The organism is Streptosporangium sp. NPDC002524 (assembly GCF_040295985.1).
In the GTDB taxonomy this organism is placed as follows: domain Bacteria; phylum Actinomycetota; class Actinomycetes; order Streptosporangiales; family Streptosporangiaceae; genus Streptosporangium.
This window is the reverse complement of sequence record NZ_JBEOWK010000005.1, coordinates 118915-229842: the sequence shown is the minus strand read 5'-3', so window position 1 is coordinate 229842 and position 110928 is coordinate 118915. Positions and strand designations below refer to the sequence as shown.

General features: G+C 69.7%; 113 protein-coding genes, 3 tRNA genes, 1 pseudogene and 1 riboswitch (2 of these 118 cut by a window edge). Of the genes and pseudogenes, 53 read left to right on the top strand and 64 right to left on the bottom strand.

Annotated elements, in window-relative coordinates; translation table 11 throughout:
• The 3 genes from gyrA to ABT053_RS10400 all read left to right on the top strand — a co-directional run.
• Nucleotides 1–1888, top strand: the 3' portion of a protein-coding gene (gene gyrA, locus ABT053_RS10410) for a DNA gyrase subunit A (RefSeq protein WP_350968632.1). It extends 662 nt beyond the left edge of the window; the window shows 1888 of its 2550 coding nt (coding positions 663–2550); its start codon lies off the left edge, out of view; its stop codon occupies nt 1886–1888.
• 182 nt (nt 1889–2070) lie between these two features.
• Entirely contained in the window at nt 2071–2850 is a 780-nt protein-coding gene (locus tag ABT053_RS10405) for a DUF3566 domain-containing protein (RefSeq protein WP_350968631.1), read from the top strand.
• A gap of 143 nt (nt 2851–2993) precedes the next feature.
• Nucleotides 2994–3067, top strand: a tRNA-Ile gene (locus ABT053_RS10400).
• A 455-nt stretch (nt 3068–3522) separates the two neighbouring features.
• On the opposite strand, the gene ABT053_RS10395 is transcribed toward ABT053_RS10400, so the two are convergent.
• A complete protein-coding gene (locus ABT053_RS10395; protein WP_350968630.1) occupies nt 3523–3810 on the bottom strand; it encodes a hypothetical protein in 288 nt (95 codons plus the stop codon).
• Nucleotides 3811–4246: 436 nt separating this feature from the next.
• Here ABT053_RS10395 and ABT053_RS10390 point away from each other — a divergent pair, with 436 nt between their 5' ends.
• From ABT053_RS10390 to ABT053_RS10360, 7 genes are all read left to right on the top strand, one after another.
• Nucleotides 4247–5518, top strand: coding sequence for an NsdA family TPR-like regulatory protein (locus ABT053_RS10390; protein ID WP_350968629.1), 1272 nt, complete (start codon nt 4247–4249; stop codon nt 5516–5518).
• A gap of 71 nt (nt 5519–5589) precedes the next feature.
• Nucleotides 5590–6060, top strand: a complete 471-nt coding sequence (locus ABT053_RS10385) for an NUDIX hydrolase (protein WP_350968628.1) — start codon at nt 5590–5592, stop codon at nt 6058–6060.
• A 392-nt stretch (nt 6061–6452) separates the two neighbouring features.
• Nucleotides 6453–6746: a hypothetical protein gene (locus ABT053_RS10380; protein WP_350968627.1), complete on the top strand. Its 294-nt coding sequence runs from the start codon at nt 6453–6455 to the stop codon at nt 6744–6746.
• A 77-nt stretch (nt 6747–6823) separates the two neighbouring features.
• Nucleotides 6824–7552, top strand: a complete 729-nt coding sequence (locus ABT053_RS10375; protein ID WP_350968625.1) for a DUF5819 family protein — start codon at nt 6824–6826, stop codon at nt 7550–7552.
• Entirely contained in the window at nt 7549–8583 is a 1035-nt protein-coding gene (locus ABT053_RS10370) for an HTTM domain-containing protein (RefSeq protein WP_350968624.1), read from the top strand. Before ABT053_RS10375 ends, ABT053_RS10370 begins: the two co-directional genes overlap by 4 nt.
• Nucleotides 8580–9008 carry a thiol-disulfide oxidoreductase DCC family protein gene (locus tag ABT053_RS10365; protein ID WP_350968623.1) on the top strand — a complete coding sequence of 143 codons (429 nt, stop codon included), beginning with the start codon at nt 8580–8582 and terminating at the stop codon, nt 9006–9008. Before ABT053_RS10370 ends, ABT053_RS10365 begins: the two co-directional genes overlap by 4 nt.
• A complete protein-coding gene (locus ABT053_RS10360) occupies nt 9005–9955 on the top strand; it encodes a CPBP family intramembrane glutamic endopeptidase (protein WP_350968621.1) in 951 nt (316 codons plus the stop codon). Before ABT053_RS10365 ends, ABT053_RS10360 begins: the two co-directional genes overlap by 4 nt.
• A gap of 20 nt (nt 9956–9975) precedes the next feature.
• Here the strand turns inward: ABT053_RS10360 and ABT053_RS10355 are convergent, their stop codons facing one another.
• Together ABT053_RS10355 and ABT053_RS10350 are read right to left on the bottom strand one after the other, a co-directional pair.
• Nucleotides 9976–10989: a hypothetical protein gene (locus ABT053_RS10355; protein WP_350968620.1), complete on the bottom strand. Its 1014-nt coding sequence runs from the start codon at nt 10987–10989 to the stop codon at nt 9976–9978.
• Nucleotides 10990–11287: 298 nt separating this feature from the next.
• Nucleotides 11288–11638 (bottom strand): GntR family transcriptional regulator, encoded by a 351-nt coding sequence (locus tag ABT053_RS10350; RefSeq protein WP_350968619.1) that lies wholly within the window; start codon nt 11636–11638, stop codon nt 11288–11290.
• A gap of 102 nt (nt 11639–11740) precedes the next feature.
• Here ABT053_RS10350 and ABT053_RS10345 point away from each other — a divergent pair, with 102 nt between their 5' ends.
• Genes ABT053_RS10345 through ABT053_RS10330 form a run of 4 tightly spaced genes read left to right on the top strand, consistent with a single transcriptional unit; the run spans nt 11741 to nt 14338 of the window.
• Nucleotides 11741–12253 (top strand): sporulation delaying protein family toxin, encoded by a 513-nt coding sequence (locus ABT053_RS10345; RefSeq protein ID WP_350968618.1) that lies wholly within the window; start codon nt 11741–11743, stop codon nt 12251–12253.
• Nucleotides 12250–12786, top strand: a complete 537-nt coding sequence (locus tag ABT053_RS10340; protein ID WP_350968617.1) for an SdpA family antimicrobial peptide system protein — start codon at nt 12250–12252, stop codon at nt 12784–12786. Before ABT053_RS10345 ends, ABT053_RS10340 begins: the two co-directional genes overlap by 4 nt.
• Nucleotides 12780–13739 (top strand): sporulation-delaying protein SdpB family protein, encoded by a 960-nt coding sequence (locus tag ABT053_RS10335; RefSeq protein ID WP_350968616.1) that lies wholly within the window; start codon nt 12780–12782, stop codon nt 13737–13739. Before ABT053_RS10340 ends, ABT053_RS10335 begins: the two co-directional genes overlap by 7 nt.
• Nucleotides 13739–14338 carry a response regulator transcription factor gene (locus tag ABT053_RS10330; RefSeq protein ID WP_350968615.1) on the top strand — a complete coding sequence of 200 codons (600 nt, stop codon included), beginning with the start codon at nt 13739–13741 and terminating at the stop codon, nt 14336–14338. Before ABT053_RS10335 ends, ABT053_RS10330 begins: the two co-directional genes overlap by 1 nt.
• A gap of 282 nt (nt 14339–14620) precedes the next feature.
• On the opposite strand, the gene ABT053_RS10325 is transcribed toward ABT053_RS10330, so the two are convergent.
• From ABT053_RS10325 to ABT053_RS10305, 5 genes are all read right to left on the bottom strand, one after another.
• Nucleotides 14621–15670, bottom strand: a complete 1050-nt coding sequence (locus ABT053_RS10325) for a hypothetical protein (protein WP_350968614.1) — start codon at nt 15668–15670, stop codon at nt 14621–14623.
• 150 nt (nt 15671–15820) lie between these two features.
• Nucleotides 15821–16408 (bottom strand): TetR/AcrR family transcriptional regulator, encoded by a 588-nt coding sequence (locus tag ABT053_RS10320; RefSeq protein WP_350968613.1) that lies wholly within the window; start codon nt 16406–16408, stop codon nt 15821–15823.
• A gap of 41 nt (nt 16409–16449) precedes the next feature.
• Nucleotides 16450–16869 carry a hypothetical protein gene (locus tag ABT053_RS10315; RefSeq protein ID WP_350968612.1) on the bottom strand — a complete coding sequence of 140 codons (420 nt, stop codon included), beginning with the start codon at nt 16867–16869 and terminating at the stop codon, nt 16450–16452.
• A 432-nt stretch (nt 16870–17301) separates the two neighbouring features.
• Nucleotides 17302–18690 carry an FAD-dependent oxidoreductase gene (locus tag ABT053_RS10310; RefSeq protein WP_350968611.1) on the bottom strand — a complete coding sequence of 463 codons (1389 nt, stop codon included), beginning with the start codon at nt 18688–18690 and terminating at the stop codon, nt 17302–17304.
• 91 nt (nt 18691–18781) lie between these two features.
• The gene (locus ABT053_RS10305) at nt 18782–19726 is read right to left on the bottom strand and encodes an RNA polymerase sigma-70 factor (protein ID WP_350968610.1); all 945 of its coding nucleotides are present in this window, start codon (nt 19724–19726) and stop codon (nt 18782–18784) included.
• A 532-nt stretch (nt 19727–20258) separates the two neighbouring features.
• On the opposite strand from ABT053_RS10305, the gene ABT053_RS10300 reads away from it, so the two are divergent.
• The gene (locus ABT053_RS10300; RefSeq protein ID WP_350968609.1) at nt 20259–21776 is read left to right on the top strand and encodes a sulfatase family protein; all 1518 of its coding nucleotides are present in this window, start codon (nt 20259–20261) and stop codon (nt 21774–21776) included.
• Nucleotides 21777–21879: 103 nt separating this feature from the next.
• On the opposite strand, the gene ABT053_RS10295 is transcribed toward ABT053_RS10300, so the two are convergent.
• From ABT053_RS10295 to ABT053_RS10285, 3 genes are all read right to left on the bottom strand, one after another.
• The gene (locus tag ABT053_RS10295) at nt 21880–23445 is read right to left on the bottom strand and encodes a GMC oxidoreductase (RefSeq protein WP_350968608.1); all 1566 of its coding nucleotides are present in this window, start codon (nt 23443–23445) and stop codon (nt 21880–21882) included.
• Nucleotides 23446–24292: 847 nt separating this feature from the next.
• Complete coding sequence (locus ABT053_RS10290; protein ID WP_350968607.1) at nt 24293–24880, bottom strand: calcium-binding protein; 588 nt, start codon at nt 24878–24880, stop codon at nt 24293–24295.
• A gap of 578 nt (nt 24881–25458) precedes the next feature.
• Entirely contained in the window at nt 25459–25788 is a 330-nt protein-coding gene (locus ABT053_RS10285; protein ID WP_350968606.1) for a putative quinol monooxygenase, read from the bottom strand.
• Between the two features lie 74 nt (nt 25789–25862).
• On the opposite strand from ABT053_RS10285, the gene ABT053_RS10280 reads away from it, so the two are divergent.
• On the top strand, nt 25863–26708 hold the full coding sequence (locus tag ABT053_RS10280) for a YqjF family protein (protein WP_350968605.1): 846 nt from the start codon (nt 25863–25865) through the stop codon (nt 26706–26708).
• Between the two features lie 36 nt (nt 26709–26744).
• Here the strand turns inward: ABT053_RS10280 and ABT053_RS10275 are convergent, their stop codons facing one another.
• From ABT053_RS10275 to ABT053_RS10245, 7 genes are all read right to left on the bottom strand, one after another.
• A complete protein-coding gene (locus ABT053_RS10275; protein ID WP_350968604.1) occupies nt 26745–27965 on the bottom strand; it encodes a cytochrome P450 in 1221 nt (406 codons plus the stop codon).
• A gap of 212 nt (nt 27966–28177) precedes the next feature.
• Complete coding sequence (locus tag ABT053_RS10270) at nt 28178–29569, bottom strand: NAD(P)/FAD-dependent oxidoreductase (RefSeq protein ID WP_350968603.1); 1392 nt, start codon at nt 29567–29569, stop codon at nt 28178–28180.
• On the bottom strand, nt 29566–29859 hold the full coding sequence (locus tag ABT053_RS10265) for a ferredoxin (protein WP_350968602.1): 294 nt from the start codon (nt 29857–29859) through the stop codon (nt 29566–29568). The genes ABT053_RS10270 and ABT053_RS10265 overlap by 4 nt, the downstream gene beginning before the upstream one ends.
• Before the next feature lie 327 nt (nt 29860–30186).
• The gene (locus ABT053_RS10260) at nt 30187–30387 is read right to left on the bottom strand and encodes a hypothetical protein (RefSeq protein ID WP_350968601.1); all 201 of its coding nucleotides are present in this window, start codon (nt 30385–30387) and stop codon (nt 30187–30189) included.
• Between the two features lie 195 nt (nt 30388–30582).
• Nucleotides 30583–31152: an ATP-binding protein gene (locus ABT053_RS10255; RefSeq protein ID WP_350968600.1), complete on the bottom strand. Its 570-nt coding sequence runs from the start codon at nt 31150–31152 to the stop codon at nt 30583–30585.
• Between the two features lie 209 nt (nt 31153–31361).
• Nucleotides 31362–31733, bottom strand: a complete 372-nt coding sequence (locus ABT053_RS10250) for an STAS domain-containing protein (RefSeq protein WP_350968599.1) — start codon at nt 31731–31733, stop codon at nt 31362–31364.
• A gap of 225 nt (nt 31734–31958) precedes the next feature.
• Nucleotides 31959–32327 carry an STAS domain-containing protein gene (locus ABT053_RS10245; protein ID WP_350968597.1) on the bottom strand — a complete coding sequence of 123 codons (369 nt, stop codon included), beginning with the start codon at nt 32325–32327 and terminating at the stop codon, nt 31959–31961.
• A 406-nt stretch (nt 32328–32733) separates the two neighbouring features.
• On the opposite strand from ABT053_RS10245, the gene ABT053_RS10240 reads away from it, so the two are divergent.
• The 4 genes from ABT053_RS10240 to ABT053_RS10225 all read left to right on the top strand — a co-directional run bounded on the left by ABT053_RS10240 (nt 32734) and on the right by ABT053_RS10225 (nt 34699).
• Nucleotides 32734–33018, top strand: coding sequence for a GNAT family N-acetyltransferase (locus tag ABT053_RS10240; protein WP_350968596.1), 285 nt, complete (start codon nt 32734–32736; stop codon nt 33016–33018).
• A 554-nt stretch (nt 33019–33572) separates the two neighbouring features.
• A complete protein-coding gene (locus ABT053_RS10235; RefSeq protein ID WP_211264163.1) occupies nt 33573–33692 on the top strand; it encodes a DLW-39 family protein in 120 nt (39 codons plus the stop codon).
• A gap of 29 nt (nt 33693–33721) precedes the next feature.
• On the top strand, nt 33722–34459 hold the full coding sequence (locus ABT053_RS10230) for an HAD family hydrolase (protein WP_350968595.1): 738 nt from the start codon (nt 33722–33724) through the stop codon (nt 34457–34459).
• Between the two features lie 167 nt (nt 34460–34626).
• A tRNA-Ala gene (locus tag ABT053_RS10225) sits at nt 34627–34699 on the top strand.
• On the opposite strand, the gene ABT053_RS10220 is transcribed toward ABT053_RS10225, so the two are convergent.
• Complete coding sequence (locus ABT053_RS10220) at nt 34690–35286, bottom strand: tyrosine-type recombinase/integrase (RefSeq protein ID WP_350968594.1); 597 nt, start codon at nt 35284–35286, stop codon at nt 34690–34692. The two genes, ABT053_RS10225 and ABT053_RS10220, sit on opposite strands and share 10 nt — an antisense overlap.
• A 17-nt stretch (nt 35287–35303) precedes the next feature.
• Between ABT053_RS10220 and ABT053_RS10215 the strand changes: the two genes are divergently transcribed.
• A complete protein-coding gene (locus ABT053_RS10215) occupies nt 35304–35681 on the top strand; it encodes a GntR family transcriptional regulator (RefSeq protein ID WP_350968592.1) in 378 nt (125 codons plus the stop codon).
• 99 nt (nt 35682–35780) lie between these two features.
• Here the strand turns inward: ABT053_RS10215 and ABT053_RS10210 are convergent, their stop codons facing one another.
• The 4 genes from ABT053_RS10210 to ABT053_RS10195 all read right to left on the bottom strand — a co-directional run bounded on the left by ABT053_RS10210 (nt 35781) and on the right by ABT053_RS10195 (nt 37855).
• On the bottom strand, nt 35781–36356 hold the full coding sequence (locus ABT053_RS10210; protein ID WP_350968591.1) for a DUF5313 family protein: 576 nt from the start codon (nt 36354–36356) through the stop codon (nt 35781–35783).
• The gene (locus tag ABT053_RS10205) at nt 36356–36682 is read right to left on the bottom strand and encodes a PadR family transcriptional regulator (RefSeq protein ID WP_350968590.1); all 327 of its coding nucleotides are present in this window, start codon (nt 36680–36682) and stop codon (nt 36356–36358) included. The genes ABT053_RS10210 and ABT053_RS10205 overlap by 1 nt, the downstream gene beginning before the upstream one ends.
• A 538-nt stretch (nt 36683–37220) precedes the next feature.
• A complete protein-coding gene (locus ABT053_RS10200; protein ID WP_350968589.1) occupies nt 37221–37481 on the bottom strand; it encodes a hypothetical protein in 261 nt (86 codons plus the stop codon).
• Nucleotides 37478–37855: a hypothetical protein gene (locus ABT053_RS10195; RefSeq protein WP_350968588.1), complete on the bottom strand. Its 378-nt coding sequence runs from the start codon at nt 37853–37855 to the stop codon at nt 37478–37480. The genes ABT053_RS10200 and ABT053_RS10195 overlap by 4 nt, the downstream gene beginning before the upstream one ends.
• A gap of 166 nt (nt 37856–38021) precedes the next feature.
• Between ABT053_RS10195 and ABT053_RS10190 the strand changes: the two genes are divergently transcribed.
• Nucleotides 38022–39254 carry an NsdA family TPR-like regulatory protein gene (locus ABT053_RS10190; protein ID WP_350968587.1) on the top strand — a complete coding sequence of 411 codons (1233 nt, stop codon included), beginning with the start codon at nt 38022–38024 and terminating at the stop codon, nt 39252–39254.
• A gap of 406 nt (nt 39255–39660) precedes the next feature.
• On the opposite strand, the gene ABT053_RS10185 is transcribed toward ABT053_RS10190, so the two are convergent.
• The 3 genes from ABT053_RS10185 to ABT053_RS10175 all read right to left on the bottom strand — a co-directional run bounded on the left by ABT053_RS10185 (nt 39661) and on the right by ABT053_RS10175 (nt 41485).
• Complete coding sequence (locus tag ABT053_RS10185) at nt 39661–39900, bottom strand: hypothetical protein (RefSeq protein ID WP_350968586.1); 240 nt, start codon at nt 39898–39900, stop codon at nt 39661–39663.
• 211 nt (nt 39901–40111) lie between these two features.
• Nucleotides 40112–40408 carry a hypothetical protein gene (locus ABT053_RS10180; protein WP_350968585.1) on the bottom strand — a complete coding sequence of 99 codons (297 nt, stop codon included), beginning with the start codon at nt 40406–40408 and terminating at the stop codon, nt 40112–40114.
• A gap of 615 nt (nt 40409–41023) precedes the next feature.
• Entirely contained in the window at nt 41024–41485 is a 462-nt protein-coding gene (locus tag ABT053_RS10175; RefSeq protein ID WP_350968584.1) for a DUF6210 family protein, read from the bottom strand.
• Between the two features lie 429 nt (nt 41486–41914).
• On the opposite strand from ABT053_RS10175, the gene ABT053_RS10170 reads away from it, so the two are divergent.
• Nucleotides 41915–42247: a DUF6247 family protein gene (locus tag ABT053_RS10170; protein ID WP_350968583.1), complete on the top strand. Its 333-nt coding sequence runs from the start codon at nt 41915–41917 to the stop codon at nt 42245–42247.
• Nucleotides 42248–42484, top strand: a complete 237-nt coding sequence (locus tag ABT053_RS10165; RefSeq protein WP_350968582.1) for a hypothetical protein — start codon at nt 42248–42250, stop codon at nt 42482–42484.
• A 1296-nt stretch (nt 42485–43780) separates the two neighbouring features.
• Here ABT053_RS10165 and ABT053_RS10160 read toward each other — a convergent pair.
• From ABT053_RS10160 to ABT053_RS10140, 5 genes are all read right to left on the bottom strand, one after another.
• Entirely contained in the window at nt 43781–46132 is a 2352-nt protein-coding gene (locus ABT053_RS10160; protein WP_350968581.1) for a hypothetical protein, read from the bottom strand.
• A gap of 209 nt (nt 46133–46341) precedes the next feature.
• A complete protein-coding gene (locus ABT053_RS10155) occupies nt 46342–47703 on the bottom strand; it encodes a GH1 family beta-glucosidase (RefSeq protein ID WP_350968580.1) in 1362 nt (453 codons plus the stop codon).
• Entirely contained in the window at nt 47700–48578 is an 879-nt protein-coding gene (locus tag ABT053_RS10150) for a carbohydrate ABC transporter permease (protein ID WP_350968579.1), read from the bottom strand. Before ABT053_RS10150 ends, ABT053_RS10155 begins: the two co-directional genes overlap by 4 nt.
• A gap of 1 nt (nt 48579) precedes the next feature.
• A complete protein-coding gene (locus ABT053_RS10145; RefSeq protein WP_350968578.1) occupies nt 48580–49506 on the bottom strand; it encodes a carbohydrate ABC transporter permease in 927 nt (308 codons plus the stop codon).
• A gap of 254 nt (nt 49507–49760) precedes the next feature.
• Nucleotides 49761–51041: an ABC transporter substrate-binding protein gene (locus ABT053_RS10140; protein ID WP_350968577.1), complete on the bottom strand. Its 1281-nt coding sequence runs from the start codon at nt 51039–51041 to the stop codon at nt 49761–49763.
• A gap of 250 nt (nt 51042–51291) precedes the next feature.
• Between ABT053_RS10140 and ABT053_RS10135 the strand changes: the two genes are divergently transcribed.
• Nucleotides 51292–52302, top strand: a complete 1011-nt coding sequence (locus ABT053_RS10135; protein ID WP_350968576.1) for a LacI family DNA-binding transcriptional regulator — start codon at nt 51292–51294, stop codon at nt 52300–52302.
• Between the two features lie 349 nt (nt 52303–52651).
• Here ABT053_RS10135 and ABT053_RS10130 read toward each other — a convergent pair whose 3' ends face one another.
• Nucleotides 52652–53218 (bottom strand): helix-turn-helix domain-containing protein, encoded by a 567-nt coding sequence (locus tag ABT053_RS10130; RefSeq protein WP_350968575.1) that lies wholly within the window; start codon nt 53216–53218, stop codon nt 52652–52654.
• Nucleotides 53219–53277: 59 nt separating this feature from the next.
• Here ABT053_RS10130 and ABT053_RS10125 point away from each other — a divergent pair, with 59 nt between their 5' ends.
• From ABT053_RS10125 to ABT053_RS10110, 4 genes are all read left to right on the top strand, one after another.
• Complete coding sequence (locus ABT053_RS10125; RefSeq protein WP_350968574.1) at nt 53278–54309, top strand: alpha/beta hydrolase; 1032 nt, start codon at nt 53278–53280, stop codon at nt 54307–54309.
• A gap of 240 nt (nt 54310–54549) precedes the next feature.
• Nucleotides 54550–55437, top strand: coding sequence for a CPBP family intramembrane glutamic endopeptidase (locus ABT053_RS10120; RefSeq protein ID WP_350968573.1), 888 nt, complete (start codon nt 54550–54552; stop codon nt 55435–55437).
• Between the two features lie 221 nt (nt 55438–55658).
• On the top strand, nt 55659–56171 hold the full coding sequence (locus tag ABT053_RS10115; protein ID WP_350968572.1) for a hypothetical protein: 513 nt from the start codon (nt 55659–55661) through the stop codon (nt 56169–56171).
• The gene (locus tag ABT053_RS10110; protein ID WP_350968828.1) at nt 56159–56404 is read left to right on the top strand and encodes a winged helix-turn-helix domain-containing protein; all 246 of its coding nucleotides are present in this window, start codon (nt 56159–56161) and stop codon (nt 56402–56404) included. The genes ABT053_RS10115 and ABT053_RS10110 overlap by 13 nt, the downstream gene beginning before the upstream one ends.
• A 40-nt stretch (nt 56405–56444) precedes the next feature.
• Here the strand turns inward: ABT053_RS10110 and ABT053_RS10105 are convergent, their stop codons facing one another.
• Complete coding sequence (locus ABT053_RS10105; protein WP_350968571.1) at nt 56445–56942, bottom strand: DUF1203 domain-containing protein; 498 nt, start codon at nt 56940–56942, stop codon at nt 56445–56447.
• A gap of 301 nt (nt 56943–57243) precedes the next feature.
• Here ABT053_RS10105 and ABT053_RS10100 point away from each other — a divergent pair, with 301 nt between their 5' ends.
• A complete protein-coding gene (locus ABT053_RS10100) occupies nt 57244–57804 on the top strand; it encodes an isochorismatase family protein (RefSeq protein WP_350968570.1) in 561 nt (186 codons plus the stop codon).
• 270 nt (nt 57805–58074) lie between these two features.
• Here the strand turns inward: ABT053_RS10100 and ABT053_RS10095 are convergent, their stop codons facing one another.
• Nucleotides 58075–59010, bottom strand: coding sequence for an NHL repeat-containing protein (locus tag ABT053_RS10095; RefSeq protein WP_350968569.1), 936 nt, complete (start codon nt 59008–59010; stop codon nt 58075–58077).
• A gap of 711 nt (nt 59011–59721) precedes the next feature.
• Between ABT053_RS10095 and ABT053_RS10090 the strand changes: the two genes are divergently transcribed.
• Together ABT053_RS10090 and ABT053_RS10085 are read left to right on the top strand one after the other, a co-directional pair.
• The gene (locus ABT053_RS10090) at nt 59722–60210 is read left to right on the top strand and encodes a CAP family protein (RefSeq protein WP_350968568.1); all 489 of its coding nucleotides are present in this window, start codon (nt 59722–59724) and stop codon (nt 60208–60210) included.
• Nucleotides 60211–60509: 299 nt separating this feature from the next.
• A complete protein-coding gene (locus ABT053_RS10085) occupies nt 60510–61361 on the top strand; it encodes a DUF72 domain-containing protein (protein WP_350968567.1) in 852 nt (283 codons plus the stop codon).
• Nucleotides 61362–61436: 75 nt separating this feature from the next.
• Here the strand turns inward: ABT053_RS10085 and ABT053_RS10080 are convergent, their stop codons facing one another.
• The 4 genes from ABT053_RS10080 to ABT053_RS10065 form a co-directional block, all read right to left on the bottom strand.
• The gene (locus ABT053_RS10080) at nt 61437–62921 is read right to left on the bottom strand and encodes a DHA2 family efflux MFS transporter permease subunit (RefSeq protein ID WP_350968566.1); all 1485 of its coding nucleotides are present in this window, start codon (nt 62919–62921) and stop codon (nt 61437–61439) included.
• A 73-nt stretch (nt 62922–62994) separates the two neighbouring features.
• Nucleotides 62995–63483 (bottom strand): MarR family winged helix-turn-helix transcriptional regulator, encoded by a 489-nt coding sequence (locus ABT053_RS10075; protein WP_350968565.1) that lies wholly within the window; start codon nt 63481–63483, stop codon nt 62995–62997.
• A gap of 234 nt (nt 63484–63717) precedes the next feature.
• Nucleotides 63718–64617 (bottom strand): aminoglycoside phosphotransferase family protein, encoded by a 900-nt coding sequence (locus tag ABT053_RS10070; protein ID WP_350968564.1) that lies wholly within the window; start codon nt 64615–64617, stop codon nt 63718–63720.
• A 316-nt stretch (nt 64618–64933) separates the two neighbouring features.
• Nucleotides 64934–65881 carry an AraC family transcriptional regulator gene (locus ABT053_RS10065; protein WP_350968563.1) on the bottom strand — a complete coding sequence of 316 codons (948 nt, stop codon included), beginning with the start codon at nt 65879–65881 and terminating at the stop codon, nt 64934–64936.
• A gap of 140 nt (nt 65882–66021) precedes the next feature.
• On the opposite strand from ABT053_RS10065, the gene ABT053_RS10060 reads away from it, so the two are divergent.
• Both ABT053_RS10060 and ABT053_RS10055 read left to right on the top strand, forming a co-directional pair.
• Nucleotides 66022–67065, top strand: a complete 1044-nt coding sequence (locus ABT053_RS10060) for an aldo/keto reductase (RefSeq protein ID WP_350968562.1) — start codon at nt 66022–66024, stop codon at nt 67063–67065.
• Nucleotides 67066–67098: 33 nt separating this feature from the next.
• Nucleotides 67099–67533 carry a serine hydrolase domain-containing protein gene (locus ABT053_RS10055; protein WP_350968561.1) on the top strand — a complete coding sequence of 145 codons (435 nt, stop codon included), beginning with the start codon at nt 67099–67101 and terminating at the stop codon, nt 67531–67533.
• Here ABT053_RS10055 and ABT053_RS10050 read toward each other — a convergent pair.
• From ABT053_RS10050 to ABT053_RS10020, 7 genes are all read right to left on the bottom strand, one after another.
• Complete coding sequence (locus ABT053_RS10050; protein ID WP_350968560.1) at nt 67502–67747, bottom strand: hypothetical protein; 246 nt, start codon at nt 67745–67747, stop codon at nt 67502–67504. The two genes, ABT053_RS10055 and ABT053_RS10050, sit on opposite strands and share 32 nt — an antisense overlap.
• A gap of 207 nt (nt 67748–67954) precedes the next feature.
• Nucleotides 67955–68836, bottom strand: coding sequence for a L,D-transpeptidase family protein (locus ABT053_RS10045; RefSeq protein ID WP_350968559.1), 882 nt, complete (start codon nt 68834–68836; stop codon nt 67955–67957).
• Between the two features lie 187 nt (nt 68837–69023).
• Complete coding sequence (locus tag ABT053_RS10040; RefSeq protein WP_350968558.1) at nt 69024–69953, bottom strand: GNAT family N-acetyltransferase; 930 nt, start codon at nt 69951–69953, stop codon at nt 69024–69026.
• Nucleotides 69954–70238: 285 nt separating this feature from the next.
• Nucleotides 70239–70649: a Rieske (2Fe-2S) protein gene (locus tag ABT053_RS10035; RefSeq protein WP_350968557.1), complete on the bottom strand. Its 411-nt coding sequence runs from the start codon at nt 70647–70649 to the stop codon at nt 70239–70241.
• 50 nt (nt 70650–70699) lie between these two features.
• Complete coding sequence (locus ABT053_RS10030; protein WP_350968827.1) at nt 70700–71479, bottom strand: sensor histidine kinase; 780 nt, start codon at nt 71477–71479, stop codon at nt 70700–70702.
• A gap of 18 nt (nt 71480–71497) precedes the next feature.
• The gene (locus ABT053_RS10025; protein WP_350968556.1) at nt 71498–72457 is read right to left on the bottom strand and encodes a hypothetical protein; all 960 of its coding nucleotides are present in this window, start codon (nt 72455–72457) and stop codon (nt 71498–71500) included.
• A 1-nt stretch (nt 72458) separates the two neighbouring features.
• On the bottom strand, nt 72459–73127 hold the full coding sequence (locus ABT053_RS10020) for a response regulator transcription factor (protein WP_350968555.1): 669 nt from the start codon (nt 73125–73127) through the stop codon (nt 72459–72461).
• Between the two features lie 208 nt (nt 73128–73335).
• Here ABT053_RS10020 and ABT053_RS10015 point away from each other — a divergent pair, with 208 nt between their 5' ends.
• On the top strand, nt 73336–73932 hold the full coding sequence (locus ABT053_RS10015; RefSeq protein WP_350968554.1) for a hypothetical protein: 597 nt from the start codon (nt 73336–73338) through the stop codon (nt 73930–73932).
• A 469-nt stretch (nt 73933–74401) separates the two neighbouring features.
• Here ABT053_RS10015 and ABT053_RS10010 read toward each other — a convergent pair whose 3' ends face one another.
• Together ABT053_RS10010 and ABT053_RS10005 are read right to left on the bottom strand one after the other, a co-directional pair.
• Nucleotides 74402–75493, bottom strand: a complete 1092-nt coding sequence (locus tag ABT053_RS10010) for an Rv3169 family protein (RefSeq protein ID WP_350968553.1) — start codon at nt 75491–75493, stop codon at nt 74402–74404.
• Between the two features lie 384 nt (nt 75494–75877).
• Entirely contained in the window at nt 75878–76414 is a 537-nt protein-coding gene (locus ABT053_RS10005; RefSeq protein ID WP_350968552.1) for a hypothetical protein, read from the bottom strand.
• 284 nt (nt 76415–76698) lie between these two features.
• On the opposite strand from ABT053_RS10005, the gene ABT053_RS10000 reads away from it, so the two are divergent.
• On the top strand, nt 76699–77235 hold the full coding sequence (locus ABT053_RS10000) for a peptidylprolyl isomerase (protein ID WP_350968551.1): 537 nt from the start codon (nt 76699–76701) through the stop codon (nt 77233–77235).
• Between the two features lie 282 nt (nt 77236–77517).
• On the top strand, nt 77518–78396 hold the full coding sequence (locus tag ABT053_RS09995) for a rhomboid family intramembrane serine protease (protein ID WP_350968550.1): 879 nt from the start codon (nt 77518–77520) through the stop codon (nt 78394–78396).
• Nucleotides 78397–78444: 48 nt separating this feature from the next.
• On the opposite strand, the gene ABT053_RS09990 is transcribed toward ABT053_RS09995, so the two are convergent.
• Entirely contained in the window at nt 78445–78690 is a 246-nt protein-coding gene (locus tag ABT053_RS09990; RefSeq protein ID WP_344744891.1) for a cell division protein CrgA, read from the bottom strand.
• 211 nt (nt 78691–78901) lie between these two features.
• Here ABT053_RS09990 and ABT053_RS09985 point away from each other — a divergent pair, with 211 nt between their 5' ends.
• The 3 genes from ABT053_RS09985 (at nt 78902) to ABT053_RS09975 (ending at nt 80359) form a co-directional block, all read left to right on the top strand.
• Nucleotides 78902–79555, top strand: a complete 654-nt coding sequence (locus ABT053_RS09985; protein ID WP_350968549.1) for a class E sortase — start codon at nt 78902–78904, stop codon at nt 79553–79555.
• 76 nt (nt 79556–79631) lie between these two features.
• Nucleotides 79632–79790: a hypothetical protein gene (locus ABT053_RS09980; protein ID WP_350968548.1), complete on the top strand. Its 159-nt coding sequence runs from the start codon at nt 79632–79634 to the stop codon at nt 79788–79790.
• Entirely contained in the window at nt 79787–80359 is a 573-nt protein-coding gene (locus ABT053_RS09975; protein ID WP_350968547.1) for an anthranilate synthase component II, read from the top strand. Before ABT053_RS09980 ends, ABT053_RS09975 begins: the two co-directional genes overlap by 4 nt.
• 250 nt (nt 80360–80609) lie before the next feature.
• Here the strand turns inward: ABT053_RS09975 and pknB are convergent, their stop codons facing one another.
• The 7 genes and pseudogenes from pknB to ABT053_RS09940 form a co-directional block, all read right to left on the bottom strand.
• Nucleotides 80610–82490, bottom strand: a complete 1881-nt coding sequence (pknB, locus tag ABT053_RS09970) for a Stk1 family PASTA domain-containing Ser/Thr kinase (RefSeq protein WP_350968546.1) — start codon at nt 82488–82490, stop codon at nt 80610–80612.
• Nucleotides 82491–83361: 871 nt separating this feature from the next.
• Nucleotides 83362–84117, bottom strand: a pseudogene (locus ABT053_RS43445) (protein kinase domain-containing protein); the annotation flags it as partial.
• Nucleotides 84114–85571 (bottom strand): peptidoglycan D,D-transpeptidase FtsI family protein, encoded by a 1458-nt coding sequence (locus ABT053_RS09960; RefSeq protein WP_350968544.1) that lies wholly within the window; start codon nt 85569–85571, stop codon nt 84114–84116. The pseudogene ABT053_RS43445 and the gene ABT053_RS09960, both read right to left, overlap by 4 nt.
• Complete coding sequence (locus tag ABT053_RS09955; RefSeq protein WP_350968543.1) at nt 85568–86947, bottom strand: FtsW/RodA/SpoVE family cell cycle protein; 1380 nt, start codon at nt 86945–86947, stop codon at nt 85568–85570. The genes ABT053_RS09960 and ABT053_RS09955 overlap by 4 nt, the downstream gene beginning before the upstream one ends.
• Nucleotides 86948–86951: 4 nt before the next feature.
• A complete protein-coding gene (locus ABT053_RS09950) occupies nt 86952–88262 on the bottom strand; it encodes a Stp1/IreP family PP2C-type Ser/Thr phosphatase (protein ID WP_350968542.1) in 1311 nt (436 codons plus the stop codon).
• Nucleotides 88259–88726: an FHA domain-containing protein FhaB/FipA gene (locus ABT053_RS09945; protein WP_344748567.1), complete on the bottom strand. Its 468-nt coding sequence runs from the start codon at nt 88724–88726 to the stop codon at nt 88259–88261. The genes ABT053_RS09950 and ABT053_RS09945 overlap by 4 nt, the downstream gene beginning before the upstream one ends.
• Before the next feature lie 17 nt (nt 88727–88743).
• A complete protein-coding gene (locus ABT053_RS09940) occupies nt 88744–89484 on the bottom strand; it encodes an FHA domain-containing protein (RefSeq protein WP_329088344.1) in 741 nt (246 codons plus the stop codon).
• Nucleotides 89485–89650: 166 nt separating this feature from the next.
• Between ABT053_RS09940 and ABT053_RS09935 the strand changes: the two genes are divergently transcribed.
• Nucleotides 89651–89733 (top strand) — tRNA-Leu (locus ABT053_RS09935).
• A 662-nt stretch (nt 89734–90395) separates the two neighbouring features.
• Here the strand turns inward: ABT053_RS09935 and ABT053_RS09930 are convergent.
• Entirely contained in the window at nt 90396–91430 is a 1035-nt protein-coding gene (locus ABT053_RS09930; RefSeq protein ID WP_350968541.1) for a hemolysin family protein, read from the bottom strand.
• Nucleotides 91427–92935, bottom strand: a complete 1509-nt coding sequence (locus ABT053_RS09925) for a hemolysin family protein (RefSeq protein WP_350968540.1) — start codon at nt 92933–92935, stop codon at nt 91427–91429. Before ABT053_RS09925 ends, ABT053_RS09930 begins: the two co-directional genes overlap by 4 nt.
• Nucleotides 92936–93292: 357 nt before the next feature.
• On the opposite strand from ABT053_RS09925, the gene ABT053_RS09920 reads away from it, so the two are divergent.
• A complete protein-coding gene (locus tag ABT053_RS09920; protein ID WP_350968539.1) occupies nt 93293–94510 on the top strand; it encodes an LCP family protein in 1218 nt (405 codons plus the stop codon).
• A gap of 300 nt (nt 94511–94810) precedes the next feature.
• Here ABT053_RS09920 and ABT053_RS09915 read toward each other — a convergent pair whose 3' ends face one another.
• Nucleotides 94811–95455 (bottom strand): GOLPH3/VPS74 family protein, encoded by a 645-nt coding sequence (locus tag ABT053_RS09915; protein ID WP_350968538.1) that lies wholly within the window; start codon nt 95453–95455, stop codon nt 94811–94813.
• Between the two features lie 281 nt (nt 95456–95736).
• Here ABT053_RS09915 and ABT053_RS09910 point away from each other — a divergent pair, with 281 nt between their 5' ends.
• The 4 genes from ABT053_RS09910 to ABT053_RS09895 all read left to right on the top strand — a co-directional run bounded on the left by ABT053_RS09910 (nt 95737) and on the right by ABT053_RS09895 (nt 99095).
• On the top strand, nt 95737–96333 hold the full coding sequence (locus tag ABT053_RS09910; protein ID WP_350968537.1) for a DM13 domain-containing protein: 597 nt from the start codon (nt 95737–95739) through the stop codon (nt 96331–96333).
• Between the two features lie 15 nt (nt 96334–96348).
• Nucleotides 96349–96954: a TenA family protein gene (locus tag ABT053_RS09905; protein ID WP_350968536.1), complete on the top strand. Its 606-nt coding sequence runs from the start codon at nt 96349–96351 to the stop codon at nt 96952–96954.
• A 160-nt stretch (nt 96955–97114) separates the two neighbouring features.
• The gene (locus ABT053_RS09900) at nt 97115–97438 is read left to right on the top strand and encodes a rhodanese-like domain-containing protein (protein WP_350968535.1); all 324 of its coding nucleotides are present in this window, start codon (nt 97115–97117) and stop codon (nt 97436–97438) included.
• A 162-nt stretch (nt 97439–97600) separates the two neighbouring features.
• Nucleotides 97601–97739, top strand: a riboswitch (TPP riboswitch).
• Nucleotides 97731–99095: a purine-cytosine permease family protein gene (locus tag ABT053_RS09895; protein WP_350968533.1), complete on the top strand. Its 1365-nt coding sequence runs from the start codon at nt 97731–97733 to the stop codon at nt 99093–99095. Its footprint overlaps the riboswitch before it by 9 nt.
• Nucleotides 99096–99150: 55 nt before the next feature.
• On the opposite strand, the gene ABT053_RS09890 is transcribed toward ABT053_RS09895, so the two are convergent.
• Nucleotides 99151–99735 (bottom strand): methylated-DNA--[protein]-cysteine S-methyltransferase, encoded by a 585-nt coding sequence (locus ABT053_RS09890; RefSeq protein WP_350968532.1) that lies wholly within the window; start codon nt 99733–99735, stop codon nt 99151–99153.
• A gap of 125 nt (nt 99736–99860) precedes the next feature.
• Between ABT053_RS09890 and ABT053_RS09885 the strand changes: the two genes are divergently transcribed.
• Both ABT053_RS09885 and ABT053_RS09880 read left to right on the top strand, forming a co-directional pair.
• Complete coding sequence (locus ABT053_RS09885; RefSeq protein WP_350968531.1) at nt 99861–101732, top strand: sensor histidine kinase; 1872 nt, start codon at nt 99861–99863, stop codon at nt 101730–101732.
• Nucleotides 101733–101889: 157 nt separating this feature from the next.
• Nucleotides 101890–102339, top strand: a complete 450-nt coding sequence (locus ABT053_RS09880) for an ATP-binding protein (protein WP_350968530.1) — start codon at nt 101890–101892, stop codon at nt 102337–102339.
• Nucleotides 102340–102532: 193 nt separating this feature from the next.
• Here ABT053_RS09880 and ABT053_RS09875 read toward each other — a convergent pair whose 3' ends face one another.
• From ABT053_RS09875 to ABT053_RS09865, 3 genes are all read right to left on the bottom strand, one after another.
• Entirely contained in the window at nt 102533–103228 is a 696-nt protein-coding gene (locus tag ABT053_RS09875; protein ID WP_350968529.1) for a YidC/Oxa1 family membrane protein insertase, read from the bottom strand.
• 270 nt (nt 103229–103498) lie between these two features.
• The gene (locus tag ABT053_RS09870; protein WP_344748552.1) at nt 103499–103765 is read right to left on the bottom strand and encodes a DUF6412 domain-containing protein; all 267 of its coding nucleotides are present in this window, start codon (nt 103763–103765) and stop codon (nt 103499–103501) included.
• Nucleotides 103762–103929 (bottom strand): hypothetical protein, encoded by a 168-nt coding sequence (locus ABT053_RS09865; RefSeq protein ID WP_350968528.1) that lies wholly within the window; start codon nt 103927–103929, stop codon nt 103762–103764. Before ABT053_RS09865 ends, ABT053_RS09870 begins: the two co-directional genes overlap by 4 nt.
• A gap of 129 nt (nt 103930–104058) precedes the next feature.
• Here ABT053_RS09865 and ABT053_RS09860 point away from each other — a divergent pair, with 129 nt between their 5' ends.
• Together ABT053_RS09860 and ABT053_RS09855 are read left to right on the top strand one after the other, a co-directional pair.
• On the top strand, nt 104059–104754 hold the full coding sequence (locus ABT053_RS09860) for a response regulator transcription factor (protein WP_350968527.1): 696 nt from the start codon (nt 104059–104061) through the stop codon (nt 104752–104754).
• Nucleotides 104751–105878 (top strand): sensor histidine kinase, encoded by a 1128-nt coding sequence (locus ABT053_RS09855; protein WP_350968526.1) that lies wholly within the window; start codon nt 104751–104753, stop codon nt 105876–105878. The genes ABT053_RS09860 and ABT053_RS09855 overlap by 4 nt, the downstream gene beginning before the upstream one ends.
• A 528-nt stretch (nt 105879–106406) precedes the next feature.
• Here the strand turns inward: ABT053_RS09855 and ABT053_RS09850 are convergent.
• Nucleotides 106407–106979 carry a hypothetical protein gene (locus ABT053_RS09850; protein WP_350968525.1) on the bottom strand — a complete coding sequence of 191 codons (573 nt, stop codon included), beginning with the start codon at nt 106977–106979 and terminating at the stop codon, nt 106407–106409.
• A 229-nt stretch (nt 106980–107208) separates the two neighbouring features.
• Between ABT053_RS09850 and ABT053_RS09845 the strand changes: the two genes are divergently transcribed.
• From ABT053_RS09845 to mptB, 3 genes are all read left to right on the top strand, one after another.
• Entirely contained in the window at nt 107209–107562 is a 354-nt protein-coding gene (locus ABT053_RS09845; RefSeq protein ID WP_350968524.1) for an STAS domain-containing protein, read from the top strand.
• Nucleotides 107563–107610: 48 nt separating this feature from the next.
• Complete coding sequence (locus tag ABT053_RS09840) at nt 107611–108291, top strand: glycosyltransferase family 2 protein (RefSeq protein WP_344748547.1); 681 nt, start codon at nt 107611–107613, stop codon at nt 108289–108291.
• A gap of 311 nt (nt 108292–108602) precedes the next feature.
• A complete protein-coding gene (gene mptB / locus ABT053_RS09835; RefSeq protein ID WP_350968523.1) occupies nt 108603–110126 on the top strand; it encodes a polyprenol phosphomannose-dependent alpha 1,6 mannosyltransferase MptB in 1524 nt (507 codons plus the stop codon).
• On the opposite strand, the gene ABT053_RS09830 is transcribed toward mptB, so the two are convergent.
• Nucleotides 110008–110928, bottom strand: partial view of an alkaline phosphatase family protein gene (locus tag ABT053_RS09830; protein WP_350968522.1) — the 3' portion only. It continues 1464 nt past the right edge of the window; the window shows 921 of its 2385 coding nt (coding positions 1465–2385); its start codon lies off the right edge, out of view — the gene reads right to left on this strand; it ends in the stop codon at nt 110008–110010. The genes mptB and ABT053_RS09830 overlap by 119 nt on opposite strands.

The following is a 110928-nucleotide window of genomic DNA, read 5'->3' as shown; positions in this document are numbered from 1 at the left end:
CCAGATCAAGGGGCCCGACTTCCCCACCGGCGCGCTGATCGTCGGCCGCCGGGGCATCGACGACGCGTACCGCACCGGGCGCGGCTCGATCACCATGCGGGCGATCGTCGAGGTCGAGGAGGACGCCAAGGGCCGCCAGTGCCTGGTCGTCACCGAGCTTCCGTACCAGGTCAACCCGGACAACCTCGCGCTGACCATCGCCGAGGCGGTCAAGGACGGCCGGATCACCGGCATCGCCGACGTCCGCGACGAGAGCTCCTCGCGGGTCGGCCAGCGCCTGGTGATCGTGCTCAAGCGCGACGCGGTCGCCAAGGTCGTGCTGAACAACCTCTTCAAGCACACCCAGCTGCAGACCACCTTCGGCGCCAACATGCTCGCCCTGGTCGACGGCGTGCCGAGGACGCTCAGGCTCGACCAGTTCGTCCGCCACTACGTGGCGCACCAGATCGAGGTCGTGGTCCGCAGGACCCGATACCTGCTGCGCAAGGCCGAGGAGCGGGCGCACATCCTGCGCGCGCTGCTCAAGGCCCTGGAGCGGATGGACGAGGTCATCGCCCTGATCCGGCAGTCGCCCTCGGCGTCCGCGGCGCAGGGCGGCCTGATGACGCTGCTGGAGATCGACGAGATCCAGGCGCAGGCCATCCTCGACATGCAGCTGCGCAAGCTGGCCGCCCTGGAGCGCCAGCAGATCACCGACGAGCACGACTCGCTGATGGCGCAGATCACCGAGTACCAGGCGATCCTCGCCTCGCCCGAGCGGCAGCGCATGATCGTCCAGGACGAGCTCACCGAGCTCACCGGCCGGTACGGCGACGAGCGCAAGACCGAGATCATCGCCTACGAGGGCGACATGTCGATCGAGGACCTCCTCGCCGAGGAGGACATGGTCGTCACGATCACCCGCGGCGGCTACGCCAAGCGCACCAACACCGACCTCTACCGGGCGCAGAAGCGCGGCGGCAAGGGCGTGCGGGGCGCGCAGCTGCGCCAGGACGACATCGTCGACCACTTCTTCGTCACCACCACCCACCACTGGCTGCTGTTCTTCACGAACAAGGGCCGCGTCTACCGGGTCAAGGCGTACGAGCTGCCCGACTCCGGCCGCGACGCGCGCGGGCAGCACCTCGCGAACCTGCTGGCCATGCAGCCGGACGAGGTCGTGATGGAGGTCCTCGACCTGCGCGACTACGAGGTCGCCCCCTACCTCGTGCTCGCCACCCGCAGCGGCCTGGTGAAGAAGACGCGCCTGTCCGAGTACGACTCGCCGCGCACGGGCGGCCTCATCGCGATCAACCTGCGCGAGGACGACGAGGTGATCGCCGCCAGGCTGGTGTCGGAGGACGACGACCTCCTCCTCGTCTCGCGGGGCGCCCAGTCCATCCGCTTCACGGCCTCCGACGAGGCCATGCGCCCGATGGGCAGGGCGACCAGCGGTGTGATCGGCATGCGCTTCCTCGACGGCGACGAGCTCCTGGCGATGAACCGGATCGCCGACGGCGACAACGTGCTCATCGCGACCGAGGGCGGATACGCCAAGCGCACTCCCGTCGATCAGTACCCTCTTCAGGGAAGAGGCGGAAAGGGAGTCCTGACCGCCAAGATCGTCAGCGCTCGTGGCAAGCTGGTTGGCGCGGTCATGGTCAGACCCGAGGACGAGGTTTTCGCGATCACGTCCGCCGGAGGGGTTATCCGGACGAGTGCCGGGGAGATCAAGCAGTCTGGCCGCCAGACGATGGGGGTTCGGCTGATGAATCTGGCGGAAGGGGACAGCGTCGTGGCGCTGGCCCGGAACGCGGAGGCGCTGGAGACCGGGGAGAGCCTGGTCATCGGGGAAGGCGCCGACGTGCAGGTGGACACCGATGAGAACGAGGAAGGGGAGAATCCGTGAGTGCTCAGGGCAAACCGGGATCACGCCCCGCCTCCTCATCGACACGCGATCAGGCGACGGAGAAGATGGACAAGACCGCTGGAACGAAGGACGTCGAGGCGGCCTCGTCACCGGTTAACGGTAGCGCGCCCGCGCCGGAGACCGATGAATCGGTATCCGACGATCGCAAGGGCAGGAAAAAAGTGACGACGACAGAGGACGGCAAGCAGGCCGACACCACGGTGCGGATCCGTCCAAGCGGATCTCCACCGCCCTCCGCACCACCGTCGCAGTCGTCCGCGCAGCCCAAGCCGCCGCAGACGCCGCAGACCTCGCCCCCGCCGGGCGGGCAGCAGGGTCGTTCCCCGGCCTCCTCGCCCGGAGGCCAGCAGGGCCGTTCCCCGGCCACGCCGTCTTCGCCCGGGGGCCAGCAGGGCCGTTCCCCGGTCGCCCCGCCCGCGCCCCCGCCCGGGGGTCAGCAGGGCCGTGGCCCGGCCGGGCAGCAGAACAACCGCGCCCCCTGGTCGCCCGGCAGCCTGTCGTCGCCCCAGGCCCCGTCGGACGCGTCCGACAGGAAGGCCAAGGACGTCGGCGGCGGCTCCAGGTCGCCCCGCAAGGCGCACCTGGTGCTGCGCAGGGTCGAGCCGTGGTCGGCGATGAAGTTCAGCTTCGTCGTGTCCCTGGTCTGCTTCGTGGTGCTGTTCATCGCGGTCGCGGTGCTCTACATGGTGCTGTCCGGCCTCGGGGTGTTCGAGAACATCATCCAGACGGTCACCCAGCTGACGACGGCCGACGGCAAGGCCACCAGCGGCGTCGACATCGCCTCCTGGTTCGAGCCGGTCCGCATCCTGGGCTACACCGCCCTGATCGGCGCGGTGAACGTCGTACTGATCACCGCTCTCTCCACCCTCGGCGCGGTGATCTACAACGTCGCCTCCGACCTGGTCGGCGGCGTGGAGGTCACCTTCAGCGAGGCCGAGTAGCCGGCCCGCCGCGTGTCCCCGCCCTCTTTTCGAGGGCGGGGACATGGCGCGAGCAGGTACCGAAACAGGGTAAGCTTTTCCCTGTTCGAGCGAACGGGTTCGCCTCCACCAAACGGATGCGAGACCGTTCGTCCGCGTGATGAGGGGCTATAGCTCAGACGGTTAGAGCGCTTCCCTGATAAGGAAGAGGTCCCAGGTTCAAGTCCTGGTAGCCCCACTTTGGAGATGGAAATCTGTGGTCGCGGCTTTGCCGCTTCCATAGGTCTCCTTCGTCGTTTACACGGGGGGACGACCCCCCGAGCCCCCCGATGTGGGGGCATGGCCCCCATGCGTGGTTTCGAGGTCGTGGTTTCAACGGCTCGGTTCGGCTCCGGGTTCAGGCACGTCCCGGTCTGGCGCACCTGGCCTGGCGGGGGACACCGTTGCCTCAGCCGGTGAAGTCAATTTCGGCCAGGCTTGTCTCCGGCCGGTTGTCCCAGGCCATGGGCTTAACAAAGGTGAGGCGCACCCGACGGGGAAGCCGGTCCGGTCCGATCCACAACGGAGTCGACCCCTCGGTCGGAGCACACGATCTGGCAACTGTCGGGGAAGGAATGGGCCAGGAGCCTGCATGGTGGGCCCTGGTAGGCGTGGCGACGCCGTCCCTCCGAAGCACACGCCGCCACGCCCGTTCTACCGGGCTTTCCCGGACAGCAGCGCCGTCCAGGCGGCCCGAGCTTTGGCGATCGACCAGCGGTGGCTCTCTTCCACCCGGTGGCCGTCGTCGAGCTGGAGGGTGCGGCGGATGAACCCCTGCCCGCCGCCCTGGAACAGCTCGTACACCGTGGCCCGGCATCCGCACGTCCACGCCACCGGCCGCACCCGCTCCACGACCCGGTTGGGTGTGTGCCAGTCGAGCCGGACATGATCGCGTTGCGGCATGCCCAGGTGTGGGCTCACGCAGGTTTCAAGCATCGTCATAACGGCGCCGCCTCTGCGCTTGGTGCTCCCAGCGGAGACGCGGGATGTGCGGTACGGAGATCGGCGTAGCGAGCGGCGATCCGGCGAGCCGCCGCTGCCGGATTCTCTGCCGGGTGTGCCGCGTATTTCCTGCGGCCCGTCCGTGCGGAGTGCTCGCCGTTCCACCACATGAAGTGGACGCCGTCGGACCAGACGAGCAGATCCACCCACACACTCAGCAAGGCCGCGCCGTGCCCATGGTGGATGTCGGAGGTGATGCCCAGGCTCTCAAGCTCCGCGTGAAGTCGTCGCATCGAGCGCAGAGCCGGATCCTCAGCCGTCGGAACCCGTGAAGTAATCATCACGTTCAGCTAAGCCGCCGCGCTCCGGCAGGGCACGATGACAATGGGAGACAGCCGGGGGTACGGCCGTGTCCGTGAATATCCGGAGGTGGACGATGGGCACCCAGGGAACGCCCCCCGAGTGGGCCGTACGGCTGCGCGAGGAGCGCAAGGCCAAGGTCGGCACCGTGGCGGACATGGCACGTCGGCTCAAGGAAGTCGCCGGAGAGCAGCGCGGCAAGCTGCCCGGCATCGACGACCTCACCCGGACCGTCCGGGGATGGGAACGCGGCGACCACTACCCCAGCGAGCGCTACCGTCTGCTGTACGCCCGCGCGCTGCGAAGCACCGAGGCCGACCTGTTCGACCTCGCCGAGCGCCCCAGCCTGCCGGTGCCCGCGCTGCCTTTGCCGGCCGTCGCACCCGACGCCGATCTGTTCGAGCGGATCACCCGCAGTGTCCGGCAGCCCAGCCGAGTGGATCAGAGCACCGTGGACTGGCTGGCGACCTGTCTCGCCGAACATCGCAAGGTCGAGGACACGATTGGCTCGCGTCCGTTGCTCGGCATCGTGCGGCAACAGCTCGGCGTGGTGGTCGAGCTGGCCCAGGGCGCCCGCGGTTCGCTGGCCGATGCGGTGGTCGACCTGGCTTCGCAGTACGCCCAGTTCGTCGCGTGGATGTCGCTGGACGTCGACGACCAGGCCGCCGCTCTGGCCTGGTACGACCGCGCGCACGACTGGGCGTTGGAGATCGGTGACGTCAACATGGCCACCACCACGCTCAGCATGAAGGCCCACCAGGCGTGGAGCGCGGGCAATGCCCGCAGGTGTGTCCGGCTCGCCGACGCGGCCCGCCGGCACGATGGCCGGGTGACGCCGGGTGTGCGGGGGATGGCCGCGCAGATGGCCGCCCGGGGTCACGCGCTCGCCGGTGATGCCCGACCTGCCCGCACGCTGCTGGACGAGGCCGAGGCGCTGATCCGCCAGGCCGCCGAGCACGCCGACGACGAGCCGGTGTGGATGTACTTCTACGACGAGACGTGGTTCCGCCTCCAGCGCGGCATGACCGAGCTGCACCTCGCCAACTGGCCCAAGGCGATCGACCTGCTGACGGATGGATTGTCCGGCCTGCCGGAGAGCTACAGGCGGGATCGTGCCTGGTACGGCTCGTGCCTGGCCAAGGCCCACGCCGAGGCCGGAGACGCGGCGGCGGCCGTACAGGTGAGCCTGTCCGTCGTGGCCGACGCCGTCGACCTGAACCGCCACGCCCGCGGGGAACTGGTCGATGTCGCGGCCCTTCTCCGGCAGAGGGGGGCGGCTCGGGTCACCACCTTGCAGGAGGCTCTCACAACCGCCAACCGCACGAGCGGGGACTGGTTCTCGCGATAAGGTCCGACATCTACGCCGTCGGCGTCGAAGCCGTGTGGAAACAGTCCCGGCTGCCCGGCGAGGAGCGGTAAGTGGCCCGTGTCGAGTACTACGACGACCCCGGCGCCCCGGAGCCGAACAGCCTGGTCGTGGGGGTGTCCGCCGTGGTCGTCGACGACCAGGGGCGGATCCTCGTGCAGAAGCGCACCGACAACGGGCTGTGGGCGCTGCCCGGAGGCGGGATGGACCTCACCGAGTCGGTGCCGCAGGCGGCCGTACGGGAGGTGAAGGAGGAGACCGGTTACGACGTCGAGGTGACCGGGATGGTCGGCCTCTACACCGACGCCCGGCACATCATCGCCTACAGCGACGGGGAGGTGCGCCGCCAGTTCAACGTCTGCTTGACGGCCCGTGTCGTCGGCGGGGCGCTCGCGGTCAGCGACGAGTCGACCGACGTCCGCTGGGTCGGCCGGGAGGAGATCGGCGCGCTGTCGATGCACGACACCCAGCGGCTCCGGATCGGCCACTTTCTCGACGGGGCGGCCTCGCCGTACATCGGCTGAACCGCTCGCCGTGCACGGGCCGAACCGCTCGCCGTGCACGGGCTGAACCGCTCGCCGTGCACGGGCTGAACCGCTCGCCGTGCACGGGCCGAACCGCTCGCCGTACGTCGGCTGAGTCGGGAGTTCCCGAGTGGCCGGCCGAGTGACAACGACCACGGACGAGGCCGGACGTCGGTGGATCACCACAACGAACGATCGGGTCCGCCGGCTCCCGGGTGTCCAGGCGAGACCGTCACCCGTGCATTCCTCACGGTTTTCATGTTCATCTTTCTCGGGATAGTCGTGAGAAGGGGCCTACCAGCCCTTTTCTCGCCATGCGAATCTTCTACTCGTAAGCGAAAGGGAATTCCCCGCAGACGAAAGTCGGATTTACTCGAGAGAAGGGCATGTAAATGAAGATCAAGCGAATGATCCTGGCCACTGCCGCCACCGTCGCGGCCTTGGCGGCGACGACCGGCGTCGCCGGTGCCACCAGCTCCCCGACCACCGCGGGGACGGCCTTCGCGCAGGCCGCCACCGCGACCGCGCCGGCGAGCGCGGGCAACGCCGGTGTCGAGAGCAACATCGCCATGATCCTGTGGAACGTCGTCGCCATCCAGGTCGTGGACGCCGCCAACGGCTGCCACACCAAGGGCAACATGTGCTTCGCGCCGCAGGACGCGCCCAGCCTGACCAGCCTGGACTAGCCCGCGGACGGGGAACGGCCGAGCACCCACGCTCGGCCGTTCCCCGCCACGCCCGTCAGCGAGAGGTAGGTGAAATGATGCGCAGCCGGGTCAGGAAAATCGTGGTCGGGATCGCTGTCGGTCTCGCCGGCACCATGTTCGCCGTACACGCGGTAATGACGTTCTTTTTCGTTTCCCCGGACAACTACGTGGGAATCTCGGGTCGATCGATCCTCGATTCGTATATGAAGCCGATTTTCGGCCAGAATTGGCAGCTGTTCTCTCCGGACCCGATCGAGAGCGATATGGGAATGGTGATCCGGGCAGAGCTGGTCGACCCGTCGGGCGCGAAGAGGCAGACGGAGTTCTTCGACACCACGAGCGCCAACAACATCGACAGGGTTCTGCACACTCCCCTGCCCGATCGGAACGCACGGCTGGCGTCCACGGTTCTGGCGCTCTACAACCAGCAGGTCAGCGTCATGCGCAGAGAGCTCGCCAACGAGGACCGCGCTCGCGACGGCCTTCCCGAGTACAAGAGGAACGAGCTGGGGCCCCTCCACGGGACGACCGACTTCGAGCCCACCGCCGAGGAGATGAGGCGCACCAACCCGGGGCAGCGCAACGTCATCTCCCACCTCAAGCGCGTGCTCGCCCATGTGGGGCTGGAGGCGGCGAGACAACGTTGGGGGCCGGACGTCCAGGCCGTCCAGATCCGGGTCGTGCGCCATGAGTTCCCCCGATTCTCGCAACGCGGCAACCCCGACGTCGGGAAGGTCCAGCACTGGACTCTCGGCTGGTGGTCGGCCAAGGAGGTAAAGGCATGATCAAGCTCATGGGGATCGCCGCCACCGACGCGCGGCAGTGGACGAGCGCGCGGGCGAGAACGGGGTTCCGCGCCATCAGCACCAGGGCCTTCGGCCGGACCGGGTTGTCGCTGTTGCGCATCGTGTACGGCTCGGTGATCCTCGGCATGCTGCTCGTCAACTACGGCGTCCGCGACGAGGTCTGGGGGCCGTCCGGCCTCTTCCTCTGGGACGAGTTCGTCCGCCAGCTCGGCGACAACCGCTCCTTCTCCCTGTACGCGCTCTCGAACTCCGTGGTCGCGAGCGAGGTGATCTATCACGCGCTCATCGTCGTGGCCCTGCTCTTCGTGCTCGGGTGGCGCACCCGGGTCGTCACCCCGCTGCTGTGGCTGCTGGTGTGGTCCTGGTACGAACGCAACCCGTACGTGATGGACGGCGGCGACAACCTGCTGCGGATCGTCCTGGTCTACCTGATCTTCGCGGACGTCTCGGCGCGGTTCTCGCTGGACGCGAGGCGGAAGGCCCGGCGGTCGCCGGCACGGGCACGGACGGAGATCCGGGAAATCCGCGGCGCCGTGGCGTCGGTCTTCCACAACGCGGCCCTCGCGGCGACCGTCTTCCAGATCAGCGTCGTCTACCTCGCCGCAGGCATGTACAAGGTGCAGGGCGAACGCTGGCAGGAGGGGACGGCGCTCTACTACATCCTGCGCGTGGCCGAGTACACGCCGTGGCCCGAGCTCAGCCGCCTCGTCTACGAGAACGGCCTGCTGGTGACCGTCATGACCTACGTGACGGTCTTCTTCCAGGTCGCGTTCCCCCTGCTGCTCCTCAACCGCGTCACCCGCCTGCTCGGCTTCATGTCGGCGTTCGGCATGCATCTCGGTATCGCCGTGCTCATGGGCCTGCCGTTCTTCTCACTCATCATGCTGGCGACCGATCTCGTCCTGATCAGCGACCGGGAGTACGGGACCGTGCGACGCGCGTGGGCCTCCGTCCGAGACCGGACGAGGATGCCCTCCGTGGGCCTGCCCGCCGTGGAGGTAAGGCCATGAAAGGTCGACCCCTTCTCGTCTTCGACGGCGACTGCGGCTTCTGCCTCAAGAGTCTGGCCTGGTTGCGGCGCCGCGTGGCTTTCTGGCCGGAGACGGTGTCGTGGCAGGCCGCCGACCTGGACGAGCTGGGGCTGACCGAGGAAACCTGCGCCAAGGCCATCCAGTGGATCGACGAGGGTGAGCCGCCGGTCGGCGGGGCGCTCGCCTTCGCCGCCCTGTTCAGATACCAGAGTGGTCCGATCAGGCACGTGGGAACCGCCATGCGCCTCGCCCCGCTGCGCTGCGTCGCCCAGGTCTGCTACCGGTTGACAGCCCGCAACCGTCACCGTCTCCCCGGGGCGACGGCGGCGTGCTCGATCGAAGATCGAGCCGTAGTGTCTCAGGTAAAAAGATCTGGCGCGCCCGACCGCAGGAGGTTGTCTTGACGTTCCGCAAACACGCCGACCTAGCCGCCTTCCTCGTCGTGACCTATGGTCTGGCCTGGTTGGTCGCCCTGCCGCTGTGGTTGCAGAACGAGCAGCCGGGCGAGGTCTTCGCCACGCCGCTCTCCTCCGTCCTCACCTCGACCGCTCTGATGATCTTGCCGGCGGTCGGGGTCCTCGCGGCCTGGCTGGTCGCCAGGAGAACGGGGCAGTCCTGGAGCTGGGGCAGGGACGTGGGACTGACCCTGGGGCCGAGCAGACGCCGGACGATCGGGCTCATCGGGCTCGGCTGGTTCGGGACCTCGCTCATCGTGTTCGCGTCCATCGCTCTGAGCGTCGTGCTCGGCCTGCTCGCGCTCGATCTCAACGGTCTCAGCGTGCTCCGGGAGGTGCAGCGGCTCCCCGTCGTCTCCCAGCCCTTGAGCGACTCGCTGCTGGAGCTTCTTCCCAAGATCGCTTCGATCGTCTTCTTCGAGCCCCTGCTTCTCCTGCTGCCCGCCCTGGGGGAGGAAGTGGGCTGGCGCGGCTGGCTGGTGCCCCGGCTCCAGCGCTACGGGATCTGGGTGGCGCTCCTCCTGTCGGGCGTGATCTGGGGCGCCTGGCACGCGCCTTACACGCTGCTGGGCTACAACTACCCCAACCTGGGCGCCTGGGCGGCCCTCATGGTGATCGGCCTGTGCACCTTCTACGGCGTCGTCCTGGCGTGGCTCAGGCTCAGAAGCGGCAGCGTCTGGCCTGCCGCCATATCTCACGCCGCACTGAACAGCTCCGCCAACGTCGTTCTGCTGATCGGCGACGCGGACGCACCCTACAACCCCGCGATCGCCAACGTCACCGGCGTGATCGGCTGGCTGGTCCTGGGGTGCGTGGCGGTCGTGCTGCTGCGGCGGTGGCCGGTGCCGGCAACCGCCGCGCTCACGTCGGCCGGGGAAGTCCGTACGACTCCCTGAGCTCCACCCTGATCACATCGCTACGCATCCGGGAGGAACGCCCTCCCGGGTGTTTCCCTGTCGGCCTCGGCACGCCGGAGCAGTGCCTGCCTGATCAGGGCGGCACCGACTCCGGCGCTGGAGACCGTGATCAGGAACTCGCCCCCGCCGCGCAGGGCGATCAGCAGCGTCTCGCCGCCGCGGATCACGAACGCGTGGCGTTTCGACGACAGCAGTCGCCACCCCCATCCACCCCACGCCAGCGGATCGACGGTGACGACCTCGGCCGTCTCCATGCGTGAGAGGGGAATCCGCCGCAGGGCGACCACCGGTGGGAAGCCGTACACCTTGAGGGTCTCGCCGTTGAAGGTGACGAACACACCGCCCGCCAGATGGATGGTGACCAGTGTGTAGACGGCGCCGGCCAGCGTCCAGGGATTCCACGGCAGGATCACCAGGAAGAGGACGAGGCCCAGCGCCGAGTACGCCAGCAGGAAGCGGTTGCGCGCCCGCCCGAACCAGAGACGCCGCCGGCCGCTGTCCTCGCCGGGAGCGGATCCCCGCGCCAGCTCGGTGCGCGGTTCCGCCGGAGGCAGGGGAGGGGGTTCCGGGACTCTCCACGGCTCGACCAGCGCGCCGCCGGCCACCAGACCGATCACGCCCATGACCGTGACATAGGTGGCGTGCTCAGGTGGTGAGGAGGCGCCTGTCCAGACCGCCGCGTCGAGGTTGGCCCGGACGAGCCCCAGCACGACCGCCGTGCCGTTCAGGAAGGTCTCTCCCACGATCAACGCGGCGCCCACCCGGCGCCCGAGGCTGCCCGGCATCCGCTGCCTGACGATGACGAGCAGGAAGAGCCAGGTGAGCACGGGAGGAAGCAACGAGATCAGGACCAGCTGCGCGAGCGGCATGGAGGCGTCGGGAACGCCCTGGCTGTAGTGCGATGCCGCCGGATCAGGCAATCGATCACGGAGCAGCCAGATGCCCGCCACGAGGCCGAAGTAGATCGTCCCCGGGAGATAGATCAGAAGAACGCGTTGCCAGGCGCGAAACATCGGGCTCCCGAGCTATAGACCCAACTATTACCAAGGTTCAATTCGTTACCGAGACCCAACCATTTCGACGATGGATCCGGTGGGCGACATCCGCTTTAGGACTCCCGGCAGAACGAGGCCGGCCGAGTCCGCGAACATGATCGGTCGTCGAACCGGGTGCGGGGAAGGGCGAGCGGCCACCCTGGATCGTGCCCGGCGGGCTCCGGCGTCATCTGCCGGCGCCGCCTCGGCCACCGATCGCATTCCGCCGGGAGTTCTCAGAGGCCGCCAGGAGTTCTCAAAAAGCCGCCGGGAGTTCTCAAAAGGCGTGGCGGATCCGGTCCGCCGTCTGATCCGGGCTCAGGCCGAGCTGGCGGGCTTCGGCGACCACCTGATGGATCGCCTCGTCCAGGCGGCGGAACGAAGCGCGATTCTGGTCGACCACCACGCTGCCCCGGCCACGCCGCACCTCGATCAGGCCTTCGTCGCGCAGGATCGCGTACGCGCGCAGCACCGTGTGCAAGTTGACCTTCAGCTCCGAGGCCAGGAGCTTGGCGGGAGGCAGGTGCTCCCCCGGACTCAGCTCGTTCGTCCGCAGCGCGGTTCGCAGGGCCGCCGCGATCTGGTTGAACAGCGGCTCTGGCGAGGACGGGTCGATTTCGAGATGCATACCAGCTCACCGCAGCAGTGTCTTCCTACCTTCACTCGTACAGCATACACCTATTGACTAGAATTTCTAGAAGTTCTATAACTACTTGCGAGGTGATTAGCCATGTATCGACGCGTACGAAACGCACTCATCGCAACCTTCCTGATCATCACGACCACCGCGGTCGCCAGTGAGGCGGCCAGCGACGCCGCTCCCGGAGCGGGCGCGCACAGCGCGGAAGAACTCTTCAGGGGAGTCCTTTTCAAGGAGGGAGACGTGGCCCGGCTGGTGTACGGCGCGGACCGGTCGACCGCCGGCAGCAGAGCCACCGGGGACAAGGTCGTCGCGTCGCTGGACAGCACGTCGTCCGGCCTGCTCGCGAGATTCGCCACCGAGATCACCAGCGGTGATCGCACGCGGATCGCCGGCACGCTGGTGGAGGCGGGCGACCGGATGCGAACCTCGATCGAGCAGAGCGGCGGCGGCGCCGCGGCCTCGACGGCCGGCTCGTTCGTCGTCACCGAGGGACTGATCATCTACACCGACTCCGGGACCTACTGGACGCCCTCCCAGAACTCGGGCCGCCTCGAGGAGGAGCGGCTGATCGACCGGATCGCCGAGGAACTCAAGCGATGAGACCTCGATCCCCGACCGCCGGTCTCGGGGCACGCGTCTTGGCCTTGGCCCTGATCTGGGCCGTCATCATCGGGTACGCCGTTCACACACAACTGCCGGCCAACGCCGTGCGGCTTCCGGGGCAGGACGAGCTCCACACGGACATCCGCCGGATCACCCCTCAAGGATGGGCCTTCTTCACCCGGTCAGCCAGAGAACCACGCACGGAGATCTGGCGATTCTCCACGCACGGCTGGCAGCCTTCCACTGACGCGGCTCGGCGCCTGGGCGGCTGGGACCGTGGTCACCGCTGGGCGGCCGGCGAGAAGGAACTGCTGGCCGGAGCCGTTCCGGACGGGCATTGGCAGGCGTGCGCCATCGAACTCGTCTCCTGCTTCGCCACGGGCCGTCGCTGGACCGTCGCCAACCCGACGGCCGAGCCGACGTTGTGCGGCGTGCTGGGACTGGCACGGCGCGAGCCCGTGCCCTGGGCCTGGGCGGATGACGAGATCACGATGCCGGTCTCCACAGCGGTGGTGACAGCGACATGCTGATCGGCCTGCTCTCCCGGCTCGGAGCCGCTGTCCACTCCCGTGCCGCCTCCTCCCCCCGGACGAACGTCTACGGTCTGGCCCGCACGCTCCTGGCGTCGGCGACTCTGGGTACCTTGCTGACGAGTTCCTCGAGCACCCTCTTCGATCCCGGGCTCGCCTCGGACCGGTGTGAGGGGGTGAGCTCACTGGGGTTGTTCTGCCTGGTCCCGCCGGCCGAGGCGGAACTGGCACGGCTTGCCGCCATCGTCGGCCTCCTGGTGGTCGCCAGCGGCTGGCGACCGCGCGTCACCGCCCTACCGCACTGGTGGATCACCTTCGGCTTCCAGACGGCGACGACCGTTCCCGACGGCGGAGACCAGCTGGCGTCGATCGTCACCCTGTTGCTGCTTCCCGTCGCGCTCGGCGACAGGCGGCGATGGCATTGGACCCCGGCGCCGGAACGGACCGCCGAAACCGAATTCGGGTCGTCGCTCACCGCCTGGTCAGCGCTGCTGGTGATCCGGCTGCAGGTCGCGGGGGTCTATTTCCAGGCGTCGGTGGCGAAACTCGGCCGCGAGGAATGGGCTGACGGGACCGCACTGTACTACTGGCTGACCCACCCGCAGTTCGCCGCGCCCTCGTGGTCGGACGCGATCCTGCACCCGATCCTCACCACCCCTCTCGGAGTGGCGGCCTTCACGTGGGTACCGCTGGCCATCGAGTTCGCCATCGCGATGGGACTCTTCCTGCGCAGGCGCACCTGGCCGTTCCTGCTGACCGCCGGCATCGCCCTGCACCTGGGCATCGCCGTTCTCATGGGGCTGACCAGCTTCGCCCTCGTGATGATCGCCTGTCTGGTGTTACACCTACGACTGGCCGACAACGCCTACACCCTTCCGCCCTTTCTTCTGAACCCCCGCGACTCGCTGCAGAGGCGTGGGGCACGACTCGAGCTTGCGAGGGGAAGTTCGTGATGAGAGTCCTGATCGCCGACAAGCAGACGATCACTCGCAGTGCGCTCGCCGCTCTCCTGCAGACGTCCGCGGTGATTACGGTGGCCGGGGAGACCGCCTCGGCGGAGGAGATCGTGCCCCTGGCGTTGAAGCTCCGGGCACAGGTCACCGTCATCGACGGCGACTCGCTCGGCCGGCAGGGGTTCGAGGCCGCGACCCGGCTGAGCGTCGACGTGCCCGCGTGCCGCTCCCTCATCCTCAGCAGCGCCGCGACGCTCGGTCATCTGCACCAGGTCGCCACCATGCGCGCATCCGGTTTTCTCCTGAAGGACGTGTCGGCGGCCCGGCTCATCCAGGCCATCCGGGAAATCGCCGGGGGATACCACGTGGTCGATTGCCGCTTCACCATGGCGCAACGGGGAACGCCGCGCCACCTCACCGCCCGCGAGCTCGACGTTCTCCGGCTTGTCGCCGATGGGGCCGATGTCCACGAAATCGCTCGGCAACTGTCCTTGGCGACCGGAACCGTCCGCAACAACCTGTCGCGAATCGTGAACAAGTTCAACGCGCGCACGCGAGTGGACGCCGTCCGGGTCGGCCGCGAACTGGGAGTCATATGACGTACGCCGCGACAGCCCGTCTTCGGCACGTCACGGCGTGGCGGCTCTTGGGGCGGGCCGGGACTTGAGGGTTCCGCTTCGCCGAACGTCGGCGTCTCCGGTCACGGCAGGCGGCAGGTCGTGCTCCGCGCGGCAGGCGCCGCGGACGACGTCCGCCTGACGGCCCGCGTCGGCGGCGGAACGCTCGAGGTCGGCGGCGGATCGGCCGACGTCCGCCGGGCCCGACGAGTCAGCGGAACTGTCGCGCACGACACCGGGGAGATGAGTGGAGACCTCCCCGGTTCAGGAGCCGCGTGCCGCGGTTCCGGTCAGAGTGGCCGACGGGACGCAGAGGGGCCGGGTCCGGAGCTGGTAGGAGACGGCGGCGACGGCGAGGGCCCAGCCGTATCCGCCGAACGCCAGCGAGGCCGCCCCGCCCAGGCCGATCAGTCCCCCTCGCAGGACGCCGACGGCGGCGAGGATCCCGCTTCCCGTGCCGTACAGGGCGAGGGTCGGCGCGACCACCCAGACCGGTGTCAGCGGCAGGAACCGGGGCACTCGTCTGCCCGCCAGCCACAGCGTCCAGCGGGGGAAGACCATGCCCCAGGGCCGGACGAGTCCCAGCAGCAGGAACACGGCGAGCGTGATGCCGCAGATCCCGGCGAGCAGCATGTACCAGGTCGGCCGGAACCCGTTGGGCTCGATTCCGGGGACACCGGCCGCGCCGAGGGTGTGCAGGACGAAGTACGGAAGGAAGGCAAAACAGCCGGCGTAGGCGATCCGGCGCACCGCGGAGGGCGCCGCGTGCGGCGCGGGATGCCGCCGGCCCGACACCTGTGGCGGATGCGCCCGGCCGCACCGGGGGCAGACACCGGCGGCGCGGCGGGCGTGCGACAGCGCGGTGGCCACGAACAGGGCTCCGAGGACGGCCAGGCACAACCGCTCGGCGAAGCTCACCCAGTCGCTGTCGCCCTGGACGTCGGTGACGGTACCGGTCAGGACGAGCTCGATCAGGTTGAGAAGCACCCAGCAACTGCCCACCAGGGCCAGTACCGCCACGCCCCACGCGCCGGCCGACAGGGCGCGAGGCGGTACTCTCCCGCCCCACGGGCGTACGGTGGCGGCCGCGATCACGGATCCGGCGAGCAGCACCGCGACGCCCGGCCACGTGATGTCGGGAAGGCCCATGTCCGTGACGCCGATGAACGAGCGATACCCCATGAGCGCGGCGATCAGCAGCACGCAGCCGTACAGGGCGGCCGCTCCGCTCGCGGCGTGACCCGCCCACGACGGCCACCGCCGCCACCACCTGATCGACGACGCGGCCGCACGGCCATCGGAACGGCTTCTCATATGAACCTCGCGGGCTGGGGGAAGAAGGTCCTGGAAGTCTGCTCCGCCGAACCTGCGAATTCGCTGAGAGGCGCTGAGAATCCCCTCAGCCACGAGGGCGACGCTCGGGCGCCGTGACGAAACGGTCGACGCCGTCCGGAAGGGCCGGTCTCAGTTACGGGTGGCGAGGTCGAAGGTGGTGACCAGTTCCTCGGCGGCGACGGCGGGGTCGAGGCCGTTGAGGAGCCGGCCGGCGACGGCGTCGATCGTCGCGCGGAGGGTCATGGCCATGAGCCACGCGTCGAAGACGCGGAACTCACCGGCCCGGCGGCCCTGCTCGAACAGCTCGGCCAGCAGGCTCAGGGCACTGTCCTGGGCCCCGGCGGACGTCGGCGCCGCGTTGAAGGCGATCTGCTGGACCGCGCGCACATGGGTGGGATTGGCGGCGATGAACTCCACGTTGGCGCGGATGTACGTCGCCAGCTTCTCGCGCGGGCCCTCCGCGGCCACGATCCTCGGGTGCATGTACGCCGCGGCATCGGTGAGCACCTTGGCCAGCACGTCCGCGAGCAGGTCGTCCTTGGTGGCGAAATGGTAGGAGATAAGGCGTTTGCTGCTTAGTCCCGCGTGACCGCAGATCGCTTCGAAGGTCGTCCCCGTGTAGCCCCGCTCGGCCAGGACCTCGATCGTGGCCCCCACGATCTGCTCTCTCCGGGCCTGGGTCGCCCGGGCTCGGTCGACCGGTGCGGGCGTGGGCATGGTGGGCCCTCCATGATCGGCGGCCCTCCCGCCGGGCCTGGTCAGCCCAGTTTGCCAGTCTGGCCGGGCCTCGGGAACGCCGCTCGTACGGCGTGCCGGTTGGCCAGGATCGCGACCCCCGCGAGCAGCAGGCCGATCACCCCTTGGTCGACCTTCATCCACAGCGGATAGCCGCTGTCGGGCGCCACGCAGATCAGCACGATGCCGATCGTGCCCAGGATCGAGAGGATCCTGATCCGCACGTAGGCCGACCGTTTGCCCTTGAGCGCCTGCCCGGCGAGCGAGATCAGCCACAGCGAGGCCGCGGCCACGGCGCCGCCGCGCACCCAGACCACCCAGTTGACCAGGTCGGGCCGGTTTCGCAGGACGACGGCGACGATCAGGGTCACCAGCGACACGGCCGCTATCCCGACGAACAGGGACCGGATCCGCTGGAGGTTCATTAGCACGTTGTTATCCATGCGGATAATGATTACACAGCTGGATAAGAAATGGCAACCGGCAGCCTGGTACCGGCTCTCGGTGTTCCGGGCATCGGCGCAACGGCTACGGACGCGAGCACCGACGGCACGCCGTCAGCCGCCGTACACGACGTGGTGGCCGTACGGGCAGCCCCTGCGGCGGGGGCGTCGCCGACGCGTTTCCCGGAGCGGGGTTCTTCCGGACGAGACGGGCGGCCAGGGCCGAGGGCGGGATCGTCCCTGACCAGGTGAAAGAGATCAATTCATAACCGACAGCGGGTGACGTCCGGATGAGTTTTCTCCGTGATGTCGAACGGGAGTCCGCCCCGATCTACCGGGCGCCGGATTGACCGGATCGACCGGATGCGTGGGTGCTGGTCGGCTCCCCGGCCTGCCCGGCCTGCCCGGCCTGTCTGGCCTTCGCTTCGTGCCCTACGCCCGCGCCTCGACGGCCGGGCCTGCCGTAGCCCGCTCTCGCGTGACGCGGCGGCGCCGGGTGGGCAGCCCGAGCGTCGGGTTGCCGACGCCCCAGGCGGCACCCTTGCAGACCAGTTCCTTGTAGACGGCGGCGAGCCGTCCGGTCAGGACCGTCCGCACGGCGCGGTCGTCGGCGGTGACGTACTGGATCAGGCCCTCCCTGCGGCCCAGCGAGACACACTGGTTGAAGTAGCGGATCGGCGCGTTCGGAAGCCTTCCGCCGGTCAGGCGCGCCGCGATCGCGTCGGCGGCCTGCCACGCGGTCGGAGTCCCCGAGGCGCACGACATCCGCAGTGGCTTGTCCCCCGGGCCCATCGCCATGGCCGCGTCGCCGACGGCGTACACGTCCGGGTGCGAGACCGAGCGCATGGTCCTGTCGACCACGATCTGGCCGGTGCCGGTGACCTCCAGGGCGGTCGCCTTCGCGATCGGGTGGACCGCGAAGCCGGTGGTCCACACGACGACCGCGGCAGGGACGGCCTTGCCGCCGGCGGTGGTGACGCGCTCGGCCTCGACGCCGGTGACGGCGGTGCGCTCGTGCACGGTGATCCCGAGCTTGCCGAAGGTTCTCCGCAGGTGCTCGCGGCCCTTGGGCGAGAGCCAGTCCCCGAGGTCGCCGCGGGCGGCGAGGGCGACGTCGAGGTCCGGGCGGGCCTCGGCGATCTCGGCCGCGGCCTCCAGACCGGTGAGGCCGCCGCCGACGACGACCACGCGCTGCCCGGCGCCGAGGCGGGCCAGGCGCTCACGGAGCCGGAGTGCTCCGGGGCGGCCGGCGATCTCGTAGGCGTGCTCGGCGGTCCCGGGGACCCCCTGGGCGTCCCAGCCGCTGCCGAGGGCGTAGACGAGCGTGTCGTAGGCGAGTTCTTCGGCGCCGCTCGCGTCGGCCCCGGGAGCGGTCTTGCGGTCGGTGACGGTGATCGTCTTGCGATCGGCGGAGGGGAGGGTCTTGCGGTCGTCGATGGTGACGGTCTTGCGGTCGGCGACCGTTTTGCGGCCGACCTCGGCGACGGTCTCGCGGTCGGCGACGGACTTGTGGTCGGTAATGGTCTCGCGGTCGGGGACGGTCTTGTGGCCGACGACGGTGACGGTCTTGCGGTCGACGTCGACGGCGGTGACCTTCGCGAGCCTCAGCTCGACGCCGGTGCCCGCGAACATCTCGCCGAACGGCCGGGGCCTGAGGTCTTGGCCGGCCGCCAGCTGGTGCATGCGGACGCGTTCGACGAAGTCGGGTTCGGCGTTGACGAGGGTGATGGCGACGTCCTCGCGGCGGAGTCGCCTGGCGAGGCGGCCGGCGACGATGGCGCCGGTGTACCCGGCTCCCAGGACGATGATGCGATGCCGCATTTCCTGCTCCTGTCTTGCGCACGTTTGCCACTTGAACCGGGCGGCTCGCCGTTTCCTGACAGGAACGCGATGTGAAGCACCTCACACAGGGTTAGAAAGCGGTGAACAGGGGCTCTCCATGGTCGGCGGCCGCCCATCGCGCGGTCGCGCGGTCGAGCTTGCCGGGGTTGACCTGGTTGCGGAACGCGGAGATGCCCTCCGCGGTGATCTCCAGGCACATGACGCCGACGACCCGGCCGTCCACGACGGCCACGACGGCCGGGTCACCGTTGGCGGTCCAGGCGTAGACCTCGGGCGCGCCGCCGGCCATGGCGCGCTTGGCCTTGCTGGGTTTGAACAGTCCCCGCAGGAACCTCGCGACCGCGGCGGCGCCCTCGAACGCCTTGGCGCGGGCCGGGACCCTCCCGCCACCGTCTCCGATCGAGACGGCGTCCTCGGTGAGCAGCCGCACGAGTGACTCGGTCCGGCCGCTGGTGGCGGCCGCCAGGAACTCCTCGACGATCCGCCGGGCGGTGGCCTCGTCGACCTCGGTTCGGGTCCTGCCGTCCGCGACGTGCTTCCTGGCGCGGTGGAAGATCTGCTGGCTGGCGGCCTCGGTGATGTCGAGGATCTCGGCGATCTCCCGGTGCGGGTAGGCGAAGGCCTCCCGCAGCACGTACACCGCCCGCTCACTGGGAGAGAGGCGCTCCATGAGGGCGAGGACCGCGTACGAGACCGATTCGCGCTGTTCGGCGGTTTCGGCGGGGCCGAGCATCGGGTCCCCCGCGAGCAGCGGCTCGGGAAGCCACTGGCCCACGTAGGTCTCGCGGCGCGCCCGCGCGGAGGTGAGCTGGTTGAGGCACAGGTTGGTGAGGACCTTCGTCAGCCAGGCCTCCAGGACCTCGATGCGGCCGACATCGGCGGCCTGCCAGCGCAGGAACGTCTCCTGTACGGCGTCCTCGGCCTCCCCGGCGGAGCCGAGGAGGCGGTAGGCGATGGCCTCCAGGCGCGGCCTGGAGGCCTCGAACCGGTCGATGTCGTCCGCGGCCATGGACATGGCCCGATCCTAGGTCGCGGGGTGGGGCGTGGCGTGGCGGGGGCCGGCAGGGCGGGGCGAGGCCTAGCGGGGTGCGGTGCGGATCGGCCGCTGTCGAGACGGGGTCCTTCCCGGAACCGGTCCCGCTCCCACTGCGGTTCCCACTGAAGAAGAAACCCCATAATTCTGTCTGTTTGGTGGGTATTGCGCGTTTTGACAGTAGATGTAAAGCTTCTTGCATGCCGACCGAGATCGTGCTGACGAGACGGTTGCACGTCGATCTGATGCGACTCGGTGCCGCTCGCCGTCCCACCGGCGGAGCACGCCGAGCACGCCGACATTCCGGCGCTTGACGTCGTCCTCTCCCCTTCGAGTCTTCGAGCTTTCGGGCCGCACCGAGGGCCTTCGGGCCGCATGAGGGCCTTCGGGCCGCACGAGGGCCTTTGGGCCGCACCGAGAGCCTTCCAGCCGTACCAAGAGCCTTCGAACCGCACCGACCGGTCCCGTTCCGGCGGGCTCACGATGCCCGCCGTCCTGCCACCGAGGGAGTCGTATGTTCGCACGCCCGCGTCGACGTCAGCTCAGTGCGACCTTGCTCGCCCTGGCCTGTACCGTCGCGCTGACAGGGGCCGCCGGCGCACCGGCGGCCGGCGCGTTGGAGGCCGGCGCGTCGGCGGCCGGCGCATTGGCGGCCAAGCCCAACGTGGTCGTCGTGATGGTCGACGACATGAACGTGTCAGCCCTGCAGTACCTGCCCAACGTGCGGTCGCTGCTCGCCACGCCGGGTACCACCTTCGACAACAGCGTGGTGTCCTACTCGCTGTGCTGCCCCTCGCGCAGCACCTTCCTCACCGGCCAGTACGCGCACAACCACGGCGTGCTGGGCAACCAGCTGCCGGACGGCGGGTACGAGAAGCTGCCCGCGGCGGAGACCCTGCCGGTCTGGCTGCGCCGGGCGGGTTACGCCACCGCGCACGTCGGCAAGTTCCTCAACGGCTACGGCCGCGCGCGTCCCACGGAGATCCCGCCCGGCTGGGCCGAGTGGTACGGCTCGGTGGACCCGAGCACCTACCGCATGTGGGGTTACACGCTCAACGAGAACGGCGTCCTGCGCACCTACGGCGCGGCCAACGTGGAGGATCCCGCGCTGTACCAGACCGACGTCTACGCTCGTAAGGCCGTCGACTACATCAGGCGCAAGGCACCGGCCGCCGAGCCGTTCTTCCTGTCCTTCGCACCGCTGGCGCCGCACGGCGAGGGGGCCGCCAACGGCTCGAACCTGTCCCAGCGCAATCCCCGTCCCGCGCCCCGGCACCGTGGCGACCTGGAGAACGTGACGCTGCCCAAGCCTCCCAGCTACGACGAGGCGGACGTCTCCGACAAGCCCGCGGCCGTACGCGACAGGCCTCGCATCACCCCCGCGAACGAGGACAAGATCGAGAACGTACGGCTCAAGGGACGCCTGGAGTCGCTCCTCTCCGTGGACGACGCGGTCGCCGACATCGTGGCGGCGTTGCAGGCGTCCGGCGAGCTGGCCAACACGCTCATCGTGTTCACCTCGGACAACGGCTGGATGCAGGGTGAGCACCGGATCCAGAGCGGCAAGACGGTGCCCTACGAGGAGTCGATCCGGGTGCCGCTGATCATCAGGGGACCCGGCCTGCCGGCGGGCAAGCACGTCAGCACGATCGCGGCCAACGTCGACCTCGCGCCGACGATCCTCGACGCCGCGGACGCGACCGCCGGGGTGACCGTCGACGGCCGCTCACTGCTGCCGATCGCCGCCGACACCGCGTCGCTCTCCCGCGGCATCGTGATCGAGACCGGTCCCAAGCAGAGCGGCCGGTGGTACGCCGGTCTGCGCGCCCCGAGGTGGAAGTACGTCGAGCACTCGACCGGCGAACGAGAGTTGTACGACCTGCAGCAGGACCCGTACGAGCTCGTGAGCGTGCACAACGACCCGCGCTACGCCGCCACGCGGCAGGCGCTGGCCAGCCGGCTCGCGACCCTGCGCACGTGTTCCGGCGACGTGTGCCGGCAGTGGACACCGGTGGCCGGGCCGACGCCCTGAGCCGGACGGTCACGGTCTCTGTCGTGTCGCGGCCTCCCGGTGAGTCGCGGGAGGCCGCGACATGATGTGGCATGACGTGGCCGGTCGCTTCGCAGGGTCGTCGTCACAGGTCGGTGGCGATGATCTTCTCGATGTTCCGTTCGGCGAGCGCCGTGATGGTGACGAACGGGTTGACACTGGTGTTGCCGGGGATCAGCGAGCCGTCGATGACGTACAGGCCGGGGTAGGCGGTGAGGCGGCCGTAGTTGTCGGTGGCCCTGTTCAGGACCGCGCCGCCGAGCGGGTGGTAGGTGAGGTGGTCGCCCCAGATCTTGTACACGCCGAAGAGGTCGGTCCGGTAGATCGTCCCCTCCTTGGCGTTGATCTTGTCGAAGATCGTCTTGGCCATGTCGATGGACGGCTGCTTCCAGGAGGTCTGCCAGTTCAGGTCGACCCTGCCCGTCGCGGCGTTCCAGGAGAACCGGGCGCGGTGGGGGTTCTTCGTGATCGACAGGTAGAACGAGGCGAAGGTCTCGATCCCGACGGGCAGCGGCGCGACCTCGGCGAACGCGCCGCCGGCGGCCCAGTTGTCGATGCCGGAGCAGGGGATGGTCGACTGGAGGCTGCCGGTCGGGTCCCACAGGTGGTTGGCGCGGCCGCACATGACGTTGCCGTTGTCGCCCCAGTTCATGCCGATCTCGCCGTTCAGGCCGGGCAGCGCGCCGGTGGCCTTCAGCTTGACCAGCAGCTTGCTGGTGCCGACGCTGCCGGCGGCGAAGAACACCCTGTCCGCGGTCACGGTCTTGGTGGCCGTGACGTCCCCGCTCGTGGTGAGCTGCTCGATGACGACCGCGTAGCGGCCGCCGGTCGCCGGGGCGACCGAGGTGACCCTGTGCAGCGGTGAGACGGTGACGTTGCCGGTGGCCCTGGCCAGGGCGATGTAGGTCTTCTGCAGCGACTTCTTGCCGTGGTTGTTGCCGTAGAGGATCTCGCCCGCCAGCGCCGATCTGGTGGCGGTCCCGGCCGCCTCCTGCTTCATGTGGTTCCAGTCGTACACGTTGGGCACGAAGACGAACGGGAGGCTGGAACGCTGGGCGTGCTTCCTGCCGACCCGGCCGTACTGGTAGCAGGCGGTGGTGTCGAACCAGGCCGGGTCGATGGAGGTGACCCCGAGCCCGGCGTTGGCGCGCGGGTAGTAGGTGTCGTACATCTCGTCGGCGTTCACCGACGGGAGGACGGCGCCGAAGTTCTCGCGCCTGGGAGTGACGGCCATGCCGCCGTTGACCAGCGACCCGCCGCCGACGCCACGGCCCTGGTAGACCGTGATGCCACCGAACTCCTCGGCGTCCAGGATCCCGGTGTAGCGGGCGATGTCCCTGTCGATCGGGAGGCCGAGGAAGTAGTTGAGGGGGGCCTTGGTCCTGGTACGCAGCCAGTACGACCGGTGGTCCGGCGAGGTCGTGGTGCAGAAGATCTTGCCGTCGGGGCCGGGGGTGTCCCAGGCCATGCCCATCTCGATCATGTGCACGCCGACGCCGGCCTGGGCGAGACGCAGGGCGGCGACGGAGCCGCCGTATCCGGTGCCGATCACCAGGGCCTGGGCGTGAGCGCCGTCGGCGATCGGAGCGGCGGCGGTGGCGGTGGCGGCCTGCGCTTGGGCTTGGGCTTGGGCCTCGGTCGTGTGGCCCATGAGGGCTGTGATCCCTAGTATGGAACCAGTTCCAGTCAAGAATCCGCGACGTGAAACGCCTTTTGGATCGGATCCAGCTGAGCCTTTCTCGCTCATGTGACTTTCCTCACACTCGGGGGGTGAAACCAGTTCTATATGTTTCTGGGGTGTTAATCCACCGCGTGGTCCGCGAGTGATTTGTGTCCTGCGAGCTACCGGAAACTCCGGGCACGGTACGGCTGACAACTCCGGGCATGATGCGGCTGGAAGGCCGCCTCCTGATCGGCACGGTACGGCTGGTAGGCCGCCTTCCGATCAGGCACGGTACGGCTGGTAGGCCGCCTTCCGATCAGGCACGGTGCGGCTGGAAGATCCTGCTCCGATCGGGCACGGTGCGGCTGGAAGGCTGTTTTCCGATCGGGCCCGGATCCGCGCCCAGGCGGGTCGGCGCCTCGATCGGCCCCGGATCCCGGGTGCTGGTTCTGTCCCGGTTCCCGCGTGCTCGATCTGTCCCGGATCCCGGTCGAGGAACACGGACCCCTCACGCCGGGAGCCCGCCGGACTCCTCGGGGGCGGTCTGCCGTCGCGACTCCCGCGCCGTCCGGGCGTCGCGACGACAGCCGCCCCCCGATGGGCGTCCGGACGCGGCGGGTGTCCCTCCGCGTTCGAGGGGCGTACGGATGCGGCGGCCGTCCGCCCCCCGTGTTCGGGACGTCGGCCTCGGCCAGGTGTTCCGGACGACGGCCCTCGGCCCGGTGTTCGGGACGTCAGACCTCGGCCCGGTGTTCGGGACGTCAGACCTCGGCCTTCGGCCCGGCGTTCCGGACGTCGGCCCTCGGCCCGGACCTCGGCCCCGGTGGTGAGGACGTCAGCTCTCGCAGGACTCCCGGACCTCGGCGTCGCAGATGTCACTGCCCGCGCCGCCGACGACGGAGTCGGGGCCCGCGTTGCCTTCGAGGACGTCGTCGCCGTCGTTCCCGTTCATGGTGTCGCCGCCGGCCTGGCCGGAGACGATGTCGCGGCCCGAACCGCCGGAGAAGCCGTCCTTGCCGGGCCCCAGGAAGGCGCGCATGGACAGGGGCGTGTTGTTGCGCAGGGTGTCGGCGCCGCCCTGGAGGCTGGCCTGGATGCCGGTGATCCCGGTGGCCGGGCAGCGGACCGTGTTTTCGTCGACGTTCTGGCAGGTCCCTCCGGTGGAGAGCGTGTCGTTGGCGTTCCTGACGAGGAGCGAGCCCTCGATGTCGACGTCGACGCTGATGTTGTCGGACAGGTTTCCCGCGTTGACGGACAGCAGGCTTCCGGTCACGACCACGTTGGTGCCGGCCAGCGCGGGCCCGGCGAAGGCCAGTGGCGGGGTGGCCATCAAGACCCCCACCGCCAGCACCCGCAGCCCCGCCCTGCGGATCATGCCCGGCCGCGACGGCTCGTACCTCGTGACGTTCCTCCGTGTACGCATGAATCCCCCGTGTGTTCGGTCGCCGGCCACTTCTGGTGGTGGCCCGCGGACGGGCTCCTGTGCCCGGGACGATTACATCCCGTGACCGCCCGCGACCTCGCGTCGCTGCGCGCGCGGTGGGAGAACTGTTTTACGGAGAGTTCTGAAAGCTAGACCGTTTTCATGGCCGGGCACCCCCGGCGCCCGGCCGAGGCGCACGCGACAGACGCGGCACCGGGGGTGAAGCCCGATTTCCCGAGCCGAAGCCCGTTTTCCCGTGCCGGGCCTGGCCTTTCCGGGATGAGTCTTGCTCGTCCCGGATGAGCCTGGCCCGTCCGGGTTGAGCCTGGCCCGTCCGGGGTGAGTCCGGCTTTCCGGGTTGAGCCTGCCTTTCCGGGCGGGCGGGGTGGGCGGGGTGGGCGGATGGAAGGACGGGCCGCTCGGCTCCGGCTCCGAGCTGGTGCCTGCTTCGAGCCGTTGCCTGCTCCGGGCCGATGTCGGCCCCGGATCGGTGTCGGCCCCGGGTCGGTGTCGGCCCCGGGCCGATGTCGGCCCCGGGTCGGTGTCAGCTCTGGGCCGGTGGCGGCTCCGGGTCGGTGTCAGCTCTGGGCGGGTGTCAGTTCCGCCATCCGCGACCAGCCCTCGCCGGGCACCTCGACGTTGATGATCTCCGGCGTGCTCGCGATCACCTCGGGCATCCAGGCCATCGCGGTCTTGAAGTGGTCCGAGCCCACGTGCGCCTCACCCGCTGCGGACGAGGCGAACGCCTCCAGCAGGACGAACTGGCCGGGCGTGTCGACGCTCCTGGACCACTCGAAGAAGACGTTGCCCGGCTCGTCGCGGGTGGCCCGGGTGAAGTCCTCGACGAGCGAGAGCCACTCTTCGACCCGCTCGGGACGGATGGTGAACTTGACGGCGATGAAGATCATGGGTTGGCCTCCTCGGCTCTCCTCCGGCTCCGGCGGGACGCCGATACCGCCGGAATCGCGGTTCTGTTGAAATCATGGCTCTGTCGAGAACCAAGACGGATGTCCGCTCGCGGGTGTCGCGCGGGACGACACCCGGTGCCATGGCCAAGATAAGTGGCGGACGCGCCACCCGGGCGCCCCCGCCACCCGAGAAGGAGCGGATCATGCAGGCTCCGCCGTCCCCCCACCTGACCCGCCCGGTCATGTACCACCGCTGGTCCGAGATGACCTTCATGCACTGGCGGTACCCACCGGCCGCGATCCAGCGGCTGCTGCCCCCCGGCCTTACGGTCGACACCTTCGACGGCACGGCCTGGGTCGGCCTCACCACGTTCCTGATGGAGGACGTGCGGGCGCCGGGCGTGCCCGCGCTGCCGTGGCTGTCGCGCTTTCCCGAGACGAACGTGCGCACGTACGTACGCGACGAGCAGGGACGGGACGGTGTCTGGTTCCTGTCACTGGACGCCGGGCGCCTGCTCGCGGTGCTCGGCGCGCGGGCCGGATACGGGTTGCCCTACTTCTGGTCCCGCATGGCCGTCCGCGCCGTCGGCGAGCGGCGCGGCTACCGCTGCCGCCGACGCCTGCCGGGGCCCGTCGGCGCGCGGTGCGACGCGGTCGTGGAGCTCGGCCCGCCGTTCACGGAGCCGGAGCGCGACGAGCTGGCGCACTTCCTGACCGCCCGCTACCGGCTGTTCACCACGGTCGCGGGCAGGACGGCGACCGCCCAGATCGAGCACCCCGACTGGCCGCTGCGCCACGCCCGGCTGATCCACCTGGAGCAGGACCTGCTCCAGGCGGGCGGGCTCGACGCCCCGGACCGCGCGCCCGTGCTGCACGCCTCACCCGGGGTGCCGGTACGGATCGGGATGTGGACCCGGTGACGTACGGGCCCTCCCGCCCGATCCGGGTCCGTACCGTCACTCCTGCCTGACGAGGAGGTGGCGCGGTCCGCGCAGGACCGCGCTCTGCCGGTACGGGGGCGGGTCGGCGACGAGCCGGGGGCTCTCCAGGTTGCGGAAGAGCTCGTTCAGCGCGATCTGCGCCTCCAGCCGGGCCAGGGGGGCGCCGAAGCACAGGTGGACGCCGGCGCCGAAGCCGAGGTGCTGGTTCTCCCGCCGGTCGGGGTCGAACCGGTCGGGGTCGCGGAAGTAGGCGGGGTCGCGGTTGCCGGAGGCGAGCACGAGCGTGATCCGCGACCCCTTCGGGATGACGGTCCCCGCGACGGTGAGGTCGCTGTACGCGGCCCGCCAGGGGATGAGCTGCACCGGCGGCTCGTAGCGCAGCAGTTCCTCGACCGTCCGGACGATCATTCCCGGGTCGCGGCGCAGGCGCTCCAGTACGTCGGGGTGGCGCAGCAGCGTCAGCACGCCGTTGCCGATCAGGTTGACGGTCGTCTCGTGGCCCGCGATGAGCAGCAGGTTGGCGGTGCTGACGATCTCCTCGTCCGTCATGCGCCCGTCGGGTCCGTCGTCGTTGGCCAGCCGGGACAGCAGGTCGTCACCCTCGGGACGGCCGCGGCGGCTCTCCAGGAGCTCCGCGAGGTAGTCCCTGAGGCTCTCACGGGCCCGCACGCCCTCCCTCATGCGATCCTCGGAGTCCGTCGCGGGATCGACGTCGAGCATGGCGACGATCGCCTCGACCCACCCGTGGAACCGCGGCTCGTCCTCGCGGGGTACGCCGAGCAGGTGGCAGATCACGGTGACGGGGAAGGGATAGGCGAAGTCGTCGACGACGTCGATCTCGTCCTTGCTCACCAGGTCGTCGATCAGGCGCGTGACGATGGCGTTCAGGTCGGGCCGCAGGTCGTCCACGAGCGTGGGCGAGTGCGGGGGGCCGAAGTGCCGCATCGTCATGCGGCGCAGCCGGTCGTGCTGCGGCGGGTCGAGCCCGATGAACGCCGGTGTGTCCCCGCGCATGGCGAGGGTGGGTCCCGGCTGGTCGAGGTTGTGCGCGTCTGAACTGAGGTGCGGGTTGTGCAGCAGCGCGGTGATCTCCCGGTAGGTGCTGACGATGTAGCCGCCGTCGTCCTGCCGGGCCACCGGGGTCCTGCGCAGCTCGGCGTAGAGCGGGTACGGATCGGCCCGGCTGGAGTGGTCGAGGATCCGCTGGAAAGTGCTGGACGCCTGGGTAACTGTCATGGCCGCTTCTTCTCCTTGGATGTGCCGCTTCCGTTCTGTGCCTTTTCCGGCCCGCGTCGCGTTCGGCCTGTGCCGCTTCCGGTCGTCCGGAGTGCCGCCGTCCCGGTCGACCTGATCGAGCCCGTTGAGCCCGTTGAACTTGTCGGGCCCGGTCGGGCCCGGTCGGGTTTTGTCGGGCCAGGTCGCACCTGAACGAGCCCGGCCGAACCTGGTCAACCGCCCGGTCGTGCGAACGCCACACGCCGCTCGCTCGGCTCGTGGCCGGTGACCACCACCGTGGCTCCGTGAGTGATGATCACCGGGTCGGGGAAGTGGGCGGGCACCGGCTTCATGCCCGCGGGCTGGTCGGGCGTGGGGCAGGCGGGCGGGAAGGGCGCCGCCGTCTCGATCAGATGCCGGTAGTGGTCGAGCCACTTGGCGTTGTCGAAGCTGACCGCCGCGGTGACCCGGCCGCGGTAGCCGTACGTCGCGACGAACCGGTGCTCCTCCACCGAGCCCTGCGTCACGACGACCTCGTCCGACAGGACGGGGACGCCGACGGACTTGATGTTGACGCCGAACTGTGTCGACCAGAACGTCGGCATGGACAGGTGCGGCCAGCGGTCGGTCGGCGAGCTGACCATGTTGTGGGCCGCGACCTGGGCCTGTTCCACCGCGTTGGCCCAGTGTTCCAGCGACAGGAACCGGTACTCGTAGACCGGGTGCGGGCAGCGTGCCACGTCCCCGGCGACGAAGACGTCGTCGGTGACCAGGCCGTTGACGTCGAACGCCCGGCAGCCCGAGTCGCAGGCCACGCCCCAGACACCGGCGGCGAGCCCCGAGTCCCGCAGCCACTCGGTGTTGCGCACGCCGCCGAGCGCGACCACCACCACGTCCGCGTCGACCGTGTCGCCGTCGGAGAAGTGGGCGCGGCGCACCCGTCCCCGCTCGTCCCCCTCCAGCCGCGCGACCTTGACGCCGCAGCGCAGGTCGACGCCGTGGGCACGCTGGAGGTTCGCGGCGATCGAGCCGATCATGCTTCCGAGCGCTCCCACCAGCGGGGCCTCGGCGACCTCGGCGACGGTCACCGGTATGTCGCGCTCGCGGCACACGGAGGCGATCTCGGAACCGGCGAAACCGGCCCCGATGACGAGCACCCGGCCCGGCCCGGCGGCCAGCCGCTCCCACAGGCGGCCGGAGTCGTCGCACGTGCGTACCACGAACACGCCGTCCAGGGCGGCCTCGGCCTCGTCGGGCCAGAGCCTGGCCCGCACGCCGGTGGCGATCAGCAACCTGTCGAAGGGGATCTCCCGCCCGTCCGCGAGCTCCACCCGCTTGCCCGCGAGGTCCAGCGCGGAGGCGGGCACGCCGAGCATCCATTCCGCGCCGATCTCGCGACGCCGGGGCAGCGCGGTGCCGTCCGCGGGCACCCAGCCGGTCAGGACCTGCTTGGACAGCGGGGGCCGGTCGTAGGGTTCGCGCGCCTCGTCCCCGACGAGGGTGAGCGAGCCGGTGAAACCCTCGTCACGGAGCGCCTCCGCGGCCCGCAGCCCGGCGAGGGAGGCGCCGACGATGACGATGCGCCCGTCGCGCCTGAACGTCTCCTCGCTCCGCTCGCTGGTCACATTGTCGCCGTTCCGGTCGGGGTCACCGTCGCCGCCGTCGCGGCCGTGGCCGGGGCCGTGGCCGTTCCGGTCGTCGCTGCGGGCGGGATCGCGTTCGCGTCCAGCCGGTCGACGAGAATCGCCTGGACCGGGCAGGCGGCCGCCGCGCGCAGGACCTGGTCCCGTTGCCCCTCGTCCGGGCTGGAGTGGAACACGAGCGCCTCCTCACCCCGCATCCGGAACGTGTCCGGAGCCAGGAAGGCGCACTGGGCGTACCCCTGGCATCGCGCCAGGTCGACGACAACCCTCATACGGACCATCCCTTCCGAACCTTCGTACGGCTGAGTGAGACGGAGAACCGGGACGGCGGAGTCGATTCCGGAGGTGGACGGCGGTCGTGGCACTTGTTCCGGTGGGCGGCTCCCGCTTCCGATGGACGGCTCCAGAGCTTCCGAAAGGGTCGGGAGACGCGGCGGACACCGAAGGACGGGCACGGGTCCCGGGCGAGACGACGCCCCCGGCCGGTTCCGGGGAACATCCAGACGTCCTCCCGTGACACCACCTGTACGGCGTTGACCTGCCTAAATAAGGCTAACCCGGACATTCGGCCGATACATCGCCCTTGTGTCAGCGGACGGTCAAGGATTGCGTACGGAGAGAGAGGGTCGGTGACGGAAACATGACAACGCGGCACGCTTCACCGCGACGACCGCGACGACCGCGATGAGCAAGGCGAGCACGGCGATCGCGATCATCGCGGCGAGCGCGATGAGCAGGACGGGCGCGGCGGGTACGACGAGCGCGGCGGACGCGGCGAAGCCGGGTGTCCGGGCGGGCACGTACCCGGCCCCACGCTCACCGAGGGCCCACGACGTCCTCGACCAAGGCCGAGGCCCCGGATCGCCGGAGATCACCGTGGATCGCCGGAGATCGCCGGAGATCACTGGGGATCATTGGAGATCGCTGGAGATCACCGTGTGACGATCATCGGAGACCGCTGGATCGTCAGACCCTTCGGGACTTCCCGGGACCTCTCAGAAGGAGACCTGGAGCTCGCCCTGGCCGGGGTCGTCCCGCGCGGAGTCGGCGGCGCCCCGTACGGAGTCGGCCGTGCTCCGTACGGGATCGGCGACGCTCCGTACGGGATCGGGGGCGTCGGTGGTGTCGAGGTCGTCCCGCGCGGAGTCGGCTGAACCGCTGGCCCCGCTCCGGGTCGCCGGAGAGCCGATCCGCATGCGCAGGCGGACGCGGGACCCCTCCTCCACCTGATCGATGGTGAACTCGTCGCACAGCTGGTTCATCAGCCACAGGCCGAACCCCCGGACGGTGCCCGTGGGGCGTTCGCTGGGGACGTGCCAGATGGTCAGGAGCCCCAGGGTGTCGGTGACGTCGACGGTCAGGTAGGTCTCGTTCTGCCAGATGGCGAGTGTGCCCTTGCCCCCGCCGTGCTCCAGGATGTTGATGACCGCCTCGTTCGTGACGAGGAGGAGATCGTCCAGCCGTTCGCCCCGCATGCCGGCTCGAGCGGCATGATATTCGAGACGATCTCGCAAAGCACTGAGATCCTCGTCGATCGGCCAGTGCTGGCCGTGGTCGCCGGTCACGACACCCCCTTGAGGTCGCCTTGTCTGGCAGTCACCGGGGGGCGAGCCGACTTGCTCCAGAATCAGGGCGTTGCTGACGAGTTACACGATGCTAGACACCTGCCCGCTCATTGCCAACTTACGACCGCCCGAGCCAACAGATGTTCGCTCGGTCGTGTCCGGGAAAGTGACGGCCGATCGGGGGGGCAGGGGCCGGGGTTCGGGGTCCTTCAGGAAGGCTGGCTCGGCCGCAGCACCTTGAGCGCGTCGGCCACGGTGGGCTGGATGCCGAAGGCCTGGGCGAGACCGGTCAGGTGGAAGAGCCTTTCGAGGCGGGGGTGCAGATTGACCAGGACGATGCTGCCGCCGCGGTCCTGGACGGTCTGGCGGGTGTTCAGGAAGCTCTGGATCCCCGTGGAGTCGCAGAAGGTCAGCTCGGTCAGGTCGATGACGAGATCGTTCCTGCCCTGGCCGATGGCCTCCTGCAGGTCGTGGTGGAACCGCTCGGCGTTGCTGTAGTCGAGCTCGCCGGCCAAGGTCAGAAGAAGCATCTCCTTCACGGCGGGGTCGGACACGTCGGTCACGCGGACGGCAGCGCTCACGGATATACCTCTGCAGACAGTCGGTGGGAGGAAGACTCGGCCGGGGGGTGGCCGCCGGGCGTGACGCCCGGATCGGAACCGGAGAGCGGTGACCCGATCACGATCGCCTCGGGACCGTAACCGGGACCGGAAGCCGTGGAGGGGGCCGATCTGGTTGCTCTCAGCGTACGATCCTCCGAATTCCTCTAGAGAACCCTTACGGTACAACTGAGGAGCAATCAGCCGTTATCCCACTGTGGTTACGGTGCCCGGACCCACGCTGAGCACCTCCGTCCAGCCACACAGCTCGACGATCCGCCGCGTGTGCGGCCGGAGCCCGTCGACGATCAACCTCCGGCCGCCCGCCAGCCCGAACGCCGTCTCCGCCAGCACTCTCAGGCCGCCGACGTCGACGAAGTCGACACCGCGGAGGTCGGCGTGCAGATCGCCGCCGGTCCGTTCCGCCGCCATGGCGAGCGCGCGCGTCAGGATGAGCCGCGTGCCGAGATCGATGTCTCCCTCGCAGCACACACCGGCGGGCCGGCCGGTGAAGAGAATGCGCAGTGAACCGTGGTCGACGTCACCTGTCATCGCGATCACCTTCTGGGTGCGCATGAAGGTCAGTCAACATCTGTCGTGTCGGTACAGATGGGTCGGCTGATCGCCATGAGGCGCCGGTCGTGCCGGGCACCTGCTCTCATCATCCTTCAATCGGACGGCTACCGGTACGGTCCACCGCCTGCGAGTTTCGGTCACTCATCGTGCTCAATCGAACACGTCCCACGACCGCCCCCTTCGCGCCCTCGTGGCCCGGGGCTCGCCGCCTGGCGGGGATACCCGGCACGGGAGGGGGTAGGCGGCATCCGATCCGGCAACGCGGGGATCCGAGGATTCAAGGATCCAGGAACGCGGGAAAGCGGGAAGGCCGGGATCCGGGAACGCGGGAATGAACGCCGCGCGGGATCGGCTGACCAAGGAGCCGCCGCACGACCGTACGGCGGCATGGTGAAGGAGGACCTCCATGCAGGCGGACGTGAAGCTCTCCCCCGGCGGGGATTCCTTCGTGGCGGAGGTGGACGGCAGACAGGCGGGGAAGCTGGATCTCATCCGGCGTGACGGGGTCATCGTCTACCCCCACACCAAGGTCCAGCCGGAGTACGAGGGACAGGGGGTGGGGTCCGCGCTCGTCCGCACCGCACTGGACGCGGCCCGCGCGGAGAACGCGAAGGTCGTCCCTCTCTGCTGGTTCGTACGGGAGTGGATCGACCGTCACCCCGACTACGCCGATCTCGTCGAGAGCGCCTGACCTTTCCTGGTCCCTCCAAGCCCAGAAGCCTCGCCGGCCACGCCGAGCCCGAAGGTCTCCGTGGCCTCGCCGGGCTCGAAGGACTCCCCGGCTTCGCCCGTCCGGGCTCGTCCGAGGGAATACCTGACTTCGCCCGGTCCGAAGGCCTGTCCGGCTTCGCCGGGCCCGAGGTTCCATACCGAGCGGGTTTGTGTCATTCGCGCTCCGCGTAATCGGGCCGGAGCCGACGAACACCCTGGTCGTGGCCATGATGGGCACCACCGTTCCCGGCCGGGCGGGGACCGGGACCTCCCGTGGGGTGAAGCGGAAGCGTCACGGGGGTTATCGTGAGAACCAGGACGGTTTCGCGACAAGACTCACGGCGGATTGTGATCGTCGGAACGCGTGCCGTACGGCAAGATACTGAAAATCACCCGGTTGGTGTGGATCGGCCCTGGTGGCTTGTCGTGCAGACCGGATCATGGCCCGGTCCCTTGCTAGGCTGCAGGGAACCGTTCGAACCGGGCGTTGTCTCACCCCGGCAGGTGAGACTTCTCAAGAAGTGGGGTCACACCGTGAAGAAGTTGCTCGTTCTGGCGCTCGTCGCCCTCGGGGGGCTGCTGGTCTGGCGCAAGGTGCAGGCCGACCGCGCCGAGCTCGACCTGTGGACCGAGGCCACCGGCAGCGAGAACTGACAGACGCGGCTACCGATTCGGGTGCTTTCATGGTCCTTGCCCAAGATGGAATAACACCCATCAGGCTTGTCTGCCTGGATCTGGCAGGCACCACGATCGGCGATGTCGCCATGGTCGAGCGGGCGTTCGCCGAGGCGATCGCCACGCAGGGCATCGTGCCCGGGACCGGTGCGTACGCTCGCGCCATGGTGCACGTGCACCGGTCCCGGGGATGTCCCACGATCGATGTCTTCCGGGGCATCTTCCCGGACAACGAGGCCCAGGCCCAGGCGGCCAATCTCACCTTCGAGCGCTCCTACGAGGGCGCCATCGCACGCGCGGGCCTGACCCCCCTGCCCGGGATCGTCGAGGCACTCGACAAGCTCCGCGGCGCCGACATCAAGGTCTGCCTCATCACCGGTTTCAGCCGCGCCACGCTCGGCCGCGTCCTGAGCGCCCTGGACTGGTCCGACAAGGTCGATCTCGCCCTGTGCCCCGAGGACGCCGGACGTGGCCGCCCCCTGCCCAACCTGGTCCTCACGGCGGTCATGCGCCTCGGCGTCGAAGACGTCCGCCAGGTCGCGATCGCCGGTGACTCCGAGAACGACATGCTCTGCGGCCGCCGCGCGGGCGCCTCGGTGGTCGCCGGCATCCTGACCGGCGTCCACAGCAAGGAGCGTCTCCTCAACGGCGGAGCCACCCACCTCCTCGACTCCGTCGTGGACCTCCCCGAACTCCTCCTCGGCGTCACGCCGGTCGCACCCCCCGTCGCCGCCGCCGTCCACTGAAGCCCACCCCGTCCTCGGTGCCGCGCCGGTCGCCCCTTACCGCCGTCTCCCGAAGCCCGCCCCGCCACGCGGATCCAAGTGGCGTAGGAGCGGTTCCTGTTGCTACCGTGTACGACTGAAGCAGGCCGTGCGCGGGGGTGTCTCCCCAGGCCACCGGCTTGAATCTCGGGGCCTTAGCTCAGTTGGCAGAGCGCCTGCTTTGCAAGCAGGATGTCAGGAGTTCGAATCTCCTAGGCTCCACCTGCGGGAATGCTCAGTCTGTGATCATGAAAACCGGGCTTGAGTGAATAACCGGGTGACCAAGCCCCCCGAACGCCTCCGAAGAGATCATCCATCGCCGCCGCACCCTCCTGCATGACGGGCCGGATCTGGAGCCGGTAGACCGTCTCGGTGACCACGGTGTTGGCGTGGCCGACCAGGCGAGAGATGTGCTCGATGGGGACGCCGGAGTCCGAGAGCAGCGAGACGAAGCTGTGCCGCATCTCCCGAGGCGTCCACTCCGTGTCGACCAGCTCCGCCTCCTTGAGGATTTTCCGGAAGTCCCGCCGGACGTTGCCCGCGCTCAGCGCCGTCCCGTTCTTCGTGCAGAACACCAGCCTGCCCGTTCCGCCGCGATCGGTGGTTCCGTCGCTGAGCCCCTCGTGTTCCCAGAGATCACGCAGCGCCTCCACACAACGCTGTGGCAGCTTGAGGGTCCGGCGAGACTTGACGGTCTTGGTGTCGCCGCTCTGCCGGACCGACCGCCACACGTAGACGGCGTACTCGGTGTGCTCCCACCCCGCCTCCGTGACGGGAACCCAGGCCCTGCGCTCGTCGACGAACGCCACCACGTGAGTCCAGGACAGTGCGCGCGGCCTACACCAACGCCGACATGCTCCCCGACTGGGACACTCCCAAGCGCTTCGACCAGTACCGCAAGCGACCAGGCTTCTTCTACCAATCGCTCATCCGCGAGCATGGCCCGATCCGCTGGATGACCTTGACCACCTCCCGCATCGCCTACGAAGACGAACGCGCCCGCCTGGGCATGGACTACGCCGAAGCGATCCTCATCATCCGCCGCACAATGGCCCACACCAATGGCCACCCCATCGAGGTCACCGAGGTCAAAGCCCCCGCCAACCGCTACGAGATCGGATACAGCGCCGAACTCGCCGACGACACCAGCGCGGTATTCCCCCCGAAGAACTCGCCGACAACGGCATCGCCCTTGTTGATTTGAAAACGTGTGCTCGCTTGGCGTTTCTGCCGCTTAGTGCAGGAAAGTGAAAACTCAGTGCGAAGGGAGACGTCGAACGTTATGCTAACCTAATTTTTCACTCTATATACAATCCGGTTTAGGCTCATGTGCCCTGCCATCAGGGCGGACTTCCAGTGGAATTGGAACGTAGGAGGTGCCGTCAGGGTGAAACTCGTGCCTAGCTAGCCATTTACGTTTGAGTTGGCCCTTGGTCGGCAGTAAAAAAAGATAGGCAATTATATATCCTATCAGTAAGCCTAAGAAAGTCAGATAGGTCACGTTCGACATAAGCAATTGGACCGACATGAACCCCAAGCTCATCCAGAACATGGTGGAGGTTACATGCCGCTCAAAGAAGAACCGTCCTTGGATGTCATCTCTGGCCCACCAGCGATATTTCCAGGGCACCTGGACGCCAACCCACCGGTAGAGAAGCCAGTGCCCTATCGGCGGGCGCTCGCGCAGGCGCAGCATGAGCCCGCCGCGGAGCACGTCCAGGCCGTCACGCAAGGTCGGGCTACTCTGTCCCGGCCCGGCCAAGTCCATCAGGGTGCTCAGGAGTTCGGAGCCGCGAAACTCCCGAAAACGGGGCGGGTAAGCCACACGCATCAGTAACCGGCAGCGGCGCTCGTAGGCGGAGGCGGCGTCGGAGGTCATCACATCCCCATCCCGGGCTGGAGGCGCAGGCGGCGCTGAGCGGTGGCGGCCAAGCGCGTCAGGCGGGCGGTCTCCTCGGCCAGCACCTGACGGCCGTGGCCGGTGAGGTCGTAGTAGCGGCGATGACGGCCGGACACGACCTCCTCCCCGACCACGATCACCAGTCCGTCGCCCGCCAGTCGATCCAGGGCGCCGTAGAGGGTGCCCGCGCCGAGGCGTACCCGCTCCTCGGACAGCTCCCGCACTGCTTTGATCACTCCGTAACCGTGGAGCGGCCCTTGGGACAGGGCCAGCAGGATCAGGTAGCTCTGCTCGCGTAGCGCCATGCTTGATATATATCGTCATTCGTACTATTGGTTCAAGAGCAACTTCTACCTATGGCTCAGAGTTTCTTTACTGGTTCAAGGCACCAGCGCTTCGCGCCGCCGCACGGCGGGACACACCCCGCCGCCCCGGCACGGCCAGCGGGCCGGGCGTGCGGCCCTGGTGGCCGGTCCCGGCCCGCGCCAGCCGGGACGGCGCGGCGTAAGCCCGCCGCCCACCGCACCGAGCACCCGCCGCACCGAACGCACCCACCGCCCCGAGTACGCGCTGCCGCCTGCCGCTCCGACGGCCGGCCCAACCGCTTCGCGGCCCCTTCGGGGTGCCTTCGGCATTGCGCCGGCCGTCTCCACTTGGTGCTCATCAGGAACGTCTCATAGGGATGATCAAGGGCTCTGTCGCCCTGCTTCCGGTGCTCGCGCCTGGCGGCACTGCGCTCCGGGTCAGGTTGCCACCGGATGACACGACTACCTGCTCACGGCCATTGCCAGCCGGGTACGGCAACGCGACCACGGGAGGTCTGTCGCCGCATCCAACGGGTGATCATTTGATGTGGCCGGTTTGCGGCGTGCGTTTTCCGTGACTTCCCGGAGTGCGGTGGTGACCCTGGAGGCGGGCCAGCGCGGCATCGACCAGGCGGCCGAGGTTGCCCAGTTCATACAGCATCCGGTGGCGCTCAGCGTCCTCCCACGCTCTGATGGCCGACCCGATGTCGCCCGACGTACCGGCCGTGACGATGACCTCCTGGCCGTTGGTTCTCTTGGTGGCCGCATCGCCCAAGATGACCCAGCCGTGCACGGTCACGTCCCCCGAGCAGCGACGATCAGGGCGACCACCTGTTCGGGATGCTCGCTTCGCACCGCCTGGAGGTCGGAGCTGTCGCGCAGGGAGACGAGGTAGCTGCCCGAGCGCGGCCCCATGGTTACCGTGGCCATGCGCCAGCCTTGCGGACCTTTCACGGTCAACTCAGGCGGGTGCCGCTCCATCCACGACCGAAGCGGAGGCTGGTCAGGCCAGGGAGCCGCACTGTTGGCGAACAGGCCGAGACTGATCGTGTGGTGACAGTGGGCACGGATTCCCCGCTCGGTGAGAAGCCGCTGAACCACCGCCAGCGCCTTGTCATGGCTCTCCACCGTCGCCTCGTCAACGGCAGGCGGGACGGCTCTACAGTTGTCCATGGGCCGCACCTCCAGTGTGCGATCAAGGAACCCGTACGGCGTTACCGCGCCTGCGGGTCCCGTTTTTCCTGGTGCTCCCATGACATCGCCGGGTATCCCGCGCCAACAGTGCGAGTAGGGGAGACTGAGGGAGACAGGAGGACCCCAGTCCCCCGAGGTGCGTACGATGAACAACGTTCCGGCCTGGGCGCTGCGGTTGCGCGCCGCGAGGCGTGGCGAGTTGTGGACGCAGCGAGACATGGCCAGGCAACTCGCCGAGGCCGCCGATCCGCACACTCGTGCCCGCCTGCCCGAGCGGGATTCCCTGATCCGCATGATCAAGGATTGGGAGGCGGGCAAGCACCAGCCCAAGGACCCGTACCGGTTGCTCTACTGCCGGGTGTTCGGTACGGAAGAGGCTGAGCTGTTCAGCGAGGAGCCGGAGAGCACGACGCCGGGCGCCCCCCACTTCGCCGAGGAGATTGAGGCGCTGGAGCTGGCCCGTCGTGTCGCCGCCAGTGACGTGGGCACCGAAACGCTCGACCGGCTGGAGCTGGCCGTCGACGACCTCGCGATGGCCTATCAGGCGACACCACCGGCCGAGCTGCTGGAACGGGTACGTCGGCACCTGTCGTACGTCTCGCACCTGGTCGACGCCAAGAAGACGTTCGCCGAGCACCGACGTCTTCTCACGGCCGGTGGCTGGTTGTCGCTGCTGGCCTCCACCTGCCACATCGACCTTCGCCAGTTCGAGGCCGCCGGAACGTGGCTTCGGACGACCGCCCAGCTGGCCAAGCACGCCGAGCATCCCGAGATCGCCGCATGGTGTCTGGAAACCGAGGCGTGGCAGGCGGTCACCACCGGCGACTACCGCCGCGCCTTGACCTTAACCCAAGGGGCACAGACGATCGCACCGCGCACCAGTTCGGCCTACATCCAGGCGACCGCGCAAGAGGGCCGGATCTGGGCACGACTTGGGTCCGGTCCGGAGACGCGTGATGCGCTGAATCGCGTCGCCCGGCTGGTCTCGCCGCTGTCGGTGCCCGAGCATCCCGAGCACCACTACCGCTACGACCCTTCCAAGAGCGAGGCGTACGTGGCGACCACGTTGTCATGGCTGGGAGACCCGGCCGCCGAACCGTACGCCCGGCAGGTGCTCGCCCGCCTGGAGTCGGCCGCGGACGGGTTGGTTCGTCCGCGCCGGGCGGCCTCCGCGCGCCTTGACCTTGCTCTGGCGCTTCTCGCCACTGACCAGCCCGACGAGGCGGGTCAGCTCGCCCTCACGACTATGACGAGCGGCGTGCTGGTGCCGTCCAACTACTGGAGAGCACGCGAGGTGATCGGCGCCATCGAGACGCGCCGCATGCCGGAGGCCGCAGAGCTACGCGAGGCGTATCGAGAGCTGAGCGGCCCCGAGTGAGGGCCGAGGAAGGCGCGCTCTACCGGCTCTGACTGGCGAGCTACTGAGTGACCAACTGGGTGACAACGACCACGGACGAGGCCGGACGACGGTGGACCGCCGTGGACCGTAAGCCCAGGTGGGAGCGGGTATAGCCCATGGTCCCGCCCCTACCCGGGTTGCTTTGCAAGCAGGATGTCAGGAGTTCGAATCTCCTAGGCTCCACTCCCTCTCGGACAGACAGAAGCCCAGGTCAGGCGTGTTGCCGCAACCTGGGCTTCGATCTTTATGCAGCCTTCCTCCACTGAGGAACGGCGGCGTACGCCCCCGTCACCCGCTCGTGGCTGAAAAGCTCGGGTGATCCCGACCTGGGCCTTGATTGTTTTCGGGTTCATCCCGATCTCGCATGCCCGGGATCCAGCGACGGTTACCTGAAGGGGTTTCGCCCCGTGGCGGTCAGGTAGAGCGGAAAGAAAACAGCCCACAAGAGCAGGGCTCCCAGGAACCACGCTTGAGGAGTGTCAATTTTGAAAGACCCGAACGAGAAAACGGCGGGGTTGCCCTGCTTCAGCCGCTCCTTGGCATCTGCATAAATCCAGGTGTCGATCCCCAACGCCAAGAGCAGGACGAGGAGCGGCGCCAGCACGGTTGGGAGTAGTCCTGTCATGCGCCCTGCTTCCGATCGGCAAGGTCGGGTGGTTTCAAGGGCATTCTTACACATTTCGGACCTCTGGCTCCCGTCACCATCGATCCTGCCTATGAGGAGAGTGGTCTGCCCCGAGAGCGGCGGTTCGGCGTCCCTCACTGCGATACGTACCGCAACAGAGCCATCCAGCCACCCACATCCAGGACCCGGCATCCCATGGTCGAGATCAAGGTCAAAAGCGTGAAATGGTAAGCGTCCAACGCTTACCCACAGCGGCCAGCAGCGTCACGCCACCCGCCGCGATCAGTACGATCGCCGGAATCCTCACCAGGTTCCGCATGTCCTCGCAGGAGTTCATCTGCCTCAACTCTCCAGCGTACGAGAGGGAGTCCGTTTCGTCCTCGGACAGCGAGATTCCTTTGAACGCCGAGCCGCATTGCCCCCCTTGCTCGGTGACGGGAAGTATGCCGGTGAGAAGCCCCGAACCGATCAGCAGGAAAGCAACGAACGCGACCGCCTTCGCAGACATGCACAGTCCTCACTACGCTAGGTCCGATCCATGAAAAGATCATCCCATGTCGTTGTAAGGCCAGTGAGTGTTGGTCACCTTCAGTGGGTCGAGCACGTACCGCGTACGTGCCGGTCGCCCCGGCCCGCACCGGGGAACCACGGAGAGCCGGAAAGCCGCACCGGTTCTGAGGGGCAGGACGGCCGCCGGGCCATTGGGGGCGGTCGGCAGGGGGCGGTCACGGTCACTCGCGGGCAGCCCTCCGCCCAGCTCACGGCCCGTGCGGCCCGAGATTGGACCGATTTGCGAGCAGGATGTCAGGAGTTCGAATCTCCTAGGCTCCACCACCCGCATGGACACGAAGAAGCCCAGGTCAGGCATGATTACCGTAACCTGGGCTTTGATCTTCATTCGACGGCCTTTTCCATGCCCGTTGCGTGCCGGATCCCTCCGTCAGTGCCCCACGGGCGAGGCCGTCGAGCTTCCGAGCCGCCTCCCGCTGCCGCTCGTCGGTCAAGGGCGGCACTCCGCGCCGTCACCCGGCCCCGAGCCAGGTCCCACGCCGCGCGTGCGGCCTGGAAACCGTTCTCGCACGCTCGCGCTCGGGCCGTGTGAGGTCGAAGAACCGCACAGCCATCAATCAGAGTTGCTCCATGTCAGGATCCCCGGCCCATCGGCTGTGATCACTGGAATCCAGGCCTCGTCCAGGACGGCCATCCGGCTCTCATCCACCCTCAGCGCGCAGTCAAACGGCCCCGGCCAGGAGTGGTCATCGCGGTCGTACGTCAGCCCTTGCATCCCGATGTCCTCAACGGCTCTGCGCACGCGGTTCAAGCTTCCAGGAGGCCAGGAAAAGCCACGAACATTCGTCCCATGCCCACCTAACTCGTTCTCGAAGATGTCGCGAAGTTCGGGGAGTACATCCGGGCCGGGCAGGATTGGCATGAGAAAGCCCTCTGCGTGGCCAGGCAGGCAGGAGTAGCCGCCGTACTGGTTCCGATAGACCACGCCAGTAGGAGCCTCGATCACCAGCTGGAGCTGGTCCTCAGGGCCACCAAGATCGGAGGTGTCCATGTATATGTATCGCTTTTTCGGCATCAGGCCAGTGTGCCAACCAGGGGTACTCCGACTCTGAGTGATCTCCACGCTGACCTGAGGGTCGTAGAGGGCTGAGATGGAAGCCTGATCATCCCGTCCGCCGTCGACCCAAGACAAGCTGAGCGGGCCAAGATTATGAGGGAAAGGCCGTTCGTCCACTGGGACGCTCCATTTTGGCTCGGTTCACATGCGTGAGTTCAGCACGTCGGTGAATATCCGTTCGACGTTTCGGGTGGCATGCTGGTAGATCAAGCGGCCCGGTTGTTGTCGTGCTCCATCTGCGCCTTGAAGCCAGGCTCGCTCCCGACTGTACGGTCAGGTACCACACCGTGGCGCACCGCCTCATTTTCGCGTGCTCACGTGGCTGGATCTCCGAGCCATCCCGTCGGAAGTCTGTAGGCTCTATGAGCAGGGAGAGGAGATTCCAGCATGACCGCACAGCCGCAGGACTTCGTGCCCCCTGGCTCGCCGATGCCCGAGAAGAGCCTGCGGGCCATCCGTGCTGCCCTGGTCGTGCCGCAGGACCGCGAAGCGTTCGACGCGGGGCTCAAGGCAGTGCTCGATGAGGTTCGAGTGAGCTTGGACCTCGGTGCACTGAACGCCTTCGTCCACCGCTGGTGGATCTCCGCCTGTGATTCGGTACGGGATCCAGAAGGGCGCCGTCGAATGCATGCCAGAGCCGAGCAGGTCCTGGCCGGTGAACCGGTCTCCCCGGGAAGGTCGTGGCGTGAGGTTCTCGGCGCTCGTGGGGTCGACCTGTAGGTGTACCAGATCACACTCGACCCTCTCGTCGAAGAACAGATCGCGGCAATCCCCGCGGAGGCGCTACGTCCGCTCGCCGAACTGCTCACCCTGCTGGAAGTCGCGCCGTGGAGCGGTCAGCCGTACAACCCGGCCAACCCCAAGGCCAACATGCTTACTCACGCGTTCGGCGAGCGGGGCCTCGCGACGTACGTAGTCCTGGACGAGCAACGTGAGGTGTATGTCATCCCGTGTTGAGTGGCCGTGATGCCCGTTCAATGCGACGGCGGTACGGCGGCGTTCGATGGGCACCAACGGCTTCGGTATCCGAGGCCTGCCGAAGGCCGGATCCCTGGGTGACCAACTGGGTGGCAACGACCACGGACGAGGCTGGACGACGGTGGGTCACTGTGGACCGTAAGCCCAGGTGGGAGCGGGTATAGCCCATGGTCCCGCCCCCGCCTGGGTTGCTTTGCGAGCAGGATGTCAGGGGTTCGAATCTCCTAGGCTCCACTCCTCTTCGGACGGACAAAAGCCCAGGTCAGGAATGGTTGCCCCAACCTGGGCTTTGATCTTCATTCGGCCTTCTTCCGCTCCTGTGCCCGTTGCGTGCCCGGTCCCTTCGCCGGTGCTCCATGGGCGAGGCCGTCAAGGCGGCGGCACGGCGCGCCGCCGATCGCCCGCCGGCCGGGCGTGCGGTGTGGGCGCCGGTCCCGAACGGCGGCGGGAGTCGGCCCGCCCGCCGCACCGGTCGCGCCACGCTCGACCATCGTCCGCCGCAGTGGGGCCGCATCGCCGCCCAGGGGCGAGCGCTTCGACTGGCCGGCCCGACACTTCTCCGGATCGAGCCGTCTGTGACCGTTGGCATCCGATGACCGAGGAGCGGCTACTGGCCGACGTACCCGCGAAGACGACCTTGACCTTCCGTGCCCGAGGTGTTGCCCCTCCGGGGTGGGACGAGGGAGATGGAAAGATGCGGCGTACGTACGCATGCTCTTCCCAATTGTTGGCCTCACACGTCAATGGGACGCTCTGCCCATGAGTGAACAGGAAGATCCTGTCGCACTTCAGGGAAAGGCGACTGACGGCACCCAACCAGTGGACGGGTGAGGGAACGGAGTTCTTGCCCTGAGTGCAGCGGTTCCCGTCCTCGGCTTCATCATCGGAAAAGAGCTCACCACCAACGCCCTCCTTGGAGCGCTCATCTTCGCGACCGTCGGAATCGGGCCACGCATCGAGGCAGCGATCAAGAGTCGTGGGTGACGTGCCACTCGTGTGCCAGTGCGGCCGGGGAACAAGGGGAACTTACGGGAACTTACGGGGACTTACGGGGACTCACGAACGGGGAAGGCCGCCTCTTGCCTGTTCGGTGCGCAGGTGCTCGGCCATCGCCCGGCCGACGATCCCGCGGGAGAGGACGCAAGATCTCCTTTTCCTCGCGCAGCGGTTTGACCTCGCGACGCAGCCGGGCCGGCTCGTCCTTCTCGGCGCTGGTCAGCCCGTCGGCGCGGCGGCCGTCCTGCGAGCGTCAGTTCGTTGATCACGGGGCACGGCTCACGAGCGGCTGTCGGGCTCGTCGTCGAACGAATTGGCCAGCCGGGCCGGATCGCAGTCCGCGAGGTAGTCCCGCATGAGCAGGTGCTTGAACCGGTATTCTCCGTTGACCTCGACCAACAGGCCGTTATCGGCGGCGAAGTCGAGGAACCGTCTACGGCGAATCGGTAACTCGGCCGTGGCCGCCAAAACGGCCGACTCCAGCAGGAGCGCGAATGTGCCGGTAACACGTCGTACCAGCATGATCGCGAGCGCGAATGCGAACAGGAGCCCCAGGGAGGCTCCGATCGCTGGACCCAGCATCGGTCCGGGAATGTGAGCACCGCGGGCGACGGCCAAACCAATGCCTGACAGGCCAATTAGGGTCATGCCGACGAGGGCAGAAAGAGCAGATGGGTGACCACGATCGGAGTAGGGGACCGGGGTGACCGTGCCCGCGATGTTCAACAGCAGACCGAGCGCCACGCCGCAGGTGGCGCCCAAGGAGAACCCCTCAATCATTGGCCCGCTTCCGCCTGTGACGATGAGCGCGACAGCTGCCAGCACCGCACCGAAAACAGCCAATCCCCATCCAAAAGCCAGTTCACGCTCCGTCCCCATTGCCAGGACGATCGCTGAGGCGGCCACGATCAGCGTGCCGGTGGTCCAGTGAGACATGCCGTGCAGTGCTTTCGCCAACGGATCGGCGAGGAGCGTCGCCACGGTTCCGAGTGCGAGCCCGACGAGAAAAGCCGGTAGCGCGTACGGGATTCCACGCAGGCGCGTCCTGACGGGATCGGGGGCATCGTATTTGAGGGTGTCGACGACAAGCGTTCCCGCGACCGCCCAGCACAGCGCCACGAGAATTCCGCTGACCACGCCGAACCTCGTCGTCGCGGTTTGCACGAGGACGCCGTAGACGCCCGCGCATGAGGCGGGCAGGACTCGTTGCCGAAGGATCCACGTGGCAGCGGGGGGTGTGGGACGTGGCGACCAGACGCCGCCGGGGCGGACGGGCACCACCACGCCGGTGTCGGGGCCGCGCTGAATCCCGTACCCTCCTCTTTTGTGTCCGAAGTAGTAGCCTTGTGCGGTTGTCGCCAGAAACTTCAGAACGGACAGCGACCATTCAGCGGGATACGACAACCGCACGATATCTCGCCGCACCAGCATCTGCCGCACATAGGCGTCGTAGAGCCAGCGTTCCAAATAGGCACGGGGATTGGCGTCGATTTGATCTAAATAGTGCCCCTGGCCGCGCCTTGCGATCGGCGATTTTTCCGGGACATGGGCGTCGGAGTACGTGGTCAGCAGGAGATTCAGCATCAGCGGCGAGTCCAGCAGTTCCAGGGTCTCTGATTCCGAATAAAGCCACTCCTCAAGGTTTGACGACTCGGTACCACTTGCCCGGACGCGGCTTAGAATCTGCTCCCGGGTCAACGGCCGCAGCCGGATGGCGCCAAAGAGTCCAAGCGTCGACCGGTCCTGCCTGGCCAGACGCTCATACCCTCCGATGCGGCTGCTGACCGCAAGGGAAGGAACAGCGGATCGATGCAGTTCGTTGATGGCGGCAACGCAGTATTCCCGCTTCTCCGCCGGCACTTCGTCCAAGCCGTCCAGCAGCAGCGTTATCCGGCCATTGACGATCCACTCGATCCCGACTCGGACGGGGATGGAGTATCGCTGCAGCAGTTCCTCAGAGAGCCAAACCATGAACTCGAACGACTTCGGCCAGTTGTCGCGGTCCTCGAAAGCACGGGCGCGGCGTCTCCCGCGCGTGGGACGAGCCGACCACCCGGCCAGATTGACCACCATCGGTATTGGAGAATCAGGCATCGCCTTGGCCCGCGCGAGCAACTCCGTGGCCAGGCTCAGCAGGAGGGTCGTCTTTCCGGCACCCGGTGCTCCGAGCACGAGCAGCGACTGCTGCATGGAATCGAACAAGGGTAAAATGCCGGGATTGTGGTCGCCGGGCCGTTGGGACTCGGCTACCGGGGGGACGATGATGTCGGACCCCCGGACCGCGTCAGACTCCTCGTCCAGGCCCAACTCGATCATCGGACATCCACCGAGACTCTGTTCGAGTCTTTGTCGCACGTCGCGCTCGACCTGGGCCAGCGCGTTCGCCCGATTGTTCGGGGGATCGATGAAACGCAGATGCCTCTTGAGCCGATCCCACGTGCCCAACGCGGCGGTCACAAGCCACAGCACTATGATCGCCGGCCAGATCAAATGGCCGTACGGGGTGAGGAAGGACGGTGCCGTCCCTCCGGTCGCGACGTTGATCGCGATAGGAAGTAAGACCAGCGTGGACACCGTCCCAGCCGCCGAGGCCAGCGTCAACCGGAACGGTCTGCCCAGACCAGTACGCATTGGCGGCCCCTACCGTGGAATTTGAGGCGTCACCACACTGACGCAGAACGCGGCCGCTGCCAACCAGTTTCCCGATTGGCCGAACATCTCACGCTGTCCGCGCGCGCCATGAGCCGCGGCTGCGGCATGTGGCTCGTACGGCGCACCGGGTGAGACCACGGGACGCGGTCCCATGGGCCGGTGCCCGTGTCAACGAGGTGCCAGGATCCTCACCCCTGTATCCCGATGAACTCGCGCAGCCAGTGGAAGCTCGCCTTCTCGGTGCGGGCCTGGGTCTCGTAGTCGACGTGGACGAGCCCGAACCGGGCGGCGTACCCGCGGGCCCACTCGAAGTTGTCCAGCAGCGACCAGCAGAAGTAGCCGCGTACGTCCACGCCGTCGGTCATCGCGGCGCGGACGGCGGCCAGGTGGTCGCGCAGGAAGCCGACGCGGCCGGTGTCGTCGAGGGTCCCGTCGTCGCCGTAGCCGTTCTCGGTGATGAGGATCGGCGGCAGCGCGGGGTAGCGCCGGGTCAGGCCGAGGAGGGTCTGGTGGAGCCCCTGCGGTTCCATCGGCCAGCCCAGCCCGCTGGTCGCCGCGCCGTCCGGGGTGACGCTGCGCACGCCGAGGTCGAAGGCGGAGCGCAGCGCGGGGTCCGCCTGCTCGTACGGGGCCGCGGCGGCGTGGATGCGGTAGTAGTAGTTGACGCCCAGGAAGTCCAGCGGAGCGCCGATGACCTCCAGGTCGCCCTCGCGGCGGAAGGAGAAGTCGCTGATGGCGCCGAAGGTCTCCACCGTGTCGGACGCGTAGGCGCCGAGCAGCAGCGGGTCGGTGAACTGCCGGTTGACCAGCAGGTCCATCTTGCGTGCCGCGTCGGCGTCGGCCGCCGAGCCGGTCGCGGGCACCGTGGGCGACATGTTGAGCGTGATGCCGACCTGCTGCCCCGCCCGAGCCCGCGCCCGCAGCCTGGCCGTCGCGAGGCCGTGGCCCAGCAGCAGGTGGTGGGCTGCGGCGAGCGCGCCGTGACCCTCGCGCGCGCCGGGCGCGTGGCGGCCCTCGGCGTAGCCGACGATGGACGAGCAGTACGGCTCGTTCAGCGTGATCCAGTGTGACACCGTGTCGCCCAGCGCCTCGTGCGCGACCTCGGCGTAGTCGGCGAAGCGCTCGGCGGTGTCGCGGTCGCGCCAGCCGCCGCGGTCCTCCAGCGCCTGGGGCAGGTCCCAGTGGTAGAGGGTGACGTACGGCTCGATGCCGCGCCCGCGCAAGGTGTCGGCGAGCCGCCGGTAGAAGTCGAGGCCGCGCCGGTTCACCCGGCCGTCGCCCTCGGGGACGATCCTGGGCCAGGCCAGCGAGAAGCGGTACGCGCCGGTGCCGAGCCGGTCCATCAGCTCCACGTCCTCCCGCCAGCGGTGGTAGTGGTCGCAGGCGTGCTCGCCGCTCTCGCCCCTGGCCACCGCGCCGGGGACGCGGCAGAACGTGTCCCAGATCGAGGGCCCGCGCCCGTCGGCGTCCACGGCGCCCTCGATCTGGTACGCGGCGGTGGCCGTCCCCCACACGAACCCGGCGGGAAAGGCGGTACGTTCCTGGGTCATCCCTTGATCGCTCCTGACATGATTCCCCCAATGATCTGACGGCCCAGCGCGGCGAAGACCGCCACGATCGGCACGATCGCGAGCACGGTGCCGGTGAGCACGAGCGCGTAGTCGGTGGTGTAGCCGCTGGCCAGGCTGGAGAGCGCGACCTGGACGGTCGGGTTCTCCGGCGTGAGGACGACCAGCGGCCAGAAGAAGTCGTTCCAGGCCTGCATGAAGGTGAACAGGCCGAGCACGGCGGCGGCCGGCCGGGCGGCGGGCAGCACGACGTGCCAGAACAGCCGCAACGTGCTGCACCCGTCGATGCGACCGGCCTCCAGCAGCTCGTCGGGGATGGCGCTGGAGAGGTACTGGGTCATGAGGAACACGCCGAACGCGGTGACCAGGCCGGGCACGATCACCGCTTCGAGCCTGCCGGTCCAGCCGAGCTCGGCCATGAGGATGTACAGCGGGATGATGCCGAGCTGCTGCGGCACGGTGGTGGTGGCGATGGCCATGACGAGCAGCACGTTGCGCCCGCGGAAGCGCAGCTTGGCGAAGGCGAAGCCGGCCAGCGTGGAGAACAGCACGACCGAGACGGTGACCGAGCCGGACACGAGGAAGGAGTTGAGCATCGCCTGGCCGAACGCGGTGGTGTCGAAGACCCGGGCGATGTTCTCGAACAGGTGGCCGCCGGGGGTGAGGACCGGCGGGACGCTGGCGATGGCGTCGTTGTCGTGGGAGGCCACGATCAGCGACCAGTAGATGGGGAACAGCGAGCCGAGCAGCACGGCGACGAGCGCGGCGTAGGTCCAGAACCCCGCCCCCAGGGGATTCAGGCCGCGCCGGACGGCCCGGGGGTTCAGGCCGCGCCGGACGGCGGTGAGGGTTGCCATGTCAGCTGCTCCTGATCCTGCGCGTGATGGCGAAGTTGACGAGCGCCATGACCACGATGATCATGCAGAGCGTCCAGGCGATCGCCGAGGCGTAGCCGAACTCGTACATGCTGAAGCCCTGCTCGTAGAGGTAGAGGCCGACGGTCTGGAACTGGCGGTCCGAGCCGCCGGTCGGGTTGCCGGTGCCGGCCTGGAAGAGCAGCGGCTCGGCGATGATCTGGAAGCCGCCGATGGTGGACACGACGGCGGTGAAGATGATCGTGGGACGGAGCATCGGCACGGTGATCTTCCGGAACTGGGTGAACTGGCTCGCGCCGTCCAGCCGGGCCGCCTCGTACAGGTCCTCGGGGATGGTCTGCATGGCGGCCAGGTAGATGAGGGCGTTGTAGCCGGTCCACCGCCAGATGACGATCATCGAGATCGCGACGTGCGAGGAGAGCGTTCCGGCCTGCCAGTCGATCGGGTCCAGGCCCACCAGGCCGAGAGCCCAGTTGACCATGCCGAAGTCACGGCCGAAGAGCTGCGCGAAGATGATCGTGACCGCGACGATCGAGGTCACGTTGGGCAGCAGCACGCCCATCCGGAACAGCGTGCGGGCGCGCAGCCTGCGGTTGAGCATGTGCGCGACGAACAGCGCGGCCAGCAGCTGCGGCACGGTGGACAGCAGCCAGATGCTGACGGTGTTGAACAGCGCGTTCCAGAAGTAGTCGTCGGCCAGCAGCTCGGCGTAGTTGGCCAGCCCCACCCACTCGCGGGCCGGGTCCAGCAGGTTCCAGTCGGTGAGGGAGACGTAGGCGGTGTACAGCAGCGGGAACATGCCGACCACGCCGAACAGCAGGAAGAACGGGGCGATGTAGAGGTACGGCGAGCCCTTGACGTCGAGCTGGTAGGCCCAGCGGCGCCGGGGCCCTGATCTGACGGAGGTCACGGTCCGTTCCTTGGGGGATTCGCGGAGGTCACGGTCGGTTCCTTGGGGATTCGGAGGTCGCGGTCGATTTTTGGAGGACTCGCGGAGGGCGCGTCGGTTCCTCGAAAAGTCGGTTCCTCAGAGAAGTCGGTTTCTCGAAAAGCCGACTCCTCGGAGAAGCCGATTTCTCGGAGAAGCCGGCTTCTCAGGGGAAGGGGTGGCGACGGCGGGCCCTGACCGCCCGCCGTCGCCCGGCTCTCACGGATCGGCGCGCGTCACCTGCTGATGCGCTCGACGTCCTCAAGCATCTGCGTCCACGCCTCGGCGCCGTCCTGCTTGCCCTCCTCCACGCGGTTGATCGAGTCGCGGATGGCGGTCTGGATGTCACCGGCCCTCGGGCCCTGGTGCTGCGGCTTGAGGTTGCGGGCGGCGGTGGTGAAGATCTGCCCGATCGGCGCGTCGTTGAAGAACTCGTGCTTGAGCCCGGTCACCTCGGGCTTGTCGTAGGTGGCGACGGTGGAGGGCAGGATGCCGTGCTTGGCGAACACCTCGATCTGCTGTTCGGGCGCCGTCAGCCAGGTGATCAGCTCCACGGCCTCCTTCAGGTGCTTGCTCTGGGCGGGGACTGTCAGGTAGGAACCGCCCCAGTTGCCGCCGCCGCCGGGGATGGCGGCCACGTCCCACTGCCCGGCGAAGTCCTTGCCCTGGTCCTGGATCTTGGCGAGCATCCAGGCCGGGCAGGCGATGGTGGCGAACTGACTCTTGGCGAAGCCGGTGTTCCAGGCGGGCGAGCTGCCGACGAGCTTGGCCGACTGGCCGTCGGCCACGGCCTTGAGCACCTCGTCATAGGCGGCGCGGATGGCCGGGTTGGTGGCGACCACGACGTTGTCCTGGGCGTCGTAGTAGCCGGTCTCGGCCTGGCCGACCATCGCGTTGAACACCTGGGGGCCGCCGTCGAAGAACGCGGCGCCTTCGGGCTTCTTGGCGGTGTAGCGCTTGCCGGTCTCGAAGTAGGACGTCCAGTCGGGCCAGAGCTTGGAGACCTCGTCGCGGCCGGTGGGCAGCCCGGCCTTCTCGAACAGGTCGCGGCGGTAGCACATGGCCAGGCCGCCGACGTCGGTGCCGTAGCCGATCTGGGCCCCCGACTTGGCCAGCGACGCCTCCCACTTCCACGGCAGCCAGCGGTCCTTGAGCTGGTCGGCGCCGTGCTGCCGCAGGTCGGCGAAGTGCTGGGGCTGGTTCCTGAACTGGGCGACGAAGCCGGTGTCGATCGCCTCGACGTCGGCGGTGCCGCTGCGGGTGGCCAGGTGCGCCGCGAGGTTGCGGTGGTGGTCGTTGTACGCCGACGTCCTCTCGACGATCTTGATGTTGGGGTGGGCGGCCTCGTACTTGGCGTAGAGCTCCTTGAAGCCCATGTTCCCGAACAGGTTGAGGGTGAGGGTGATCTTGCCGTCGGTCGGGGTGGAGCCGGTGGAGGGGGAGCCGCCGCCGCAGCCGGCGGTGAGCATGCCGGCGGCCAGCACTCCGGCGGCGAGACGGATTCGTCCAGCAGACACCTGGGACTCCTTCGAAGGGAGAGAAAGGGTGACTGCGAGATGCGACGAGAAGGCCGAGCCCCGCGGCAACGGTGCGGCATCGGCCTGTCAGGGGGATATTCCACATAACGCCCCCGCCTTTCGTCAAGTCACAGAAACGTCACGTGCCGGAAATGCATGGTGATGGGTTGACACGGCGCCAACCCTCACATAATTTCCATGCAACCGGTTACATGAAACCGGTTTCAGCGAGATGCGATACCGTACGCCCGTGGCAACGATTCGAGAGCTGGCGCGCCTTTGCGGGGTGTCGTCGGCGACTGTCTCCCGCGTGTTCAACAACCCCGAGGTGGTGAACGCCCAGACCCGCGAGCTCGTTCTCAGCACCGCGGCACGCATCGGATACCTGCCCAACGAGTCGGCCCGCACCCTGGCCACCAAGAGGTCCCACATGGTCGGCCTGATCTGGGACACCGACCACCGCCGCCCCGGCTGGCGGCACCCGTTCTTCCAGGAGATCCTCATCGGGCTGAAGACCGCGCTGAGCGAGCGCGGCTATCACCTGCTCATGCTCGCCACCAGCGAGGACGGCACACCCGACAGCTTTCTCCGCGCCGTGCGCAGGCACAACCTCGACGGCGTGGTCTTCATAGACAACGGCAGGGCCGACCCCTCGCTCCAGCCGCTGGCGGCGTCCGAGGTGCCGTGCGTCTCCCTCGACCGGCCCGTCCAGGGGCCGTGGACCACCTACGTGACCTCCGACAACGTGGGCGGGGCGCGCGAGGCGGTCCGCCACCTGCACGCGACCGGGCGCCGGGCCATCGCCACCATCACCGGCCCGTCCCGCACCAGGCCGGGCGCGGAACGGCTGCGCGGCTACCTGGACGAGCTGGCCGCGCTCGGCCTGGCGCACCGGCCGGAGCTGGTCGTCGAGGGCGACTTCTACCTGTCGAGCGGTCACGCCGCGATGCGTGCCCTGCTGGCGCTGGAGGAGCCGCCCGACGCGGTGTTCGCCGCGGGCGACGAGATGGCGATCGGCGCGCTGCGCGCGGTGACCGAGGCGGGGCTGAAGGTGCCCGAGGACATCGCGCTGGTCGGGTTCGACGACATCGAGCTGGCCGCGCTGGTGCCGCCGGGCCTGACGACACTGGCCCAGGACAAGGCGGGCTTCGGTACGGCGGCGGCAGCGGCGGTCATCACGATGATCAACGGAGGCGTCACCCCTCTCCCGCGGATCCTGCCCACCTCACTGGTCGTCCGCGGCTCCACCAGGCAGATCTGACCCGCGGTCGCCCGTCCATCCGCGTCGGGTGCGGCATCGTGCGCTGGAGCGCGGTCCCCGTCGCGAAGCGGCGGCACGCTGGAGCGCGATGACCAGGGATGACCCAGGGATGACCCCGGGATGACCCCGGGATGACCCCGGGATGACCCAGGGATGATCCAGGACCGGGCGGGCCGCCGTACGAGAGTCCGCGGCATCGATCCCCGGCAACCGCTTGAGCTGGGTGAGGAGACCTCCGCGTCGTGACCGGCGCCCGTTCGCGGGCGGGTGTGAGGTCGGATCTCCGCTTCACCGGTCGAAACACCCCGTCTCAACCGGCTTGGCCGGTCGCTCGTTCGGGGGCGGTGTCCTATTTCGGTTTCGTTCCGGTTTCTGGTCCCGGGTCCGTTCTGGGTTTGTCCGGTACGACGACGAGGCTGACGATGCGGCGGGTGCGGCCGTCGCCCTCGGGGTGGCTGACCCGGGAGAGGACCGCGCGCTCGATCTCCTCGACCATCGTGGCGAACTCGTCTTCGGTCAGACACACCGCCGCCTGCCGGTAGACCACGCCGTCCGAGACGGGATCGGCGTCCTCGCGGGCGAGGTAGCGGCTGAAATCCGCCATCAACGACACCGCGAACGTGGTGAACGCCCGCTGGTGGTCCTCCCGCGTCATCGCCGCCCGCGCGGCGGGGCCGACCTCCGCCTGCTCCGGGCGCACTCGATAGCTGCGCTCCACCGTGCCGCGTACCCGTCGCTCGTCCACCACCTCCAGCACGCCCGCGTCGGTCAGCACGGCGATGTGCCGGTACATCGTCGCCGGTGCGATGTCGGGGAGGCGGTCGCGCAGCTGCCCGGTGGTCATCGGGTCGGTGTCGAACAGCGTTTGCAGGATGCGCATCCGGACGGGGTGCAGGAGAAGATCCGCGGTTGACATGGACCCATGTTCTCATATGAGATAATGTTCTCAAAGTTGAGAACGATGAAAGGCGGGACATGCGCGACGTCGACATGACGGTTACCGCGGACGACGGACTGTCCCTGGCCGGCACGCTGACCCTGCCCGCGGGCCCCGGCCCGCACCCGGCCGTCCTGCTGCTGCACGGATCCGGGCCGCTGGACCGCGACGCCAACACCGGCCGGCTCCGCATGGAGCTCGGACCGCCGCTGGCCGCCGCGCTCGCGAAGGAAGGGATCGCCACACTGCGTTACGACCGGCGCGGCGTCGGCGCCACCTCCGGCGACTGGCACGCGACCGGATTCGCCGACAACCGGCACGACGCCGCCGCCGCGCTGCGCGCCCTGGCCGGGCGGCCCGGCATCCGGGCGGACGCCGTCGGCGTGGTCGGGCACAGCGAGGGCGCCGTTCACGCCATGTCCCTCGGCGCGCACCCGGGGGTCGGCGCGGTGGTGCTGCTGGCCGGGTTCGCCCGCCTCGGTGAGGACGCCCTGCGCAGGCAGGCCGGGATGATCGCCCGCGGTCTCCCCGCGCCGGTGCGGCCGCTGCTGCCGGTCCTGCGCGCCCTGTTCACCCGGCACCTGGCCCGGGTCAGGACGACCCGCGCGGACGTGGCGCGCGTCACCGGGATCCGGGTGAACGCCCGGTGGATGCGGGAGATGCTCGACCACGACCCGCGCCCGGACCTGGCGAACATCCGGGTCCCCGTCCTGGCGATCACCGGCGGCAAGGACGTCCAGGTCGACCCGGCGGACCTGGACGAGATCCGCAGGCTGGTGCTCGGCGAGGTCGAGATCCACCGGATCCCCGACCTCACCCACCCGCTGCGCCGTGACCCCGGCCGTCCGTCGATGCTCTCCTACCCCCGGCTGCTGCGCCGGCCGGTCGACGCCGACCTGCTCGCGCTGGTGGCCGGCTGGCTCGCCCTCCGGCTCGGGGAAACGTCCCAGGGCCGCGAGGACCGCGAGAACCGCGAGGGGCTTGAGAGCCGGGAGAACCGGGAGAGTCCGGCTGCTTCGCGGCGCGAATCTCCCGGTGGGACGGGGAATTCCCTGGTCAAAAATCCCTAGCCCCACCAATCCGACCATTTCAGCCGGTCCGGGCTTCACGTCCGGTCAGGCGTCGGCTGGGCGTCACGTCCGGTCGGCGCACGCGTTCTCGGCGCACGCGTTCTCGTCGCTCCTGAGCCCGCTGCCGGCCGCATCGTTCCGCGACAGCCGCCGAGAACGCTCGATCGCGGTTTCCACTCCTCCTCCCTCGCGGCAGGAATCAGAACTTCCTCCCCGCGAGACCCGTGAAAGGGAAAAAGCATGACCATCGCACCCCCCGTACGCCGGCACGACGGCCTCGCCCTTTTCTGGGTCGTCACGTTCGCGACGAGCTGGGCTTTCTGGCTCACCGCGATCATCCTCGGCGGATCGGCGATGAGTTTCCCCACCGTCGTTCCCCACCTGCTCGCCGGCTTCGGCCCGATGATCGGCGCGATCGTGATCCGGGCGCGCCGTGCCCGCCGCCGTCAGCCCGTCCCCGCCCACACGGTGAGGTTTCAGCTGAGCACGCGGCTGTTCTGGGTGCCGCCCCTCCTGGTGCTGGCCTCGGCGACCGTGGTGGGAGCCGCGCTGCTCGCGTACCTCCTGGGTGGTCCCGCGGTGAGCCTGACGGCCGGGCAGAACCTGATCGCGACCGTCGGCGGGCCCGTACCGTTCCTCATCAGCATGCTGATCGCCGGGCCGTTGTCCGAGGAGCCCGGCTGGCGTGGCACGGCGTACCCGCGCCTGCGCGCGTCGCTGGGCCGTTTTCGGACCGGTCTGCTGCTGGGTGCCGTCTGGGCGGTGTGGCATCTGCCGCTGTTCTTCGTCCCCGGGACCGTCCAGGCCGGATTCGGGCTGTTCAGCTGGAGCGGGCTGCTGTTCACGATCAGTGTCGTCCCGATGGCGCTGCTGACCGGTTTCGCCTACGAGCGTGCCGGGGTCGCGGCGTCGATCGCGGTCCACTTCGGCGTCAACGCGACGATGGCGCTGCTGAGCGTCAGCTCGCCCGTGACGATGGCGTCCATCGTGGCGGTGCAGGTCGTTGCCGCGGTCGCGCTGCTCGCCTGGCAGCGTGGTCGCGACAACAACCTGCCGATTGACACGGACCTTCAGCCGCACCGGGCCGACACCGACTCGTCGTACCGGACCGGCCGGACCCGCGGTTAACAGGTCCACGTAAGTTCGCGCTGATTCGCGTAGGTCCGGGTCGGTTCGGGGTGATCCGGAGCGACCCGGGCGGCACGGCCGAAGCCGTCCGGGGCAGGACTCTTCGGGTGAGGCTGAACGGGCGCTTTGGGCGCTGATGTCGTGGCCGGAGGCGTTCGCCGGATCGAGTGGTCACGTGACGAGCGTGAAAGAGCGTCCGTTCAGCAGGAAAAGGTGCATCCTTGGTCGTTATGGTGTCGATCCTGAAAAGGGTGCTCGGCTGGGTGCTGTTGGTGGTCGCGATCTTCATGGTGTTCGCCGGTCTCGCCGCGGTCCCCCTGATCTCCGATGTCTGGGAACACCGGAGGGTGTGCGGCGAGAATTACGAGAGCATCGAAGCCGCCCTGACACCGTCCGACCTCCTGGAGGCCGCCCCGGCCGGTGCCGTCCCGGATGAAGAGCGCGACCGCGATTGCACCGACACCGACGACCACCATGCCACCATCAGCCGCTTCTACCACTTTTCGCGGCAGAACGGCTCGCGCGAGGACATCGACTCCTTCTACCGGGACCTCGCCCTGCGCAACGGCTGGAAGCTTTCTCCCGGCGAGGGTCCCACCGGCGAGGTGAGGTGCGTGGCCAAGGAGTCCGAGGGCGCGGAGATCAACTTCGAGGTCTCGTTCGGCTCGGAGCCGGAGGACACCTCGTCGGAGGACACCTCCTACATAGTGAGAGCCTCCACCTGGCCCTGCTGAGGCGGCACCGGGCGCGAGGACGGCGGCGGCTCGATCTGTCGGTCAAGGAGTTCGCGCTCCTGGAAGCCCTGCCGCGCGCAGGTCCCGGCTTCCTGAGCATCGAGGACCTCCCGGAGCGGGTCTGGGACGAGAACGCCGGCCCGTTCACCGACACCGTCACCGTGACCATCGGGAGGCCGCGCCGCAAGCCGGGGAGCCCGCCGGTCATCACGACGACACCCGGGGTGGGATAACCGCATCGCGGATCCCGCCGGTGAGGCGTAACGCGGGAGGTCAGGCGCGGTGCACCTCGAACAGGAAGCAGCCGAACTCCACCGCCCGCACGTGCACCAGCGCCACGCCGGGGTCCGCGAACTGCTCGGCCAGGATGGTCTCCGCCGTGGCGGCGTCGCGGCTCGCGTACTCGTCCACCAGCCGTCCGCCGAGGATGTTGCCGTCGGCGTCGTAGGCGCGGAAGACCCGCCGCTCCCCGCACATGTCGACGGGGAAGCCCGTCCCGCCGGGCCCCGCGCACGGTTCGGCGTGCACGAACACCGGGCCCACCTCCTCGTACGGGCCGGGGTCGCCACCGGTCCGCGCCCCCCACCGGCGCAGCGGCGCGTACGAGAGCAGGGCGAGGCGCTCGCCCGGGAGGCTGCGGCGCAGGCAGCATCGCAGCGGGGAGCCCCCCTCGGTGTCGGTGATCATGCGGGGCGGACGCCCGGCGTCGTCGCGGACGCGCAACTCGGCGGCGACCCCGGCCTCGATGGCGAACGTACGGAGAGTGCTCATGGATCCATGCTCGGCCGTACGACTCCGGCGCGCTGGCGGAAATCGGCCCTGGTTGTGAGCCCGGACGGCCTCCCTCGCCCCCGGCTTCCCCGGGACGGCCGCCGACCGGGAGAGCCGGTTTCGCGGTGCGCGGTCCGGGAGGTCGGAGGGGCAGGGTGAGGCGGATACGGACGATGACGCCGGACGTGTGGTGGCCGGTCCGCCGGTCGAAGCCGCCGTGGGTGACCGGGAGGGGGTTTTCTGTCGGTGGGTGTGTCTAGCGTGGGCGGGCACAGGATTCCGGCGTGAGCGAGGAAAGACCATGACCACACTCGAGAACCGGCCGCACACCGCACTCCTCGTCGTCGACGTGCAGAACGGTGTCGTCGAGGGCACTCACGAGCGCGACGTGGTCGTCGCGAACATCGGCGGTCTCGTCGAGAGGGCGCGGCGGGAGGGGGTCCCCGTCGTCTGGGTCCAGCACTCGGACGAGCACATCGTGAGGGGGAGCGACAACTGGCGGATCGTCCCCGAGCTGGCTCCGGACGACGCCGAGCCGCTCGTCGAGAAGCACTACGGCGACTCCTTCGAGGAGACCACCCTCGAGACCGTGCTGTCCGGTCTCGGTGCCGGGCGGCTTTTCGTCGCCGGGGCGCAGACCGACGAGTGCGTCCGCTCGACCATCCACGGCGCGTTCGTCAGGGGATACGACGTGACCCTCGTCAGCGACGCCCACACGACGGAGGATCAGACGGAGTGGGGAGCGCCGCCGCCGGACAAGGTCATCGCGCACACGAACCTGTACTGGACCTACCAGACCGCGCCGGGACGGACGGCCGGGACGGCCGAGACCAAGAACGTCGACTTCGGCCGCACGTCCTGAAAGATTTCGGTCGCACGTCCTGAACGACTCCGGCCGCGCGTCTTGAACGACTCCGGTCGTACGTCCTGAACGATTTCGGCCGCACGTCCCGAACGACTCCGGCCCGCACGTCCCGAAGCCCGTCGTGTGACGACGTGGACGACCTCGCCCCGGGACGGCACCGGGTCGCCGCGGACCGTGCGCGCGGGCGGGAGCGGGTACGGCGGGTGCCGTCCCGCTCCCCCCGCGCCGTGCCGGAGGAGGCCGGAGGAGCAGGCCAGGAGAGAGTGATCAGTGACGCTCGACGGCCACCACGTTGTACGGGGTCGTCGGGGTGGGGGTCGTGGTGAAGCGGGCGTTGGGGAGATAGAGGCGGTCGCGGAAGGAGGCGACGGTGGTCGGGACGTCGAAGCGGCCGTCCGTGAGCTTGCGGACCACCTTCCCCGAGGTGGCGCCGCGGTTCAGCGAGAGGGACGTCAGGGTGTTCAGGCGGTTCTGCACGACGTGGAGGGTGCGGCCCTCCAGCAGCAGGCCGTCACCGTTGGTCAGGGACTCGGCGCCGATGTCCACCAGGGCGGCCACGCCGGTCGAGGGGTTGACCCGGAACAGCTTGCCGGTGTTGGACTGGACGACGAGCAGGGCCCTGCGGTCGGGGGTCTGCGCGATGCCGTTGGCGTTGTTGCCGGTCGTGTAGACGATGTCCCCGCTCAGCGGCACCTTCACCGCCTCTTCCGGCAGCGCTCCTCCGCGCCCGAGCGGCAGCTTGTACAGCACGGGGTTGGCCGAGTCGGTGAAGTACGCCGCGTCGCGGGTGAGCACGACGTCGTTGACGAACGCGGTGCCGGTGGCGAGCCGGTAGCTCGCGAGCACCTTGCCGCTCCGGGTGTCGATCACGCGGGCGTCGCCGCCCGTGCCGCCGGCGACGAACAGCCTGCCGCGCGTGTCGACCTTGAGGCCGAGCGACGGGGTGCCCGGACCCGGGTTGATGATCCGGCCCTTGCCCGTGCGCAGGTCGGCCCGGTAGATCGCGCCGGTCCCGCGCGAGCCGAAGTACGCGGCTGCTCCCGGGCCGATGGCGATGCCCTCCGGCTGGAAGCCGTCCGGGAGGGAGAACTCGGTGGGATAGGCCGGCTTCTCATGAGGGGCGGAGGTCGTGGATCCGGTCTCGGCCACCGCGGCCGGGGCCGCCATGAGTACGGTGAGGAACCCTGCTAGGAGAAATGCCACCTTCATTAAGGAACATCCCGTCTGTCGCGAGTGCGATGGTCTACCCGAATGCCCTTTTGGGCGATAGATCTAACGTATGACGTCGGGCTGTAGCGATCCCGTAAAGCGCGTCCGCCCGGACGGCGCCCGGTGCGGCTCCGGGGCGGGTGCCGTCCAGGGGCGCCGCGGTCTCGGCCGTCACGGCCTGTGATCCGCGATCCGTGGCTCTTGGTCCGTGATCCGTGATCCGTGATCCGTGATCCGTGGTTCTTGGTCCGTGGCTCGTGATTCGTGGTCATGGCTCGTGGTCCTCGCGCGGGGCCGGGTTTTCCGGGCCGCTTCTTATCGTTCGTCTCCCCGACGCGAGAGCTTCCGGGAACGTGAGAGGTTTCTGCCGTTCACGGGCTCGTTTCGTTGGCACCCTGCGCTCTGTCGCCGGCGGTCCCCGCGATCTTTTCCTTGGGTTCCGTGAATACGGGCCACAGGGATATGCCGATCCGTTGCGCCCGCTTCTCCCTTTGCTTTTTCCATGGTATGCCGCCCACAAGGCGCATTCGAGAGAAATAACGTGTTTCTTGTCGGCCGAATCGATTCGGGTTATCCAAATAAACGCCTTCGAGGGGACCGGCCCTTGCCGAACGGAAGGCGGGCGATAAAGGATTGGCCGAGAAATCCACGGTCGACAAGGATTGTGGTTCGACTGGCGCCCACGGTGCCGTTTGAGGACGTCTCATGCCAGGAACCCGCCCCGCGCTCCCCGACGCCACGACGCCCGAATTCCAGGCCGAGGCGCTCGCCGAGGCCAACGCCCTCCGGGCCAAACACCACGCGCCGCCCCTGGTCCTGGACCCCGAGCTCAACGCGTACGCCCAATCGCGAGCCGTCTCCCGTTCCGAGCAGGAGGAGCTCAAGGCCGGTCACACCGATCTGCGCAAGGGGACGGGCGAGAACATCTACTGGGGCGGCGGCTCCGAAGCCCTGCCCGGATCGGAGGCGGTCAACAGCTGGTACAGCGAGATCGCCGCCTACGACTTCGCCGCGGCCCAGTTCAACGGGAACTCCGGTCACTTCACGCAGCTCGTCTGGAAAGGCAGCACGAAGGTCGGCATCGGACGGGCCGCCGGTCAGGGCGGTGAATACTTCGAGACGTACATCGTCTTCGTCTTCGAGGCCCCGGGAAACATGAAGGGCGCTTTCGCGGAAAACGTTCTTCCCGCCTGAACGAATTTCCTTTGGCGAGGGCGAGGTGAATCGACGGTTCACCGCGGTGCCGGTGCCACCCGGGATGATTCCGGGGTGGTGCCGGCACCGCCTTGGTGTCGTTGGTCGACGGTTCTCGTGATTGAAAAGTACGACATATCGTCATATTTCCTTTTTAACCGCAGAGGTACCGGCCGGGCGTACCAGCGCCGCCCCCGGCCCCGACCTCGCCCCCGGCCCCGGTCCGCTTCGGTGCCCGCCCCGGGGCACGAGGTACGCCCGTTTCCTGTCTCCCGCCCTCCTTGGATAGCGTCGAGGTCATGCGGCTTCATGTGGGATGCGCGATGTGGACCCTCACGTCCTGGCAGGGACGCCTCCTGCCCCACCCGCTCCCTCCCGGGGAGCGCCTGCGGGCCTACGCGACCTGGTGCAACGCGGTGGAGGGCAACACGACGTTCTACGCGACACCGGCGCGGAGCACGGTGGAGTCGTGGGCGCGGCAGACCGGCCCGGACTTCCGCCTGGTGGCCAAGCTGCCCAGGACGATCACCCACGAGGGCCGCCTCACCGGCGTCGACGAGGAGGTCCGCTCGTTCCTGGAGGCGATCGAACCGCTCGGGCCGAGGGCCGAGACCCTCTGGATCCAGCTGCCGGGATCGTTCGGCCCGACCGACCTCGGCGCCCTGGCGGGCTTTCTCCACCGGCTCCCCGGCTCGCACAGGTACGCCGTCGAGGTCCGCCACCGCGCGTTCTTCGACGACCCGCGATCCGTACGGCTCCTCGAAGGGGTTCTCGCCGGAGCGGGTGCCGAGTGGGTGCCCTTCGACACCACCACGCTCTTCCGCAGCCCTCCGACCAGCGACGCCGAGCGGGAGGCGTGGTCGAAGAAGCCGCGCATGCCGCGCAGGTCGGTCGCTCTCACCGACCGCCCGATCGTCCGCTACCTCGGCCGGGACGACACGGCGAGCACGGTCGAGGGCTGGGGGCACTGGGTCGGCACGGTCGCCGAGTGGCTGCGCGAGGGTCGCTCGCCGACCGTGTTCGTCCACACCCCCGACAACGCCGACGCCCCGACGCTCGCCCGCCGCTTCCACGACGACGTACGAGCCCTGCTGCCCGGGATCGAACCGCTCCCCGAGCCCATGCCCACCGAGCCGCTGACCCTCTTCTGACCACCATCGACCCGCTGCCCGCCCGGGCCTCGATGTCACCGACCACCACCGACCGCGGGCCGGTCGCGAAGATGATCAGGTGGTCTCCGGCCGGGTCCCCGGTGTGGCGAGGGCGGTCTCCGGCCTGGGCTGCCGCAGTACGACGAGCGCGACGGTGAAGGCGGCGAGGAGGAGGGCGGCGGCGACGCCGAAAGCCAGGTGGTAGCCGCCGGTCAGCGCGGCGGCCCCGCTCTCTCCCGCGGACAGCAGTTCCTCGGTACGCGAGGCGGCCAGCGTGGACAGCACCGCGACGCCGGTCGCCATGCCGATCTGCTGGGTGGTGTTGAACAGCCCGGACGCCAGGCCCGCGTCGTCGGCCCCGGCGCCGGACATGCCGAGCGTGGTCAGGGCCGGGAGCACCAGCCCGCCACCCGCGATGAGCAGCATCACCGGGAGCAGGTCGGTGACGTAGTTCGCGTTCACCGGTACGCGGGTGAGCCAGCCCATCGCCCCGAACAGCAGCACCAGGCCCGCCAGCAGGACGGCACGCTCGCCGAAGCGGGTGTTGAGCCGGGCGGAGAGGAACAGGGACACGCCGCCGATGGCCACCGCCGCGGGGAGCATCGCGAGGCCGGTGTCGAGCGCGCCGTACCCGAGGACCTTCTGCATGTAGAGCGCGACGATGATCTGGAAGGCGAACATGGCCGACAGCGTCAGGATCTGGGCCAGGTTGGCACCCGAGACGTTGCGCGAGCGGAAGATCCGCAGGGGCATCAGCGGGGTCCTCGCGGTCGCCTGGCGGGCGACGAACGCGGCCAGCAGGACGAGCGACACCGCGCCCAGGCCGAGGGTGTGCGCCGCGAGCCAGCCGTACTCCTCGATCTTGACCACCGTGTAGATGCCCAGCATCAGACCGGCGGTGACCAGCACGGCGCCGATGACGTCGGCCCCGGCGGTGAGCCCGATCCCGCGCTCGCCCGGCAGCGTCCGGACCGCGAGTACGACCGTGGCCAGCCCGATCGGCAGGTTGATGAAGAAGATCCAGTGCCAGCTGAGCGCGTCGGTGAGGACCCCGCCCAGCACCTGGCCGATGGAGGCCCCGGCGGCGCCGGTGAAGCTGAAGACGCCGATCGCCTTCGCGCGTTCCCCGGGCTCGGTGAACAGCGTCACCAGGATGCCCAGCACGACCGCGGAGGCCATCGCGCTGCCGACGCCCTGCAGGAACCGGGCGGCGATCAGCATGCCGGGCCCGGTGGACAGCCCGGCCAGCAGCGACGCGGCGGTGAAGACCACGTTCCCGGCCAGGAACATGGTCTTGCGGCCGATGAGATCACCCAGCCGTCCGGCCAGCAGGAGCAGCCCGCCGAAGGCGATCAGGTAGGCGTTGACGGTCCAGCTGAGCCCGGCGGGCGAGAAGCCCAGGTCCGCCTGGATGGCCGGCATCGCCACGGTCACGATGCTGCCGTCCAGGATCGTCATCAGCATCGCGGCGGACAGCACGGTGAGCGCGAGCCAGCGCGACGGGGGCGCGCCGGTGCGGGGCGGCCGGGATGGCCGGGGGGAGGGTGCGGTGTGCGACATGGCCGTCTCCTGTTCGAAGGGGAACAGAAGCGACCGTAGCAGATAGTTTTGTTGTAGACGATCCTCTATGGATTTACTTTGCGCGCTGCCGTGCCCGCCTGACCCCCTGCGGAGCCTCGGCGGGGGTGGCCAGATGGCCCGTGACCAGGCGGTTCATCGCCCGTACGAGCACCTCGCCCTCGTCCTCGGGCAGCGAGCCCAGCGCCGCCCGGTGCACGCCGTCGACGATCTCCTGGCTCCGCCGCGCGACCTCGGCGCCCTTCTCGGTGACCGCGATGATCCGGGCGCGCCGGTCCGTGCTGGACGGACGGCGCTCGGCGAGCCCCGCCTTCTCCAGGGCGTCGACCGTGACCACCATCGTGGTCTTGTCCATGTCGCCGAGCTCGGCGAGCTGGATCTGCGTGCGCTCCTCCTCCAGGGCGTGGACCAGCACGCAGTGCATGCGCGCCGTCAGCCCGATCTCGGCGAGCGCCGCCGCCATCCGGGTCCTCAGGACATGGCCGACGTGGTCGAGCAGGAACGACAGATCCGGCTCGGTACGGGCGGGTGCCATCGCGGTCATGACCCCCACCATAGCCAACCGGTACCGTTCTGGATTATCCGCAAGCGGAACTACTTGACGGGCCCGGGGCCTGTCGGATAAACGATCACGACTGAACGATTACGGCCGGGCCCGGCGAGCCGGCCGGTTCTCACCCGGAAGGGCCGCCTCCCCGACGGCCCGCGCGCCGGGGTCCGCCACGTCGCGGCCACGTGATCCCACGCCGGGTCACATGGGGGCCGTACGCGGATCGCGTCAGGTGGCGTTCTCGTGGTCGGCGAGAACCTCGCGGATCACGTGCCGCGCGTTCGCCGCGAACACCGGATTCGTGTCCCGGTAGTACGGGAGCGCGATGAGCGCGATGGACAGGGCCCGGCCGCGCCCTCGGGCCCAGGTCGCGTCGTCGACCCCGAGGGCCGTGCGGAAGTCGTCGCGCACCTCGGCGGGGAGGAGGTTCCAGGCGACGATCAGGTCGCAGGCGGGGTCTCCCACGCCCGCGGTGCCGAAGTCGATGACGGCGCCGAGCCGTCCTCCGGCGAGCAGCAGGTTCCCTGGCATCAGGTCGGAGTGGATCCAGACGGGCGGGCCCGGCCAGCCGGGGGTCTCCAGGGCGGCCTCCCACGCCGCGGTCGCCGCGCCGGTGTCGATCGTCCCGCGTAGGTCGCCGATCGCGACGCGCGTCGGGGCGTCCAGCGTCTCCAGCGGCCCGCCCCGGTAGGCGGGCGGCCCGTCCGGGAGGTCGATCCGGCGGAACGCGGCGACGAACGCCGCCAGCTCCCTCGCGAGCGGGCCCGGCTCGGTCAGGCGACCGGCGGACGGGCTCTCACCGTCGAGCCAGCGGTAGACCGACCAGGGCAGCGGGTACCCCTCGGCGGGCCTTCCCGCGCCGAGCGGGACGGGAACGGGCACCGGGAGCAGCGGGGCGAGCCTCGGCAGCCACCGCAGGTCCTTCTCGACCTGCGCCGCGGAACCGGCCCTGCGGGGCAGGCGCACGGCCATGTCGTCACCGAGCCGGTAGATGGCGTTGTCGGTGCCGGAGGAGTCGAACGGCTCGACGGGAAGGTCCGCCCACCGCGGGAACTGCGTGGCGACCAGCCTGCGTACGAGAGGGACGTCGTGCTCCACCTCGTCCGCGTGCATCCTGCGAGCGCGCATGAGCACCTTCCTCACCTCTCGGACCTGTGACAGGGCTTGCCGACCTGGAGCAGGACGGCCACACGACACGCACGACACGGACGACACGACGGGACCGAGGGGCCGGGTCATGCCTCCTGCCGTACGCGGCCGGCCGACGTTCATCGGACCGGTTTCCGGACGCGCCTGTCAACTCATATACCGGCGGGAACGCGTGGGCACGCACGGGAACCGTCGTACCCACCGGAGAATCACGGACCGGAGAAGTACGGACCGGAGAAGCACGGACCGGAGAAGCACGGACCGGAGAAACTACGGACCGGTCACCGGTGTCGCGTCATTCGTGGACGGGCGGGGCGGCCGGCGGGGGCGGTTTCGCGGTCCGGTACCGGGCGGGCGGCTGGCCGGTGACGCGCTTGAAGGCGTTGCTGAAGGCGCTCTCCGACGCGTACCCCCACTCGGTGGCCACCGACGCGACCGTGCGGTCACCGGCGCGCAACGCCTCGGCCGCGGACCGGATGCGCCAGTGCAGCAGGTAGTCCAGCGGCGGCAGGCCGACGAGGGTCTTGAAACGCAGCGCGAAGCTGGAGCGGGACATGTCCACCTCGGCGGCGAGGCCGGCGACCGTCCAGCGGCGGGTGGCCTGCTGGTGCATCAGGGTGAGCGCGGAGCCGATCCGCGGGTCGTTCAACGCCCCCAGCCAGCCCGGGATGTCCTCCTCTCCGGCCAGGTGGGCACGCAGGGCCTGGACGAACATGATCTGGGTCAGATGCTCGATCATCACCGTCGCCCCGAGCGGCTCGGCCGCGGTCTCGTGGGTCAGCATCCCCAGCACCGGGCGCAGGGTCCGGGCCTGCTCGCTGTCGGCGGGGATGCGCACGGCCGGGGGCAGGCAGTCGAGCAGCAGCGTCGCGGTCATGTCGTCGAGGGTGATGCTGCCGCCGATGATGACGGTCGGCTCGGCGTCCGGGACGACGGCCCCGTACCGCACGTTCCTGATGTTGGGGGCGTCGAGATAGACGGCGTGGCCGTCCTCCGCCTCGATGTCGAGATCGCTGGCGACCTCGTACGGCCGCCCGCCCGTGAGCAGGTAGCAGTCGCCCGCAGCCAGCCGCAGCGCGGGCAGGCCGTCGATGGTGAGCCAGCAGGCGCCGGACGTGATCGCGCCGATCTTGATGTGCCGGTAGCTCCGGAAGCGCAGCGCCCAGCGACCGGCGGCCTCGAAGCGCGAGGAGAGGGCGCTCCTGACCTTCAGCAGGGTCAGGACATCGGACAGGGGGTCCATGGTGACTCCGGACGATCTCGCATATATGTCGGACTCTTTCTTATGGATTGTCCAGGTAGACGGGTTATAGCGTTCCAACGCCCCCCTCATCTGGTCATTTGATCATCCGGTCATTCGGTCATCCGGAAGGAGTTAGGACGATGAAATACGCGCAGCTCGGTAGCACAGGAGTCTTCGTCTCCGGCATCTCGCTGGGAGCGATGAGCTTCGGCGGGCGCGGCCAGGTCTGGGAGGCGGTCGGCGCGCTGGACGTGAAGGAGACGGACCGCCTGGTGGGCACCGCGCTCGACCACGGGGTGAACCTCATCGACACCGCCGACGTGTACGGCGGCGGCGAGTCGGAGGAGCTCCTCGGCCAGGTGCTCGGGGCCCGCCGCCGCGACGTGGTGCTGGCCACCAAGATGACCGCGCGGACGGCCGGCGGCCCCAACGACGTCGGCCAGTCGCGGCTGCACATCATGCGGTCGCTGGAGGACAGCCTGCGCAGGCTCCGTACCGACCACGTCGACCTCTACCAGATCCACAACATCGACCCGATCACGCCCTTCGAGGAGTCCCTGGCCGCCCTCGACGACGCCGTACGCCAGGGGAAGGTCCGCTACGTCGGCGCCTCGAACCTGACCGCCTGGCAGGCGATGAAGGCGCTGGGAGTCTCCGAGCGGCGCGGATGGGCGCGGTTCGCCTCCCTGCAGGCCCAGTACTCGCTCGCGGCGCGCGATATCGAACGCGAGATCATCCCCCTGCTCCAGGACCAGAGACTCGGCCTGCTGGTCTGGAGCCCGCTCGCCGCCGGGCTGCTCTCCGGGAAGTTCGACCGCACCGGCACGAGCGACGACGGGGCCCGCCGCACCCGGTTCCAGTTCCCGCCGGTGAACCTGGAGCGCGCCTACGACGTCATCGACGTCCTGCGCGAGGTGGCGGCCCGCCACGAGGTCGGCGTGGCTCGCGTCGCGCTGGCCTGGGTGCTCTCGCGACCCGGCGTGAGCAGCGTCATCATCGGCGCCAAGCGCCCGGAGCAGCTCACCGAGAACCTCGCCGCCGTCGAGCTGGAGCTCACCGAGCGGGATCTCGCCGAGCTGGACGCCGCCAGCGCGCTCCCGGTCGAGTACCCCGGCTGGATCCAGGCCGACCATTCCGACCGCTTCCCCGGGCAGGGCGCGTGGGAGTTCACCTCGCGGGGTTGACCCTGACACGGCGGCATGACGTAGAACAGGATCATGAGCGACACACTCGCCGGACGCCTCGCCCTCGGCGTGGAGCAGGGCAGGCTGCCCGGCCTCCACGCCGTGGTCGCCCTCCGCCACGGCCGGGTGATCCTTGAGCACTACGGCGAGGGCGAGGATTTCCGGCTGAACGAGCCGCTCGGCCGGGTGCGCTTCACACCCGGCACGCTCCACGACCTCCGCTCGATCACCAAGAGCGTCGTCGGCCTCCTGTACGGCATCGCCCTCGCCGACGGCCGGGTGCCGGAGCCGCGCGAGCCGCTGCTGCGCTACTTCCCCGAGTATCCGGACCTCGCCGAGGACCCCCGGCGCGCCGCGCTCGGCGCGGTCGGTACGGTTACGGGTTCTTCCGGACGGTCGGACGGTTACAGGTTCTTCCGGTTACGGGTTCTTCCGGTTACGGGTTCTTCGCGCCCGCTCGCTGCGTGATCGTGTTTCGCACGAGCCACAGGACGCTCTGGTGAATCGCCACCCCGGCGGCGACGTTGAGCACCCCGAGCGCGGCCGCCATCACCAGTGACCCGTCGAGTCCGATGGCGTCGCCGGCCAGGAGCACGGCGGGCCAGAACACGGCGGCGGCGAGGAGGGAGGCCCGCCACCAGCGCCCGAAGATCAGGCCGAACAGGATCATGGTTGGTATCACGATTCACGCCCTTCGGAATGATCTGCCGACATCTTCATCATGACCTCACAGCACGGGTTCTAAGCCCGTGGGATCGGTTCGATCGCCGTACCCGCCGGGATTTTCCGGCGTAAAGGCCACTTCCCGCCCCTCGCCCCTCGGCCTCCGGCGCTTCCCAACTGCATGGTGCGCGCACGCGTCCACGGCTCACCGCCGGTCCTTCGCGGTTCACCGGTGGCCCCTGCCGTGCTCGCCGGTGGAGCGGCCGGGCCGCGAGGAGTGCCGGTGCGAGCGACGCGGAACCTCGGGAGGTCGTGCCTTGGGAATCCGGGAACGTTGTTCCCCGCGCGCCTTCGGGCCGCGTTCGGCGGGAGCCTCCGGGCGGCGGACGTACACGGGGATGTCCGGCTGGAGGAACCGGTAGACGTCGAGGGCGTTGTGCAGCGGGACCCGGACGCACCCGTGGGACGCCGGGTAGCGGGGCACGAGGGTGGAGCCGTGGATGGCGATGCCGCCGTTGAAGTAGACGGGGTAGAACATCGCCCCCAGGATCCCCGTGGACCAGCCGGGGACCCGAATTCCCACCCGGTAGTCGCCGAGCGGGGTCGAGGCGAACCCGCAGTGGCCCTTCTCGCAGTACGGTCTGCGGGCACCGGTCGAGATGTGGGTCACCAGCACGGGTTTCCCGCCCTTCCACGTCGTGAGGAGCTGGCGCCGTAGATCGATCTCGGCCCTCTCCGGCTCCCCGCCCGCGACCAGGGGCCTGACCCGGCGGGGGTGCAGGAGGGCCTGCCAGGTCGGCGAGTCGATCCTGTCGACGGGCTTCAGCCCGTTGGCCTTCTGGAAGGCCCACACGGTCATTCGCAGGGCGGAGTCGTACGTCGGGCTGAGATTTCCCGGGGGAAATCCCAAATCCTTGAGTCTTTTCTTCGCGTTGTGTACCTCGATTCCTCTGCTGCCTATTTTGAGGGTCGTGAATTGGTCCGGCAGGGGGACGTGCCGGGAATCGGGGGCGGGGTCGGCCACGGCGTGCGTGACGCCGAAGGGGAGGGTCGTGACCAGGGCGAAGACGGTGCCGGCGATCAGGGAGCGTTGAACTGTGCTTCGCATATGTGACGTCTATCCGCCGACAGGAGCGAGCAACCCTCTAATGCTACTTGCCAGGTGGTAAGACTTATACAGCCGCGTGCGGTTCAAGAGTTATCTCGGGGGAGTTTTCCCGAGAAAATATGTATATATTTCCAGGCGAGGTTATATGGCGATATCCATTGGATATCTAGGAAACCGCTGGACGTGCTCAGGGGGACCCGGCGGGGTTCGGCGACGGCGCGTGTGACGGGCCGTCCGGCCGACGGCGCGTGTAGCGGGCCGTCCGGTCGACGGTGCGGAAGCCGAGGGCCTCGTATAGTCGTGCGGGCACCGGATACCCCGCGTCCCCCCGAGGCTGGACGATCGCGGTGACCGCTCCCGCCTCCCCGAGCCGGTGCAGCGCGTACAGGCTGGCCGCGCGGGCCAGCCCCATCCGCCGGAAGTCCGAATGCGTGCCGACCGGCTCCAGCTCCCCGACGCCGTTGGCGTCGTCCAGCCAGATCAGGCAGTACGACGCCAGGCGGCCGTCCGGCGCCTCGACGACGCAGTCCAGCTCGCACCGGTAGGGCCACGCGCCCATGACGTTGCGGTAGCTCTCCTCGGTGACCGACGAGGGGGCGAACGCCGACCGGTGCACGGCCACGCGCGCGGGCACGTCCTCCTCGCCGCGCACGTGGCGCACGACGAAGCCGGGAGGCACCTCGGGTTCCGGCAGGTCACGCAGGTCACGTGACATGCGCAGCAGGAAGGGCGCGTCCTCGGGCTCCCGCCGGTAGCCGTGCCGGGCCAGGACGGCGGCGAGCCGCCTCTCGCCCTCCAGGACGGTCACCCCCAGCTCGTCGCCGACGGCCACGCCACGGAACCAGTCGAGCACCTCGTCCGCCAGCTCGGGACACTCCGGATGCACGAACATCTCCAGCTCGCCCGGAGGCGTCGCCCACCCCCACGCCAGGGTGTCACCGTCGCGCTCCCACAGCGCCGTCGGCCACTCCGCCTCCCGCCCCACGTGCTGGAACCTGCTCCAGGCGAGCCCCCCGACATGCGGCCGGACGGCGGGACCCCAGGCCGCCCGTACGAGTTCCTGCATCTTCCGCAGGTCGGCGGCACCCTCGTAGGGGCGCACGATGACGTCGCTCATCGGCCTCACATCCTTCTCGCGGTGGGGTCTTGTGGCGGTCTTGCGGCGGCTCGACGGCGATCTTCCGTGGCCTTCTCCGTCGCCTTCTTTGTCGCCGCGCGAAGCTCATTGATTCACGTGAAACCTTCGCCGATGTCCCGGAAGGTCGCAGGGAGGGGTCGGCAAGCGGACGAATCCTGGGCACTCGTTCTCACAGGACGCCGACCTGGTTCTCCCTCGCGGCCCGCTTCCGTGGCGAGTCGTCACGGAAGCGGCCCGCACGGAGTCCGGGTGAGCGCCGGTCGATCAGCCCAGCCGGATGACGCCCTTGGAAACCTTGATCTTCTTACGGGCCAGCGGCCGCTTGGCGGGACCCTTGGCCACCGAGCCGTCGGCGATCCGGAATTTGCTGCCGTGGCAGGGGCAGTTGATGGTCCCGCCGCGGATGGTGGAGACCGGGCAGCCCTGGTGCGTGCACTTCGCGCTGAAGGCGCGGAAGGTGCCCTTCCTCGGCTGGGTGACCACCCACGTGCCCTTGATGATCCGGCCACCGCCGACGGGAATGCTGCTGGTCTTGGCGAGGATGGGACCGGCGGCCTCCCCGGTGTCCTCGGAGGCCTCGGCGGGGCGTACCCACGCGGTGGCCGACGCGATCGCGGCGGCGGCGCCGCCCACGAGACCTCGGAAGATCATCAAGCGGCGGGTGGGAGCGGGCATGGCGGGCCTCCTGGGGAGTGAAGGGGTCCGTGATAGATCACGTGTGTGGTTCATATCACAGGAAAACGGGCCTGTAGCCATGCTTCTCGATCTTTCCCCGCGACACGCAGGCTGCCGTCGTGCCGTACCGCGATGTCCCTCGCGATGGCCAGCCCGAGACCCGCGCCGCCCGCGTCCCTGTCCCTGGCCTCGTCCAGCCGGGTGAACCGGTCGAAGACCGCCTCGTGGTGCTCGGTGGGAATGCCCGGCCCGTCGTCCAGCACGTCGAGCACCGCCTCGCCGCCGTCCGTGGCCAGCCGGACGGTGACCGCGGAACTCGCGTGACGTACGGCGTTGTCCACCAGGTTGGCCACCAGGCGGCGCAGCTGCCCGGCGGAGCCGAGGACCACGGTGTCGGCCGCCACCTCCAGCGTGACCCTGATCTCCGGCCGGGGCCGCGACCTGGCAGCCTCCTCGGCGGTCACCTGGCCGAGGTCCACCTCCTCGTGACAGCCGGGCTCACCGGCGTCCAGGCGGGCGAGCAGGAGAAGGTCGGAGGTGAGGGCCTGGATCCGCTCCACGTCGGTGAGCGCCTCGGCCGCCAGCGGCACCGGCCCGGCCAGCTCCAGGCGGGTCCGCAGGATGGCCAGCGGGCTGCGGAGTTCGTGGGCCGCGTCGGCGACGAAGCGCTTGTGCCGGCTGACCGCCAGTTCGAGGCGGTCGAGCGTACGGTTCATGGTCTCGGCGAGGCGGGCGATCTCGTCACGCGACCGGGGTACGGGGACCCGCCGGTGCAGGTCGCTGGCGGTGATGTCGGCCATCTCGGCACGGATGGCGGAGACCGGCGCCAGCGCCCGGCCGACGGCGAGTCAGGTGAGGGCGGCGACGAGCAGGAGCAACGCGGGAATACCGGGAAGCAGCAGGCCGCGCAGGGTCGCCAGTGCGTCCGCCGTGGGTTCGAGCGAGGCCCTGGCCTGGACGAACAGCGTGCCGTCGGCGGTGTCCACGGGCATCGTGGCCAAGGCGAAGGACTCCCCGGGAGCCCACCGCGCCACCTCGGCAGGCTGGAGCGCGGCTCCACCCGCGACGCCTTGCACGCCCTGCACGCCCTGCATACCCTGCACGGCCGACACGGGCGGCACCGCGACCTCCACGCCGGACGGCCCGGAGGCCTCGGACGCTCCGGACGGCTCGGGTACTCCAGGCGGCCCGGACGATGGCGCGGCCTTCCCGGACGGCGCCGTCGCCTTCCCATTGGACGGCCTGGAGGCACCGGTCGGCCCGGACGGTCCGGTCGGTGCCGTCGCTTTTCCACCGGACGGCCTGGACGCCCCGGACAGCTCGGATATCCCGGATGCTTTGGACGCTTCGGACGGGAGTGCGGTCTTACCCGGAGGCGTCGTGGCCTTTCCGCCGGACGACGGGAGGGCGGTCGGGGCCGGGCCGGAGAGCGTAGGGACGGGCGACACGGGATTCTTGAAGATCTTGATGTCGGGATCGAGGAGGGCCGGCTCCGAGTGCCAGGCGGCACCGGTCCGCGCCCTGGTCACGGTCACCACGGTGGCCGACGGAGCGTCGATCGTCCACGCCGGGGACGCCGGGACACCGGCCGACGTGGTGCCGATCGCCGAGGCGTCGAGCATCACCGTGCCGCCCGCGAGCACGTCGGCGGTGGCCCCGGCGCGGCGGGCGGCCTCGTCGGAGGCGCTCCGCGTCAGGCTTCCCGTCAGCACGCCGACGAGCACCGACGACGCCACCCCCAGCGCGACCGCGACGATGGCGGTCGCCGCGAGGGTCGCCCGGAGCCGTACCGACAGGCGCGTCGCCATCTCAGGCCTCCAGCCGGTAGCCGGCGCCGCGTACGGTCACCAGCGACGAGCGGCCGAACGGAGAGTCGATCTTGCGGCGGAGCGCGCTGACGTAGACCTCGACGATGTTCGGGTCGCCGTCGTAGGAGAAGTCCCACGCCTGGGCCAGCAACTCGCCCTTGGAGACCACCTCACCCTGCCTGCGCGCCAGGCCGTGCAGGACCGCGAACTCCTTGGGCGTGAGGGAGATCTCCACCTCGCCCCGGCGGCAGCGGAGCCCCGCCGGGTCGACGGTGAGGTCGCCGACCGCGATGGACACCGGCCTCGCCGTGCCGCCCCTGCGTACCAGCGCGCGCAGCCGGGCCAGCAGCACCACGTAGGAGAACGGTTTGGACAGGAAGTCGTCCGCGCCCGTGTCCAGGGCCTCGGCCTCGTCGTGCACCCCGTCCTTGGCGGTGAGCATCAGGATCGGCGTCCAGTTCTCCGCGTCGCGAAGCCTGGCGCAGACGGTGTAGCCGTTCATCCGGGGCAGCATGACGTCGAGCACGATCACGTCGTACGGGTTCTCGGTCGCCATCCACAGCCCGTCGCGCCCGTCGTACGCGACGTCGACGGCGAACCCCTCGCCCGCCAGCCCTTCCTTCAGGAGATGGGCCAGGCGCTTCTCGTCATCAACCAGTAGCACGCGCATGCCGCCCAGCCTGACGTACCCCGCCTAAAGCCAACCTGAAGACGATTTCCGGCGCCTTCAGGCTGGGTTCAGGCAACGGGCGGGAGCCTGTGGTCCCCAGCACCGCATACCGGTCCGCTCACCGATCCACACATTGCCTCGTCCGCTTCATTCGCTTCGTCCGCTTCATTCGCCCAGTTCGTTGATTCGTCCGACAAGGAGAACATCCATGCGCATCCGCATGCTCGCCGCCGCCGTGGTGACCGCGGGGGCTCTGATGGTCACGCTGACCGGAGCCGCCAGTGCCGACGGCACACCGCCCCCTGCCCCCACGCCCCTGCCCGGGGACGGTGTCGTGCTCATCAACTGCGAGGGGGGCGGCCAGATGACCCTGACGACGCGACCGCTCACCGAGGCGGAGCGCGAGGAACTGAAGAAGGCCGCACCCACTCTCACGGTGCCCGCCGTGCCCGCCGTCCCCGCCCTGCCGTCCGGACAGGCCGCTGAGGGCGGTAAGGGTGCTGAGGGCGGTAAGGCCGGGAAGGCCGAGGCCGGGCGCGTCACGATCACCGAGGACGTCCGGGCGGTGCGGCCGGACGCGGCGCCGCCCGTCCTGCCCGACGGAGCGACCCCGCCCAAGGCCACCGACGTCACGGTCGCGTCGCCCCTTCCCGAAGGCGCCGCGAAGCGAGGGGAGGTGGCGATGCTCTCCACGGCCGTGCCCGCTCCCGGCGGGGCCGCGGTCACCGAGGTCAGGGTGGCGGGCAAGCTCTCGGAAGGCGGTACGCCCACCGTCACCTGCGCGAAGAAGGCCGAGAAGGAGTGACCTCGCGGGCACGCCCCCGCGAGCCGAGGGGCGTCCCCGCACAAGACCTGCGAACCGGCCGGGGCATCCGTGCGGGAATGTCCCCGGCCGGTTCGCAGCCGGATCGCCTTCGACGTGGACGCGACCCGCGGCCGGACCGTCTTCGGTTCGGAGGAGGCCCGCCGCCGGTTCGGAAACGTCCCGCATCTGGTCCGCAGCCGGTCCACCGCTGGTCCGCAGCCGGCTCGGGGGCGGCTCGGCGTCGGTCCGGGCGTGATGCGGGGCGGTCCGGAAGCGGCCCGGAAGCGGTCCGGGAAACCCGCGCGGAAATCCCGTCCCGCGCGTGACCGGTCTTCGGGGGACGACCGGTCCCGTACGGTGGCCGGTCTTCGGGGAGACCGGCCACGCGCGGCGGCCGGTCCCCGGGGAACGGCAGGTCACGTGCGGTGGCCCGGCCGGTCCCCGGGGAACGGCGGGTCGCGTGCGGTGATCAGCCCTCGGGGAAGGACGGGTGCGGGCCCAGGGCCCAGTACTCGTACAACCCGTAGCCGATCCGGCCGTCGTACTCGAAGCGGCCGACCGCGTCGACCATGCCCCACATCCTGGGGGCGTCCTCGGGCAGCGTGTGGGTGACGCCCTGGACCACCGGGCGGGGACCCTGGTACATGCCGTGCTTCCAGTCCGGTTCCAGGCCATATCCGGTGCCCACCATCAGGTGCACCGGGAGAATCGGGACGCAGTGCAGGTCGAAGGGTTTCCCGCCCGGCGGGGAGAAGGAGATCGTCGCCTCGCGCACCTCCCGGGTGCCGTCCACGTACGTCGGGCGGTACTCGGGACGGCCGAGATACTCCTCCTCGCCCTCCCTCGGGGAGCCGAACCCCCACACGCGCACCGCCTCCTCAAGCACCCGGCGGCCCTTCTCGTCCTCCTGGATGATGCACAGAATGGCGTGGTCGTCGAACTGGACGGGCGTGTACAGCCAGTAGAAGGTGCCCGCGTTGCGCGCCTGGATGCCGGGGGGCTCGGGCTCGCCGACCGGGCGGATGCCCCACGAGCGGTCGCGGGTGCCCTGCCAGCGGTCGGGGGTGACCTCGACGCGCTCGTCGCCAACCAGGATGTGCCCGGTCCACCGGCCGGTCTGGGCCATCCGGGAGGAGTCGAACACCACCCGCTCCTGCCAGCGCAGGAAATGCCGGGGCTCCAGGGTGGCCGGTACGGTGCCCTCCCAGGTGAGGTCGAAGGAGAGGCCGTGCTCCGTGGCGTCGAGCACCACTCGCAGCCGCCGGAGGCCCTCGATCACCTCGACCCTGAACGGGCCGACCCGCGTGTCCATCCGGTCGTCACCGAGTTCCCGGGAGGCCCGGACCACGCGGTGCAGGTTGCGGTAGCGCACGCAGGCGAACGCGTCGGTGACCCCGAGGTTGGGATACTGGCCGAGACCGACGATGAGCATCAGCTCGTCGGACCCCGCGTGGCAGTTGAAGTAGTAGCGGTCGTAGAAGTTGCGGTCCGACGTCGTGACGTGCCGCATCACCTCGGGCGACTGGTGTACGGGATGGTCGTCGAGGGGCGACAGCGTCATCGGTGCTCCTTGGGTCAGAGGAACACGTTCTAACAAGCGCTTGGTGATCGGTCAATGGGCTCCCGCGCGGGACCGGTCGACGGATCCCGCGAGGGATCGGTCAACGGGCCCGGCACAGATGTGTCGACGGGCCCCGCGCGGGAGTGATCAACAGACCCTGACGAGTCCACGCACAGGAACGCCAACGGGCTCCCGCCTAGGAGCGTCAACAAGCTCCCGCACATGAGTGCCGGCGGACTCCCTGCACAAAAGCGAAGCATCGACGAACCCCCACACAGGAGTACGGCCCGCACCTTCGTGGTGCGGGCCGTACTCCCGGCAGTCGCCGTACGCCGTGTTCGTTCTGCCGTGTCCGTTCCGCAGATGACCGGCGAGCTCCGGTTCCTAGGGCAGTTTCTTGGAGGTGTGCTCCGCCCTGGAGTCGGCCTTGGCACCGATCTCGTCGGCCTTCGTCGCGGCGTCGTCCGCCACGCCGGAGACCTTCCCGGCCGCCGCCTCCGTTTTCTGTCCCACCCACTGGGACGCGTCGGAGGCACTCTCCTTCAGCGTATCCGCCCACTGGTCGGCGTTCCTGCGGTACAGGACGTAGCCCGCCGCCGCGATCGCGACGCCCGCGAAGAGCAGGATCATCGGCGTTTTCCTGGACTTCGCGGGAGTGGGATCGATCCTCGCGGCGGCCTGGGACAGCGCGGCGCTGATTTTCGGCGCGAGCTGTTCCTCGAACGAGTGCGCGGCGGCGTCAAGCCTGGGTGCCGCCCACCCGCGTGCCACGATGATCTTCTCGCTGGCCACGTCGCGAGCCTGACCGGCCACTTCACGGGCCTGGCCGGCCATCTCACGGGCTTGACCGGCCACGTCGCGAGCCTGGACGGCCACGTCATGGGCATGATGACTGGCCGCGTCACGGGCGTGGCTGGCCATTGGGCCGACCCGATCCGCGGCTCTGACGGCCTGAGCCTTCACGTGGCGCAGCCGCCTTTCCGGTGCCACGATCTTGATGTGGCGCTTTCCAAACAGTGCTAGAGGCACAACAACCTCCCCATTCGTTGGGGCCCCGTCGCCACCCCTTCCCGCTCGAAGGCGGCTCAATCATGACGGCCCATGGGAGGATGCTTGGGGATGCGGCTGCGGCCGAAATCGTCAAAGTGCCACAAAAGCAATACGTTGCACAGGTATTCCTACGACCTGAAGGGGGCAGTCCGATCATGGCTGAGAAGTTGATCGCGAACCTCAACACCAACCGCGGTAGCGTGAAGGTCCAGCTCTTCCCGGATCACGCGCCCAAGACCGTGCGTAACTTCGTCGAGCTCGCCGAGGGCACCCGCGAGTGGGTGCACCCGGAGACCGGCCAGAAGACCAGCGACAGGCTGTACGACGGCACGATCTTCCACCGGGTCATCTCCGGATTCATGATCCAGGGTGGCGACCCGCTGGGCCAGGGCGTCGGCGGCCCCGGCTACAAGTTCGACGACGAGATCCACCCGGACCTCTACTTCAACCGCCCGTACCTGCTCGCCATGGCCAACGCCGGCGTCCAGGCCGGTCGCGGCACCAACGGCTCGCAGTTCTTCGTCACGGTGGTTCCCACGCCGCACCTCAACGGCAAGCACACCATCTTCGGCGAGGTGATCGACGGCCAGGACGTCATCGACGCCATCGCCAAGACCGACACCGACGCCCGTGACCGCCCCACGGAGGAAGTGGTCCTGCAGTCGGTGACCATCGAGCGCGTCCAGAGCTGATCTCTCGCCCGGCGGCCTCCTGCGGAGGCCGCCGTTCGCGTTCCCGCACCCTTTCTCCGCCCACCCTTCGGAGCCCGGCCCTCCGGCCCCGGCCTCTCGCCCCGGCTCTCCCGTCCCCCTGCCACCCTAGGGCTCGCTCCGTCCGGGCGCTCACCGCCGCCCGCGCTCCAACGGGCCGACTGGTACGGCCCGGCGGTCATTCGCGGGTGTACGGGTGCTCGGGATCGTGAATAGGCTGGCAGTCTGTGGATAACAGCACGCTCGAAGGGGCCAGCCACACACATGACCACCCAGCCGTCCAACGAGCACAACACCGTTGTCCCCACCTGCTACCGGCATCCAGGGCGTGAGACCTACGTCCGCTGCCAGCGCTGCGACCGTCCCATCTGCCCCGACTGCATGCGCGACGCCTCGGTGGGCTTCCAGTGCCCCGAGTGCGTGGCCGAGGGCAACAAGGGCGTACGGCAGGCGCAGTCCGTGTTCGGCGGCCGGGCGGTCACCACGCCCCGGGTCACCTGGGCGCTGTTGGTCATCAACGTCCTGGCGTACGCCGCCGAGACCGTGCGCACCGACTGGGTGCTGACCAACTTCATGATGAACGCCTACGAGGTCGGCTATCACGGTGAGTGGTGGCGCCTGATCACCGGCGCCTTCCTGCACCAGCCGCTGGGAGGCGGCGGGTGGGCCCTGACCCACATCGTGTTCAACATGTGGGCGCTCTACGCCATCGGCCCCGAGCTGGAGCGGCGCCTCGGGTCGGCCAGGTTCCTGACGCTGTATCTGCTCGCCGCGCTCGGCGGGTCCGTCGCCGTCTACCTGTTCGGCATCGCCGCGGTCGGTGCCTCCGGCGCGATCTACGGCATGTTCGCCGCGCTGTTCGTGCTCGCCAAGAAGCTCGGCTACAACGCCCAGGGCGTGCTGTGGCTGATCGGCGCCAACGCCGTGATCACCTTCGTGGTCCCCGGCATCAGCTGGCAGGGACACCTCGGCGGCCTGATCACCGGTGCCCTGGTCGCCGCGGTCTTCGCCTTCGCCCCGGCCAGGAAGAACCGCAGCGCAATCCAGTGGGGAGGTTGCGCGGCGGTGCTGGTCGTCCTGGTCGCGCTGGTGCTGGGGCTGCCGCCGTTCGCCGTCCAGGCCGAACTCGGGATCTTCGGTTGATCCACACCCTGATGCTTCCCCAGGGTGTGGACAATACCTGTGGAAAAGCTAGCGCCAGCGGGTGGAAAGGATCACCCCGAGGATGATGAACGCGAACCCGACCAGCAGGTTCCAGTTCTGGAGGGTGCCGAGGAGGGGAGCGGTGGGCGCCACATAGTAGACGGCGATCCACAGGATGCCGACGATCCAGCAGGTCACCATGACCGGCGCCAACCAGCGTGGGCTGATCTTGACCTGCTGTGAGGTCTGCGGCGGGGTGTAGACCGGCTTCTTACGAGTCTTGGGCTTGGGCACTGGGGTTCTTCTCCTGCGTCAACCCTGCGCGATCTGGATCGTGCGCAGGCCGTGTCGATTAGCGTAGTCGCTAGTGGGTGAAGTTCCGTGTAAGGATAGTCGGCGCAGGTGGACCATGGCGATTCCGTGGGGCACCATCCTGTGGCAAATGTTGCGCCGGACCCGTGATCCGGTCCGCTGCGGAGGGGTTTTCGGTCACTACCCTGACCCCATGAGAGCGGCGCTGAGGGTGCTGGGCGACCTGAGCGTCACCGCGGGGCTGGTCGTCCTCCTCTTCTGCGCCTACCTTCTGTGGGGCACCGGCTCCTACACCGCCGGGCAGCAGGCGCTGCTGCGCGAAGAACTCCTGGCGGAGGGGGTCCCGCCGGGCGGGGAAGCCGGAGAGGGCCGGGGCGGGCCGCCGGGGCCGATCCGGCTGGGCGGGGCGGTGGCGATGCTGACGATCCCCAGGCTCGGGGACGACTACCGGTACGCCGTCGTGGAGGGCGTCGACCAGGATCGGCTGCGGATGGGCCCCGGCCACTACCCCGGAACCGCCATGCCAGGAAAAATCGGAAATTTCGTTCTTTCGGGCCATCGGACTACCTATGCCGCCCCCTTCAACCGCATCGACGAGCTCCGCCGGGGCGATCTCATCCTGGTCGACGCCCGCGAGGCCCGCTACACCTACCGCGTCACCGGCAAGCGCGTCGTCGACCCCGCCGAGATCGGCGTGGTCGCCCCGGTTCCCGGCCGGCCGGACCGCGAGCCGACCAGAGCGCTGATCACCCTGTCCACCTGCCACCCGGAGTACTCGGCCGCCCAGCGGCTCATCGTCTCCGGCGAGCTGGAAGAGCGCGCGGACCGCCTCGGACGGTCCGGGTGACGGGTCCACGGAGAGACACGAACAGGCCCGGAGAGACACGGACAAGCCCGGACAGCCCGGGCAGGAAGGAGGTCCCGTGTACGGCTGGATCTGGCGGACGCTTCCCGGAAACCTCGTGACCAGGGGGCTCACCGCCCTGGTGCTGGCCGGGCTGGTCGCGGCCGTACTCTGGTATGTCGTGTTCCCCTGGATCGAACCTCGCGTCTCCCTCGACCTGACCACCGTGGGCCGATGAGCCGCGTCCTCGTCGTCGACAACCACGACAGCTTCGTCCACACCATCGTCCAGTATCTCCGCGAGCTCGGCGCCGCCTGCGACGTGCGCCCGCGCGACCGGGTCGCGGTCGAGGACACCCGCGGCTTCGACGGGGTCCTGATCAGCCCCGGCCCCGGCACCCCGGAGGACGCGGGGGTGAGCGTCCCGCTCGTCGGCCACTGCGAGGCCCACGGCATCCCGCTGCTCGGCGTCTGCCTGGGGCACCAGGCCATCGCCATCGCCCACGGGGCGACCGTGGGACGGGCACCCGAGCTGGTGCACGGCCGTACCAGCGAGATCTCGCACGACGGGCGCGGCGTCTTCTCCGGCCTGCCGTCACCGGTGACCATGACGCGCTACCACTCGCTGGCGGTGCTGCCCGAGACAGTGCCGGAGATCCTCCAGGTCACCGCGACCACCGAAGACGGTGTGATCATGGCGTTGCGCCACCGTACCGCCCCCGTCGAGGGGGTGCAGTTCCACCCCGAATCGGTGATCTCGGAACACGGTCACCGGCTGCTCGGAAACTGGCTCGAAAGATTGTTGTAACGCGGAGCCCATCCTGGACGATTGACCAGTGAGAGTCCTTCCGCCATCGCCCCCGAGTGGCGGAAGGGCTCTTCCCCGTTTCCGGGCCTCTCCGCTTCCCGGCCTTCCCGGCCTTCCCGGCCTTCCCCGCTTCCCGGTCCCCGGTCCCCGCTTCCGGGCCCCTCCGTTCCCGGTCCCCCTCTCCCGGCGGGCTACCAGGAAACGACGAAGGCCCCCGCGCGGTCGCGAGGGCCTTCGTCAGGTGCTCCGGTCAGTTCCCGTCGCCGGGCGGTGCCTCTTCGAAGATCGTGCCGTCGTCGGGCTGCGTGGGCGCGTCCTCGGTCGGCTGCTCCTCGGGAATGGTCGGCTGCTCCTCGGGGAAGGTCGGCTCCTCAGTCGGCTCGGGCGGTGCCCCGCTCGACACGATCAGCGTGATGGTCGTGTTCTGCTGGTACTTGCCGCCCGCCTCGGGAGACTGGCTCAGCACGGTGTCCTTGGGCAGGTCACTCGGCTCCGGGACGACCTTCCACTTGAAGCCCGCCTCCTTGAGCGCGTTCTTGGCGTCGGCGAGCGTGAGGTTCACCACGCCCGGGACCTCCACCGCCTCCTTGGGGACGTAGATCCGGACGGTGCTGCCCTTGTTGGCCCTCTTGCCCGCCGCGGGCACGGTCTCGAAGACGATGCCCTGCTTGCGGCTGGAGGGCTTGGTCTGCAGGTTGACCTCGAAACCGGCGTCCTCGAGGGCCTTCGTGGCGTCCTCCGCGCTCATGTTGAGCACGGCGGGCACCTCGACCTTCTCGATCCCCTTGGAGACCTTGAGCGTCACCTCGGTGCCCTTGTCGACCTCGGCCTCGGCCGCCGGGTCGCTCTCGATCACCGAGTCCTTCGGGATCTCCTCGTCGAACTCCTCGACGACCTTCACCTTCAGCCCGAGATCCGTGAGCCTCTTGCTCGCCGCCTCCACGGTCTGCGAGGCGAGCGCCGGGATCTTCACCTGGCCGCTGGCGGTGGGGGTGCCCGGCGAGCTGAGGAACATGTAGCCGACGCCGATGAAGGCCCCGATGACGAGCAGCGGGATGAGGATCCACGCCGCGGTCTTGACCGCGGTGTTCCCGCCGCTCTGCTGCCGGCGACGGCCGCCCCCGCCGGTGCGCGGGCCGCCGCCCTCCTCGCCGTACTCGTACGCCGGGACGGCGGTGGTGCGCTGGGTGGCCGGACCGCCCGGGCCGCCGGGACCGGGGGCCTGCATCGTCCGGGTGGCCGAGCCGTAGTTGTTGTTGGCGCTCAGCGCCATCGTCTGGGCGTCCGTCGGGATGCCGGACATCGCCCGCTGGATGTCGGCCCGCATCTCCCCGGCGCTCTGGTAGCGGTGCGCCGGGTCCTTGGCCATCGCCTTGAGCACGATGGCGTCGGCCCACTGGGGGATGTCACGGTCGATCTGCGACGGCGGGATCGGGTCCTCGCGCACGTGCTGGTACGCGATCGCGACCGGCGAGTCACCGGTGAACGGCGGCTGCCCGGTCAGCAGCTCGTACAGCACGCAGCCGGTGGAGTAGAGGTCGCTGCGGGCGTCGACCCGCTCGCCCCTGGCCTGCTCCGGCGAGAGGTACTGGGCGGTGCCGATCACCTGGGCGGTCTGTGTCATGGTCGCGGCCGAGTCGGCCATCGCGCGGGCGATGCCGAAGTCCATGACCTTCACGTCGCCGTTGCGAGTGATCATGATGTTCGCGGGCTTGATGTCGCGGTGGACGATGCCGCCGCGGTGGCTGTAGTCCAGTGCCCGCAGGATGCCGTCGACGAGCTCGGCCGCGCGCTCGGGCAGCAGCCTCCGGTCGGCCCGCAGCAGGTCGCGGAGCGTGCGGCCGTCGACGTACTCCATCACGATGTAGGGCACCGGCGCGCCCTCGGAGACGTCCTCGCCGGTGTCGTAGACCGCGACGATGGACGGGTGGTTCAGTGACGCGGCGGACTGCGCCTCCCGGCGGAAACGCGCCTGGAAGATGTGATCCCTGGCCAGGTCCGCGCGGAGGGTCTTGATGGCGACGATCCGATCCAGCCGGATGTCTCGGGCGCGATAGACCTCGGCCATGCCGCCACGCCCGACGACGCCGTCAAGCTCGTAGCGATCGCCGAGGCGTCGGGGCTGAGTCATTTCCTGCACTGTCCCTTACCGTTCATCTTGGGTGCCGGTGCGCTCTTGGGCCACCGGTGTCCATCATCGACCCCTTGCCGCATCACGTCTCCTCATTCGGCGGGTCTGTGTCACCGGGTTCAGGAGTTGTGCTCGGTGTGAGGCTCGGTGTCACCGTCGGGGTGGTTGGTGTCGGGGTGGGCGTCGGGCTGGGGCTGGGTGGTGGCGACGTGCTCGGCCTTGCGGTGGGCGTGGCCGATGTGCTTACCGTAGCCGACGGCGTGACCGACGGGCGGGCCGACTTCGTCGGTGAGATCGGCGGTCTGCTCGTCGGCGGCTTGCTTCTGGTCGGCCGTGCCGTCGGCGACGTGGTGGCCGGGCTCGTCCGTACGACCGGCTCTCCCGGCTCGCTGTCACCGGACTGGTTCGTCAGCTCGTGGACCGCGAGCGCGCCCAGCCCGACCGCGGCGGCGCACCCCGCGACCGTGGCGACGATCACCGTCGTCCTGCGCAGGCCGCGGCGCCCGCGGCGCACCGGACCGGCGCCCGGCGGGGTCGTGCCCGCGCCGGATCCCGCGCCGTATCCCGAACCGGATCCCGCACCGACGCCCGCGCCGTGACCGGGTCCGCCGCCGGAACCTCCGCCCGCCCCGGAGCCCGCGCCGGAGCCCGCTCCCTGACCGGGACCCGCGCCCCGACCGGGACCCGCGTCCGGGCCGGACTCGGGCCGGAGGGGGACGGCGACGGCGGAGGTGACCTCCTGGGGCCACTCGCTCGCGGGCTCCGCGCGCCAGCCCACCGGGTCGGTGAGCATGCCGAGACCGGTGGCACCGGTGGCGGTCAGCGCGTCGAGCAGCATGTCCGCCCGTTCCGACAGCTCCCTGGCGCCGGCCGGGCGCCGCAGCGGATCCTTCGCCAGGCACGCCATGACCAGGTCGCGGACCGCCTGCGGGATCCGCTCCGGCAGCGGCGGCGGGGGCTCGCCGATGTGCATGAGGGCGATCGCCACCTGCGTCTCGGCGCGGAACGGCGCCTGCCCGGTCAGGCACTCGTAGGCGACCACCCCGAGCGAGTAGATGTCGGTGGCGGGCGTGAGCGGTTCGCCCGACGCCTGCTCGGGGCTGACGTACTGCGCGGTGCCCATCAGGATGCCCGTCTGGGTGACCGGCACCGCCTCCAGCGCCCTCGCGATGCCGAAGTCTGTGATCTTTATCACGCCCGCCTCGGTCACCAGGAGGTTCCCGGGCTTGATGTCCCTGTGGATGATCCCCGCCCGGTGCGCGGCGTGCAGGCCCATCGCGGTCTGGCGGACCACGTCGAGGGTGATCTCGGGACTCAGGGCGCCGTCGCGGGCGAGGATTCCGGCGAGGGACTGTCCGGGCACCAGCTCCATCACCAGGTAGGCGACGCCGCCGCCCTCGCCGTAGTCGTAGACCTGCGCGATGCCGGGATCGGACAGCCCGGCCGCGATGCGCGCCTCGGAGCGGAACCGCAGGCGGAAGGCCGGATCCTCCGCCACGTGCGGGCGCAGCAGCTTCACCGCGACCTCGCGGCCGAGGAGCTCGTCCCTCGCCCGCCACACCTCACCCATGCCGCCCGACGCGATCCGCCCCAGCGGGCGGTACCGGCCCCCGAGCAACGCGGTCATCTACCCAGCACCGCTTCCATCACGCTCTTGGCGATCGGGGCCGCGGTCTGACCACCGGAGGCGTCGCTTCCGGCGCTCCCGGACTCGACGATCAGCGCGACGGCGACCTTGGGGTCCTCCGCGGGGGCGAAGGAGATGAACCACGCGTGCGGGTCACGGCCCTGGGCGGTCTCCGCGGTGCCGGTCTTGCCGCCGACCGTCACGCCCGGGATCTGCGCCGCGCTCGCCGTGCCCTTGTTGACGACGTTGACCATCATCTCCTGGAGCTTGCGCGCGCTGTCCTCGCTCATCGCGGTGTCCAGCTCGTCGGGGTCGGCGCTCGCGACCTCGCCGCCCTCGGAATCCGCGATCTTGTTCACCAGGTACGGCTTCATGACCACGCCGTTGTTGGCGATGCCGGCGGCGATCATGGCCATCTGCAGCGGGGTCATCTGGTTGCTGCGCTGGCCGATCGAGGCCTGGGCGAGGGCCGCCTGGTCCTCCTCGGGGCCGATGCTGCTGGGCGCCACCGGCATCGGGATCGCCAGCTGCTCGCCGCCGATGCCGAACTTGAGCGCCTGGTCGCGCAGCGCCTCGTAGCCGAGGTCCATCGCGATCTTGCCGAACGGGGTGTTGCAGGACTTCTCCAGCGCGAACGACAGCGTCACCCGCCCGGCACCGCACGCCGCGCCGCCGTAGTTGGGCAGGTCGGCGGTGGTGTTGGGCAGGTCGAGCCGCTGCGGAGCGTCGACCTGGGTCTCCGGGCCCACGGTGTCGTCGCTCTCCAGGTACGCGGCCGCGGTGACCACCTTGAAGGTCGAGCCCGGCGGGTAGGTGCGCTCGACCGCCCGGTTGAGCAGCGGCGTGTTCTCGTCCTTCTCCAGCTTCTTGGAGGCGGCGTTCACCTCGGCCTTGTTGGGCTTGGACAGCGGGTTGGGGTCGTAGGTGGGGATCGAGACCATCGCGAGGATCGCCCCCGTCTTCGGCTCGATCGCGACCAGCGCGCCCTTCTTGCCGCTCTCGCCCAGCGCCTTGTACGCGGCCTCCTGCGCCCTGGGGTTGATCGTCAGGTCGACGTTGGCGCCCCTGCTCTGCTTCGCGGTGAACAGGTCGATGCTGCGCCGGATCAGCAGGTCGGCGCTCGTCCCGTCGAGGAGGCTGTTCTCGGCCCGCTCGATGTTGCTCTGGCTCTCGGGCGCGAAGAACCCGGTGATGGGCGCGTAGACCTTGCCCTCCGGGTAGCGCCGCTCGAAGCGGAACTCGGAGTCGCCGGTGTCGAACGACTCGGCGAGCACCTTGTCGCCCGCGGTGATGCGGCCGCGCTCGACCTCGTACTGCGCGTAGAAGTTGCGGGTGTTGCGCGAGTCGTCGCGCAGATCCTCCGCGCGCACGGCCTGCAGGTAGTTCACGTTGATCATGAGCAGGCCGAACATGAGCATGCAGGCAAGGGCGGCGCGCTTCAGGGGACCGTTCATCGCTGGAACACCTGCGTCATTCCTTCGTCCTGGATGGCCTGGGGCGGAGGCTTCCTCGCCGTATCCGACATGCGTACCAGCAGCGCGATAAGGATCCAGTTAGCCAGCAGCGCCGACCCGCCCTGGGACATGAACGGGGTGACCAGGCCGGTCAGCGGGATCAGGTTGGTCACGCCGCCCACGATGATGAAGACCTGCCAGGCGAGGATGAACGACAGGCCGCCCGCCAGCAGCTTGGAGAACGGCTCGCGGGCCGCGATCGAGGTGCGCAGGCCGCGCTCCACCAGCAGGGCGTACACCATCAGCAGGGCCATCAGCCCGGTCAGGCCGAGCTCCTCGCCGGCGGCGGTGAAGATGAAGTCGGAGAAGGCCAGCGGGATCTCGTTGGGGTGGCCCTGGCCGAGACCGGTGCCGAGCACGCCGCCCTGCCCCATGGCGAACAGGCCCTGCATGAGCTGGAAGCTGCCGCCGAACTCGCGGTCGTACAGCTCCTGGTTCTCGGGGTCGAGGAAGACCTCGAAGCGGGCCGCGACGTGGTCGAAGAGCAACCCCGCCAGGACCGCTCCACCGACGAAGAGCAGGATGCCGATGAGCACCCACGAGGTGCGCTGGGTGGCGATGTAGAGCATCGCGATGAACGTGCCGAAGATGAGCAGCGAGGAGCCGAGGTCCTTCTGCAGGATCAGCACGCCCAGGCTGAGGCCCCAGGTGATGAGCACCGGGCCCAGGTCGCGGGCCCGGGGCAGGTCGATGAAGAGCAGCCGCCGCCCGGCCAGGGCGAGCACGTCGCGCTTGGCGACCAGGTAGCCGGCGAAGAAGATGACCAGGGCGAGCTTGGTGAACTCCGCGGGCTGCAGGGTGAAGCCGGCGATGCCGATCCAGATGCGGGCGCCGTTGATCTCCTGGCCGATGAACGGCAGCAGCGGCGAGATCAGCAGGACCAGGCCGACGGCGCCCATGGTGTAGGTCAGACGCTGCAGCGCGCGGTGGTCGCGCAGCACGATCAGCGTCACGGAGAACATGACGACCCCCACCGCGGTCCACAGCAGCTGGTTGGTGGCCGAGGCACCCTTCATGCCGGACGCCTCAAGGCGATAGATGATCACCAGCCCGATGCCGTTGACCAGCGTCACCAGCGGCAGGATCAGCGGGTCGGCCCAGGGGGCGAACCTGGCCAGCACCAGGTAGGCGGCGAGCATGAGGCCGCCCAGGCTGAGGCCGTAGGTGACCATTCCCGAGGGGATCTGCTTGTCGAGGGCCAGCCCCACGTTGGCGTACGCCAGCATCACGATGGCGACCGCGAACGCGAGCATCGCCAACTGGGCCACCCGCCGTTTGGCGGGAAGCGGGACCGGCTCGGCGCTAGGGGTGCTCATGTGTTTACTGTGACCTTGTGGGTTCGGGAGCCCTGGCGGGCGCGGAGGACGCGGAGGCGCTGGGGGATGCGGTCGGTTCGTCCTTCCCGTCGGATCTGGCCGCGGACGTCTTGAGCTCTTCGATCTTCTTCAGGCCGGCCTCGACGGTGGGGACGGGGATGCCGTCGCGGACCTGGCCCTGCTGGAACGCGCCGAGAGTCGTGATCGATTCGGCGGTGCTGCGCTCGACGTCGAAGAGCTCGAAGGGGCCCAGGTTGGTCTTCACACCCTGGAAGACCACGATCTCGTCGCCCTTGGCCCCCACGAAATACTGGTCCTCCAGCCACTGCCCGCCGAAGTACCAGCCTAAGCCGCCCCCGATGACGACGACGCCGCCCGCCACGGCCAGGAGAGGCCACAGCCGGCGGCGCTTGGCCGGTCGGGCCGCGGCCCTGACGATCGGCTCGTCGGTGTCGTCGTCGTCGGAGATGACGGGCTGCGGCATGGTGACCGCGCTGGCCCGGCCCGCCGGGGTGTCCGGCGGCTGCGACCGCGGCATGCTGGAACCGGCGGCGCCGACCACGGCCGCGTCGGTGCGCGGTATGTGGGTCTCGTCCACCTCCAGCACGTCGGCCAGGACGCAGGTGATGTTGTCGGGGCCGCCGCCCCGGTTGGCCAGGTCGATGAGGGTGCGGACCACCCCGTCGGGATCCTCGATCGTGGAGAGCGTGTGGTGCAGGGTCTCCGCGCTCACCACCCCGGACAGGCCGTCGGAGCAGAGCAGGTAGCGGTCGCCGATCTGGGCCTCGCGCAGGGACAGGTCGGGGTCGACCTCGCCGCTGCCGTCGAGCGCCCGCAGCAGGATCGACCGCTGGGGGTGGGTGGCGGCCTCGTCCTGGGTGATCCGGCCGTCGTCCACCAGTGACTGCACGAGGGTGTGGTCGTGCGTGATCTGGTAGAGCTCCCCGGCTCGCAGCAGGTAGGCCCGGGAGTCGCCGACGTGGACCAGGGCGACCCTCGTCCCCGACCAGAGCATGGCGGTGAGGGTGGTGCCCATGCCCTTGAGACTGGGGTTGTGACTCACCATCTCGTGCAGCTTGCGGTTGGCGTCGCGTACCGCCGCCTCGATGGCGCTGAGCAGGTCACCTCCCTGTGCGTCCGTGTCGAGCGAGGACATCTCGGCGATGGCGACCGAGCTGGCCACCTCGCCGTGTGCGTGGCCGCCCATGCCGTCCGCGACGGCGAGCAGGCGGCCGCTGGCGTAGGCGGAGTCCTCGTTGCCTTCGCGGAGGAGGCCGACGTCAGAGCGGGCGGCGTAACGGAGTGCGATGGTCATTTGCGCAATTCGATGACGGTCTTGCCAATGCGGATCGGAACACCGAGCGGCACCGGAGTCGGACGGGTGACTTTGGAGCGGTCAAGATACGTGCCGTTGGTGGAGCCGAGATCTTCCACGATCCACTGACCGTCCTGGGGGAAGAGCCGGGCGTGCCGGCTGGAGGCGTAGTCGTCGCTGACTACCAGCGTCGCGTCGTTCGCCCGGCCGATGGTGATGGGCGTCTCCGAGAGGGTAATGGTGGTGCCTTGCAGGGGGCCACCGGTGACGACCATCTCCCGTGGTTCCCCCTTCTTGGATTTGGCCGGGGCCTTCACCGGCTTGGGGGCCTTGCGCGCGGGGACGGCGGCGGCCGTGCGTGATCCGAACAAGTCTGTCCGGATCACACCGACCGCGGCAATCACGAAGAACCACAGCACCGCGAGGAAGGCGAGCCGGATCAGCAGCAGCGTGAGCTCGGACATGGACCGTCTGTTTACCTTTAATCGCGCCGGAAAACCAGAGTCGTTCGCCCCAGCGTCACACGAGTGCCGTTCTGGAGCTCGACCCGGCGAACCGGCTGGCCGTTGACGAAGGTGCCGTTCGTGGAGCCGAGGTCGACGAGCGCGACCAGGGGACCCTCCACTCGCAGCTCGGCGTGGTGCCGGGACACACCCGGGTCGACCAGCCGCAGATCGCAGTCGGTGCCCCTGCCGAGCAGGGTCACCGGTGTTGTCAGGTCGAAGGACCGCTGACCCTGCGGGTCGTCCTGGGTGGACACCAGCAGGCGGGGGCGGCCCCCGAAGGCGTGGGATTTCGCGGCGGGCACGTCGCTCACCGGCTGGCGGATCTCGTCCTGCTCGACCGTCGCGCCACGGATCACGCCCGAGCGGATGCGGAACAGGCCGACCGCGAGGTCGTCGGCCGTCTCGAAGCGGACCCTGACCGGCCCCACGAAGGAGTAGCCCTGTTCCTTGGCGTACTCCCTGGCGAGGTTGGCCAGCTCGTGGCTGATGCTGTCGGAGTAGACCTCCAACCGCTCGTTGTCGGTCGTGGACAGCTCGACCACGAAGTCGTTGGGCACGAGAGTGCGTCCCTGGGCGACGATCGCCGCCCGCTCGTCCATCTCCCGTTGGACCGCACTGGCGACCTCTACCGGCTGAAGGTCAGATTTGAACGCCCGTGCAAAGGCCCCTTCAACCAAACCTTCGAGCCTCCGCTCGAAACGCTGAAGGACTCCCACCGGGTACCTCCCCTCCTCCGTCTATGTGGTCGCGGCCGCTTGGGGGCTCGTTGGCTCGTTCCTCGCTCTCTCGCACCCAGCTGCTCCGCTTTCGCATCTAGGAGGATCGTATCCGGGTTCATGGGTACCGGCTGATCCGTGCTAATGTTTCGACCGCACCCAACAAGGGCGGGTGGCGGAACGGCAGACGCGCACGGTTCAGGTCCGTGTGTCCGAAAGGACGTGAGGGTTCAAATCCCTCCTCGCCCACAAGATCATCACCCCGGTGACGCGGATACCGCGACCGGGGTTTTGTCGTTTCCTGGGAAACCACGCATCCATCTGAGCCATCCGTAAGGTCTCGTGGCGGGCCGAGTCGATCATCGATCAAGGTAGTCGCTCGCTCCGTTATAGAGAAGTCTCAGGGGTTACGCATGGGTCTTGTGGTTTTTGGGCCGCTACGACATGCCTATCGGTTCTACCCGGCCACGCTTGCTGATCACTTTCGGATGACTTGCACGGGTTCGCCAGTGCCCGATTACGCCGACAGAGAACACGAGCCGGGGAAATAATCTTTCCCCGGCCCGTGCCGTCCTCCCGGCGATTCTTGATCGGCCCGCCGGGCCCCGGCCGGTCCGATGACCGGTCCGGCCGGTCCCCGAACCGTCTTGGAACGGATCCGCGGCCGGTCCCACGGCCGATCCCACGGCCGGTCCCGCGAACGGTCCCGCGACCGGTGGCCGGCCGATGCGGTGATCGCTCCGCACCCGCCCCCGCACCCACGCCCGGTGAACCGGACGCCGTCGACGCGGTGATCGCTGCACGGCCGGTCCCGCGACCGGTCCGGCCGGACCTCTCACCGCCCTGGCGGCCTCTTGCCGGTTGGCCGGACCTCTCACCGCTCTCGTGGACGCCGAGGGCCGTGGGAACCGCTAGCGGGTCGCGGGGATCCGTACGTCCAGGATCTCGCCGAGCAGGTCCGTGAGGCTCACCATGCCGACCACCTCGCCGCCGCCGTCCGTGACCAGGCCCAGGTGCGCGTGGGCGTCCTGGAGCATGGAGACCGCGTCGGGGATCGTGGTGGCCTTGGCCAGGCGCGGCACCGGGCGGGCGAGCTCGCCGGGGCTCGCCTCCGGCCGGACGAGGATGTCTCTGACGTGCACCACGCCCAGGACGTCGCCCGGCCTGCCGCCGGTGACCAGCATGCGCAGGTGCCCGTCGCGCGCGGCGACCCGGCGCATCTGCTCGCCCGTCGCGTCGGCGGGCACCGAGGTGGTCTTCTCCAGCGGCAGCATCAGCCGCTCCACCGGCTGCTGGTGGACCCGCAGGGCCCGGGTGAGCAGGTCGTGCTCGTCGCGGTCGAGCAGGCCCATCCGGCCGGACTCGCCGACCAGCATCGCCAGCTGGACCGGGGTCCTGGTGGTGGCCAGCTCGTCCTTGGGGTGCACCCCGAACAGCCTCAGGATCCCGTTCGTCAGCCCGTTGAGCGCGGCGAGCACCGGCCGGACGACCCAGGTGAAGCCGCGGAACGGCAGGGCCAGGCCCATCGCCGCGACCTCCGGATGGGTGAGCGCCCACGACTTGGGGGCCATCTCGCCGATCACCATGTGCAGGAAGGTGACGAACGCCAGCGCGATCACGAGCGAGATGGGGACCCGCAGCGACTCGGGCAGGCCGACCGCGCCGAAGACCGGCTCCAGCAGGTGCTCGATGGCCGGTTCGGTCACCATGCCCAGGCCGAGCGAGCACAGCGTGATGCCCAGCTGGGCCCCGGCCAGCATCAGGGAGAGCTCCCTGCCGCCGCGTACGGCGGCGCGGGCGGCGAGCCGGGTCAGCCGGCCTCCCCGGCCCGCGAGCTCCTCCAGGCGGTGCCTGCGGGCCGAGATCACCGCGAACTCGGCGGCGACGAAGAAGGCGTTGCCGATCAGCAGGGCCACGCCGAGCAGCAGGGCGGAGGTCGTGCTCATCGCCGCCTCGCCTCACTCCGCTCGATCATGGGCGTCTCGGGGCCACGCTCGATCATCAGCGGCGCGGTCATCGCCGGTTCGTCCTCTTCCTCGTTCGCATCGGTCGCCTGGGGTGCCTCGGTCGCCTCGGTTCGCGCCTCCGGGGCGTCCCCGGAGCCGGAGTCCTGCGGGGTGGCGAGCGACAGCCGCACCCACTCGGGGACCCTGCGGTGCACCGAGAGCACGGAGAGCACCGTCTCCCTCTCGTCGGCGTTGTCGTTCTCCAGGGGGTCGTTCCGCGACGTGATCGTGACGGTCACCTGGTCGCCGGGCTCGGCCATCCGGCCGAGGGTGGCGAGCACGAGGCCCGCGACGGTGTCGTAGTCGTCGCTCTCGGGGAGCTGCAGCCCGATGGCCCGCTCGATCTCGTCCAGCCGGAGCGTGCCCGGCAGGTCCCAGGTGCCCTCGTCGCCCACGACGACCCCGGCGGGCTCCGGGTCGTTCTCGTCGACGAGCTCGCCGACGAGCTCCTCCGCGAGGTCCTCGATGGTGACCACGCCGGCCAGGCCGCCGTACTCGTCGATGACGCACGCCAGGTCGTCGTGGGCGGTGCGCATGCGCTCCAGCACGAGAGGCAGCGGCGAGGAGGTGGGCACCAGGAGCGCGGAACGGGTGATCTTCTCCAGCGTGCCGTCGGTCAGCCCCGACCTCAGCAGCTCGCGTACGCCGGTGACGCCGACGACGTCGTCGCCGTTCTGGTTGCAGAGCACCGGGTAGCGGGAGTGGCCGTGCCTGCGGACGGCGTCGACCAGGTCGGAGATCGGCCGGTCGTCCCTCAGCAGCACCACGCGGGGGCGCGGCACCATGACGTCCTCCGCGGTGCGGTCGCCGAACTCCAGGGCGCGGCCCAGCAGCTCCGACAGCCTCGGCGGCAGGTCACCCGCGGTGGCGGACTCGGAGATGATCCGGGACAGCTCCTCGGGGCTGGCACCGTGCTCGATCTCCTCCACCGGCTCCACGCCGACCCGGCGCAGCAGGCCGGTGGCGGCGGAGTCGAACAGGCGGATGACCGGCCCGGCGATCCGCAGGTAGATCATCGTCGAGCGGGCGAGGAACTTCGCCACCGGCTCGGGACGGGCGATGCCCAGGTTCTTGGGGGCCAGCTCACCGAAGACCATCTGGATGACGGTGGCCACCGCGACGGCCAGCGCCACGGCGATGCCGGGCACGGCGCCGCGCGGCACTCCCGCGGCCTCCAGCCAGGGGCGGATGACCGTGGCGATGGCGGGTTCCGAGATGAAGCCGACGAGCAGGGCGGTCACGGTGATGCCGAGTTGCGCGCCCGACAGCATGAACGACAGGCGTCCCGTCACCTCCAGCGCCCGTGCCGCGGCCGCGTCGCCGGAGTCGGCCTGCTCGCGCAGCACGCCGCGGTCCGCCGCGACGAAGGCGAACTCCTGGGCGACGAAGTAACCGGTGGCGAGGGTGAGGAGGAGGATGGCCAGCAGGCCCAGAGCCGTGTTCACCGGGCGGCTCTCCCGGGTTTCTCAGTGGTGCCCGTGCGTTCGCACGGGCTGGTATTCCACGGGTCCGGAGTGGACACGATCATCCTTTCGAGCAGAGGTAGTCCTCTACCGTAACGATCCGGATGGGGGTCGATGTTTCCGGATCGGCCGACGATCGCATTGTTGGTCGCGAACAACCTGTCTGAGTACTTTTACATAGGGAAACCTTGGGCACCCGGCGGCAGGTGCCCGAGCCACGACGTAGCGTCGATAATGACGTTTTCACCATGAGATCGAGAAGTGGCGGGACAAGACGTGGCTCACAGGCCCGAAGACGACGACCGCACTCGCGCGCTGCGGTCGCCCACGCCGGGGCCCGTGCCGCCGAGAGCGGCCGGGCAGCCCGCCTACCCCTCGCCTGGCGGTCCCGGGACGCCCGTACGGCGGTCGGCGTCCTCACGGCAGGCACCCGTCCGCGAGGAGACGGCGCACGAGGTGCCGCCGCCCCGGGGCGGGCGGGTGTACGGCAAGGCCAGGTCGGGTTCCAGCCCGGTCAAGCCGCTGAACGCGCCCCCGGCCCCGCCCGGGGACTCCGGCGGCCGGGGCGGCGGGAGCTCGTCGCGCATGCCCGGCTGGCGGCCGAAGCGTCCCGGCAGGCTCGTCGTGCGGATCCTCGCCGGGCTGGTCGTCGTGCTGCTCGTCCTGGCCGTCGGCGGATACTTCGTGATCAACTCGCGGCTGACCAAGATCGAGGCGCTCACCGACTACGAGGGCCGTCCCGCCGACACCCCCGGCACCAACTGGCTGCTGGTCGGCTCCGACAGCCGCGCGGGCCTGACCGCGGCCCAGCGCAAGAAGCTCGCCACGGGCAAGGCCGTGGGCCGCAGGACCGACACGATGATGCTGCTGCACATCCCCGAGGGCGACGACCGGCCGACCCTGGTCAGCCTCCCGCGCGACTCGTACGTGCCGATCGACGGCCACGGCAGCAACAAGCTCAACGCCGCCTACGCCTTCGAGGGCGGCCAGCAGCTGCTTCCCAAGACCGTGGAGCAGGTCACCGGGCTGCGTCTCGACCACTACATGGAGATCGGGTTCGGCGGCTTCGTAGGGATCGTGGACGCCATCGGCGGGGTCGAGATCGACGTCAAGCAGGCGATCAAGGACCCCAAGGCCGGGATCAACCTGAAGAAGGGCCCGCAGACCATGGACGGGGGGACGGCCCTCGGCTACGTCCGCACCCGCGCCACCGGCGCGATCCCCGACCTCGACAGGACCCAGCGCCAGCGCCAGTTCTTCTCCGCGGTGGTGAAGAAGGCGGCCAGCCCCGGCGTCCTGATCAACCCCTTCACGTCCGTCCCGCTCGCGCTGAGCGCGGCCGACTCGGTGTCCGTCGGCCAGGAGACCGGCGCCTTCGACCTGCTCTCCCTCGGCCTCGCCATGGGCGGCAACCCGGTCACCACGGTCGTGCCCATCGGCTCCCTGCCCACCATCGACGGCCAGTCCGTCGTCAAGTGGGACCGGGAGAAGGCCCTGCGCATGTTCGAGGCCCTGGCCCAGGACAAGCCCGTCCCCAGGGACGCCCTCGGCAAGTGACGTCCCTCGTCCTCGCCCCTGTCCCCGCCCTCGTCTCGCCCTCGTCCCGTCCCACCCCGGCCCTCGGGCCGGGGCACCGGCCGCCGGTCCCCGCCGACGGCCCTTTCGCCCGGTTTCCCGGCCCGGTTCCCCCGGTTTTCCGGCCCGGCTTCACCGCCCGGTTTTCCGGCCTGGAGTGACGCGGAGCCGGAGTGAGGCGGCGCCGGAGTGACGTGGAGCCGGGGCGGGCGCGGGATCCGGACCTCCTCGCCGGGCGGAGCATCCTCGTGACGGTGACCGCCCGGCGAGGGCGCGCGGGTCTCAGCTGCCGGTGCTGACGACGACCCCCGCTATCACGGCCGCCATGACGGCGGCGTTGACGGCGGCGATGGTCTGGGAGACCGCCCTGCCGGCCCACTCGCCCTCGGTGATCTCCTTGATCCGCTCCTTGCTCGCGCCGGGGAACGCCTTACGGTCGATCTTGGCCGCGTGCAGGATCGCGATCAGCACCGCGTCCCGCTCGTCCGGGGTGGCGCCGGACAGCACGCCCTGGACCCGCTCGCGGATCGCGAGCTCGACGCCCGGGTCGCGCTCGGGGTAGCGGGTGCTCGGGAAGATCCCCAGGATCTTGCGCCGCTCCTCGTCCAGCACCCCCCGCTCCGCCAGGCGCGACAGCAGGCGCACGCGGAGCTTGCCGGAGTGGAGCCGCTGTACCCACCACTCGGGCTTGCGCGGCCTGGACTCCGCCGCGATCCTGGCCAGCGCCGCGTCGAGCTCCTCGTCCCCGACCGGGGACGCGTCGAGAACGGCGACCCTCTTGTCCGCGAGGTCGATCCGGCCGCCGACGGCGAGCTCCGCCAGCAACGCGCCGCCGAGCGCGGCGTCCAGCTCCGAGGAGCCGATGAGTTGTCTGCCCTGCTCCTCGTCGTACGCGAGCAGGAGCACTTCCTCAGCGATCGTCGTCATCGTTCGACCCTACGTCGTGGGCGCCGCGCGGTCGTGAATCCTCCGGGAGGGGGCGATCGTAAGCACTCCGTAAGCGATCGAGGGCGGTGCCGCGGATAGCGTCGGCACCGAGGCCGGAGGGACGTCTTGGTTTCCCTCCTGTCAACGGAGGCCGGGAGGTCTCCACGCTCCCGCGGTCACCGGAGGCCGGTGGTCTCCGCGTTCGTCGTCACCGGAGGCCGACGGTCTCCGCGTTCCCGCTCGTCACCGGAGGCCGAGGGTCTCCGCGCCGGAGGTGTCCGATGAGGGTCAAGAGGGTGCTCCGACACCCCGTCACGTGGGGCGTCCTGGCGTTCGGCGCCGTCGCGCTCGGTGTCGCGCTGTACCTGTTCCAGCCGTGGCGCCTGTTCACCACCGTCGAGGTGAACGAGGCCCTGCCCGCCGTGGCCGCGTCCCCCGGGCCCGAGGCCACCCGGCAGGGCGAGCCGAGCGAGCCGGGCGGGTCCGCCGAGCCCACCGAGCCCACTAAGTCCGCCCGGCCCGCTCGGGAGCCGAAGGTCCTGGCCACGGGCACGTTCGTCTCCCACGAGCACCAGACCGAGGGCAGGGCGAGGGTGCTGGAGCTGCCCGACGGGAGCCGGGTCCTGCGCATCGAGGACCTGGACACCTCCGACGGCCCGGACCTGCGGGTCTGGCTCAGCGACCAGCCCGTCAAGAAGGGCAACGCCGGGTGGTTCAACCTGGACGACGGCGAGCACCTCGAACTCGGCGAGCTGAAGGGCAACAAGGGCAACGCCAACTACGCCGTCCCCGCCGGGGCCGACCTCGGCAGCCTGAGGTCCGTCACCATCTGGTGCAAGCGCTTCGGCGTCTCCTTCGGGGCCGCCGCCCTCACCTGACACAATCTCCGACCCATGAGCGTTTCTGAGGAACTCCACGTCATCGGCCGCCCGCTCGTCGAGGCGCAGCTCGCCCACCCGACGGTGGCGGGCATCGCGCGGGGGGACCTGCCCGAGCCGGTGTTCCGGTCGTGGCTGGAGCAGGACTACCTGTTCCTGCTCGACTACGTCCGTGTCTTCTCGCGACTCGCCTGGCAGGCCCCCGACGGGCATCTGGGCGACCTGGTGGACCTGGCGTACGCCACCTTCCACGAGGAGCTGAGCCTGCACCGGTCGCTGTCGGCCGAGTTCGGCGCCGACCTCGCCGGGGCGCGGAAGGGTCCGGCCTGCGCGGCGTACACCTCCTTCCTGCTCGGCTCCGCGGCCGTCTACGCCGACGGCCTGGCCGCGCTCTACCCCTGCATGTGGGGCTACTCCACGCTCGGCCGCGCCCTGGCGGAGAACCCGCCCGCCGAGCCCCGCTACCGCGCCTGGGTCGACACCTACGCCCACCCGGCCTTCGCCGAGCTGACGGGGCGCGTCGCGGTGATGATCGACGAGGCGGTCCCCGACCCGGGCAGGGCCGGGAAGCTGTTCGCCGAGGGGATGGCCCACGAACTCGCCTTCTGGGACGTGCCCTGACCCTCGCTCGTCCCGACGCCCGGCCGCCGTCGCGGTCCGGGCGATCCGGCGGGCCGGACGTCCCGAATTAGCCTGCTATCAGGGGAAACCGAAGGTCCGGATGAGGGCATCCACGTGGCTTTGCGTCCCATCCCGGTGGAGGAGTTGGGACAATGGGCGTATGAGTGTTCCTGAGGTCGAGGCGCAGGCCGTGCCGGACGACGCGTTCCTGCTCGACGTGCGCGAGAACGACGAGTGGCGTGCCGGGCACGCGCCCGGTGCCGTCCACATCCCCCTGGGTGAGCTGCAGTCCCGGGTCGACGAGGTGCCCAAGGGCGCGCCCGTCTACGTGATCTGCCGGGTCGGCGGCCGTTCCGCGAACGCCGCCGCCTGGCTCAACCACGTCGGCTGGGACGCGATCAACGTCGGCGGCGGCATGCAGTCCTGGGACGGCGCGGGGCGCCCGATGATCGCCGAGGGCGGCCAGGACCCCTTCGTCGCCTGAACGGCCCCGCGAGCCGTCCGAGCCGTACCCAAGCCGTCCGAGCCGCTTGAGCGTACGAACCGGGTCGCCCGAGCCGCCTGAGCGTACGAACCGTCCGGGCCGCGAGGGGGAGCCCTCGCCGAGGCTCTTGCCAAGAAAGGAATGAATGGCATAATCAGGGCGAATGTCTACCGCGGGAGCTCGGGCGTAACCGGGCTGAGAGGGCGGAACCACGCAGAGGGTCTTGGACCCTCCGACGCGCCGCCGACCGCATGAACCTGTCCGGGTAATGCCGGCGTAGGGAGTGTGCGCGATGACGTCTGCCGCCGTTGATTCCAAAGGCTCCGGGGACCCCGGGGCGGCCGAGGCACCCCTCACACTCGGCGAGGCTCCTCCCAAGGCGCTCGGCGCGCTCGACCAGGGCGCGCTCTGGGCGAACCTGGGTGTCAGCCTGCTCGGCTTCTCCGGCGCGATCACGCTGATCAACCCGCTCGGCGACCGGCCGCTGAGCTTCGTGGCCGCGATCCTGGCCGCCGTCGTGGGCAGCGTCATCGGCACCGCGATGGTCGGCCTGGCCGCGATTCCCGGGCAGCGGACCGGCGCTCCGGCGATGGTCCTGCTGCGCGGGCTGTTCGGGGCCAGGCTCTCCTACCTGCCGACCGTGCTGAACATCGTCCAGATGCTGGGCTGGGGGGCCTTCGAGCTGTGGGTCATCGCCCAGGGCGCCCAGGCCATCGCGGGATCCTTCGGGGTCGAGGTGCCCTACGCGGTCTGGGTCGTCGTCGCGGGGGTGATCACCACCGCGCTGACCATCCGGCCGCTGGGAGCGGTCCGCCTGCTCCGCAGGTACGTCACCGCCGGTGTGGTGATCTCGATGATCTGGTTCATGGTCGCCCTGTTCCAGCGGGGACCGGCGATCGGCGGCGGGTCATGGGAGGCGTTCGCCCCCTCGGTCGACTACGTGATCGCGCTCTCGGTCTCGTGGGTGCCGGTCGCGGCGGACTTCGCCCGCTTCTCCCGTTCGGGCAGGGCCGCGTTCACCGGGGTCGTCGGCGGCTACACGATCGCCCAGGTGGCCTGCCTCGTCCTCGGCATCGCGGCGCTCGCGCTGGTCGGCAACGACCCCGGCCAGGTCTGGGACCCCTTCGTGGCCGCGGCTCTCGGCCCGCTGTTCTTCGGCATCCTGGTGCTGCGTGAGACCGACCAGTCGTTCGTGAACGTCTACTCCACCGCGATGTCGCTGCAGAACCTGCTGCCCAGGCTGGACCGCCGGGTCATCTCCGCGGGCATCGGCGTGCTGGTCACCCTGCTCGCGATCTTCGTCGACGCCGGGACCTACACCGGTTTCCTCGGCCTCATCGGGGCGGTCTTCGTGCCGATGTTCGCGGTGCTCGCCGTCGACTACTTCCTGCTCGGCGGCGCCAGGCACTGGGACACCTCGGAGACCGCGCCCTCGCGCCCGCTCATGGTGCTCCCGTGGGTGCTGGGCTTCGTGACCTGGTGGATGCTCGCCGCGCTGCCTGGAGCCCCGGAGCTCAGGTGGTGGAGCTCGTTCTGGGAGGGGGCCCGCGACGCGCTCGGCTTCGTCCCGCAGCCGTGGATGAGCGCGTCCGTCGGCGCCTTCCTCGTCGCGGGGCTGGTCACCCTGGGCCTCGGCGCGCTCCGGCGCCGCTCCTGACGACCGCGTGGGGGCTACGCGCCGCCGGGGCCGCGGAGCACAGCGGTGGAAGGGACTACGCGCCGCCGGGGCCGCGGAGCACGGCGGTGGACTCGATGCGCAGCAGGCGTTCCTTGGCGGCCGAGCCTCCGGCGTACCCGCCGAGGACGGCCTCGCTCTCGACCACCCGGTGGCAGGGCACGATGACGCACACCGGGTTGCTGCCCAGCGCGTTGCCGACCGCGCGCAGCGCGCGCGGCCTGCCGATCCGCTGGGCGATCTCCAGGTAGGTCGTCACCGTCCCGTACGGCACCGCGAGCATCATCTGCAGCACGGTCCGGGAGAACTGGGTGGCCAGGCGCAGGTCGACGGCGATCGTGAAGGCGCGGAGCCTGGCGGAGAAGTAGGCGTCCAGCTCCCGGCGGACCGGGTCGAGGCGCCGGGCGTCCGGCCCGATGAACGTGCCGACCTCCCTGCTGATCCGCTCGAAGACGACGTTCTCGTCCTCGTAGCTGCAGGCCACCACACCCCTGCCCGTCACGGCGAGGGTGAGTCGCCCCAGCGGGCCGTCGAGCGTGCCGAACGCGATGTCGGGATGGCTCGTGCCGACGTAGTCGGGCGAGGTCACCCGTAGCAATGCATCGATGTCGCCGGATGACATGGCCCCACCCTTTCGTATCCAGGTGTGTGGTGACCGCAGAGTATCGGACGGATCGCCCGGCCAGTGGCAACACGTGCGGGACGAAAGTGCCAAGATCAGACCGGTCGAGACGGCACTATGGGTGTGTGGTGGACTACACGGCCGACAGTGACGGGGGCATCGGCCGCGAGGTCGTCGCCGCGGCGCCCAACGCGATCGTCGCCATCGATCGCGAGCAGACGGTTCTGGCCTGGAATCCCGCGGCCGAGCGTCTTTTCGGCTGGTCGGCCGACGAGATGGTCGGACGCCGGGTGCCGGTGGTCCCCGAGGAGCTGACGGCCGAGCACAACGCGGTCCTGGAGAAGGTCCGCACCGGCGGCCAGGTCTCGCTGAGGACCAAGCGGTTCCGCCGCGACGGCAGCCTGCTCGACGTGCGCGTCGACACCGCCGCGCTGCCCGCGCCGGACGGCGCCCTCCTCGGCTACGTCAGCGTCTACCACCTGGCCCAGGACGACGAGACCGCCAACGACCGCAACGCCCGCCGGGCGCAGCTCGTCCGCAGGCTCACCGACGTGGTCGCCGACATCAACGCCGAGCTGGAGCTGCCCGCCGTGCTCGACCGGATCGCGGCGAGCCTCGCCGACCTGACCGGGGCCGACGCGGGCGGATTCGTGATGATCGAGGGTGACCGGCTCCGCCTCGTGGCCTGCCACAACCTTCCCGACTCGGTGCGCGACTCGACCGCCGACCTGCGTACCAGCCTGGTCGGCAAACTGTTGCGCGAGGGCAGGACCGTCCTGCTGGAGACCGGTGACCAGGACCGGCTCGACCGGCTGATCTGGTCGCGGCTGCCCGGCCTGCACACCATCGCGCTCGGCCTCGCGGCGATGGGCGGGCGGTCGTACGGCGCGCTGTACGCGCTGTTCGCCAAGCGCAAGGCGGGCCACCTGGAGCTGGAGCTGCTGGAGCTCCTCGCCGGTCACGCGGGCATCGCCGTGGGCAACGCGATGGCCTACCAGGAGGCCGTACGCCAGCGCGCCCACGAGCGGGCGGTGTTCGACGCCAGCGCCGACGGCATCGCGGTCCTCGACGGCGCGGGCCGGGTCGTCCAGTGGAACCCGGCCGCCAGCGAGCTGACCGGCTTCCACGCGGCCGAGGTGATCGGCGGGCCGCCGCCGTTCCAGCTGCCGGGGCCGGGGGACAAGGGCGGCATCCAGCTGCCCTCGGGCACCTGGCTGGACGTGCTCTGCGCGGAGATCGAGGAGACGGGCGAGACCGTGGTCGACTTCCGCGACGTCACCCGCGCGAAGGAGCTGGAGGAGGCGAAGGACCTCTTCCTCGCCACCACCAGCCACGAGCTCCGCACGCCGATCACCGTGGTCCGGGGCTTCGCCAGCACGCTCGACAGCCGCTGGGACAGCATGACCGACGCCGAGCGCCGGGCCGCCGTGCACACCATCGCCGAGCGGGCCCGCTCCCTGGGCCAGCTCATGGACCACCTGCTGCTGGGCTCGCGCGCGGGGGCCGGCGAGCTCACGCTCAGGATCGAGAGCTTCGACCTGGCCGAGCTGGTCCGGGGCGCCACGCTGGGCCTGCCGATCCTGTCGGACCTGCACCGGGTCGAGGTCGACGTCCCCGACGACCTGCCCCGGGTCTCCGGCGACGCGCTCGCCACCGACATCCTGCTGGCCCAGCTGCTGGAGAACGCCTTCAAGTACTCACCCGACGGTGGCCTGATCAGGGTCGAGGCCTGGGTGGACGGCGACCGGGTGGTGCTGGTGGTGGACGACGAGGGCGTCGGTATCGCCCACGCCAGCAGGGAGCGGGTCTTCGAGCGCTTCGTCCAGGCCGAGAGCGGTGACCGCCGCAGGTTCGGCGGGGTCGGCCTCGGCCTCTACATCGTGCGGAGCCTCGCGCGGGCCCAGGGAGGGGAGGTCTCGGCGCATCCGCGCCCCTCGGGCGGCACCCGGATGAGGCTGGCTCTCCGTATCGCCGACACGCCGGGCGCCCTTACCTGATCGACACGCCGAACCGGTAACGAGTCGGTAACGGATGTGCTGATCTATTGTCGAATGTGCACAAGCTGTAATTGGCGCGCGGTTTCCAAGACTATCTAACGGGGCATTTCGGTCGTACTGGGGTGAGTTCCTCAGGGGGGAACAGGCATACGGGGAGGTGAGTGCGTCGAGCGTCGTTCTGTTGCCGTATGCACCGTCCAGCGTCGCTGTCGCACGCCAGCGCCTCTGCTCTGACCTGCAGGAACGGGGTGTGTACGAGACCGCCATCGAGGACGCGGTGCTCGTGGTCAGCGAGCTGCTGAGCAACGCGCTGCGTCACGCCCACCCGTTGCCGTCGGGGCAGATCAGAGTGTCGTGGCGCTGGACCGATGAGCATGTCGAAGTCGCTGTGAGTGACGGTGGCGCCGCCACCGAACCGCGGGCGGGACGCCCGACGCTCTCCTCCCTGGGAGGGCGAGGCCTAGGAATCGTCGAGTATCTGGCGTCCACATGGGGTGTCAGGCACGAAGGGGACATCACCACGGTGTGGGCGGTGGTCACGGCGGCCGACACGGTAGGTAACGGCCACGTTTCCACCCCCGAACCCGCTCTCAGGGAATGCGGATAGTCCTCTTCAGGGGTTTCGTCCCGCTTCATATGTCATGAAGCGGGACGCGATCTTTCCCGGGATCCGGGGTCTCGGGTCCGGGGTCTCGGGTCCGGGTCCGAGGTCCGGGTCCGGGGTCCGGGCACCCCGGGTGACCGCCCGCCGGCGCCGGCCGCGAGCGGTCACGCGGTACAAGCCACCGGGCGGCCCGCCCTCACGCCCCGGCGAGCGCCGGGCGGTGCAGCACCGCCTTCTCCGCCGCCGTCCAGGCCGTTGAGACGAGGAGATAGATCCCCGCCGCGAGCGGCAGCACCGCGGCGACCAGGACGGTCCCGTACGGCAGCAGGGGCAGCACCCGGCGCAGCACCGCGGGCTGGAGGTCGTCGCTCATCGTGCGCCGCGTCCGGCGGGAGGTGATCCACGCCACGGCGACGAGCAGCAGGAAGAGCCCGGCGAAGACCAGGGTCGGGCCGCTGAGCAGCCCGAACCCGGCCACCGTGCCCGCGAACTGCTGGCCGAGCGGCACCCCGAGGAGCCCGTGGGTCAGCAGCGCGTTGGCCTGCCCGGCGATCGTCGAGGAGATGAACACCTGGTACGTCACCATGAGGAACGGCATCTGCGCCACGGACGGCAGGCACCCGGCCAGCGGTGAGGTCCCCTCCTTGGCGTAGAGGGCGGCCATCTCCCGCTGGAGCCGTTCGGGGTTGCGGCCGTGACGCTTCTTCAGTCTCTGGAGCTCCGGCGCGAGGCGGAGCCTGGCCCGCTCGCCCCTGGCCTGCATGACGCTGAGCGGGAGCAGCAGCAGCCGGACGAGGACGGTGAACATGACGATCGCCGGAGCGGTGGAGCCCAGTGGTCCGGCGAGCGCGTCGATGAGACCGGCGACGAACGCGATGACGGGGTCGAACATGGAGGGGCCCTTCTGAGCGGAGTGGAAACGGCGCAGAAGGCGCCCGCGAACCGCGGGGTCTTTCCCGGACGCGCACGCGCGGCGCACGGCGGCCGGATGCCTCCGGGACAGGGGGCAAGGCCGGTCATGTGCGAGCGGGGCACGCGACGGCGTACACGCCCAGAGGGTGGGCGCGCACCGGCCGGTCACGTGCGCGGGTGTACGAGGGGATCGCGAGAGGTCCCGAGAACGTCGCGAGGACGTCGAGGGAACGTCGCGGGGACGTCAGGGTTACGCGGGCGCCGGGCCCGCGGAGGGTGCTCTGGGCCGGGACCTCCCGGCCGCGTCGGGGTCGCGCTGCCGGACGAACATCGTCCGCCTGGCCCGGTCGCGCCGGGACATCGGCGACCGTGACTCCGTACCAGAGGTGACGGGCGCCGGGCGCAGCGCCCAGGCGAGCAGGAGCACGCCCAGCCCGACCACGGCGGCGGCCGTCAGGACACCGCCGCCGTCGAACATCCAGACCGCCAGGGTCTGGACGGTGAGCAGCAGATTCACTTCTTGAACTTGGCCACCGCGGTGACCAGCGCGACGACCACGAAGGCCACCACGGCCAGGACGAGCGCGAACTTCAGCAGCCCGAAGAGCGCGGGCAGCACGAACCCGAACACCACGTAGAGGGCGAGCAGGACGCCCAGAACCCCCAGCACGACACGACTCATGTGATCCACCGTACGCCGGGCGGGACGAGGTCGGGCGCCCCGATCGTCACGATGGTCATAACGATCGAGTGCTTACGGACCGGTGACACGACTTAGGGATCGTCCCTTCGCGGGCCTACCGTGGGGGCCATGAGCGCGCGCATTCTGGTGGTCGACGACGATTCGATGGTGGCCGAGGTCGTGGCCCGCTATTTGGAACGTGACGGTCACGTGGTCGAGTGCGTCGGGGACGGCGCCGAGGCGCTCAGGCGCGCGCTGGCCAACCCGCCCGACCTGATGGTGCTCGACCTGATGCTCCCCAAGATGGACGGGCTCCAGGTCTGCAGGAAGCTCAGGGAGCGCTGGCCGGTCCCGGTGATCATGCTGACCGCGCTCGGCGACGAGATGGACAGGGTCGTCGGCCTGGAGACCGGTGCCGACGACTACGTCACGAAGCCCTTCAGCCCCCGGGAGCTGGCGCTGCGCGTGCAGTCCGTCCTGCGGCGGGCGCGCGGGGCCTCCCTTCCGGCCGGTACGGGTGTGCTCAGGGACGGCGAGCTCGCGGTCGACGTCGGCGCCCACGAGGTACGGCTCCGCGGGGACGAGATCATGCTGACCGCCCGCGAGTTCGACCTCCTCGCCCACCTGATGCGCAACCCCCGCCAGGCCTTCAGCCGTTCGGCCCTGCTGGACCAGGTGTGGGGCTGGTCCTTCGGCGACTCGTCCACGGTCACCGTCCACGTCCGCCGCCTCCGCGAGAAGATCGAGCCCGACCCGACCGACCCCCGGCGCATCGTCACCGTCTGGGGCGTCGGCTATCGGTACGAGCCGCTGGCGGAACCGTGATCCCCGAGATCCTGGTGATCGTCGCGGTCACCGCCGGGCTCGGCCTGCCGGTCGCGCTGGCCGGGCTGGGCGCGATGCGGCTGCTGCGCGAGCGGTCGATCGGCGTGATGCTCGCGGTGGTCGTCGTGGTGACCGTCACGGCGACGGTCGGCGGCATGGTGGCCCTCACCCTGAAAATGATCATCGAGGGGACGTCGAGGGACATCGTGCTCAGCGTGGTCGCCGTGGGCGGCCTGGTCGGGCTGGGCGTCGCGACGGTGCTCTCGCGCCGGGTCGTGGCGGCCAGCCGCAGGCTCGTCGACGCCGTGCACGCCGTACCGGCCTCGGGGGAGTTCACGCCCCCCGGGGGGCTGCCCGCGGAGCTCGGCACGATCGCAGGGAGCCTGGACCAGGCCTACCGGCGGCTGCGCCTCGGCCACGAGCGCGAGCGGGCCCTGGAGAGCGCCCGCCGCGAGCTCGTCGCCTGGGTCAGCCACGACCTGCGCACCCCGCTCGCGGGCATGCGGGCCATGGCCGAGGCGCTGGAGGACGGGGTGGTCGCCGATCCGGAGACCGTCGGCCGCTACCACCGGCAGATCCGCCTGGAGGTGGACCGGCTGTCGGGCATGGTCGACGACCTGTTCGAGCTGTCCAGGATCCACGCGGGGACGCTGCGCCTGTCGCGCGGCCCGATCGGCCTCGGCGACCTGGTCGCCGACGCGCTGGCCGGGGCGGAGGAGCTGGCCAGGGGCAAGGGGGTGCGGCTGGCCGGGGAGGTCGATCCGGTGGTCCCCGTCCAGGCCGACGCGGCCCACCTCTCCCGGGCGCTGCGCAACCTGGTCGTCAACGCGATCAGGCACACCCCGGGCGACGGCGTGGTCGTGGTCCGCGCCTCGGTCGAGGACGGCACCGCCTGCCTGTCCGTCGCCGACGGCTGCGGCGGCATCCCGGCCGACGACCTGCCCCGCGTCTTCGACGTCGCCTTCCGCGGCGAGACGGCCCGTACCCCCAGCGCCTACGGGGCCGGTGCGGGCCTGGGCCTGGCGATCGCGCGGGGCATCGTCGAGGCCCACGAGGGGGCGATCGGCGTCGTCAACTCCGGCCCCGGCTGCCGCTTCGAGATCCGCCTGCCGGTCTCCGCCTGAACGGTCGGCCTGCCGCCCTTCGTCTGAGCGGTCGGCCTCCGGGTTCGGGTTGGGGTTGGGGCTGGTCGCTCTGGCCCGGCTCGGTTCGGTCTGGCGTGGGTCCGGTCGGTCCGGTCGGTCTGGGCGGCCTGGTCGATCTGGCCGGTCTGGTCGCGGCCTGGGCCGGACGGACGTCGGCGAGCGCGGGAAACGCGGGGCGGATGCCCCGAGGAGCGCGAGGAGGCGACTTTCCGGGTGGGCCCGGGGACGCGAGATCAGGTGCCGGGCGAGCGCGTGGAACGCGAGGTGGGCGGTTTCCCGATGGGCGCAGGGAGACTGAGTTCCCGATGGGCGCAGGGAGGCGGAGTTCCCGATGAGCGCGGGGAGCGAGTTCCCGGTGGACGCGGGGAAGTGGTTTTCCGGTGGGCTCGGGGAGGCGGGTTCCCGGTGGGCTCGGGGAACGCGAGGTGGATGCCTGGTGGGCGTGGGAAACGCGAAGCGGGTGCCCGGTGGGCGGGGGGAGCGCCGGGCGGGTAGGTCGGTGGGCGGTCAGCTCGTGCCGGTGCCGTTGGGACCGGTGCCGTTGGAACCGGTGTTGCCGGCGGTGTTGCCGTTGGCGGTCGGCGCGGACGTGACGTGGCCCGGGGTGCTCTGCGGGCCGTCGGGCCGTACGGAGACCATGAGGGTCATCTGCGCGCACTCGCCGCCCTCGGTGTCGGGCTCGACGTGCTGGCAGGAGGTCAGCCTCCTGGTGGTGCCGAGAGACTCCACCATCGCCCGGAACGTCGGGCACGGCCAGCGCCACATGCAGCTGCGGCAGCGCAGGATCGGATGCGCGGCGTCGCTGGTGATGCCGCCCGCGTCGCGCGGCTGGTGCAGATCGAGCAGCCTGACGCCGAGCGTGGCGAAGTCGAGGAGCTCTTCGCGCGCCCCTTCGAGGAAGTCGAGGTCCTCGGTCGACAGGCGGGTTCTGATCGGGACGTATCCCTCGTGGTTCACCAGGCCTCGCAGTGAACTCGCCGCGTCGCGCCACGAGGTGGCCCGGTCGGTGCGAGTGATCATGGACTCCAGGTGCTCCCGGAGCCGCTGTCGCTGGAGATCCTCAGGTAGGTCGGTGTTCATGGATGCGTTCGAGCCCGTTTCCTGTAACTCAACGGCCGCCACTGACGTAGCGCAGCGACGATGGGGAGGCGCCGGGTCTCCTCCCCTTTCCGGCCAAGCCGGTGTTGCTTAGTGTCAAGCTTCGCGCACTCAGGGTTTCCGTGAGGCGGAAACGGGGGACAAAGGGCGGACGACTCGGGTTGTTCAAGAGAACGTGACCTGCGGCTCTCGCGCCGCTAGTGTGCCCGCTGTGGAGCTAAAAGTCTCAACTCGATCTCATGCCGGGCACACCGTCGTGACCATCGTTGGCGAAATCGACCTATATACCGCGCCTCGTCTGCAGGCCGAGTTCACCCGGCTGCTTGGGCAGAGCCAGACCATGCTCGTCGTCCTCGACATGTCCGCCGTGGAGTTCTGTGACTCCACCGGCATGAACGTGCTGCTCTCCGCGCTCAAGCGACTGCGCGAGCGGGGCGGCACGCTGGAGGTGGCGGCACCTCGTCCGGCCGTGCGCAAGATCCTGCAGGTCACCGGCCTCGACTCCGTCTTCGTCGTGCACGAGACCCTGCCGGAGAAGCTGCTGACCTCCGAACCGCAAGGATGACGTCCCGCTCACGGCTGACGCCCGGGGTCCCCACACTGGAGGTGTTCGATGACCGGCACGGCGGCGATCATTCCCGCCAAGGATGAGGGCGACAGGATCGGGGCCACCGTGGCCGCGGTCCTGGCGCTGCCCGGCGTCGACCTCGTCGTGGTCGTCGACGACGGCTCCGTCGACCAGACGGGGCGGGTGGCAAAGGCCGCCGGGGCCCGCGTCGTGCGGCACAGCCACAACCGGGGGAAGGCGGCCGCCATGGAGAGCGGCGCCCACGCCGTGCGCCTGCTCGACGGCGAGGAGCCCCGGCACCTGCTGTTCCTCGACGCCGACCTGGGCGAGACCGCCCGTACGGCCGCGCCGCTGATCGAGCCGGTCGCGGCGGGCGAGACCGACATGACGATCGCCGTCTTCGTCACCCGCGTGAAGCTGGGCGGCCACGGGTTCGTCGTGAGGCTCGCGCGCGAGGGCGTCGAGCGCGCCACCGGCTGGACGCCCGCCCAGCCGCTCAACGGGCAGCGTTGCCTGACCCGGGCCGCCTTCGAGGCCGCCCGGCCACTGGCGCGCGGCTTCGGCGTGGAGACCGGCCTCACGATCGACCTGCTCAGGAAGGGCTTTCGGGTGCGCGAGGTCCCGGTCGAGATGGCGCACCGGGCCACCGGCACCGACTGGAAGGCCCAGATCCACCGGGCCAGGCAGTTCCGCGACGTCGCCCGCGCCCTGCTGGCCCGCCGCTGACCCGGACGGCCGGACCCGGTACCGCATCGGACTCAGTGCCGCGTCGGGCCCGGTATCGCGTCGGACCCGGTATCGCGTCGGGCCTGGTACCGCATCGGACTCAGTGCCGCGTCGGACCCGGTACCGCGTCGGACCCGGTATCGCGTCGGGCCGGGTATCGCGTCGGACCCGGTGCCGCATCGGACTCAGTGCCGCGTCGGTCCCGGTGCCGCGTCGGTCCCGGTGCCGCGTCGGGCCTGGTTCGTCGCTGAGCCGGGCCGCCGACCCCGGCACCGCACCGGGCACCGTGCCGGATGTGCTGGAATTTGCGGGTGACTCGGGATGCGTCGGTCGTCGACGAGAGGCGGAGTCCCGCCGGCGATACGCCGCGGGGGCTCGACGTCGCCGCGTACGGAGCCGTGGGGCTCTCGGTGGCGACCACGGTCCTGATCGGGCTGCTGGGCCCCTCGGCCATGGTCCCGAGGCTGCCCGGACCCTCCTGGCACCCTCCGTACTCGCTGGACGCCCACCCCGGTGTCCATCTGGCCATCGCCATGGGGGCCGTCGCGATCGTGCTGGGCGGGCTCGGCCTCGCCGCCGCGCTCAGGTCCCGGTGGCGGCCCGACCCGCGCTGGCTGCTCGCGGCCGGTTGCGCCGTGGCGGGCCTGCTCGCCTTCCTGCCGCCCTCCGGCTCGGCCGACCACCTCAACTACGCCGCGTACGGCCGCCTGGTCACGCTCGGCCAGGACCCGTACGCGGTCACCCCCGCCGCTCTGCCCGGTGACCCGGTCACCGGCGCGGTGGAGGAGTGGGCCGGTGTGACCAGCGTCTACGGCCCGGTCGCCACCGCCGTACAGGCACTGGCGAGTTTCGTGGGCGGCGACTCGGTCAGGCTGACGGTCTTCGCGATGGCCGTCGTCAACGCGGCGGCGTTCGTCGGCACGGCGCTGCTGCTGCACCGTTTCGCCAGGGGGAACGCGGACCTCCAGCGGCGGGCGACGCTGCTGTGGACGGTCAATCCGCTGATGATCTACCACCTGGCCGCCGGGATGCACGTCGACACCCTCGCCGTCGCGTGCATGGTCGCCGCGCTCACGGTTCGCGGGGCCGCCTCGGGGCTGCTGCTCGGGGTGGGCATCGGGGTGAAGCTCAACGCCGGGCTCGTCGCCCTCGGCCCGGCGTGGGAGCTGCGCCGCTCGCCCGGCAGGCTCGCCGTGGTGGCGGGGACCGCGACGGCCACCGTGGTGGCGATCTACGCCCTCGCCGGGCCGCACGTGCTCGACCAGGTGAGCGCCGCCAGCAAGAAGGTCTCCCTCGCCACGCCCTGGCAGCTCGTCAAGACGGGGCTCCAGTCCCTCTTCGGGCCGGGCGCTTACGCGGCCTGGATCCAGATCGGGTCCCTGCTCCTGATGGCCTGCCTGGCCTGGCTGGTGCTGCGAGCGCTGGGAGCGCGGAAAACGCCGGGGGTCCTGGGGACGTTGGGCGCGCAGGGAACGTGGGGGACGTCGCCCGCCGGCACCGCGCCCGCCGTCGCCGCCGCGACGGTGGTCGCCTGGCTGTTCGCCGCGCCGTACGCGCTGCCCTGGTACGACGGGCTGGCCTTCGCGCTGCTGGCCCTGGCGTCCTGGCCCGCACTGGAGGCGTTCATGGTGGCCAGGGTCGTCGTGCTGTCGCTGGGCTACCTCCCGGCGAGGGAGGTGCCGCGGCCCGACGACCTGCTCTGGACGAAGACCCTGCTCAGGGAGACGGTGGTGCCGTGGACGTTGCTGGCACTGACGGTCGCCCTGGCGTGGTGGGCGGCGAGAGCCGGACGGCGTGCACGCAGGCGGCCAGCGTCAGCGGCACCGCGACCGTGAGCGCCATGGCCGGGATCGCGATGCCCGAGTCGTTCATCAGGAACCCGATCAGCGCGCAGGCCAGCGCCCCGAGCAGCCCGGCGCGCAGCGCGGGCGCGAGCGCGTAGGCCCGGCCCAGGGCCGACGCGCCCCACCGCGACGGGCGGTCGAGCACCAGGAACAGGAACGCCAGCGCGACCAGCGTGAGCAGCGACAGCGACCAGTTGCCGACCGTGACCCCGATCATCGCGGCGAACTTGCGGCCGACCACGGTCCAGGCCTCCCCGTCCAGCACCTGCTGCACGAAGGCACCCAGGTGGGTGCGCTGGTCGGTGGGCCGCAGCCAGTCGGCCACCGCTATCGCGCCGATCAGCAGGCCGCCCGCGAGACCGGCCAGGACCAGCCTCACCGGTGAGACCCGCCCGCCGGACAGCAGGATCAGGAAGACCGCGACCCCGACCAGGAACGCCGGGACCCCGCCGAAGTCGGCGCCCCACGCGGGCCAGCCGTCGGCGAACACCGCCAGCCCCCCGTACGCCGCGCACACCGCGAGCGCGAGCGCCCGGCGCCCGCCCGAGATCAGCCACTGGGCGATCCCGGCGAGGGCGAGGATCGTACCGGCGGAGTAGACGGCGAAGGCGATGTTGCTGAAACCGTAGAAGCGCCCGCCGGTGACCGGCTCGTAGCCGGTGACCGCGTTCACCTGCAGCGCCGAACCGGTCATCACGTCGGCCAGCAGCGCCACCGAGGTGACGGCGGCGACCACCGTCAGCGGGCCGAGCGGGTGCGCCCGCCACGGCCCGGCGAGCGCCACCCCGGCGAT

Bases quoted from the DNA above. Each gene is read 5' to 3' on its own strand.
- ABT053_RS10395 (WP_350968630.1), bottom strand. From the start codon at position 3,810: ATGACGATGCTTGAAACCTGCGTGAGCCCACACCTGGGCATGCCGCAA.
- ABT053_RS10390 (WP_350968629.1), top strand. From the start codon at position 4,247: ATGGGCACCCAGGGAACGCCCCCCGAGTGGGCCGTACGGCTGCGCGAG.
- ABT053_RS10380 (WP_350968627.1), top strand. From the start codon at position 6,453: ATGAAGATCAAGCGAATGATCCTGGCCACTGCCGCCACCGTCGCGGCC.
- ABT053_RS10375 (WP_350968625.1), top strand. From the start codon at position 6,824: ATGCGCAGCCGGGTCAGGAAAATCGTGGTCGGGATCGCTGTCGGTCTC.
- ABT053_RS10370 (WP_350968624.1), top strand. From the start codon at position 7,549: ATGATCAAGCTCATGGGGATCGCCGCCACCGACGCGCGGCAGTGGACG.
- ABT053_RS10365 (WP_350968623.1), top strand. From the start codon at position 8,580: ATGAAAGGTCGACCCCTTCTCGTCTTCGACGGCGACTGCGGCTTCTGC.
- ABT053_RS10355 (WP_350968620.1), bottom strand. From the start codon at position 10,989: ATGTTTCGCGCCTGGCAACGCGTTCTTCTGATCTATCTCCCGGGGACG.
- ABT053_RS10350 (WP_350968619.1), bottom strand. From the start codon at position 11,638: ATGCATCTCGAAATCGACCCGTCCTCGCCAGAGCCGCTGTTCAACCAG.
- ABT053_RS10345 (WP_350968618.1), top strand. From the start codon at position 11,741: ATGTATCGACGCGTACGAAACGCACTCATCGCAACCTTCCTGATCATC.
- ABT053_RS10340 (WP_350968617.1), top strand. From the start codon at position 12,250: ATGAGACCTCGATCCCCGACCGCCGGTCTCGGGGCACGCGTCTTGGCC.
- ABT053_RS10335 (WP_350968616.1), top strand. From the start codon at position 12,780: ATGCTGATCGGCCTGCTCTCCCGGCTCGGAGCCGCTGTCCACTCCCGT.
- ABT053_RS10330 (WP_350968615.1), top strand. From the start codon at position 13,739: ATGAGAGTCCTGATCGCCGACAAGCAGACGATCACTCGCAGTGCGCTC.
- ABT053_RS10325 (WP_350968614.1), bottom strand. From the start codon at position 15,670: ATGAGAAGCCGTTCCGATGGCCGTGCGGCCGCGTCGTCGATCAGGTGG.
- ABT053_RS10320 (WP_350968613.1), bottom strand. From the start codon at position 16,408: ATGCCCACGCCCGCACCGGTCGACCGAGCCCGGGCGACCCAGGCCCGG.
- ABT053_RS10315 (WP_350968612.1), bottom strand. From the start codon at position 16,869: ATGGATAACAACGTGCTAATGAACCTCCAGCGGATCCGGTCCCTGTTC.
- ABT053_RS10310 (WP_350968611.1), bottom strand. From the start codon at position 18,690: ATGCGGCATCGCATCATCGTCCTGGGAGCCGGGTACACCGGCGCCATC.
- ABT053_RS10305 (WP_350968610.1), bottom strand. From the start codon at position 19,726: ATGTCCATGGCCGCGGACGACATCGACCGGTTCGAGGCCTCCAGGCCG.
- ABT053_RS10300 (WP_350968609.1), top strand. From the start codon at position 20,259: ATGTTCGCACGCCCGCGTCGACGTCAGCTCAGTGCGACCTTGCTCGCC.
- ABT053_RS10295 (WP_350968608.1), bottom strand. From the start codon at position 23,445: ATGGGCCACACGACCGAGGCCCAAGCCCAAGCCCAAGCGCAGGCCGCC.
- ABT053_RS10290 (WP_350968607.1), bottom strand. From the start codon at position 24,880: ATGCGTACACGGAGGAACGTCACGAGGTACGAGCCGTCGCGGCCGGGC.
- ABT053_RS10285 (WP_350968606.1), bottom strand. From the start codon at position 25,788: ATGATCTTCATCGCCGTCAAGTTCACCATCCGTCCCGAGCGGGTCGAA.
- ABT053_RS10280 (WP_350968605.1), top strand. From the start codon at position 25,863: ATGGCTCTGTCGAGAACCAAGACGGATGTCCGCTCGCGGGTGTCGCGC.
- ABT053_RS10275 (WP_350968604.1), bottom strand. From the start codon at position 27,965: ATGACAGTTACCCAGGCGTCCAGCACTTTCCAGCGGATCCTCGACCAC.
- ABT053_RS10265 (WP_350968602.1), bottom strand. From the start codon at position 29,859: ATGAGGGTTGTCGTCGACCTGGCGCGATGCCAGGGGTACGCCCAGTGC.
- ABT053_RS10245 (WP_350968597.1), bottom strand. From the start codon at position 32,327: ATGCGCACCCAGAAGGTGATCGCGATGACAGGTGACGTCGACCACGGT.
- ABT053_RS10240 (WP_350968596.1), top strand. From the start codon at position 32,734: ATGCAGGCGGACGTGAAGCTCTCCCCCGGCGGGGATTCCTTCGTGGCG.
- ABT053_RS10230 (WP_350968595.1), top strand. From the start codon at position 33,722: ATGGTCCTTGCCCAAGATGGAATAACACCCATCAGGCTTGTCTGCCTG.
- ABT053_RS10210 (WP_350968591.1), bottom strand. From the start codon at position 36,356: ATGACCTCCGACGCCGCCTCCGCCTACGAGCGCCGCTGCCGGTTACTG.
- ABT053_RS10205 (WP_350968590.1), bottom strand. From the start codon at position 36,682: ATGGCGCTACGCGAGCAGAGCTACCTGATCCTGCTGGCCCTGTCCCAA.
- ABT053_RS10195 (WP_350968588.1), bottom strand. From the start codon at position 37,855: ATGGACAACTGTAGAGCCGTCCCGCCTGCCGTTGACGAGGCGACGGTG.
- ABT053_RS10190 (WP_350968587.1), top strand. From the start codon at position 38,022: ATGAACAACGTTCCGGCCTGGGCGCTGCGGTTGCGCGCCGCGAGGCGT.
- ABT053_RS10185 (WP_350968586.1), bottom strand. From the start codon at position 39,900: ATGACAGGACTACTCCCAACCGTGCTGGCGCCGCTCCTCGTCCTGCTC.
- ABT053_RS10180 (WP_350968585.1), bottom strand. From the start codon at position 40,408: ATGTCTGCGAAGGCGGTCGCGTTCGTTGCTTTCCTGCTGATCGGTTCG.
- ABT053_RS10175 (WP_350968584.1), bottom strand. From the start codon at position 41,485: ATGCCGAAAAAGCGATACATATACATGGACACCTCCGATCTTGGTGGC.
- ABT053_RS10170 (WP_350968583.1), top strand. From the start codon at position 41,915: ATGACCGCACAGCCGCAGGACTTCGTGCCCCCTGGCTCGCCGATGCCC.
- ABT053_RS10160 (WP_350968581.1), bottom strand. From the start codon at position 46,132: ATGCGTACTGGTCTGGGCAGACCGTTCCGGTTGACGCTGGCCTCGGCG.
- ABT053_RS10155 (WP_350968580.1), bottom strand. From the start codon at position 47,703: ATGACCCAGGAACGTACCGCCTTTCCCGCCGGGTTCGTGTGGGGGACG.
- ABT053_RS10150 (WP_350968579.1), bottom strand. From the start codon at position 48,578: ATGGCAACCCTCACCGCCGTCCGGCGCGGCCTGAACCCCCGGGCCGTC.
- ABT053_RS10130 (WP_350968575.1), bottom strand. From the start codon at position 53,218: ATGTCAACCGCGGATCTTCTCCTGCACCCCGTCCGGATGCGCATCCTG.
- ABT053_RS10125 (WP_350968574.1), top strand. From the start codon at position 53,278: ATGCGCGACGTCGACATGACGGTTACCGCGGACGACGGACTGTCCCTG.
- ABT053_RS10120 (WP_350968573.1), top strand. From the start codon at position 54,550: ATGACCATCGCACCCCCCGTACGCCGGCACGACGGCCTCGCCCTTTTC.
- ABT053_RS10105 (WP_350968571.1), bottom strand. From the start codon at position 56,942: ATGAGCACTCTCCGTACGTTCGCCATCGAGGCCGGGGTCGCCGCCGAG.
- ABT053_RS10100 (WP_350968570.1), top strand. From the start codon at position 57,244: ATGACCACACTCGAGAACCGGCCGCACACCGCACTCCTCGTCGTCGAC.
- ABT053_RS10090 (WP_350968568.1), top strand. From the start codon at position 59,722: ATGCCAGGAACCCGCCCCGCGCTCCCCGACGCCACGACGCCCGAATTC.
- ABT053_RS10085 (WP_350968567.1), top strand. From the start codon at position 60,510: ATGCGGCTTCATGTGGGATGCGCGATGTGGACCCTCACGTCCTGGCAG.
- ABT053_RS10080 (WP_350968566.1), bottom strand. From the start codon at position 62,921: ATGTCGCACACCGCACCCTCCCCCCGGCCATCCCGGCCGCCCCGCACC.
- ABT053_RS10075 (WP_350968565.1), bottom strand. From the start codon at position 63,483: ATGACCGCGATGGCACCCGCCCGTACCGAGCCGGATCTGTCGTTCCTG.
- ABT053_RS10070 (WP_350968564.1), bottom strand. From the start codon at position 64,617: ATGCGCGCTCGCAGGATGCACGCGGACGAGGTGGAGCACGACGTCCCT.
- ABT053_RS10065 (WP_350968563.1), bottom strand. From the start codon at position 65,881: ATGGACCCCCTGTCCGATGTCCTGACCCTGCTGAAGGTCAGGAGCGCC.
- ABT053_RS10060 (WP_350968562.1), top strand. From the start codon at position 66,022: ATGAAATACGCGCAGCTCGGTAGCACAGGAGTCTTCGTCTCCGGCATC.
- ABT053_RS10055 (WP_350968561.1), top strand. From the start codon at position 67,099: ATGAGCGACACACTCGCCGGACGCCTCGCCCTCGGCGTGGAGCAGGGC.
- ABT053_RS10045 (WP_350968559.1), bottom strand. From the start codon at position 68,836: ATGCGAAGCACAGTTCAACGCTCCCTGATCGCCGGCACCGTCTTCGCC.
- ABT053_RS10040 (WP_350968558.1), bottom strand. From the start codon at position 69,953: ATGAGCGACGTCATCGTGCGCCCCTACGAGGGTGCCGCCGACCTGCGG.
- ABT053_RS10035 (WP_350968557.1), bottom strand. From the start codon at position 70,649: ATGCCCGCTCCCACCCGCCGCTTGATGATCTTCCGAGGTCTCGTGGGC.
- ABT053_RS10025 (WP_350968556.1), bottom strand. From the start codon at position 72,457: ATGGCGACGCGCCTGTCGGTACGGCTCCGGGCGACCCTCGCGGCGACC.
- ABT053_RS10020 (WP_350968555.1), bottom strand. From the start codon at position 73,127: ATGCGCGTGCTACTGGTTGATGACGAGAAGCGCCTGGCCCATCTCCTG.
- ABT053_RS10015 (WP_350968554.1), top strand. From the start codon at position 73,336: ATGCGCATCCGCATGCTCGCCGCCGCCGTGGTGACCGCGGGGGCTCTG.
- ABT053_RS10010 (WP_350968553.1), bottom strand. From the start codon at position 75,493: ATGACGCTGTCGCCCCTCGACGACCATCCCGTACACCAGTCGCCCGAG.
- ABT053_RS10005 (WP_350968552.1), bottom strand. From the start codon at position 76,414: ATGGCCAGCCACGCCCGTGACGCGGCCAGTCATCATGCCCATGACGTG.
- ABT053_RS10000 (WP_350968551.1), top strand. From the start codon at position 76,699: ATGGCTGAGAAGTTGATCGCGAACCTCAACACCAACCGCGGTAGCGTG.
- ABT053_RS09995 (WP_350968550.1), top strand. From the start codon at position 77,518: ATGACCACCCAGCCGTCCAACGAGCACAACACCGTTGTCCCCACCTGC.
- ABT053_RS09985 (WP_350968549.1), top strand. From the start codon at position 78,902: ATGAGAGCGGCGCTGAGGGTGCTGGGCGACCTGAGCGTCACCGCGGGG.
- ABT053_RS09975 (WP_350968547.1), top strand. From the start codon at position 79,787: ATGAGCCGCGTCCTCGTCGTCGACAACCACGACAGCTTCGTCCACACC.
- pknB (WP_350968546.1), bottom strand. From the start codon at position 82,490: ATGACTCAGCCCCGACGCCTCGGCGATCGCTACGAGCTTGACGGCGTC.
- ABT053_RS09960 (WP_350968544.1), bottom strand. From the start codon at position 85,571: ATGAACGGTCCCCTGAAGCGCGCCGCCCTTGCCTGCATGCTCATGTTC.
- ABT053_RS09955 (WP_350968543.1), bottom strand. From the start codon at position 86,947: ATGAGCACCCCTAGCGCCGAGCCGGTCCCGCTTCCCGCCAAACGGCGG.
- ABT053_RS09950 (WP_350968542.1), bottom strand. From the start codon at position 88,262: ATGACCATCGCACTCCGTTACGCCGCCCGCTCTGACGTCGGCCTCCTC.
- ABT053_RS09945 (WP_344748567.1), bottom strand. From the start codon at position 88,726: ATGTCCGAGCTCACGCTGCTGCTGATCCGGCTCGCCTTCCTCGCGGTG.
- ABT053_RS09930 (WP_350968541.1), bottom strand. From the start codon at position 91,430: ATGAGCACGACCTCCGCCCTGCTGCTCGGCGTGGCCCTGCTGATCGGC.
- ABT053_RS09915 (WP_350968538.1), bottom strand. From the start codon at position 95,455: ATGACGACGATCGCTGAGGAAGTGCTCCTGCTCGCGTACGACGAGGAG.
- ABT053_RS09910 (WP_350968537.1), top strand. From the start codon at position 95,737: ATGAGGGTCAAGAGGGTGCTCCGACACCCCGTCACGTGGGGCGTCCTG.
- ABT053_RS09905 (WP_350968536.1), top strand. From the start codon at position 96,349: ATGAGCGTTTCTGAGGAACTCCACGTCATCGGCCGCCCGCTCGTCGAG.
- ABT053_RS09900 (WP_350968535.1), top strand. From the start codon at position 97,115: ATGAGTGTTCCTGAGGTCGAGGCGCAGGCCGTGCCGGACGACGCGTTC.
- ABT053_RS09895 (WP_350968533.1), top strand. From the start codon at position 97,731: ATGACGTCTGCCGCCGTTGATTCCAAAGGCTCCGGGGACCCCGGGGCG.
- ABT053_RS09890 (WP_350968532.1), bottom strand. From the start codon at position 99,735: ATGTCATCCGGCGACATCGATGCATTGCTACGGGTGACCTCGCCCGAC.
- ABT053_RS09875 (WP_350968529.1), bottom strand. From the start codon at position 103,228: ATGTTCGACCCCGTCATCGCGTTCGTCGCCGGTCTCATCGACGCGCTC.
- ABT053_RS09865 (WP_350968528.1), bottom strand. From the start codon at position 103,929: ATGAGTCGTGTCGTGCTGGGGGTTCTGGGCGTCCTGCTCGCCCTCTAC.
- ABT053_RS09860 (WP_350968527.1), top strand. From the start codon at position 104,059: ATGAGCGCGCGCATTCTGGTGGTCGACGACGATTCGATGGTGGCCGAG.
- ABT053_RS09850 (WP_350968525.1), bottom strand. From the start codon at position 106,979: ATGAACACCGACCTACCTGAGGATCTCCAGCGACAGCGGCTCCGGGAG.
- ABT053_RS09840 (WP_344748547.1), top strand. From the start codon at position 107,611: ATGACCGGCACGGCGGCGATCATTCCCGCCAAGGATGAGGGCGACAGG.